The following is a 115,343-nucleotide window of genomic DNA, read 5'->3' as shown; positions in this document are numbered from 1 at the left end:
ATTAAACGCATTTATCGGTTATTAATTTTTTGAACGTTTCCTTTGCGTTGCTTCCATAATAACAGGGAGAATCACAGGACGACGTTTTGTTTGATCAAACAAATAACGACTAAGTTGATCACGAATATCTTGCTTTAACTTGCTCCATTCAAAATCATTACTTTCTAAATGTTTTTCGATGATTTCAGTCACAATATTGCCACTTTCTTTCATCAAATCTTTACTTGTTTTAACATATACAAAACCTCTAGATGTAATTTTAGCTGGAGAAACAATTCGTTTTTCACGACGATTGATTGTTACGACCGCTACAAAAATACCATCTTCTGACAAAATACGACGGTCTCTAAGAACAATATTTCCAATATCGCCGATTCCTAAACCATCAATCATAATATTTTCAGCTGTTGTAGAGCCAGCAACTGTCATTTTATGTTTAGCATACTCTAAAATATCTCCGCGTCCAGTAATAAAAATGTTTTTGTAAGGAATTCCCATCGCATGAGCTAAATCAGCATGAGCTGCTAATTGACGATACTCTCCTTGTACAGGAATGAAATACTTCGGTTTCATTAAATTAAGCATTAATTGTAGATCATTGGGATTCCCATGACCTGAAACACGCATATTATCAGAGATTTGTTTTACTACACCACCCGCACGATAAACAATATCTTCTGTTTTAGCAACAACAGTTTCCATCGCAGTCGTTGGTGTTGTAGTGATGTAAACTAAATCACCTTTTTGAATATTTACAATCCGATGAGTGCCATTTGCCATTTTTTGCAAGGCCTTGATTGGTTCGCCCATCCGACCAGTTTCTAAAATAACTAACTCTTCTGGATTATGTTTTTTCATTTCTTTTGCAGTAATAATCAAATCTTCACTAGGTAATTTTAATTTATCTAATTTCATAGCTGTTCGAATAATACGTTCAAAATCCTGTCCAGTTAACACAACTTTGCGATTAGAACGATAAGCTGCATCCAACACTTGTTGTACACGTTGCAAATTGCTTGCTACACAAGCAACAATAATACGTCCTTCCCAATAACGAATCGTATCAAAAACTTCGTCCGCGATTTGTAGTTCTGAAACCACTTGAGTTGGATTTTCCGCATTGGAAGAATCGCTCAACAAAGCCAAAACACCTTCGCTGCCAATTTCAGCTAAACGGCCAAAATCAGTTTGATACATCGGAATCGCAGTTTGATCAAATTTAAAATCACCAGTATAAACAATATTGCCCTCTTTGGTTTTTAAATTCACACCAATTGAATCAGGAATTGTATGTGTCGTGCGGAAAAAGCTAATCGTTGCTTGCCCAAAATCAATTTCAGTATGCGCATCAACCACGTGGAAATCATCAAATTTTTTCGATCCTGCATGACTTTCTACGTTTAATTTAGCTAATTCGATTGTTAATTCTGTTCCAAAAACAGGCACATGGACTTTTGAAAGCAAATACGGTAAAGCACCGATTGCATCGGCATGCCCATGGGTCAAAAAGACGCCAGCGACTCTATCAATATTTTCTTCCAAGTAAGTAAAATCAGGAATCACTACATCGATTCCTAATAATTCATTTTCTGGATATTTCAATCCACAATCCAGCACAAAAATTTCATCTTCCACTTCAGCAATATACATATTTTTTCCATTTTCACGTACGCCGCCTAAAGGAATGATTTTTAATGTACTCACTTCTTTCACCTCGCTATAGTTCGTGCTAGATTAAAAATCTAGCACGTTTAAAATTTTCTCTTTTTCTTCAGGAGTACATTCTACAAGAGGCAATCTTAACCCTCCAACAGGGATTCCACGTGCATTTAAAGCGGCTTTCACAGGAGCAGGTGAGGGTGCAGTAAATAATGATTGTGTTTTTGGTAACAATTTTCTATGAATACTTGCAGCTTTTTTGATTTCTCCGTTATCAATCGCTTCAAACATATCATAGATTTCATTTCCAAAAAGATGGCTTGTTACTGACATCACACCTTGTCCGCCTAATGCTTTAACAGAAAATGCCTCCGGATCATCTCCAGTATACACTAAAAAGTCTTTTGGTGCTTTTTCAACCAACTCTGCGACAACTTCTAGACCTGAACATTCTTTAATTGCAATAATATTATCAATCTCTGCCAAACGTAAACTTGTTTCAGGATCCAATTTAGCAATCGTTCTACTTGGAACATTGTATAAAATAATCGGTAAATCACTAGATTCAGCAATTGCTTTAAAATGTTGGTATAAGCCTTCTTGACTAGGTTTATTATAGTAAGGAACAACAGCTAATCCTGCATCAATTCCTTTTATTGCAGAAATTTCTTTCACAAATTCAATGGAATCTCTTGTGTCATTCGTACCAACACCGCAAATAATCGGTACTCGACCATCTACGATTCGAATTACTTCATGAAACAATTCGATTTCTTCATCATGCGTCAGTGTAGGAGATTCTCCCGTAGTTCCTGCTAAGATTAAAGCTTCTGTATGATTTTCAAGTAAATGTTCAACTAATTTAGGTAACACTTTAAAATCAATATTCCCTTCTGCATCAAAAGGAGTAACCATTGCTGTAATAATTGTCGCATTTTTCAAATCCATTTTTATTTTCCTCCATTTCTAATCAAACTCGAACTAAATCCATTTCATGTAAAGTTTCTGCAATTTGAACAGAGTTCCAAGCAGCGCCTTTAAGTAAATTATCCGATACAACCCACATATGATAACCATTTTTAATATCGATATCTTGACGAATACGGCCCACAAATGTCTCTTTACGATCAATACAATTCAACGCTTGTGGATAAATTTGTTGTGACGGATTATCTTCTAAAACCGCACCTGGTGCGTCTGCAATCAATTGTTTAATTGAAGCAACCGTTGAAGACTCATCCTTAACTTCAATATATACCGATTCAGAATGCCCAGATAAAACAGGAATTCGGACACAAGTAGCCACTACTTTGATTGAATCATCTTCCATGATTTTTTTCGTTTCATTAATCATTTTCCACTCTTCATACGTATAATCATTATCAGCAAACACATCAATTTGCGGCAATGCGTTAAACGCAATCGGATAGTGTTTTTTATCTCCACCACAAGGTAAAATCGCTGCTTTCAATTCATCTGCTGGCGTCCCATTGATATAATCCAAAGCTTGCGATTTTAATTCTTCCATCGCACTAATTCCAGCACCACTAACTGCTTGATACGTAGAAACAATGATTCGATCTAAGCCATATGCTTTTCTAATTGGCTCTAAAGCAACCATCATTTGAATTGTTGAACAATTAGGATTCGCAATAATTCCTTTATGTTTTTTTAAAGCTTCCTTATTTACTTCTGGAACAACTAATGGAACTTCAGAGTCCATTCTAAAATGACTTGTATTATCGACTACAATGGCTCCTCTTTTAACTGCTTCTGGCGCAAATGTTTTGGATATCCCACCACCCGCACTAAACAAAGCGATATCTATATCATTGAAAGAATCTGGAACCAACTCTTCCACTACAAGTTTCTGACCTTTAAATGTCAATTCTTTTCCAGCAGAGCGCTTTGATGCTAAAAGTTTCACTTCATTCAATGGAAGTGACGTTTCTTCTAACATTTCAATCATTTTTGTCCCTACTGCTCCTGTTGCGCCTACCACTGCAACATTATATGCTTTTTTCATACTTAATTAATCCCCTTTCATTCCCTAAAGAAAGTTGCTTTTTTTATTTTACCATAATCTGACACATTACTACATAGGAAGCCAGCGGATTTTATTTTTTTTGATAAATAAATTTAGAAAGGTTTTGAAAACAATCACTGCGAATAGTTTCGTCATTCAGCTGGAACTCATCGGCATAAAGCCTCTTGGGTGAAACAAAGTAAACAGGACTTTTGTTCCAGCCCAATAACCGAATTACGTCTGTTGACATTTATGGTTATTTTGTTATAGTTAAAATCAATATTTATGACTGTGGAGGAAAAAATAATGGCTCGTGTAGAAAGTTTTGAATTAGATCATACCGAAGTAAAAGCACCTTATATTCGTTTAGCTGGTACTGAAAAAAATGGCGAAGTAATTATTGAAAAATACGATTTGCGCTTCTTACAACCTAATAAAGCAGAATTACCAACTGCGGCGGTTCATACACTAGAACATTTATTAGCTGTAAATTTAAGAGATCACTTAGAGGGAATTATCGATATCTCGCCAATGGGATGCCGTACAGGATTTTATATGATTTTGTGGGGAACTCATTCACCCAAAGAAATCCGTGATGCGTTAGTTACTGTGCTTACATTCATTGCTTCTACTGATTTTGTTCCAGCCGTTTCAGCTAAAGAATGCGGGAATTATAAAGATCACTCCCTTTTCTCTGCTAAAGAATATGCAAAAATCGTTTTAGAACAAGGCGTAAGTATAGACCCATTTAAACGAATAATCTAAACAAATAAAAAGTGTGAAGCACTGCTGATTCAGCAAGTGCTTCACACTTTTTCAATCTATTAAATTAATCTTTTTCTTTATGCAATTTATCTTTAACGTCTTCAAAACCATCTTTGATTTTATCGCCAAGTTTTTCAGCGCCTTCTTTGATGTCCTCACCCGCATCACGAGCTTTTTTCTTAACGTCAGCAAAACCTGATTGTAACTTACCTTCAGTTTCTTTCCCTTTATCGTCTGTTACTTTACCAACGACTTCTTTCGATTTACCTTCTACTTTGTCTTTTGCATCATTTAAATCTGCCATCTTGACTCCTCCTCACAATGTTTAGTATATAAAAAGCATATCATCATTCTAAAGTTCTGACAAATAATTCGATTCAAAATAGTCCATTATTATAAAAAAGTAAGCCATTGTTTAGCAGCTGCTAATTCATCCATTATCACTTGATGACCAGATTCAGTATAAAACATATCCACTTGAGCACCTCTAGATTTGAACTGTTTGGCAAGCGCCACAGCTGACTTTTCAGGCACAATCGGATCATTTTTTCCTATCGATAGCCATACTTTTTTTGCAGTAATCGGAAAAGATTGAGTATCAACCCCTAAAGACATCGGGTGAAAAAGAATCGCCTGTTGCAAAAGTGATTCCCTCTCCAATAAAATATGAGCAGCAATATTAGCACCATTCGAATACCCAAGAATTGTCCATTCTTCGACAGCAATTCGTTCTTGCTGACTAATCATATAAATTTTATTCAGTAATCGATCACTTTCTTTTTCTAAACTTTCATAATCAAATTGATTTAAGCTCTTCCTTTTAAAAAATCGCTTCATACCATCTTCTTCGATTGTTCCTCTAAAAGAAAGAATTGTTGCATCAGAATCAAAAAAATAAGCCAATTTCTTTAAAGAGTTTTCATCTCCACCCGTTCCGTGAAGCAGAATAAATTTTTTACTTAAATCATGTCCCTCTTTGAAAAAATAGTCCATTTTCCTCACTCACTTTCACTTTCATCAATTCAAAAATTTTTGTTTCTATTTTTCATAACTATTATCATATCATTAAAAAAAATATATAACAAATATTATGTCTGTTTTATTTCACAAGAAATTCACTTAATTTGTAATAATCTTCAATTAAACCAGCAATATAGCTAATTTAAGTAACGAAAATAGTCATTTTGATTATATAAAATAAGCCAACATTTTCAAAAATCAAAAAAACAATTTTCGGAAATACTGGCTTACTACTAGGAATTGTTGAAAAACTATCATAATGAATATTTTTGATTTTCACTAAAAAAACAGAATATTCGAATACTACAATCGTTCTCAAACATATCTAACCATCAATTTCACTCAGACCCTATTCGTAACTGGAGAGTTGGAAGAAAAATAATTCGCTCCGAAAACCAAGTAATTATTATGCAATATTCGTTCATCTCATGCACTATATTTCCTAACAATTTCGACTTATTTCTGAAATCTTCGACTCTTAGAAATGATCAAAATTGCAACGAAGCGTAATCACAAGTTGTAACCATCACTTTATTTTTACGATTTCAAAGCAACCTCTCTAGCTAACGCAAAACAACCAATGGTGCCAGGATCATCTTCTAAAGCAGGTGTCACAATATATTTTTCTAAAGGTGGTGTTTTCACATAACCATTAACTAATTCACTAAAAGCTTTATGAACTTTTGGAAGCATATGACGTTGTTTCATCACACCACCACCAAAAATAATCACCTCTGGAGACAATAATAGTGTAGTATTGTAAGCAGCTTGAGCGATATAATAAGCTTCAATATCCCAAAAAGGATCATCTTCTTTAATTTCTTGACCTTTTTTACCATTTCTTTGTTCAACCGCAGGCCCAGCCGCCATTCCTTCTAAACAATCGCTATGATATGGACAACAACCATCAAATGAGTCATCTTCATGACGTTTGATAATCATATGTCCCATTTCTGGATGGCTAAAGCCCTCAATAAAGCGTCCGTCTTGAATAGCACCTGCACCAACACCTGTACCTATTGTATAGTAAACACAGCTAGATAATCCTTGACCTTTTCCAGCAACATATTCTCCATAGGCTGCAGCATTCACATCTGTTGTCCAAGCGATTGGCACAGAAAAATGCTTTTTCATTTCTCCAACAAAATCGTAATCTTTCCAAGCTAATTTTGGTGTTGAAGTAATATAGCCATAAGTTGAAGAATCACGATGAATATCGATTGGACCAAACGAGCCAATACCGATTGCTAATAAGTCAAACTGTTTGAAATAATCGATAACTAAAGCCATTGTTTCTTCTGGTGTTGTTGTTGGAAAGCTAACACGATCAACAATCGTCAAATCTTCAGTTCCAATTCCGCAAACAAATTTTGTCCCACCAGCTTCAATACTGCCTAAATATTTTTCTGACATAACTAACTGCACCCCTTAATCGGTAATATTATCTTTTTCATTATAACTGATTTCATGAAAAAAAAGGAGGGATTCTATAGTTATTTTTTAATTTTGAGCATCTTGCCTAAAAAGTAGCGCAATAAACAAGGTAAACGAATTAATTCTCGTCATTTTTATTCTTCAGCAGACAAAAACGCAACTATTTAATGCTTCAAAAAAGTCAAACAAGAGGTAAAAACTACTTTTTAAAAACTTATATTATCTCTAAATTCAACAATCGTTCCTTCTGGCGCAATAACTTTACATAAATTTGTACTGCCTACTTGATAAATCTGTTGATTATTTTTCTTTACAAATAACTTCTCTGGTAATTGTTTTTTTTGAATAAATTTTTCTAGCTCTTCAACATAAAGACAAAAATGAACCAAACCAGTATATTCTTTATTCTCATGCTGAGTAAGTTCCTGTTTTCCAGTCTGTAGCTCAATATAAAATTCACCTAATTGAAGCCATGAATTGTATGCTCTCTCGTGAAAATCAGGTGTTTCGTGTACTAATTCAAAACCAATTTGCTGATAAAAAGCCAAAGAAGCTTGATATTGATTAGTTTGAATACATAAATGATGAACAAACGCCATTTTAATCACTCCTACTCGCTCTATTTTCTAAACACTAATTTATATAATAGTAAAAACAAAAGCAATAAGCAAGAGATGGTTTATTTGAGCAAATTTATTTATTTCAATGAACGATAAGTTATTGAGTTAACTACTTTTTCTATATTCACTAAAAGTTGCTCCAGTCCATTTTCTAAAGGCTCTAGAAAAAGAACTGGTATCTGTATATCCAACAAGGTAAGTAATTTCCGTTTTAGTCAATTCTTTATTTTGAATAAAGTTCATTGTCAGCGTTTTTTGCACATTTTGTAGTTGTTGATTAAAATTTGTATTTTCAGCTTGTAAATTTCTTTGTAATGTTCTACTACTTATTCCTAATGAATCAGCCACTTCATTTAATGAAAAATGACCACTAGGAATCATCTGCAACAATGAATTCTGAATAACATCAACAAATGTTTTTAATTCGTTTAATTGAGTTAATTTATTTTTCATTTCTGGTTCGAGAAATTGCCACATACTATTGTTTTCTGTAATAAACTTCTTTTCTAAATCATCCTTTTTAAAAACCAATAAATTATCCGCTACTTTTTTTGTAGAACAGCCCATAAACTCACTGACTTGTTCTCCATACTTATATGGACTACCGACAAATAGCGGAATAATTGGGTTTCCACTTCCCATCCTTAATAAACTTGTAATAATCAATTGTTCCGTCAATACAGCAAATCGCGGTAATTTTTGTTGTGGATAAATAAAAGATAAACGAATTTTCACGACATTTTCTACAACCTCGATACTTATATTTACTGGTCCAACCAACTTCTTAAAAGTCGATAATCTTTCAATCGCTTGTAATCCATTCGAAGCAGATAATGATGCATAAATCGGTGGCATAAACATACTTATATTTTCTACTCGACTCAAACTCACTAACTGTTCATCGGTAACTACATGATCAAATTCGTTTAAAAGGCGATAGTACTGGTGTTCATCCAAAACTAATTGTTCTTTCCACAATAAATCAGGAATTGCAGCTTTTTGTAATAGTGTAGCGAACGATAGATTAATACTATGGATAAATTCTTGAAACTGTTTAGTTATAATTATTTTCATAATCCCATCCTCTAACTCGCATGCATCATAATGTAATCGAAAAGACGCGTCGGTAAAATAGTGTGCATAAAGACCATTGGTTTTGCACCAAAACCAATCAAATATCTTGGCTTAGGCTTTTGATTATTTACTGCTTTAGAAATCGCTCGAGAAATAACGATTGGTTTAGACATCAGGTTTCCACTATACTGTTTTCTCATGCCTTCAGAAGCTTTTATCGCCACTTTTTCATAAGGACCGTTTTTGGCTGATTCTTCCAAATGATCTGCTGCTATCGCTCCCCAGTCCGTTTTGATTCCACCAGGTTCAATTAAAACTACATCAATCCCAAATGGTTTAACTTCCATACGCAAAGCATCGCTAAAACCCTCCAAAGCATACTTTGTCGCATGATACCACGCACCAAGAAAACTCGTTATTCGGCCACCCATTGATGAAATATTGATAATCCGTCCGTAATTATTTTTTCTCATAGAAGGAAGAACTAATTGAGTTAGTCTTGCTAAACCAAATAAATTCACTTCAAATTGCTTTTTCGCTTCAGTGATTGACATATCTTCAACGGCTCCATATGAACCATAACCAGCATTATTGATTAATACATCAATGCGTCCTTCTTGTTTAATAATCTTATCCACTGCTTGCTGCATCGATTCCTCATCCGTTACATCAAACTTAATCCCTTTCACACCAAAAGATTTTAACGAAGCCATTTTTTCAACTCTTCGACCAGCGCCATAAACAATATGACCTTCTTTCGCCAAATATTCTGCCGTTTGATAGCCAATACCACTAGTTCCACCAGTAATTAAAATAACTTGCTGTTTCATAGTCATTTCCTCCCATTTGTTTATGAACCAATCATAGCTTACTGTCACTTTTTTTAAAATGATTTGACATGCCAAGTTTGTTGCAATTTACGTCACAAGTAAAATCCGCCCCAAAGCTGAAATCAATAGAGCTAGTTTTTTCGAATATTAAAAATTAGTCACATTTCATATAGTAACAGATTTATTTGGATACCGTAACTTCCATTAAATCTATGTAATAAAAAAGCAAATCAATGTATTCAATAGATAACAATAAAGTAAATCATTTGATTACTACGCTAAAATCAAAGTGAAATTCTATTTATTTAGGTTCAAAAGTATGGTCAAAAACAAAAAAAGAAGCTTCCCTCTTTCAAGGAAAACTTCATAAATACCGATATAAAAGCTTTTATATCGATGTTTTTTACTCTGCAGCGTTTGCGTCTTTGAGACCGTATTTTTTGTTGAAACGATCCACACGTCCGTCTGCTTGAGTGAATTTTTGACGTCCAGTATAGAATGGATGAGAGTCAGAAGTTACTTCGACACGGATCACTGGATAAGTGTTACCGTCTTCCCATTCTGCTGTTTCTTGAGAGTTCTTAGTAGAACCTGACAAGAATTTGAAACCAGTAGTAGAATCCATAAAGATCACTGGGTGGTATTCAGGATGAATATCTGTTTTCATACTTTTTTCGCTCCTTTGCCCTGATTCATTTGCTGGATCAGAGTTTTTTTGTCGATTTACAACAGTACTATAATAGCACGATTAATTCTCAGTTGCAATTATCTTTTAACATTTCTTTTCGTTTGCTTGCCAAAACTAACATCTTCAAAGTCCTCAAAGAACCCTTTATTACTTTTCGTCTTACGTAAAAACTTGACAAATTGGTCCGTATATTCCAAGGAATCCCCTGTCATATGATTTCTCAATTTCCATGTTTCTTCTAATTGATTAGTAGTCATTAATAAATCTTCTTTACGAGTACCAGATTTTTTAATATCAATAGCTGGGAAAATACGACGTTCAGCAAGTTCACGAGAAAGATGTAACTCCATGTTCCCCGTTCCTTTAAACTCTTCGTAAATCACATCATCCATTCGGCTTCCAGTATCCACTAATGCTGTAGCCAAAATCGTTAAGCTACCACCTTCTTCAATATTTCTAGCTGCTCCGAAAAAGCGTTTTGGTTTGAAAAAGGCTGCTGGATCAATTCCCCCACTCAACGTACGACCACTAGGTGGTACAACTAAATTATACGCTCGAGCCAAACGAGTGATACTATCCATCAAGATAACAACATCTCGCTTATCTTCAACTAAACGCATCGCACGCTCTAGTACTAGCTCAGAAACTCGAGTATGATTTTGGGGTTGTTGATCAAAAGTCGATGAAACCACATCCCCTTTAACACTACGTTCCAAATCAGTTACTTCTTCAGGACGTTCATCAATCAGTAATAAAATCAACTCAACATCGGGATGATTTTCAGTAATTCCATTGGCAATTTCTTTTAGAACACTCGTTTTTCCAGCTTTTGGCGGTGCAACAATCAAACCACGTTGCCCAAATCCAACTGGAGAAAAAATATCAATCATACGAGTAGATAATCGACCTGGTGTTGTTTCTAAATTAATTTGTTTTTCTGGATACAAAGGAGTCAACGCTGGAAAATGTGGACGTTCTTTAGCTTCTTCAGGATCTTTGCCATTGACACTTTCCACATGCATTAAACCATAATAGCGTTCAGATTCTTTAGGTGGACGAGCCTTACCAGCTACTTGGTCTCCATTTCTTAAGCCAAAGCGACGTATTTGAGAAGAAGAGATATAAATATCTTCTGCACTAGGACCATAATTAATTGGTCGCAAAAAACCATAGCCATCTTGAGAAACAATATCTAGAATACCTTCCATGAAAAAGAAGCCTTGCTTTTCAGCTTGCGCACGAATTACCGCCAACGCTAACTCCTTTTTATTCATTTGACTATAATAGGGAATTTTAAATTCCTTTGCATAGCCATAAATATCTTTCAGCGTACTGTTTTCCAGTTCGGCCATTGTTAAATAATCACTCATTGTGATACCTCAATTTCTTCTTCAGTTTCTATCATTTGAATATCTGCTCCTAAAGCGGTCAATTTTTCAATTATATGATCATACCCTCGTAAAATGTACTCAACATTATGAACGGTAGTCGTGCCTTCAGCCATTAATCCAGCCGTAACTAAACAAGCGCCCGCTCTTAAATCAGAAGCAACGACTTCAGCACCATGTAACTGAGAAGGACCTTCTAAAACAATCATATTTCCTTCAACAGAAGCTTTTGCTCCCATTCGAACTAACTCTGGAATATGTTTTGTTCTTTGAGAATAAATACTATCAATCACTTGTCCTTTTCCTTGCGCTTTTAGCAACAACGGTGTGATGGGTTGTTGTAAATCAGTCGCAAAACCTGGATAAGGGTATGTTTTAACCGTAGTCATTTTTAAATTATGGGAAGGATGAACTTCAATCGCATCTTCTTCGATTGTCATTTCAACACCCATCTCTTGTAATTTCGCAATAAAGCTTTCTAAATGTTCATAAATCACATTACGAACTTTGACTCCCTCACCTACTGCTGCTGCTAATGCTAGGTAAGTTCCAGCTTCGATTCGATCTGGAATAATCGTGTGGCGACAACCATGGAGCTTTTCAACCCCTTCAATTCGGATAATATCTGTACCAGCGCCACGAATATTAGCACCCATATTGTTTAATAACGTTGCTACATCAATGATTTCTGGTTCACGAGCCGCATTTTCAATAATCGTTTTACCATTTGCTTTAACTGCCGCTAACATGACATTAATCGTCGCACCAATAGAGACCATATCCATGAAAATTCGTGTTCCATGAAGTCCCTCTTCTGTTCTTAAATACATCGCACCATGTTCATTGGTCACAGTAGCTCCTAAAGCTTCAAATCCTTTGATATGTAGATCAATCGGTCGAGGTCCAAGATAACAGCCACCTGGTAATCCAACCACTCCTTCACCAAATTTGCCTAGTAAAGAACCCATAAAATAGTATGACGCACGCAAGCTATTAATTTTGCCTTTAGGCATTGGAACAGAAATAACTTCGGTTGGATCAATCATTAATTTATTATTTTCAAATGTAGTTTTTGCACCCATTAATTCTAAAATTTCGATTAGTGAATGGACATCTTGAATATCCGGTACACCTTCTAATGTAACTGGTGAATCAGCCAATATTGCTGCTGGAATCAACGCCACTGCACTATTTTTTGCACCGCTGATAGTTACTTCGCCAGATAAAGGACGATTGCCATTTATTACAATTTTTTTCATTCTATTATTCTCACCTATCTATAAGTAAATGATTTAATTTTTTATTTAAACGTATATCCTACTTATTCTATCATAATACGCTACAAGAAAAAAGTGAACATTTATTTTAATTAAAAAAAAGAAAAAAACGGCAGACTTACTGATTTGTAAGTGCCGTTTTTATTTTATCATTTAATTTAGTGTAAGAAATTAGGCTTTGTTTTCTGAACCGAACCATTCAATACGTTGTTCAACTAATTCAGTAACTGCTTTTGTTCCTGGTGCTAATAATTTACGAGGGTCAAATCCTTTACCTTCTAAGTCTTTGCCTTCTTCAATATATTTACGTGTTGCAGCAGCAAATACTTCTTGACACTCAGTATTTACATTGATTTTAGAAACACCCATTGAAATAGCTTTTTGAACTTGATCTAAAGGAATACCAGATCCTCCGTGTAATACTAATGGAATATCTCCAACAGCATCAGCGATTTCTTGTAAGTGATCAAATGCTAAGCCTTTCCAGTTTTCTGGATAAGAACCATGAATGTTACCAATTCCGCAAGCTAAGTAGTCAATACCAGTTGCTACCATTTGTACACATTCTTGAACGTCAGCTAATTCACCAGAACCGATGATTCCGTCTTCTTCACCACCGATAGAACCAACTTCACATTCTACAGAAACACCTTTAGCATGAGCTTTAGCAACTACATCTTTAGCTTTTTCAATGTTTTCTTCGAATGGTAAGTGAGAACCATCAAACATTACTGAAGTGTAACCAATTTCGATACATTCTAATGCATCTTCGTATTCACCATGGTCTAAGTGAAGAGCTACAGGTACAGTGATACCCATTGAATCAATCAAATCTTTAACTAAATCGTAACATACTTTGTATCCACCCATGTATTTCGCAGCGCCCATAGAAGTTTGGATCAAAACAGGTGCTTTTTTAGCTTCAGCAGCTTCAAGAATCGCTTTTGTCCATTCTAAGTTGTTTGTGTTGAATCCGCCAACACCGTAACCATTTTCGCGTGCTGCTTTAAGAAATTCTGTTCCTGATACTAATGGCATAATAAAATTCCTCCTAAGTTTTAAAAAACCTTATTTGTTAAGGGATACCCTTAATCAACAATTTTATTTTATCACTATTTTTGGTACTTTTCTACTATAATTGTTCTTTTCAGAAAATTTTTGTCCATTTTTTCACAAATGAAATCAAAAACCTTCTTATTGACAGAATAACCAAACTAAAAACAAATCATTCATTTAAGGTGTGTCTGAAAACAATTGAGGAATTCGAATTTTTTGTACGTTCAGCTGAAAATCAACAAAGAAAAAACAGCTTATGTGGAACATAGACGAGGCTTTATGACACATGGTCAATTTCCAAATTAATCATACTGAATAGACACCTAATCTACCATGTCTACCATTTAATTATTAAATTGAAAAACGAACAATCACAACTAAAAATGTTATAAAACCAATAAAAACCATTAAACCATACATTGACAGCTTAACTTGAGCTGAAAGTTTTTTCGTCTCTTTTGCTGATAATAAACTACGATAAAGTAACAAGGTCAGACCTACGCCAATAACATTCAACGTAAACAGTTGTTGAATAAGACTAAAAAGTAAATAATAGCCAAATAAGGATTGTCGACAATCACTTGTATTCCCTATGTAATAAAGACCAAACGCTTGAAAAATCGATATCAACGAAACAATACTGGTTAACGCAAGACCCGGTATATTTGTCAGCAATCCTTCAACCGAAATCCTTTGCGTCGTTGAGGTCAAAAATAAATACAGACCGAATAAAGCTGGAACAATCAACCAATAAAAAAATAATAGCTTTTTCAATTTCGAAGTATTTGTTATAAATGTCGTCACTCTTTATCCCTCCGTTTGCGCATTCAAATAAGTTACATATTTTCTAAAAATCAAATCAATCAAGACACTCAGTCCTACAAGCGATTGAGCAATATGATCTTTTCCGTTGATAATAAAGGAAGTTGAATTATAAAAATAGGCATATTGTGCATGTTCAGCAAAAAAATTTTGCGAAAAGGCAGTAATCGTAGCCAAAGGAATTCCTCGCGCATTCAGTGAAAGAATATTTTCCTTAACAGCTTCGGTTTCTCCACTCAAGGATACAAATAAAACCAAATCGTCTTTGCTAATCATCGACATACTGATATCTAATTCAGTTTTAACAGGAATCACAATCGATCGTTTATCACATAGCATCAGCATTTTAGAAAACTCTTCTACCACTTTTCGTTGTGAATACCCCGTTGCATAACAATAAATCGTATTCGCAGACTCAATTGCTTTATTTAGTGGCGTAAAATCAGTTTGTTGCGCTAATTTAACCGTATTCTCAATATCTGTTGTTTGTAAAGCCACTAAATCAATTGTTGCATCTGAATTCGTGGTTGGTTTGCTTTGACGTAAAAAATATTTGAATTCTGAATAGCCAGAAAAACCCAATTTTTTAGTTAATCTAAGAATAGATGATTTTGAGGTATGAACTTTTTCACCTAATTGGATAATATTTAAATTCATGATTTCTTGCTCATTTTCTAAAATATAGCCTAAAATAGCCCAATCCATTTCACTTAGTTCTTTTTGATGCATTTGCATTAACATTTCTAAATTCATTTAGAGCCCTCTTATTCTTTTCGTATTTCCTTTATTATAAGGGATAAGAAGGTAAAACGGAAACTAAGAATCGCTGATTTATTAAATCAAAAACAACCTATTTTCGGTTTTAAATTCGATAAATTTCAACTAATAAAATAGGTACATTTTCATTTTAGCTAAGGAAGTGACTGAGAATGTTAGCGAAAGCTACATTCCCAACCTCCTCCTACCAATAATGAGTTACAACATAGTTCTACTTTAATTCTGGCCAAAATTCTTGATTTGCTTCAACTAAATCATCTAAGATTTCTTTTGCAACACGAGCGTTTGGAACAATTCTTGACAATGTCAACGCTTGCCATAATTTTTGATAAGAACCCTCTGCCCAAGCTTCTACAACAAGTTTTTCCACTGCAACTTGTTGCTCCATCAATCCTTTTTGGAAGCGCGGAATTTTCCCTTGAACAATTGGTTCTGGCCCATTACTACCGACAATGCAAGGAACTTCAACCATCGCTGTTTCATCAAAGTTAACGATTGATCCTTCGTTTTCAATGATTAAAAGCATTCGTTCATGTGTATTATAAGCAATCGCTCTTGCCAGATCGACGATGTATGAAGCATGCTCATCGACTTCTAAAGTTGTTCCTTTCGCGGTTCCTTCTTTAGCAATTCTATTACACTCGCTGAAGACATGTTTTTCTCTGCCAGCCATAACTTCATTTGCCCGTGTATATTCAGGATTTGCATGAGCGACTTCATCTTGAGGATAGAAATAGTATTTTAAATAGGTATTCGGTAAAGTATCTGGATCAACAGCAAAGACTTCTTTAGCTTTAGCAAACGTATGCATCCAACTTGCATCAGTATGTTGAGATTCTTCGATTTCTTCTTTTAAAGAATAACCGAATTCTTTGACATGCTTTTTAATTTCTGGCATTAAATCTTTTCCATTTTTATCACGAATATCTGTCCACCAACCAAAATGGTTAAGTCCATAATAACGAACCACCATTTCTTTTCTCGAACTTAATCCCACTGCATTAGCCATTCGTTCTTCGATCCCTACTGGCATATCACATATGTTGATAATTTTAGCATTGGGTCTTAATTTTCTGGTTGCTTCTGCAACAATTGCAGCTGGATTCGAATAATTTAGCATCCAAGCTTCTGGGGAATATTTTTCCATATAGTCAACTAGTTCTAAAACACCACCAATTGACCGCATTCCATAAGCAATTCCACCAGGTCCACAAGTTTCTTGACCGATTACACCATATTTTAACGGAATTTTTTCATCTTTTTCACGCATCGCATAAAGTCCTACACGAATATGAGCCATCACGAAATCGACATCGGTAAATGCTTCTTTTGGATCTGTAGTTGCTAAAAATTTAATATCTGGTGCTTGTTCTTTTAAAATAATCTCACACGCATCAGCGATTTGTTTTTGTCGCTCTGCATTATTATCATAAAATTTCACTTGGCGAATCGGAAATTTATCCAAATTATCTAACAACATTAAAACAATTCCTGGGGTAAATGTACTTCCTCCACCGGCAATAACAATTGAAAATTTCTTCATTTCTTTTTTCTCTCCCTACTTAATTTAATTAGCTGCATCATTTTCTTTACTAACTTCTAACAGATTTTCAAACTGTTCACGAACTTGTGGAACATCTAATCCAACGATTACTTGGAATGCTGGACCATTTCGAACAACTCCATGAGCGCCACCTTCTTTAAACGCACTATCAGGACCGACGATTTGATCATCTTTTACCGTGATTCTTAATCGAGTTGCACAATTATTTACTTTTTCGATATTATCACTACCGCCAAACGCTTCTAAATAAATAGCGGCTTGTTCGGTATACTGATTAGCACCTTCAAGAACAGCACCTCCTAGCGTACCTGCTTTTTTAGCTTCCTTATATTCTTTTTTACTATATAGTTTTACTTCCTTATCCTCTTCTTCTCTACCCGGGGTCGCAAAGTTAAATTTCAAAATCAAGAATCTAAATAAAACAAAGTAAATTAAGGTAAAGGCTAAACCAATAAATAGTTGAGTAAAAATCATCCCTTTGTGATTAGCAAATAATGGAATCCAGTTTTTCGCTAATAGATCGATAAAACCGCCTCCCATATCACCAACCACACCAAAAGCATACATCGTAGCGGCCATTGTTGCTGCCAAGATTGCGTGAAGAACAAATAATGGTGGTGCGACAAATAAGAACGTAAATTCAAGCGGTTCTGTAATCCCAGCTAAAACAGCGGTTAATGTTACTGGAATCAAAATAGCTAAAACTTTTTTGCGTTTATCAGGTTTGGCTGTGAAGTAAAAGGCTGCAGCGATTCCTGGAGAAGCAAATATTTTAGAATTTCCATGTAGTGCAAATCCACCTTGTGGGAATAATTGTTTCAATGGTGTTGTGGTTTGAGCATATTCATTTAAATGAGCCATCCAATATTTAGTAATCCCATTTTCTACTACAGCAGGACCAAAAATAAACGGCGTATAAATGAAATGGTGTAAACCAGTTGGAATCAAAATTCGTTCAAGGAAGGTATAGAGCCAAACACCAAATATCCCTGCATTCGCCAGAAACGTTTGCATTGAACCAATACCACCTTGAATTTTAGGCCAAATCAGACAAATTAGAAACGCCACAGGTAACATAGCGAAAAAACCTAAAATTGCAATCAATGAGGATCCTTGGAAAATACCTAAAAAATCAGGTAGTTTCGTATCAAAATAGCGATTATGTAACCAAACAACAATCGCTGAAATAAAAATAGCTCCGATAATTCCAGTATCCAGAGTCTTGATTCCAGCAATCATTTTCATCCCGCTCTCGCCCCCTACTTCTTGGGCAAAATCAACACCGAAAAAGTTACCGAAATACTCAAGCATACTGCTAATAAAATAATTACAAGTCAAATAAATGACAAATGCTTCCATCGCAGCACGAGCATTGGCTTTTTTAGCAAGTCCAATCGGAAGTCCAATAACGAATAATAATTCCATTTGATTAAAAACCGTCCAAGCGCCACTTTCTAAAACAGACCAGATACCGTACCAAACCGTTCCTTCATTTGCGATACTTCCGACAATTAATGGATTTTTAAAGATAATTGCCAATGCAACCATGATTCCCGAAAACGAGAAAAGCAGAACAGGCGTAAACATAGCTCCACCAAATCGCTGTACCTTTTCCATCATTGTACACACACCTTCTTTCTTTTTTCTTTATTACACTACTAGTTATACCATTCTAGGTATACGCTTACAATTGGTTAAAGCCTTTTTGGGAACCATCATTCCTACTAGAGAAAAAGTGTCAAACGTAGGGAAATTTACCAATAAAAAAAGAGCGCTAAACAAAGGCTCTTTAATTACTTCTCTATTGCTTTAACTTAGTTTTTTTAGTTAGCGTTCATTTTTTCTGTTTCATTTTATGTTTTTTTAGCTCTGGAAAATTGCCAGTTTTTTTATACAATAACTGTTCGTCTTCATTAGCGAATCGACCAAGAACAGATTGTGTTGGTACTATATTCATAAAGGCATTTTCATCGACACTATAGACAATTTGTTCCAAATCATATAATTCATAACGTGTAATAACCATCATAATCATACGACTTTCTGCTCCAGAATAACCTCCATAAGACGGCAAAATCGTCATTCCACGAAGCATTTCTTTAGAAATAGCTTCTACAACACGATTCGGATCATTTGTGACAATCATTGCGGTTATTTTTTGATGACTAGTATGAATCGCATCTACAACTTGCGTCATACAATATATTGAAATAATCGTATACAGGGCACTCTCCCAATCAAAAACAAAACCAGCAATTACAATAATAATCCCATTTAATAAAAACATAAAATTACCGACTGTTTTACCTGTCGTTTTTGATAATACCAAAGAAATAACATCCATTCCTCCAGTAGTAAAACCCATCTTTAATGATAGACCTGCACCAATCCCAATCAAAACCCCACCCACGATGGCATTCATTAATGGATTATCGGTAATTACTTTTACTGGTAATAATACCGTCACAATAGAAATCCAAGCAACATTGATAAAACTATAAATTGTTGATTCTTTTCCTAGTTTAAGAAAACCTAAAACAAAAATCGGAATATTCAATAGTAAAATAAAAATCCCTGTATCTAAGTTGATTGCTAAATGATCATGCAATAATGAGGCAATGATTTGCGCAACTCCATTCATTCCTGCAGAAAAGACTTTAGCTGGAGTTAAGAAAAAATTCAAACTGATAGCTGCTAAAATACCAGTAACAAAAATAACCAATACTTTTTTTATTTCTTCATTTTTTTGATAGTTATTGATCCATTTACTCATGAAAAAGTCCTCCTGTTTAGAAAACCGAAACTTTTAACTTTATTCTTTCTAGCCAAAAAGTTTCTCCTTCTCTCTTTATTGGTTAGCGCCCAAATTAGAATAACAGCTTGCTCTAAAAAAAGAAAGGCAAAATTTACCAAAATGAGGAATCTTTTATTTTGAGGTTTTTAGATTTTAAAAAGATGTGTGAATTCCCAATTTTTTTCCTGAAAAACATGCGAAAAAATAAGCCTAACAATTATTTCTTTTTAACACCTAGTTTTTTCTAATGCTCTTCTTCGGCAAAACACGTTTATCTTTAGACTTGTTTCTTTAGTGATTCATGTTACTATTAAAGAGAGATATAGAAAAGACAGGAGGTTGTCAAATGGCAGCAAAAGAAGCAAGCTTCGATGTAACATCTGAAGTAAACATGGAAGAAGTAAAAAACGCCATCCAAATCGCATTAAAAGAAATCAAAAATCGTTTTGATTTTAAAGATTCAATTGCTGATATCAAATTAGAAACGAATAAATTAGTTGTAATTGCGGATGACGAATATAAAATTGAACAAGTAAAAGACGTACTATTCAGCAAGTTAGTCAAAAGAGGCGTCCCTATCAAAAATATTCATTTTAGTTCCAGTGAAAATTCACTAGGTGGAGCCGTTAGACAATACGGCGATTTAGTTAGTGGCATCGATAAAGATAACGCTAAAAAGATCAATGTTGCCATCAAAAACTCTGGTATAAAAGTAAAATCACAAATCCAAGAAGATCAAATTCGGGTATCAGGGAAAAATCGTGATGATCTTCAAAAAACAATTGCTATGCTAAAACAATTAGATTTACCAATAGAATTACAGTTTGCCAATTACCGTTAATTATTCAAAAAAAGTTGTGCTAGAGAAAGAATCTATCTCCAGCACAACTTTTTTTATTTATTGACTTAAAAATAGCCGTAATTCCTCTTTATTTTTGCCACTATTCAAACCAACAATTAAGCGAATTCTAGCTTTTTGCCCATTTAATCCTCGGGAAAAGATAAGACCCATTTTTTTCAAATTAGCACCGCCACCTTCATAATCATAAAGATCTTCAGCAATACCATTCGAACAACGAGAAACTAAAACGATTGGGATCTCTTGGTCAAGTAGGCGTTGAATTGCAGGCAATGTTTTTGGTGGTAAGTTTCCCGCCCCCAATGCTTCGATTACAATTCCATCGGTATTTTCATTATTAACAAGATCAAACAAACTACCATCCATTCCGGCAAAAGCAGTAATCACATAGACATTTCCATTAGCTTTTTCAATATCACAAGTCTCTTGTGCAACAATTTCACTTGCAAAAAACGTTCGGTCTTTTGCAATCATTCCAATCGGACCGAAAGTCGGTGTTCGAAAGGTAGCAACATTTGTCGTATGTGTTTTAGTTACATATCTAGCTGCATGAATCTCGTCATTCATTACGACCAATACGCCTTTTCCTATCGATTCATCTGAACAAGCAGTAAAAATGGCACTAATAAAATTATACAGACCATCCGTACCGATTTCATTACTGGAACGCATTGCACCCGTTAAAACGACTGGTATTTTCCGTTCTAAAGTAATGTCTAAAAAGTAAGCTGTTTCTTCCAACGTATCTGTTCCATGAGTGATAACAACTCCATCAAATGATTCCGCATAAGCTTTTTTGATTCGTTGCTGTAATATCAGCATTTTTTCTAATGTGATATGAGGAGAAGGAACATTAAAAATCGCTTCAACAACTAAATCGACTTTTCCTTCTAATAGTTTTTCTTGATCTAATAAAGGATTAGTTTGGTTAGGTGTCACATTGCCGTCCGGCTCTTTTGACATTGAAATCGTACCACCCGTATGTAGGACTAAAATTTTCTTCATCACTTTTCCTCGTTTCTAATTCATTTTATCTTTAACAATCCAAAACGACCGCTTAATCTTTTTGCACCCAAAATTGTTTGATTATATTTTCTATTTGTTGATTATTATATGCTCTTTGCGCATGATACCAATGGGGTGGAAAAAGCTGTTTAACTGCTGGAGAAGAAAAACGTTGATCCAATAATAAAACCACACCTTGATCTTTTTCATCTCGAATAACACGTCCACCCGCTTGTAATACTTTATTCATTCCAGGTATTTGATACGCAAATTGAAAGCCATGTTCATTTTTGATTTCATAATAGTTTTTAATCAACTCTTGTTCATGATTCATCTGAGGCAACCCAACGCCAACGATGGCTGTACCGATTAATCGAGTACCTTTTAAATCAATTCCTTCTGAAAAAATACCTCCTAACACGCAAAAGCCAACTAAAGATTCTGTTGGATCCGATTCGAATAATACTAGAAAATTTTCTCGTTCTTCTTCTGTCATCATTGTATCTTGCAAACGCGTTTTTATTTCGGGATAATTTTCTCTAAACTGTTCGTAAACAATATCCATATAGCTATAGGATGGGAAAAAAACTAAGTAATTTCCCTTCTTTTGCTTAACCATCGTCATGATGCTTTCTGTAATCATCTGGTAACTGTTTGCTCGTTCCTTGTACGTTGTTTGAATATGATTTCCAATGACAAGTAATTGATTTTCTTGAGCAAAAGGACTCGCAATACGATAACGCAAACTATCTTCTTTGCCACCTAAAATTTCTTGATAGTAATCCAAAGGCGTCAAACTTGCTGAAAACAAAATGCTTGCTTTACTCTTATCTAATTTTTGTTCAAGCAAATAAGAAGGATCAATACAAAATTGCTTGATTGTTACTTGGTTTTTTTCAGCTATGACATAAGTATAATAATGATCATCATATAGTTCACTGATTTTTAAATAGTGCATCAACTCAAAGTAAAATTCCAACACTTGATTTAGTTGTGGAAATTCTTGATTCTCTGGCAACCATTCCTTAATTTTTTCAGCCAAAGTATACCCAAATTTGATAAAAGAATCCAATGGTTCTGCTTGATAAATAAAATTTTTCTGATCCTTCTCACAAATTTCTTGGATTCGTTCAAATTCTGTTTTCATTTTTTTAACCGCTCGTGTAATCTTATTTTTTTCTTTAGCAAAAAAAGCTGTAAAAGAATTCAATTGAAAAAGGGTCAAAGTAGCAGAATACATTTCTCTTGAACGATTAACCAAATTATGAACTTCATCAATCAGAAAAATATTGTCTTTTTCTACTGGATCATCCTCAAAAAAACGACGCAAATAAGCCGTCGGGTCAAATAAATAATTATAGTCACAAATAATCAAATCACACCATAAGCTAACATCCAAAGATAATTCAAAAGGGCATAACGTGTGCTTTTTAGCGTATGTTTCAATCACCTCTCGAGTGAATTGATTTTCATTCATCAATAAATCCCAAAGACCTTCATTCAAACGATCATAATAACCGTTGGCAAAGGGACAGTGTTCTGGTGTACAATTGCGTTCGGTTAAAAAACAAATTTTGTCTTTTGCTGTCAATGTCACACTTTTCAACTGCAACTCCTTTTGTTTCATTGCCTCCACAGCATCTTCGGCCACTTGTCGTGTGATTGTTTTAGCAGTTAAATAAAAAACTCGCTCCGCTTGTTCTTCGCCAATTGCTTTTAACGTAGGAAAAAGAGTTGAAATGGTTTTCCCAGTTCCAGTAGGCGCTTCAACAAAAAGTCGTTGCTCACTTAAAATCGTTTTATATACCGAAACAGCCAGTTCTCTCTGGCCTTTTCGATAATCTCCGTAGGGAAAAGTTAAATTTTTCAATGATTGATTCCGAAGTGAACGCCACTCTTCTTTAAAAATTAGCCATTGTTCATATTGCTGAACTAAATCTGTAAAAAATTCTGCTAATTCTTCTTGGCTGAATACTTTTCTTTCTTGAGTCACTTCTTCTGTCGTTGTTTGAAAATAGGTCAATTGTAACGTGATGTTTGCTAACTTTTCTTGTTGACAATAAATATGTCCATAACACATCACTTGGTACCAATACATATCAACTTGTGCTTGGGGCAAATCAACAAATGCTGGCTCTGACGTTTTTATTTCATCAATTATCGGCTGCTGGTTTTCATCTAGAAAAAGCCCATCTGCTCTGCCTTCAATCACAAATGGCAGTTGATTGAGAAGGACCGTCATTGATAGTTTCAGTTCTTTTTGATAACCTTCTCCTGCTGCTTTTTGCAATTTCCGATGAATTCTAGCGCCTTCTAATGCTGTATGTTCACTTGTATGTCTTGCATCAATACTACCTTTTCTTAGTATAAATTCTACTAGCTGACGAATCGCAATTCTTTGCTTCGTTTTCATAGTCACACCACCGTCTTATCATTATAGAACATACATTCGCAAAAGAAAAGGAAGAGTTTTAAAATTAATCTTTTTCTGAAATTTTTATCTAATTCTTTTTTGTTCCCTTACATTACTTTTCAAGCTTCATCAATACATTCATAAAAAAACTCCAAAATTGCCGATTCTATCGACAGTTTTTGGAGTTTTTTTAGCTTAATTTTAGCTAACTGAAACTAATTGTTTTTACCAAAAATTCTTAAGAAAGCTAAGAATAGATTGATAAAGTCTAGGTATAATTGTAAAGCGAAGAATACGGCAATCCCTGTTCCAACAGAACCATTTGCTTGTACATAATAATTTTGAATTTGTTGGTTATCATAAGCAGTTAAACCAGAGAAAATCAAGACCATCAAAATACTAATTAAATAATCTACTGGACCACTGTGCAATAGAAAAGCATTCAATAAAATGGCAATAAATACACCAATCAATGCACTAAGGGCGGCTCTACCAATTCCAGATAAATCTTTTTTGGTAAACATACCAACTAGTGCCATCGCACCAAACGTTGCTGCTGAAGCAAGAAAGGCACCAAACACTTCTGAATCCGTATAGTAAAGTAATGTAATCGCTAAGGTTGCGCCATTCATAATTGAATACGCAATAAATCCTCCGACTACTACCCCTGGATTACTATCTGCTTTCGCTGCTTTTGAAGCTAAAAAGAAAACTAAAGCAATCTCAACTAGCCACATTCCCATAAATCCTAATGGAAAATTACGCACAAAAGTTATAAACTCTACATAAAAAACATTCAGAGCTAAATACGAGACAACCGCACTTAACCCTACTCCTAAGGCTAAATACCCATAAATTTTAGAATAAAACTGGTTAATACCAGATTTTGTTTTGACTGTTCCGCTATTATTCATTCAAATCTCCTTCTTTCTTTTCAGTGTCCTTTGAAACTTGCGGTGGTTGAACCATCACGACTGCATCTAACACTCGATCCTCAGCAGAATTAACTGCATCAATAGAAAGCGTTACTACATTTTTCATTTTGTCAACCATAATTACTTCAAATTGAAAGGTCAACGTTTCGTAATGAAAAACTGGCTCAACGAAGTTTACCGAAAAATTCACTACATGAGATCCAGGTCCTGGTAGATGCTTAGAAATCGCACTGGTAATAATTCCCATCAACATGATAGATGGAACAATTGGTTGTCCATACTCGGTTTCTTGTGCATAGTCATGTTGGATATAGACAGGATTTGCATCATTGGTTAACCCTAGATACAATAATAAATCTTTATCTTCAATTACCTCGGTGACGGATAACGAGTCGCCTTCCTCAATTTCTTCGATGGTCTTGCCTAATTTTCTTGATTTACCGATGTTCAAATTAGTACACCTCCGCTATTAATAAGATAATTGTATCAAAATGATAAGAAAAAACAAGCGATTTTAATCAAAGACAACGTAATTTAAACGTTTACTAAACAATTATCGTAGTTTGTCTATGACTAAACAAACAACTATTAGTAATTATTTTAAAGAACGTTTCTTGTAGTATTACTTAAAAGTGTTTCATAAGCCTGTTCAAATTTTTGAACATCACCAGCTCCCATAAAGACAATCACGGCATTTTCATAGTCTAATAAGGGAGAAACATTATCTTCCTTGATTACAGAACCGCCTTTTTTAATTTTAGAACCCAAGTCTTCGATTTTGACATCTCCTTGCTGTTCTCTAGCAGAACCAAAGATATCACATAAATAAACAGCATCCGCTAAATCTAACGCTTCAGCAAATTCATCCATCAAAGCAACCGTTCGTGTAAAAGTATGCGGTTGGAAAACAGCAATGATTTCTTTTTCGGGATATTTTTGACGAGCGCCATCGATTGTTGCTCTAATTTCAGCAGGATGATGAGCATAATCATCGACAATAATCATGTCACTAACTGTTTTTTCACTAAAGCGACGCTTAACACCTTGGAAACCACTCATTTCTTCTGCTACTTTTTCCATATCTAATCCTTCAAAATAAGCTGCTGCGATAACGCCAAGAGAATTAAGAATATTATGTTCACCAAAAGCGGGTAGCTCAAAGTGACCCATCGATTCATTTTTATAATACACATCAAAAGAAGAACCTTTTGTTGTACGTTCCACATTTTTCGCTTGAATATCATCGTTATCATTTAAGCCATAATAATAGATAGGAACTTTTGCAGTCAATTTACGCAGATACTCATCATCACCGTAAGCAAAAATACCTTTTTTCGCTTGATTAGCCATTGTTTGAAAAGCAGAAAAGACATCTTCAATACTTTCATAATAATCAGGATGATCAAAATCAATATTCGTCATAATCACATAATCAGGTGAATAGGCAAGAAAATGGCGTCGATACTCACAAGCTTCAAAGGCAAAGAATTCTGCATTAGGATCTCCATGCCCTGTGCCATCGCCAATTAGAAAACTTGTTGGTTTAATGCCCGTTAAAATATGAGCGAGTAAGCCTGTCGTTCCTGTTTTCCCATGTGAACCCGTCACAGCAATACTTGTAAAAGGTTCGATAAAACGAGCGATAAAGTCATGGTAGCGAATCACTTGTACACCAAGTTCTTTTGCACGAACTAATTCTTCATGTGTATCAGGAAACGCATTTCCCGCAATAACTACCATATCTTCTGTGATATTCTCTGCATTAAAAGGAACAATTTTAATTCCTGCTTTTTCTAAATCACGTTGGGTAAAGAAATACTCTTCCACGTCAGAACCCTGCACTGCATATCCTTTTTCATGTAAGACTAGTGCCAAAGAACTCATACCAGATCCTTTTATTCCAACAAAATGATGTAATTGATTTTCTTGATTGCTCATTTATGATCCTCTTCTCTTTATATCTATATAAATTGTCAATTAAGTTTTAATAATTAAAATAGCCTGAACACAATTATCGTACAAAAACGCAAAATAATCAACTAAATAATAATGAAAACGATTCACTCATCCACTTAATTCTCGAATCAACGAAAAAAGAGAAAAACAAGGCTGATTTCCCCTTGCTTCCCTCAAAATTCAAACACTACATCATTTTAAAAATCAAACTATTACTCTATTACAATTGGGATTTATTTTTCCAATAAGTATAATTTTTAATCAATCATTACCTGAAATTTCTTGAATTAAAAAATCCTTATTGTATCAGTTAAAGTATTTACTATTTTCTAAATCAGTACTTGAATCCGCGATAATTCCGCTTAAAGATATTCCACGTTTTTTTTCTTGGTCCGCTTCAGCGACTTTTTTGCCATAAGCGGTTTGGTTTTTCGCATTTTCTTTTGCGGACTTTAATTCTTTCCTTGAACGAGGTAAAGAATGACTAATATCGCCTTGACCAAAACGTTCCATATCAGGTTTAATTTGTTGATATTGTCGTCTTGTCACGGGGATATCAAGTGATTCTTTAGGAACATTAAACTTCTTAACCGTAGGATCTTGTTCCCCTTTCACTTGAAAAGAAGTAGGTGCTTCATCAAAAAGCAAATAAGAATTCTGGTCTTTTCTCATGGCTTCAACTAATTCTTGTTCAGAAACTTTAGGCCCTTTTTCATCAGTAATAACCGATGCAGGTATATACTTCGGCACAAAATACGAACGAGCATCATAATTATAATTCTTCGGTGTTGTGCGTTTATTCGTTCGAATCGCTTCTTTATTGCGATAGTCACTAGGATTTTTTTTATGCATATCTCCGAATAAATTATTTTTTTTCTTAGTAGGCGTTGTCCAACTGGCTGTATAATTTGGTAAGTTAGACTTATGTTTGGCTAACTCATCTACTTGTTGTTTGCTATGATTGGTATGCAATTTATTTAATTGTGTCGGTTGTTTCTCTCGATTAATTTGAATTTGTCCTGGAACTGGATCCATCGGTTCAGTTACTCGTTCAGGTGTTTGAGCTGCAGCTTCAACTGAGCGATTGATTACTGGATCATCTTGAAATAATTTACGCTTATTTATTGGTGTTAATTTTACACCAACTTCATCATCATAAGCGGGAAAACGAAAATGTTTTCTTTTCACTTGTGTTGGATTTACCATTAAAGTCATTCCTTTATCATTATCATACTTTCTGTTAATTCTACCACAAAAAGATATTTTTCTAAACTACTAAAAGAAGATCTTACGATTTATTTCTCAAAACATAAAAAAATGACCTAACTGACTTAACTAAGATTCTTTTTCAAAAAAAAATAGTGAGCCAAAATCATTCAAAGGTCAGCTAAAACCTTCAAACAACTTCGACTCATTTTCAAACTTTTTTCTATGGATAGATACGATTTAATAGACGTGGAAACGGACTTGCTTCACGAACATGTTCAATTCCAGAAAGCCAAGTCACTGTTCTTTCAAGACCTAGTCCAAAACCAGAGTGAGGAACAGAACCATATTTTCTTAAATCTAAGTACCATGAGTATTCTTCTTCATCTAAACCTTGTTCACGAATTTGTTCCAACAAGAATTCATAATCCGTCACCCGTTCAGAACCACCAATAATTTCACCATATCCTTCTGGTGCAATCATATCGGCACAAATAACAATATCATCACGTGTTGGATGTGGTTTCATGTAAAATGGTTTGATTGCTTTCGGGTAATTTAAGATAAAGACTGGTTGATCATAAGAGCTAGCAATAAAGGTTTCATGTGGTGAACCAAAATCATCACCCCATTCGATATCATCAAAACCATTTTTCTGTAACAATTCAACAGCTTCGTCATAACTAATACGTGGAAATGGTAGTTTAGTATATTTTTCAAGCGTTTCTTTATCACGCTCAAGCACATCTAAAGCATTGTCACAATTATCCAAAACCTTGCGAACTAAGTAAGCCACATATTGCTCTTGAACTTCCAAACTTTCTTCTTGATGCATAAAGGCCATTTCAGCTTCAATCATCCAAAATTCAATCAAGTGTCTACGTGTTTTTGATTTCTCAGCTCTAAAAGTTGGACCAAATGAAAATACTTTCCCAAAAGCAAAAGCAGCCGCTTCCAAATACAATTGTCCACTTTGAGATAAATAAGCTTGGCGATCAAAATAATTGGTTTCAAATAAATCGGTTGTTCCTTCTGGTGAACTACCGGTTAGAATAGGTGGATCAACTTTAATAAAATTATTTTTATTAAAGAATTCATACGTTGCAAGAATAATTTCATTTCTAATTTGCATGATTGCATGTTGACGAGATGAACGCAACCATAAATGACGATGATCCATTAAAAATTCCGTTCCATGTTCTTTAGGGGTGATTGGATAGTCATGGCTCTCACCAACTACTTCAATCCCACTAATACCAATTTCATAACCGAATTTTGAACGTGTATCTTCACGAATCTCACCAGTTATCCAAATAGACGTTTCTTGTGTCAAATTTTTCGCTAGTTGAAAAACTTCCTCTGATACTTCACTTTTTACAACGATTCCTTGGAAATAAGCTGTTCCATCACGTAATTGTAAGAAAGCGATTTTTCCGCTTGAACGTTTATTAGCAACCCACGCTCCTATTTTTACCGTTTTCCCAACGTAATCTTTTGCATCAATAATTTGAATTTGTTCCACAATTGTCTCTCCATTCATTGCTTTTTTACCAATAACTATCCCGAATTAGAACTTCTTTATCTTTTTGATTTTTTCTCAATAAATGCCGCAATTCTTTTAACTGCTTCTTCCAAGGTAGTTAAATCTGTTGCATAACTGATTCTAATGTTTTCAGGAGCTCCAAAACCAGCACCTGTTACAACAGCAACTTGGGCTTCTTCCAATAAATCATTGACCCATTCCGTTACATCACTATAGCCACATAAATCCAACGTCTCTTTCACATTAGGAAACAGATAGAATGCTCCTTGAGGTTTGCTTAATTTAAACCCAGGTAAAGCAGCAACTTGAGGATAAATTTTATTTAAACGATCTTCAAATGCCAAACGCATTTTTTCTACCGTTTCTTGTTCACCCGTTAAGGCTTCAAGCGCCGCATACTGACTAACAGCAGTAGGATTGCTAGTCGATTGTGAAGCAATATCGTTCATTGCAGCAATAATTTTTTCATCGCCAACCGCATAGCCAATTCTCCATCCTGTCATTGCATACGTTTTTGATACTCCATTGATGATAATCGTTTGTTTACGAATAGCTTCTGAAATAGAGGCTAATGGCGTGAAAGTATTGCCATTATAAACTAATCTACCATAAATATCATCTGATACAATTAAAATATCATGTTCCACAGCCCAATTTCCGATGGCTTCCAACTCTTCTTTAGCATAAATCATCCCAGTTGGATTAGAAGGCGTATTTAAAATTAATAATTTGGTTTTAGCTGTTCGAGCCTTTTCAAGCTGTTCAACCGTTACTTTAAACTCATTTTCTTGTGTCCCTTCTAAAAAAACAGGAACTCCTTCAGCCAATTTGACTTGTTCCCCATAGCTGACCCAATAAGGAACAGGAATGATTACTTCATCCTTGGCATCTATTAATGCTTGGAATAACGTGTATAAAGCAAATTTAGCACCATCAGTAACAATCACATTTTTTACTTGGTAGCTTAAGCCGTAATATTTTTCAATATGGGTCACAATTGCTTGACGCAACTCCTTAATCCCAGACGACGGCGTATAGTAGCTTGCTTTGCCACTTTCAATCGCTGAAATAGCTGCATTTTGAATATTTTTTGGTGTAACAAAATCTGGTTCGCCAACTGTTAAACTCAAAATGTCTTTGCCTTGTGCTTTTAATTCATTAGCTTTTGCTGCAGTTGCTAAAGTTACCGATGGTTCTACTCTCTGTGCCCGCTTTGATAAATTCATCATTTTACTCCACTCACAATCATCTATTTTTCAACTCTTTTTCTAGGCAGTCTCTGAAACCGATAGCAGAAATTTAAATTCCTTAATCGTTTTCAGACACTCCTTAAATTCCTTTAATCAACCTACAAAATGATCTGTTTAACTATATGATTCCTTAAAACTAGTTTTATCTATATCTATTTGCCTAAGAGATAACTAAGCGATTATTCACTTAAATATCACGAATTGCTGAGAGTTCCTCTGCTTTTTCAAATGAAAGAATGTAGTAGGATAATGTGCCGTTAGCGTTCTTCGTCACAACTTCCCAAGCAGGTTTCCCATCAAACATTCCTAAACTGATTTTTTGGATTTTTTCATTTGAATAATCAGTAGCAATCACTTGACGAATCTGATCTTCTGAAACGCCATCCTTCTGTTCTAAAACAGTGACTTTTTCACCAGCCTTGGGAATAATTATAGCTAGTTCTGTTCCCTCTTTATCTTTGCCAGTCACGCTAAAATAGGTTTCTTTACGATTAAATGAATAAAATTCATCCACAGATGTTAAATTTGCCGATTTTTGAGCAATTTCAATAGCTTCTTTTTTTGCTTGTGTCATTGGATTTGTCGATCGAATATAAACGATAATACCTGAAACAATCACTACTAGTAAAATCGCAATGATTGCTAAAAGAATTTTTATTCTTCTTGCTTCTCTTAAATCTTCTTGTGCTTTCAATCTTTTCGCCCTTTCCACACTTACTGGGTATCATTATATCAGAAAAACAAGGGCGATTAATAGAAAAGAACCATTTTTTCTTCTACTTTTTTATTAAAAATTTCTTTAGTTCGTTTAAAATTTCGTCTAATGGAATTTCTTTTACAGAAATCTGTTTAGGTAAAGCTTTAATTATTCGTTTTCCATATCTCGCCGTAAACAAACGTCGATCTAAAATAATCATTGCTCCTTTATCTTCTTCAGAACGAATCAAACGCCCTAAAGCCTGTCTCAAGCGCAATGCCGCTTTAGGTAAGGCCTCATGGTTAAAAGGATTGATACCTTGACTTTCCAAATAATCATAGCGCGCCTTCACTAAAGGTCGTCTTGGATTTTCAAAAGGTAATCGTGTGACAATAACAATCTGCAATGCATCTCCAGGAAGATCCACCCCTTCCCAAAAACTATCAGCTCCTAACAAAATACCTTTTCCCGAATGAAGGAAGCGTTTCATTATCTTTTCTCTGCTCCCGCTAATGTTTTGGGCTAAAACTTCACGTCCCTTGATCATCAATGATTGATGAAGCTTGTAATAAACACTAGTCAATACCTCATGAGAAGTAAATAAGACCAGGATAGGACGATTTTCTTGCTCCGAAAGTTTTAAAACGACGGAGGAAATATACTCCGCAAATTCATAATTATTTGACTCATTAATATTGAATGCTTCTTTTGGCACATAAATCCGTGCTTGTTTTTCATAATCGTACGGGTCAGGTAACGATTTCATCGTATAATCGGTGATTCCCATTTTTTCTGGCAAATAAGATTTATTATGCCCAAATTTCAGTGTTCCACCTGTATAAAGAATACGGGTATAGCGGTCATACCATTTCGTTTCAGGTAAAATACTCGCCTCTAAATCATTTAACGATAACGTAGCTACTCCTTGAGAATTGAGTTTAAACTCTTTCAACCATTTTGGACGCCAATCCTCCATATACCAATAAAAATAAATAGACCATTCTTTTATCTGTTCAAAAAATCGTAATAAACTAAATAAAGTTATCCTTTCTGAAATAGAAAAAGTGGCTAAATGCTTGATGATTAACTGTTGGATTTGTTGTTGAATTTCAATCAATTCATTAAACAAAATTTCTATTTTTCGAATTAGCTGGATACCACTAAGTGAGAGCATATCAAAAATCTCTTTTGTTACAATCCATTCATTTTTAAGCTGACCTTTATCTGCCATCAATTCATTAAATTCAAAAAATAAATCGCTTAAATCTTCTAGTAAATCTTCAGAAGCTGTCCGGTAAATATGTAGTAATCTTTTTTCTGATTCATAGTTTTTAAACAACTCATTTACTTGATCAAATAATTGTCCATCGTCTTTAACTTGTTGTACCTGTTTTTTTAAAGCAAACAAATTCATTTGATAGTGAAAAATACTTCCACAAATATCTGGTAAGTGATGTGCTTCATCAATAATCAAATACGAGCTTTCTGGCAATACTGCGGTTTCACGCAACGACTCTTGTACTAGGAAAGCATGATTGACAATCAAAACATTACTTTGCTTCATTTTTTTATATAAAGAAACAACAAAATCTTCTTTGTACAAAGCATCTTTTGTCGCTAGAAACTGAATTCCTCGATGAGCGACATCTTTCCAAAATATATTGTTATAACTAGTCAATTGTAGCTCGTCTAAATCTCCGGTAACCGTCTCAAGTAACCATACTAATACACGCATTTGAAACAAAGCATACTGTTTTTGCTTCAAAGGTTGCTCTAATGTTCCTTTAAACCGCTGTAAATCTAGGTAATGACGATGACTTTTCACCACAGTCGCCTGCAATGTATTAGGACAAATCTGGTTCGCCGCAGGAATATCCTTATACGCCAATTGATTTTGTAAAACAATCGAAACCGTACTAATAATCACTGGATTTTCTGGAGTTGCCAGATAACTCATGGGGAATAAATAACCGAATGTTTTACCAATTCCAGTTGCTGCTTCAACAAAAAGATTTTTACTTTCATCGTTTTTAAAATGATCAAAAACGACATTCATCATTCTGCTCTGAACTTGACGATAAGCAATCTTATCCTTAAAAATTTTTTCTTTTGTTTTTTTTCTTTTAGGGTACTCGTTTTCCCCATATAATGGCGTTTCAAACAATACCACTGGCTTTTTTTTCAACGCAATTCCAGAAATAACATGTAAATTAGAATCCAAAGGAGCAATTGTTTCTTTCATTTCCTCGTAAATTGACTTGATATAAAAACCTGTATCCATTCCGGTTTGTTTACTGAGTAAAGCTATTTTTTCCATTGTAATCAACGGTAGACGTCTCATTTTGGCTTCAATAAGTAATAGCAACTCAGCGGTTACTTGAGCATCACTATCCGCTTGATGTGGATTATCGTGAATTAAACCCAAGCTTTCAGATAAATCACTCAACCGAAAACTTTTTTCGGTTGGTAAAAAAATTTGTGCTAACTCTACGGTATCAATACCAGGAATTTTTAATTCAGGCGCTCCACAGCGAATAAGTTCTTGATTTAGAAAAGAATAATCAAAATAAATATTGTGAGCGACAAAAATCGTATCTGCAAGCAAATTATATATCGTTAATGCGACATCCTCAAAATAAGGTGCTTTTTGAACTTGGCTATTTGAAATCCCCGTCAAGCTTTGAATATTTTTGGGTATCGCCTGATTTGGATTTACATCTGTAACAAAACGGGAAACAATTTCTCCATCTTCGACTAAAACACAACCAAACTGAATAATACGATCTGTACGAGGATCCGTTCCAGTCGTTTCAATATCAACGATGGCATATGTTTTCTTCTTTTGCATACCCTTCCCGCCTTTCTTCTCTCCTTGAAGATTATACTATAAAATCGAAGTTTTTTTTACTAAGAAATTAAAAGTTGTTTTTTCAACGATTGGTTCTTAAAAAAAGGGCTTTTGATTTTTGCTTGTTTCCCATTTTAAAAACTATTTATTAACGGAATTAAGTAAAAAATGACAATCAAAACAAAAAAAGCCAATCCTACTAAGATTAGCAGCCTGACCATTCCATTTATCTAGTATACTTAATCAATTATTGACAGCTACGACTAGTGATTATTTTTTTCAATTTCAGACAAATCACTCGCTGTCTTTCACTAAATAATTAAAAAGTAGATTAAGATAGGAAGTAAAATGGCAATTAGAAAAATAATACTAATAATGAATAAAATTTTCCAAAAATAATAAACTCTTCTACGGTTGTTTTTAGATTCCAGTTTCCAATTTCTATAGCTGATAAATGGCAGAAACAAAATAAAAATAAACGAAACTAATTTCACTAAATCATCAATCATTGCCTACCCCACCTTCTTCATGATTTTTAATAGAAAGTATCTAGTTAGCGCAAGTAAATAACAGAAGAATATACTTTCTTTTATAATGCTTTTTCTGATAATCGGAAGACCAAAATAACTTTATTAGATAGTCGTTACTCTTTTTTTCTATGTATAGAAATTCAAGCGTACCTTTTGAAATCAACTGATTCAAATACTTTATCTTTTTTCTTTGCCACTTTTCAATGCAATCACAATAATTTTTCCCAAAATTAGGCGATTGAAGGACAGTTAAATAGCTAACTTTCGAAAAAATAATTTCATTATTTTCGAAATAACTAGAATTATTAGGAATGTAACTAATAGTATGTTTAAAACTGACTTTTTATAATCCAAACCAATAATTTCAGAATCATGATACTTATTAATTTTATCTATATTTTGCTTAATTATCATCTCAACGCCCCCCTTTGAAATAGGCCTATTTCTTCTTCGTTTCAAAAAAATCAAACGAATCTATTTTCACTCTTAGCAATAAATTCGTTTGTCTTTGAATTATTTCTTTAATAACTTACTCTATTTTTGAAAAATGTAATTAATTTCTTCGGTAATCCATTCACCAGTTTGTTTTACTTCATCAAAGGGAACTCATGAACTGATCATAAATACTTTTTCTGGAGCAAATATCCCTTTAGATTTTCTTTTCCTTTCCAAAATAATTTGGGCATCTAACCAAAAGATATCCTTCACGTTTGACTATGGTCAAAATTTCAATGATATTTGTTCTGTATGGATAAGGATAGAATAATTTAGTAATATCACTTTCGATTTCCACTGATTTATTCATTTTTTTACAGAGATTATGCTTAAGTATATATTCAAGTCCAGAATCCATTTTTTTTGTATCACTTCATTACTTCCATAGTAGCTTTATACTCGAATAAAGCCTTCATTGATTTAACTAAGCCATCATAACAAGGGGTTTGGCCAACACAATCAAATCGTTTAAATAAATCAGTTCCACGCAACCGCATTCTTCTCCTTTTTTTCTGATTTGATGAGCAAAAATCCAATTGACGCCATGTTCAGCCAATTTTTTTCATTGAACCTTATCATCAGAAGGGTAATCATAGCATGATGGCAATAAAGAATACCTCTATCACTTCCTGTCAAAGAAATCCGGAATCTGTTTTAGTACAATCAATTAAATCGGTTAACATTTTTTGCGTTTTTTCAAGTTTTATTGTAATAGGAATCTCTGAAAGTTCTGTCAATAAAAATTCAAGTTTCCTAAGACCTGTAAACGTATTTGTTCGGTAAGTTTCGGAAATTATTTTTTCAATGATAGATGAGTCATGCAAAAGAGAACCGATTTGCTCTTCTGTCAATTTTTCCCCATCTCTTTTTTTTCTTTTCAAAATAAGTGCTGTATCCAAAACAGTCACACCATGTTTTAGTGTTTCGAATTATTATTCTCGAATAGCTCTCTCGTTCCAACTTGTCGTATAATTTTTCAAAATGATAAAGAGATTGGGAAATTGCCGAAATCCTGATTGTTTGATACCATTTTTTTGGTTTTAAAAGATAAAACAAAAGCGTTTTTTTACTTTTGTCTCCCCCACGTTCAAACGACACTACAAAATTTAAGCTTCTATCATTATAGATAATCATTGAGCCTTAATTATTTCTATTTGCTCCTTGACTACTAATGGCGTGCCGAAACCGAACAAAAATAAATTAGAAAAGCCTAATAATTTACTACTAACAATTATTTCTCTAACACTAAAAGGCACAAAGATAATTGCGATTAGCATCATGATAACTATTAACAAAACCGCCTTAATTTTTGGAGCAATAAAAGAAGTTTGCTTGTTATTTTTAAGCATAATTTCATCTTTATATATATTTTTTTCATTACTTAGCTTTATAATTGTGTTGCATTGAAAATCACTGAGATCCATATAGCCTATTAATCCAGTTTCGCTGATTTTTGTACAATCAAACGCTTCTATTGTATATTCTAATTGAGCAGTTACAGCGCTTGAAACCTCTTCGATTGTCTGTAATTTATCCCAATCATATCCTGCTAACAAATAGTCATTTAAGTTTAAAGATAAACATGAAGAATCCTGTTTTTTAAATAATAGCAACTCGATAAACTCATTCCAGCATAGTAAAAGATCCCCTTCAAAATCACTTTCAATAGTAAATTTCCCATCTAAATCCAACAATAACTCAGGCATATAAATTGCTTCAGCACAAGTTACGTCGTAATCATTAATATAAAAAAGATACGCCCAGAAAAAGGGAATGTAATTTTTAGTACCACCTAAAGACTCTTCCATCCTTCTATCATAAAAATACAAATCAACCTCATACCCCATCAGCAATCCCCCCTACTGTTTAACTAATACTTCAATTGTATTCGATACTGTTTATTTTAGCAATTTCGATAAAATCTTTTTTAACTGGCGCTTGCTTGTTTCAGAAACACTGAAATTCAAGAAATAAACGACCATTTACAAAAATTTGAAAATCACTAAGAAGGAATCATTTAACATCAAATGGTTGATTCTAAGTTTCTTATTATATTCGAAAATTATTGTTTATTCCTTGAAAATTACACTTCTATTCAAAGCTAAACTAAATAACTCAATACGCTGTTCTATAAGTATTTATTTATTTTGCTGTACAAACTTCTCTTTGTTTACATTCTATTGAATTAAAAAATTGGTTTGGTAAAGGTCAATCTACTTTTTTATCTTACATCGATTTTTCGTTACTAACTAAATTCTCTAAAAAGTAATCTGTAAATAAAAAATATGCCTCATACTTTATTCCATATAAGACATATCATAAAAAATTAGCTATTATTTATCAGTTTTTTTATTGTTCGGTAAATTTTGTACTTAACTGGTTGTGTTATTCCAATATAATTACCTAATCTTTCTTCAACAATACCACCAAAACCCTTCTTAAAATTTAAAACTCCATCACTACCATCATAAACTCCTTCAATTCCATAAAAATTATAACGAGGAATCCCTTTTTGTATCGTTTTTTTCATCATTATATGTTGCAAATAGTAAGAAGATGAGAGGATCTTTTTATATTGATCATACATTCCACCGAATAAGAAAAGCATTTCTTGAGGACGTTCAATAAACAAACCCACCGCTAATATCTCTATTTGATTTTCATTTTTGACAAAATCATGAACTGTTGCTAAACATTTTTCCAACCTCTGTAGTTCATTTTGCATATTTTTTTGTTTACTTGCATACTTTGGAAGCTTCTCCAAACAATCAATTTTTTGCTGTAACTCAATTATTTTTTTCATCAACTGCTGAAAATAGTCATAAAAATTTATTTCTACTGCCATAAAATGTGCTTGTTCTCCAAAAGAATCATACAAAGCTTTATAATAATCTAATCCTTTGTCAGAAAAAAAGCAACGAGTAGCCGTATGCTTCATAGCTGCCTCGAATTTTGGTAATTCTTCTCGCGATAATTCTCGGATAATCATGTTACTTTTAGCTGCTTTATTCACTTTTGCTCTTGTTGAAGAATGGTAAGTTTTTATGAGGTCTTTCTCTGACAACTCATTTAAATTTTTTGTATAAATTACTTTTGGACTACTATTGCTGTATCCAGAATCAATTCCATCATGTTGAAAATTACACTTTATAATAGTTTGATTTACATTTTTCTGAACCTCACTTAAAAGTGAAGGCGTCCCATCATCATTTCGAAATTGGTAAACCAAATTTGGTGAAAAATCTAGTAACAATCCTTTATGTTTTTTTATAAATAATTGAACCTCATTCAAAAAGTCATTTAATAGTTGACTATTAGAATAATCTAATAAAGGTCCTCCATAGATAGAAAAAGATTGCCCCATTTTTAGTGGTGAACTAAATAGTAGTGCAGCACCTACTACTTGACTATCTTCTTTCATGCCTAGAAAAAAAACGTTTTTTCCTCGCTTGATAAGCAACTTAGCCATTTCAACTGATTGCAAAAAATTACCTTGTTCGTGTTTTTTAGCAAATTTATCAAACTCTCTATCTGTCAATTCTACCAATTGTCTCATACTAACCAACTCCCTTAAATATTCTTCTTTAGAGCGACCTTTTTTATTTTTTTAAATCATTTTTGCGTAATTTCTACTGCTTGTAAAACTCTTTGTCGCTCTTTTTGATGATCATAACCATCATTGGGAAACATCACTAATAAACCATTTACAATACTTAGTTCATATTTGCCGCCTAGTTCTGTTCCTGATCCTAATGTAATTTTTTCTTCATAATTGTTCCCTCTAATAGAATACGCAACAATTGAGTCATCCTTATCTAGGATCTGTAAACCTGTATCGGTATTTAATGTCGAAATCTTTACTTGTTCATTCTCAAAGTTCCACACACTACACGATGATTGGACGATACTTAAAACGAATTCATCACTTTCATAGTTATCTAAAACAATCCAATTAAATTTCATTAACAATTCTTTTGTAATCTTCATTTCTTTCTCAAGGTTGATTGGTTTAAGAACAGTTAATGACTTAAAATCGGTAATTGTTGGTTCTGTTTCAGAATAAACAACTACTTTACTGCTATAGCTTATATTTTCTGGTACCACTTCTAGAGAATCTTTCGATTTTATTTTGGTTAATTTAGCGCCAATTTCACCTACAAATTCATTTATAGCATCCACAATAGTAGAATCTTGCATAGTAGTTACTGTTAACATTGCCGTAGCAACCAAGCCAATAAAATAATATTTTTTCCTGCTTTTCTTAATCACTTCTTTTTCAGCTAAATAAATACCCGTTTCTATCGCTTTAAATGTTTTCTCTTTTGAAACTGAAATCGTCGAATTTATTTCTTTTATAACTTTTCTTGAATTATCGGTCATAGTATTCATCTCCCAATATAATCCTTAATTTTTCTTTTCCCCTAAATAAATTTGTTTTTACGGTACCAACTGGAACTTTCAATAATTGACTTATTTCTTCTATTGTCAACTCCTGATAATAATAAAGTTGTAATACCTCTTGATATTTTTTTTCAATTCTTTCAAAAGAATTCATTAAATCTATTTGTTGTTCTGATTTCTGACTTATTTGACTAACATGGATACTTTCTAAATAATTATCTATACTTGTTTCCTTAAATCTATTTGATTTTTCAGCTATTTTTGAAGCAGTTCTTATTAAGATACGAATATACCACGTATAAAAAAATTGAGGATTTTTTAGCTTAGATAATCCTTTATATGCCTCAATCGTTGCTTCCTGAATACTGTCTAAAACATCTTGCTCAGAACTTACATAATGGTAAGCAGTTCGATAAATATATTCATATTGTTCTTTTAAAAGAATTTCAAACGCTTCACTATTTCCTTTTCTCGCTTTTCTAACTAACTGAAGTACTTCATCTGTCATTTCAACCATTTTTATCTCCTTTCACCCTATTAGTAGCGAAAAAACATATAAAAGTTTCTGTTTTTTTGAGTGTTAATAAAAAATTAAACTTTTATTCACAATCGAATCAAATTATACACGCTCGAACAAAATTTCCTTGCTAATCGTACTTAAATCTCAGTAAAAAAAAGAGTGCGAAAATACAAAATAACTCCTAACATATTTATTTGCTTTAAGATTCGTTTATATACTATGTAAATTAAACTTTCCTGCTAAATCAACACAAAAGCAATCATTCAAAATACCCTTCTCATGTTATAATTAAAAGAAAATGGAGGGATTTATATGAGTAATCTTAATGAAAAACGTATTCCTGTTGAAGCCTCACTGTTACCTAACTTGCGTTTAAAAATTTTATTCACTGATGGTACAACTAAATATCTTTCGATTGTTTCTGAAACTGTCCCAATAGCCATGACTTGGATGGGAAGCAATCTCACTATATTAAAAGATGGGTCAATTAAAGTAAATAAACAGACTATACCGTTAGACTATATACTTGCAAATTCAACTAAAGAGCTCTAGGCTAGACTTTTTAAGTATAAAAAAATTTAACCAATGATAGCTTTTCTAACAGAAATCTAGAATGATTGATAAAAAAGTGGGAATGTCTTGTGCTACTTGTCGAAAATTGTTTCTCAAATTTTTGGTAACCAAGTAGGTATTGTGCGATATCAGCTCGTTCCATTCGCTGTGTTTTACAACAATTTCGGCTTAATTCTCAGAACTAATCACTTTTTGCATCAGCCATAGCCTCTTTCATTACATACAAAAAAAGCGGGGCAATAATCAGATTTGTTCTGACTATTGTTCCACTCTCTTCTGAGTTAAAGATTTTTATTTGATTTTAAAAATTCGCTTTCCAAAAAAATTGATTAAATAGACAAAGAAGACAGAAATAAGTAACGAAATAAATAAAAATAACATACCTGAATAAAATTTCTCGCTTACAACTAATTTACTAATAGGAACTATGTAGATGAAAAATAAAATTCCTAATACAACACTAACTATATTTATAACTAACTTTTTAACTTCAACACCTTTTATATTTTTAAAATCCGTTGGCAATATATTTCCAAAATTATCTGTATGAGTGCGCCCTACGATATTAGTATTTTGTCGATCATATTCACTATTTTTAATAGTTGAATTTTGAGCAAATTTTTGTTGTCTTTCTCTATCACTCATAAGGATACCTTCTTTCAAACTAATTTTCTTATAAATTACAACAAACCTGCGGATGAAACACAGTAAAACTTCTTATTTTTTATTATAAAACAAAACAAACAACATAACAAATTCAAAATTACGGTAATCTTGTAAACACTATTTATTGCAACGTACCCACAATAATTATCTTTCATTCAACTGGTTGATTCTAAGTGTTTATTTATAACCTATCTAGCAAAATTAATCGTTTTATCTCAGTCTATTTAAAGAATTACTAGTCATCTTTATGATAAATAATAACATATTAAAAATACATCAATCCCTTGATTTTAAGTAATTTATACACCCTTAATCAAAGAAAATTGTAACTTACATTTTAACCGCTAAATGATTCATTCTTTTATTATCTATTTTCCCTAGTTAAATTAATTCGTCTAAAAGTTTTCCAAATCCACCATTTACTTTCATCATGATATACCTTAAACTATTGTTACAATAGAGCGCTTTTTTGTACGAAATCAGGCTATTAAATTACCGAGAAGGAAATTTCTATGAAATGAAAAATTTTCTACTTTATAATTTTGATTTTTATAATTTTGATTGTTTTTTTACTAATATTTTTACAAATCCAAATCGTTATTTAAGATGCACTGTTTTGATTCAGAGATTCCCTAAAAAAGCATTCAATTCGGAAATCGTTCATGTGAATCAGGCTGAGAAAAATTTAAAACTATTATCAATTAAATCCTACAATTATAAATAAAAACACAAATTCCTTAAATCTTTGGGAAACTAAAAAGATTAGCCTGTTCTACTTTTTAAAATATGTTGGTTCATAGTAAATGGAGGTGTTTTTCTTGAGAAAAGTATTTACTGTCTTCAAATGGATTGGTATATTTTTGACAGTCCTACTAATCCCTACCTATGCTACTTTTGGAAATTATAAAAATTCAGAAAAAGATACTTAACTCGTTTCCGTAGTAAGAATTAGAATAGCTTTTTGTTATTTTGCTTAAACGTGTTTAATTGATACTTTTTTAGATAACCTTATTCGTTGAAAATCTAACTAAATAGATGAAAATCACCTAGTTTCAACTATTGTATTCTTTAGTTTATAATACAAAGGAGTTTTGGAATAGTGAAAAATAAACTACTTATTGCTATTAATGCATGCCTTTCCTTAATTATCCTACTGCTGCTATTTGTTTATTTCACCAAAAATAAAACTGCTACTATTCAAGGTAGTTACCAAGCTGAGGATTCTGTTCAATTAGTTCAACTTGTAATTGATGGGGATAAATATACTAAATATGTTGAGTCAAGAGTGGTAGATACAGGTGAAATTTATAAGTCTAATGGAAATGCTTACCTTTTAGATAATGGAAAACAAACATTATTTCTATATCAAGACGGAAAAGATCTTTTTTATTTTGATCAAAACATAGAAGATAGAGTTTTGAACTTGAAAAAATTTTCAGATACACCAAACTATATAAATCAAGATGGGTATGAATCAAACAGCGATTAATAACTTGGATTATTAATATGAAAAGCGAGTGAGGAAATCAAAACAAAGGTGTCAATCGCCGAGAAAATATACGACAAATCAAAAAAATACAAAACACGAAAGCTTACTATTCAATATTGAACGGTAGCTTTCGTGTTTCTTGTCGCTTATTACAATATGGCTGTTTGTATCAGTCGTTTAAATCCTTACTTTTTATAGTTTGTAAAATCCTGTTAAACTATAGGCGAATCTATTTAGAAATCAAGTGAATTGATATAATCGATTGCTTGATCTAACTCAGCTTCATCATAATTTTCATATTTACCAGCTTCATGCGCAATCTTTTTAATTTCATGAATGGCTTTCTTTTCTTCAAACCATTTTTTGATTGCGTGTTTTTTCTTATCATCATTGTCTAGTGTATCTAATTCTGATAATGTATCATCCAGTTTACCTAAAGTAGCTACAATCTTGTCTAATGCTTTTTCTTCTTTTGCTTCATAATTTGTCATGATACTCACCTCACTGTTTTGATGTCTTTATTATAACACTAGTTATCGATTTCTTTTTATTTACAAAAACATTTAAGGTTTTCTTAATAAATTAAGCGAATACGTTTTGTTTAACGGATAAAATAAAATTAAAATCTACCTTTAAAAGGATATAAAAAAATAAATAACCGAAAAAACAAAACGAATTTTGTTAATCCTGTTTTTTTGTTCCATATTTTTTTGTAATTTCTTTGATAATTTCCCTTAAATTTGAAAAGCACCAAGTAGGAATCATTCAACAGCGAAAGGAAACCTTTCGTGTTTCTTGTCATTTTCGGAAATTCCTTCTTATTGCGATAAATCACGAAGAACGTAGTGATTCGATGATGCATCGTACCTACTTGATTCTCGGAGCTAACCGCTTTTTGTCCCAACCTCATAAAATGAACTAACCATAAGAGATTGATTTTCTCTATCACTTTCAAACACAACTAAAAAGCTAAAAAAGTCTCAAAACATTTGCTTTCAAGAATTTTTAGCTTTTCTTTTTTACTAACAACAATCTAATTTAATCTGCAGATTGCTCAAGAATTTCTCCTGTTTTAGCATTTATTTTCACTTCATAATCATTGAGTCCATCGACAACTTTCACTTCCCAATAAGTAACACCTAATTCTTGTTCAAGTTTCCATTCTGTTGCTTTTCCCTTACCAATTTCTTTTTCAGCTAACTGACTGATTTCCTTAATAGATAATAAATTTTTCGTATCAATTGCATCAGCTTTCTTCTTAGCACCATTTTGCTCATCAAGATCTAACGCTTCTTCACGTTCTTTTTTTAGCGTTCCATCCGTTGCGTTAATACTTATTTCGTATTCTTTAGAATTATCTACTCCTTCTATTTTATAATAGTAGTTACCAAAAGACTTTTCCAACTCCAATGAAACAATGGTTGTATTTGGATACTGTTCATCATATGTGGCTAACGCTTGGTCTAAAGAAATAGCAATCGAATCATTTTGATTAACAGAACTACTTTCACTAGATGTTGTGATTTCCTGTTTTACTTGACTTGTTGATTCAGTAGCTTTCTCTTTTTTATTTGTTGAACAGCCTGCAAAAACCATTACTGTTGTCAAAATTGTCATTCCAAAAATTATTTTTTTCATATTATTTTTCTACATTCATTTATTTATTTTATACATATAGTATACGCAATGATAAATGATTGAGAATCCATCTTTAGACGGATTTATAACACCATAAAAAGTCGGATTTTTTATCTTGAAATTATAATAAAGAATAATCAAGCCAATGACAAAAATTTCCCAGCTATTTCAATTCACTAAAGAACTTCGTCTACATTCTGTATACAAAAAAATCATTTAGAATGAACATATAAAGTAGAATATCCTTAGGTAGTAGCAAGTATTTTCAGAAACTACCTAGAATCATTCCATTTATAGCTTTATTACTAAATGATTTTAATTAGAATTGTCTATCTTTTTTCTTCTTCAACTGGTAACATACTTAATTTTTGCATATATTGATCCATCAAAATATAGCCTTCCAAACGGCGAAGCATATCACTTGAACAACTAACTTTTTTTCTAAAAAAAGAGCGACGTTTACCGATATCTTTTAATTCAGCTAAGAAATAATCTAAATTACTCACCAAATGAGCGCTACTTAAACGACCACAAATCAATAAATCTTCATTACGTTGTCTTAAGACTTGTCCCCAAGAATAATGTAAGTAACCTGCTTGGGTTATTTGCGTAAAAAACTCTGATCGTGATAGCTTCACTTTAGGGCTACTGTTCTTTTTAGATGATCCTCGAACACGTTTATTCATAAAATGAAGATAAATATTATCTTCCATTTTTTTCAATTCTTGTTGTTGTTCATCTAATGGTTTTTTAGGTGCTGTAACTGTTTCCCGCAACTTCACTTGAGTCAAAAATGCTTGGCTATCTTGCATAGTCAATACGCTACCATACTGTTTCTTTAAGACAAGCAAACTCAAATCAAACATCTCTTCAACTTCATTTAGTGCGTCTGCTTCAGCCTCATCGTCCTCTTTAAGGAAATCATCTTCTGTTTTTCGCTTAGTAACCTTTTTATACATCAATTTTACCGGAACAGGGTCAGAGGTAGCATCGTCAAGCTCATCATTTTCTTTTTCTTGAGATACGTAAGCTTTGTCTTCTGTTGTGGTATTTCCTTGGATTGACTCGGCTTTCGTCAATCCAGCCTGCGACTTTTTTTCGCTAACCGCCTCATCCAAATTCTGTTCAGCTAACGCTCCTGTTTCAGTAACTGCTGATTCATCTGACAACTCTTCTTCATCAATAGCTGAATAAATCGGTGCTACATAATCTTCCTGTTCCATTTCTTCATCCTCTAAGATTAAAGGTTGCGCACGTTTTAAATGAATGGTTCGAATACTTCTTGAAATGACTGGATTATCTGCAGCATTCGCTAATCGTTTCTCCATTCTTTCGTTTTCAAGTGTTGTATTCAAATCATTGATTATTCTTCTTAAACGGAAAATTTCATTAGATGTTTCCAACAATTGTTTCATTACATTTTGCATTTCAGGGAAATCAACGATACCATTATTCGTCGCTAAAGAACGATCTTTTTTATCAACCTTGATACTGGCTAACCATTCTTTTAATCGAAAACGTAAATCACTTCGTGTTGCTTTAAAACTTCCGATATATAAAGAATAATACATAACTTCAGTTTCAACATATAAATAGATTTTTTTAACAACTAAGTCATCGAAATCATCAATTGCATCCCAACTATCACAGATTGCATCGAAATAAGCTTCACCTTCAGCTAAATTTTGATAATCTCTAGCTAACTTTAATTCTCTTATTAAATAAAAAGAAAAAGGGGTTTCTACATTATCAGCATAAACTTCTCGTCCCAAATTCTGATAATCAATATCTTTACATAGAAAAACAGATTTATTTTCTATTTTATTCTGCTTCTTACTAATGGTACTCACTTCCTCATTTTTTTCTATATGTATTTTTATAATAAAATTAAACTTTTCTATTTCATTATACCTATAAAATGAAAAAAATGCTCTCGTTTTATTAAATATACGAATAAATATTTGATAAAAATTGAATAAAGAAGAGTTAATCTTCTAATAGTCTTATTTTTTGTGTTGTTTACCAATTAATTTAAAATTTATTCCGATTAATAAAATAGCTAAAATTAACAAAAACCATAGCGAAGCATATCGAATAGTAGATTTTTCAGCCAAAACGCCCATTAAGACAGGTATTAATCCACCAATGATATAGCCAATTGATTGAACCATACTTGTCCAAGAACTGGCTTCTTTACCAGAATTTGTTAATTGAATCGGTAATAATAGTGCTATTGGAAACAATCCACCTAACCCTAAAGCTACAAAAAAGACGCCAAATATAAATAACAGATAAGAATTTGTACTCAACATAAAGATAATACCGCAACAAACAAATAAACTACTAAAAAAAGACCATTTTTTAGTAGTACCAAAATAATCCATCAAAAAAGGAATGAAAAAACTAGCACTCATTTGAATTAAGGTATAAAAAGTTAAAAGATAACTAGCTGCGCTTAAACTTAACCCTCGATTGTAAGCGATGGAACTAATCCAAGTTGTGATTCCATAAAATATTCCAGATTGTAAACCAAAATATAGCGTGACTTTCCAAGCTTGTAAATTGTGTAAAGGCAACGGCTCTTTTTCTTTTTTTACAACTTCATAGCCGACATTTTCAGTCATTTTATACCAGACAAACGCCGCTATCAGTGTAATAATTGAAAAAGAAGCCAGTGCTACATTCCATTGTCCATTTAACCACTGAGTCAAATGAGTAATTGATCCTGAACTAAATGCTGCACCAACTCCCATACTCAATGAATAAACACCAATCGCTAAACCAACCTTTTGTGGAAACTCAAATTTAATAAAACCAGATAGTAACGGTCCAATAATCGCTATGGCGATTCCTATTAAAAACGCCGTAAAAAGTAAGCTATAATAACTACTAGCAATTGCTCTTAATAAAATTCCCAAAGAAAGTAGTAGTAAAAAATAATAAATTCCTTTTCTCCGACCAAGTTTTTCTTGTATATAAGGAACTAAAAAAGCAAATATCCCCATACAAACAACTGGTATACTTGTTAAAAAACTTCCTTCGATTTCTGTAATTAGTAACTCTTTTTTCAAAACTGGAAGTAAAGGCGGTATGGAAGAAATACCGATTCTCAAACTAAAGGCAACAAAAAAGATTAACCCTAACTTTTTGCTTTGATTTCTATTCATCAATATGATTACTCCTGTTATTTTTTATAATAGCATTGACTACTTCCTCTTGATTTTGAATTAGTATTCCATGAAATATTTCTTCATGCACTTTAGTATTGTCTTGATAAGATTTTGGATCAATCGCTAACTGACTAAGCCAATTTTTTAGTATTGGTTGCAATTCTTCATACCAGCGAATATAAATCAAATTATGACTGGCATTAACAATTAGTTGGTGAAAGATTAAGTCTGCCTCAATATAGTCAGAAAATTTTCCCATTGCTAATAATCGATTTCTTTTAAATAAAGCTTGATTCAATGAAAACAATTCTTCTTCTGAACGATTTAAACATGCTAACTTGGCAGCCGCAATTTCAATAGTTTCCCTAGCTTCCATTAAATCTTTGACCCAATTCTTTGCATCATTTGTTTGCTTAACAAATGTTCCCGATCCCTGTTTCACTTCCAATACCTCAGCATATTGTAAAATTTTTACCGCTTCTCTGAGCGTCGAACGACCGACATTAAACTTTTCAGCAAGAACTTTTTCGGTTGGCAGTTTTGTTCCAATAATCATCTTTTGATCGTCAATATATTTTTTTAACGCTGTAATTGTCTCTTCAACGAGATTTCTATTTTTCATAACTAATTATTCCCCTTTCGATTCATCCGACCTTTACAAATTCATCATATCATTTATCAGATTAAAAGAAAAGAGCAAGAAAAAAGTCATTTGAACGATTTTTTTGCTCTTAAATCTATTATAAAAAATGATTCAATTTTATTAGAAAGTGTCTAAAAACGATAGTGGCGAATAGTTTCATCGCAATACAGTATAATTTTTGGGGATTAACGTTATTATCAGTTTTGCATTTTTTTCGGGATTAATAAACGTAAACCATTTAGTAAAACAACAAAGGTACTTCCTTCATGAGCAACCACACCTAATGCTATATCCATTTTCCCAAAAATATTTAAAGTAACAAGCAACAATACAATTCCCATTGCAAAAATAATATTTTGTCGTACAATACGATCCAATCGTTTAGAAGTAAAGTGTGCATAGGATAGTTTCGTTAGATTATTTTGCATTAATACAACATCTGCTACATCAATCGCAATATCTGTTCCTTCTCCCATTGCAACACCTATATTTGCGGCTACAAGAGCAGGAGCATCATTGACTCCATCTCCTACCATTGCTACAGTTCCAAATCGTTTTTCTTGTTCATTAACGATTGCCGATTTATTTTCTGGTAGTACATTCCCAATTACTTCATCAATTCCAAGCTGTTTAGCAACCGTTTGACCCGTTAATTCTGCATCACCAGTAATCATTGTGGTATGAACCTTTTGATTTTTAAAATATTCGATTACTTGTTTCGCTTGTTCATTAGGTAAATCCATCATAGCAATCAAACCAACAACAACATCGTTTTTGGCAAAATAGACGACCGTTTTACCTGCTTGACTATATTCTTTTGTTTTTGAAACGATTGCTTCAGAGAGATTTTGAAATAGTTCAGGTTTACCAATTCGGTAATCTACTGCATCTATCTTTGATAGCAAACCTTTTCCTATTTCATTTGTTACTTCTAATTCTAACGTTTGTTTGCTAGTAAATTTTTGTAAAATAGCATTCGCCAATGGATGATTCGCCGTTTTTTCCATTGCTACTAAAATATCAATTAATTCTTGTTCAGATTGATTGTTTTGTGGTTCAAAGAAAGAATCTGTAACAACTGGTTTTCCTTCAGTTAAAGTTCCAGTTTTGTCAAATGCAATTGCTCTTATTTCAGAAAGATTTGCTAAAAATGAACCACCTTTAAACAATACACCTTGTTTCGCCAAATTGGAGATAGCAGATAAGGTAGCTGGAACCGCACTAGCTGCAAGCGCACATGGAGAAGCTGAAATTAGGAAAACCATCCCACGATAGAAACTAGTTGCCCAACTCCAATTAAAAATTGTTGGTCCTAACAGTATAAATAATGGTACTAAAATCAATACAATCGTTACATAAATAGGCTCAAATTTTTGAATTTTAGTAGCTGTTTTTGATAGATCTGCTTGAGATTGATTGACTAATTGTAGAATTTTAGCAAAAACGGTATCTTTACTATCTTTTGTCACTTCCATCGTGAATACGCCATTGCCATTAATTGTACTACCAAATACTTCATCGCCAACCGTTTTTTCTCGTGGCATACTTTCGCCATTGATTGAAGATTCATCAATCGAAGTTACCCCTGATAAAATCACTCCATCTGTAGGTACTTGATCACCATTCAATACTTTAAGTTGATCACCAACTTTTAATGTATCCACGCTAACTGTTTTTAATTCACCATCTTTTTGAATTAGTCTAGCTTCTGTTGGATTCATTTTTAACAAATTAGTAATTTCACGTTTACTTTTTCCTTCAGCATATTCTTCTAAAAAATGAGCTGCAGCAAATATTAAAATCAATAAAGCTCCTTCTTCAAAGTTGCCAATAATTGCTGCGCCAATTGCTGCTAATGTCATCAAAATGTGAACATTGGGTGAAAATTTCTTTTTTGCAATTGTATTTTTGATTGTATCGCCAATTCCTTCACCAATAATATGATAGCCTGAAGTAACCATCGCCAATAGAAATAAAGCATCTTGAATCAAACTACTTTTTTCTAAAAATAGTGCAACAATAAACAAAGCTAGACCCAAGAAAAATAAATAAATAGGTGATTTACCATGACTATGGTTGTGAGAATGTCCATGTTCATGATTGTGATCATGACTATGATTATCATGCTGATGTTGACATCCTCCTCCATGTTCTGATATACCGTGATCATGCTTTTTTACATTTTCCATCTTCTTTTTCCTCCTTTGATTTTCTTAACTATAAAAACAATCATTCTATGTGTACATTATTTAATTGATTTTTTTATTTGAATATCCCGAACAAATGAGTATTCGTTCATATATCATAAACCAATTATATATGAACGAATACTCATTTGTCAATCGATATTGTATTTTTTTGAACAAAAAAAAACTTAGCGTAAAACTATTTGTCAGTTTTACGCTAAGTTTAGCTATTATAACCTGATTTTTAATCTTCAACTGTTAATTTTCTTCTCTATATTTTTTTACTTCTGATAATTGCTGTTTTAATTCTTTTCTTTTATCTAATAAAACATAGACTAAACCAATCAAAAATGGCAACACAAAGCTGGCAAATCGATAAAGTAATAAAGAAGAAACCGCATCTACCGTTCCTACTAAAGGATTAAACAAAAGTAAATAAACAAATTCAAAGGGTCCGATTCCTGCTGGTGTTGGAAAAATTCCCGATAAAATCACAGCAAAACTTGTAAATGATACCACTAACAAAAAATCGATAGTTGGATGATTTTCCAACAATACAAAATAAGGAATCGTATACCAAAATAAAAGTTTCAATACATTCCAACCAAAAATCCGTCCCATAGCGGAACGATCTTTTGTGATTGTTAACACTGTTTCTCGTAAAGAATAAATTTGGATATTACACTGATCTACCCAATCTCTTAATTTTTTCCGTTTAAAGTGCTTATTTGTCCATTTAATCAATAGTACCTGTAATTTTAAACTACTTGAAAGAACAAGCAAGGTCAAAATAATTAATGAGGTAACAATGATACCGACAATAATGAATGGAATCATCTTTGGTGCATACTCATAAAACAGTGAAAATTGAAACATCAATCCGATTAAGGAAAGAAAAATAACCGCTGTTTTATACATAATCATATGTAACGCAGTAATCCCCACGCCTTGAGACAAAGCCAACCCTTTCTTTTTATAAAAATAAATTTCTGATAATAAGGTCCCTGTTCCAAAAGAAATTACACGATAAAAGGCAACAAAGCATGAGGTGAAAAAGCCATCTTTGACCGTAAAATCGTCATCAAAATGACTAACAATGGCTTTAATCGATTGCCCCTCCACCACTTGGTAACAAATTCCTAAAAAGAGAACCAGTAAAACGACGGTCCAACTTGTTTTTAACAATTGAGCAAAAATTTCACCAAGAGAATGATCCATTACATAAATAATAATACCTAGAATAATGACCAATAAAATAATGTTTAGAAAAATTTTTGTTTTAGAGCTTTTTTTCATGTGTTCTCCTCGCTATTTCCCATGACAAAAATAAATAAGTACAACTGCCACAAAAGTACCTACTAAGTAACAAAAATAAAAACGAATTTTTTTAGTTTTATGATTGAATAATTGTTGCGAAATTAAGCCTCCAATTCCTCCACCTAAAACCCCCAGAACTATCAATGTTCGTTCTGGAATACGATTTTTTCGTCTTCGAGCTTGGCGTTTATCGTAATACATCAAGAAAACTTCTAGCGCATTGACAATTAATAAATAAATCAAAGATAACATCCATATTAATTGGCTCACAATTATTCCTCCATATTTTCAATGAATCAATACTACTCTTCTTTCTTTGGTGCAAAAATAATTAAGCCATTATTGATAACTTTCATGTTAATTGGTAAATTATCACTCGGATCTCCGTCTACTCGCGTTCCTATTTTTTTCTTTTGATTACTTGTAATTCTTATTTCATTTGCAGTAATATAATTCAATTCAGGAATTTCAGATATTTTACCTAAGATAATTTTTGGTAGATAAAAAATAATTTTATAAAAATGCAACTTAGGTAAGATTGAAAGATGGAATAAGCCGTCATCTGGAGTTGCAGATGAATCAAAATTTGTATAGCCACCAACAGAATTAGTCATATTTATCGTAACTAATTGTGTTTTCCCTTTCCATGTTTCTTTTTCTGTTTGAACTTCTATGTAGTACCTTTTCTTTTTAAATAGCAACTTGAAAAAATTTTTGACAAATATCATTTTGCCATATTTTTGTTTTTCTTTTTGAGTAATTCTTGCTGCGGTATCAGCTAATATTCCAATTGTTAATGTACTAACAATCACTTTATTATTAACTGTTCCATAATCGACTGCCTGAGTATCTCCTTTAAGAATCACATCTGCCGCCTTTTCAAATTCAAGCGGAATGCCCAATACTCTTGCTAAATTATTAACCGTTCCCCCAGGTAAAAGACCCACTCTAACCTTTGAAAGAATTTTTTTGAAATCATTCACATTATGATTGATTGTTCCGTCACCACCAATCATGATAACTGTATCCACCTGTTCTTTTTCTGCTTTTTTTACATTTTTCTGCCCATCAATATCAGGTCCAACTTGCTCTAAAAAAAATTTTGTGGTTTCAAAGCCATTATTTTTTGCATATTCAACAAATTTTTCAGCAATTTCCTTGCCGTTATTTTTTCCAGATGTTTCATTAAATAAAATCATCACTTTTTTCATTGTTATCCCCCACAATCTTCTTTATAGTAGAAAATTAATAAAATTTGAACCATCTAATTGTATAAGAAAAATACTCATTAAACAAGATTTCAATTAGATTGATAGAATGAACGAACCTGAGTAAAAACGAAAAATTCGTTTTTATCAGGTTCTGAATCAAAAAAATTACATGTTTACAGTTGTTTTACTAAAGGGAAAAACTATCACTATTGCAAACTGAGTATAGACATTCTATTCAAAAGTTCTTACTTTCAAACATGTACTTGACTTGTCTTTTCAATAGAAAATGACTTATTTTGCATTAAGTTCAGCGATTTTTACAATCACATCCGTTGCTTTTTCCATTGATTGAAGCGAAACGAACTCAAAGCGGCCATGCATATTTTCCCCACCAGCAAAAATATTCGGAGTTGGTATTCCTAAATAAGAAATCTTCGAACCATCTGTTCCACCACGAACTGCTTCAATGATTGGCTCTACATCAACTGCCACCATTGCTTCTTTGGCAAGTTCAATAATCGACAAATCTTTTTCAATGATTTCTCCCATATTATAATACTGATCAAATAAATTAATTTGGATTCTTGGTTGATCTAAGCGGTGATTCAACTCTGCTTGAATTTGCAAAATTTTTGCTTTTCTTGCTTCAAACAATTCACGATCATGGTCTCGAATGATATACGTCATTGTTGCTTCTTCTGGACTACCACTTAATTCGGCTAAATGGAAGAAGCCTTCTCTGCCTTCAGTTTTTTCTGGCACTTCATCTTTTGGCAACTTATTATGAAAATCAATCGCTAGTTGCAAAGCATTGACCATTGTATTTTTTGCCGTTCCAGGATGGACATTTTTTCCTTGGATTGTAATTTCAGCTTGTGCTGCATTAAACGTCTCAAATTGTAGTTCTCCTACTGGTCCACCATCCATTGTATAGGCAAAATCAACATTGAATTGAGCCACATCGAATTTATCTGCTCCAACACCGATTTCTTCATCAGGACCAAAAGCCACTCGAATTGTTCCATGCTCAATCAATGGATTTTTGATTAAAATTTCCATTGCAGTCATAATTTCTGCAATTCCAGATTTATCATCTGAGCCTAACAAAGTCGTTCCATCTGTTGTAATTAACGTTTGATTTTTATAGTTTTTCAGATTAGGAAAATCTTTGGTATTTAACGTATACTTGCCCTCTTTATCTAACTGAATCGTTGATTCTCCATCATAATGTTCGATAATTTGTGGGTTTACATTTTCAGCATTAAAATCAGCTGTATCCATATGAGCGATAAATCCAATTGAACGGACGTCTTTTTCAGTATTACTTGGTAAAGTGGCAATTACAAAACCATTTGTCTCATTATAAATAACATCACTCATCCCTAATTCTTCTAATTCCTTTTTTAGGGTTTGCGCAAACACTACTTGCGTATGAGTGGATGGGGTCGTTTCACTTTTTGCATTAGAACGAGTTTCTGTTTTTACATAACGTAAAAAACGAGGTAATAAATTTTCATACATGGGACATGCTCCTCTTCTTATCTAAATTGAAATGGATTTGTATCGATCTCTGAAGCGATAAACGTTACATCCCAATTATAATCTTTTTTCCACTGATTGAACAGTTTGACCAACTTTGGCTTACACAACTGTTCAATATAGTGACCTGGATCAATTACTGCTAATCCTTCAGATAGCATATCGTGACCAGTATGATAATAAACATCACCAGTAATATAAACATCTGCTTGCTGTCTCAAAGCATCAGGGAAAAACTTTTCTCCACTTCCACCGCAGATCGCAATTTTTTTGACTAACTGATTGTCATCGTTAGCAACCAATCTCAAACCATCTAAAGCAAATACTTTTTTCACTTCATTGACAAATTCTTTCAAAGGAACAGCTTCTTTTAAATAACCGATACGCCCTAATCCATATTCTTTTTCAAAATTTTCAATAACAAATAGATCATAGGCCGGCTCTTCATAAGGATGAACAGCTTTCATCGCATCAACGACTTGTTTTTGAAGGGTTTGTAGAAAAATAACTTCTATTTTTACTTCTTGTACCGCTTCTTCTTGATTTATTTGTCCAATTGCAGGGTTAGCTCCTTCAACAGGAGTAAATCTACCTGTTCCAACACTAGAAAAGCTGACATTTTGATAGTCTCCAATCGAACCTGCTCCAGCCTTTCCTAATGCTTCTCGCATAAGCGATGCATTATCAACAGGGGTAAAAACAATCATTTTTTTATAAGGAATACTGTGTGTTTTCGTTAAGAAGTTTGTATTTCCAATGGATAATTCTTCACAAAACCAATCATTCAAGCCATTTTCAATAATATCCATATTCGTATGAGCCGTGAAAACAGCAATATCGTTTTTTAGCAAATCAGTATACATCTTCGTTTGAATATCATCGATTGCTAAACGTTTGATAGGTCTAAAAATAGGTGGATGTTTGGCAATAATCAAATCAATTTCTTTCTCAATCGCTTCTTCAACCACCTCTGGACGAACATCTAAGGTAACTAAAACACGATTAATTTCTTTATTTAAGGTACCAATATGTAGTCCGACTGGGTCACCAACTTCAGCTAATGATTCAGGACAATAACGGTTAAATCGCTCAATAAATGTTTTGCCATTTATGCTCATTTTAGTTTAAAACCTCCTTAATCCATTCAATTTCAGCATTAATCTGTTGTTTTTTATCTGTATGAGCTTCCTTCGCTTGTTGTAATTTTTCTAAAATGGCTTGTCTTTGTTTTAATTCACTTTGCCATTTTTCTTCAAATATTGTCGATTTTTGTTGTAAAAGTTTTGGTCCAAAAAGAATTTCTGCTTCAGAATATTCTTCAACTTGAGGTAACTTTTCAGCCACAATGATTTCATAGCGTTTATTATTTTCTTCCATAATTTTCTCAGCTAAAATTGAATACTCATGATCAACCAACCACTGACGGACTAAGTGTTCACCTACATTAGGTTGTAAAATTAAACGCTCCGAACCATTTATTTTTTGTTTTTGCCAGCCAGCTTCAAGGATATTTCGGATTAACGCACCGCCCATCCCACAAATCGTCACAGCTGTAATCTGGTCTTCTTCAATAATCGCATCTAGGCCATCTGCTAAACGAACAATTATATAATCGACCAAGCCACTTTTCATCACTTGTTTTTTAGCTGATTCAAATGGACCTTTCACCACTTCACCTGCAACAGCAAAAGCGATTTTCTTTTGCAGCATCAAGGCTACTGGTAAATAGGCATGATCAGAACCGATATCAGCTAAACGGCTATTTTCTGGGACAAAATCCCCAACATATTCTAAACGTTTTGATAATTGCATTTCATTCATTTTATTGATTCCTCCAGCGCTTATTATACCATTGAAAAACGGGGATTTAAACATCGATGGTTGACCTTTAAAATCCCCTGATATTTCTGTTTATTTAATTAAACTTTTTTATTTAAAATTAAACATTCGAATGGCTTGATGGTTCTCGTCAATCAATTTAGACATATCAAGGATACAGCAGTAATATTCATTCATCAAACGAGATAAGGTTTCATTTCCCTCCACTTGATATTCCTGGAAATAATCCTCTTCAATAGTCAGATTATCAGTTTTTAGTTTCTTTTGGATCTCTAGTAATTTATTCTCGCAGTCAACTAACCAATGTTGAATTTCTTGATTCTCATTACCGATTGGCGTTTTAATATAAATTTGTTCTGCTTTTCCTAACATCAAATAGGAATTGTTCAACAACTCTGTAAACTGCAAATCATTTATTTCATGTTTATTTACATATTCGCTCAATTTCAAATAAAATAAACTACTTGTAATCTGGCTTTTAGCAAAACTAAAGTAGTCATCCTTACCAGCCATTTTTTCTCTAATCAAGCGCAGAAAAGTCAAATGAATATGAGCAAATCTAAAGAAGTTTCGATTGAATAAAAAATGTCTATTAAATGGAAATAGTAATTGACTGAAAAAGTAGACAATAATAATAGAAACTAAAATGAAACCGACTCTCAATTCTGTCGCAATGGTTATTGGCAGAGCTAATGTAGTAAGAACCAAACTAAAGATAGTTGAAATTGCTGTCTGAGTGATTGAACTTGGCTTTAATGTATAGACAAATATTCCAAGTATACTAGCTAAAATGACATGTTGAAGAGGAGTAGTTAACCATGGCAAACAAAGCAAACAAATGATACATCCAACAAAAGTTCCCAAAAAACGATTTTTTATTCTAAAATTGGTTTCTTCACTTAAAGGGTGAATCAACAGAAAAACGTTCATCGGTAACCAAACAGCTTTCGTTACATTGAACATAGAAACAATACAAAAACAGAGTGTTAGTAGAAAGCTAATTTTTACTGCAGTGAAAAATTCAAAATGTTCGAGTCCATCTTTAAGTGTTTTGAATTCACTAAGAAATGGGCGTTTCTTTTTAGGAAGCTTCCAAGAATAATTTCTTTCTGTTAATATCTTTAAAATATGGAGAGTATGCGACAAAATACTGATGACTAAATCATTTTCATAAGTGTCTTTTACTCTTTTTAAATAGGCTTCTCCTTGAATGATTCCTTTGTTCAAATCTTCCGAATGATTCAAGTTCAACGAACAAATCAAATCCAAATAAGCTGTTAGCTCTTCTATATAATGAGGGGTACTATTTTTTAATTTTTCAAATTCATCAGTTTGTTCACAGTAATAAATAATTCGTTGAATTAGCAAGCCATAATTATAGGCAATTCGCACTTCAAAATCCGCTCGTAACCCATCCTCATGATAAATATAAGATTGCTGATAAATCGTATACATATATTCCTTTAGCTTATTTAAATTTATTGTTTCCAACTCGACATCGGTCAATAATTCACTAATAAGCAAAAAGATTTTTTTCTCTATTTTATTATTTGAGTTGAATTGATTATAAATAATAATAGCTAAAATAAAGATAACTTCACCAAATAATGACGCAGAGATTTTTACAAAAATACTATGATTATCTAAAATCAATTGAGAAAAAATAAAATTCATTAAACTAACATAATACCCTAGTGGATTAAACTGAGAAGATTTCATATAAACTAAGTAAAAAATGACAGTCAAATTCAAAAAGAGAGTCAAAAAAATATTTATGGTTGCAAAATAGCCTAATACACTGATTAGTAATTGACAAAAGGAAAATTTTACCAGTAATGGGATCGAACTATTCTTCTGATAATTCAACTTAAACATAATCGTGAATACTGGAACAAGAATCACAAATTTAAAGCCAAAAAATTTGATCATCAGAAAAAACAACAATAAAAAGAAGGTAATCACTGGAGACTGCGAACGTAATTTCATAAAAAACGAAGGCGCAGTTACTTTATCTATTTCTTTCTTCATTTACTTCTCCAATCTATAAACTGCAAAACAGAATAATTATAGCATAAATTGCCACGTAACTCGTAACTAACATCTGTTTAATTTAATCAATTAAAGAAATCATAAGAAACAAACAAATTTGATTACTACTGAAACTAACTTCACTGTCCTATTCATTAGGTCAAAATAGACCTTCTAAAGAAAAATCTGACTAACTTTAGAAGGTCGAAAATTTTACCTGATTGTTTGATTAGCTAAGTATTTAATAACTAATCAATTAGACGTTCCCTTACTATTTCTTTTTTGACTTTCTTTGCGTAATTCTTTATACGCTTTTTTAGAACCTCGCTCCAAATCTCGTCGTTTTTTCCGAACTTTATATTCTTCAAACAAGGAGTCTAAATCATAATTATCTGGGTATAGTTCTTGCCCTGGTTGTTCTAATTTTAATTTCTTTTGATGCACCATAATCATTTCCTGATTAAGGTAAATTTTTACCATCTGTGTCCCAATCATCCGTTCGTAGACCAAACCAATTTTATTTTTTTCAGTCCAGAGAACTCGATCGCCTTTATGAAAAACGACATCTTTTTCTTTCGGCTCAACGGGCATCTTTTCTGTTTTAAATACTTTCTTTTGCGTTTCATACTCGCGGGAAATTAAATAGCTTTTAGCTTGTTTGATTACTTGTTGATTCAGGTCCATTTTTTCGGCAATCCAAAAAGCGTTACTATCACCCGTTTCTCCTAAAAGTAATTGATATTTAGGTGTCAATTTCTCTGAATCAAAAGCCATTGCAGCGGTCGTGAAATCTTCATGTTCTTGTGAATACCGTTTGATTTCACCGTAATGAGTGGTTGTTAAAAGAATACTTCCTTTTTGATAAAATGCCTCCATGATGGCAATGGCTAACGCTGCTCCTTCATTTGGTTCTGTTCCACTGCCGATTTCATCTAACAGAATCAGACTATTCGCTTTTGTTTGTCTATAAATTGTCGATATATTATTCATATGTCCAGAAAAAGTACTTAGTGAATTTTCAATACTTTGTTGATCCCCGATATCAACAAAAATTTGATCAAATAGTGCAATCGTTGTTCCTTGATCAGCTTTGATTTGTAACCCAATCATTGTTTGCAAGGTAATTAAAGCTAATGTTTTTAATACGACTGTTTTACCGCCAGCATTAGGGCCAGTGATGGTTAGACCTCTATATTCTTTTCCTATTTTTAAAGACAGCGGAACTGCTTGTTCTCCAAGTAACGGATGACAAACATTGATTAGTTCAACGATCCCTTCTCGGTTAATATTAGGTTCAATCCCTTTGATTTCTCTACTAAATTTAGCCTTAGCAAAAATCATGTCATATTCTGCTACTACTTCGATATTTTGCTGAATAACTTGCATTTTTTCGGCAATTGCTCCTGTTAATTCAGATAAAATTTGATAGACTTCTGTCGCTTCTTCCATTTTTAAAACCAACAACTTATCGTTCAATTTACCGATCCCTTTAGGTTCAATAAAAACAGTTGTTCCTTTCGTTGAGGCGTCTACGATCGTCCCAGATACTTGATTTTTAAAAGAAGCTTTGATAGGAACTGTAAATCGTTCATTTTTTTTAACGACCACTGCTTCTTGTATTTTGGCTTTATTTTGAGAATGTCTTAAAAACGTCTGCATTTTTTGATCGATTTCTTTTTCACAATTTGCTATCGCATTGCGGATTTTTCTAAGCTCTCGACTTGCATCGTTCTCTACTTGATTATTTCGAATTACTTGATAAATTCGTTCTTCTATTTCTGTAAAAATAGTCAAACTTTCACTATATTGAGCTAATAAAGGAGCCAAAAATTGATTTTTTTGCATAAATTGTTGAATCATCCGACTACTTCTTAAAAAATCGGCGTAATTAATCAATTCTTTCGGCTCTAATACAAATCCTTTTTCTACTTGATTGGTTAAATGATCCAGCCCACTCAATCCCATAAATGGAACATGTAGATTAGCCATTAAAATAGCTTTTCCTTCTGCTGTTTCTTGTAACCTTTTTTTAACTACATCAATTTTTGCGCTAGGTTGCAGTGCTTGAACACGTTTTTTCCCATATTCACTAATAATGTAGCTACTTAATTTATCTTTAATTACATTAAATTGTGTTTTTTCAAATGTTTCGTTATTCATAGTTATCTCCAATCTTTTTTGAGATACCTATCTATTTTTAATTAGCAAAAAGGTATGAACAGACCTTTTTTATTACTAAAGCGAAAAAAAAACACGACAGGAAGCCCCTATCGTGTGGATTCATTCACTAAACTTGTAAAGTAAAAAGAAGATTACTCCTAATAAAATTAATTAGAGCTTACTTTTTCTGTTCGTTTATGAGTATTGGATAGGTATCAAACATATGCACACTAAATAAACTATCTAAAATAGACGACTGTTTATTTACTGATTCAATTACTTATGTTTAAACCGATACACTCACAAAAACACCTCAAAATTTTCTTTCGCTAATTTATACTCGTTTAAAGTATACGAATAAATCAAAGATTGGTCAAGTTTTTTTTAAACTGAAATTTAAACTGAAGAAAAAAACTAGACTCACCGTTTACTTTGGCAAGTCTAGTTTTTATTGACTATTTAAGCTTCTTCAGCATATAATTGTCCAGTTTTTTCATCGACTGGATCTAATTTATTAAAGATTCCTTTTGTTCTAAAAATATACGTTAACACTAATGGGACAACTACAGCGATTATCATTGCACCAAGGAAGGCTAAGTAATATTCTGGTACAATTGATAAAATACCTGGAAGACCACCAACACCAATACTTGTTGCTTTAACTTTAAGCAAAGTAGCAAATAGCCCTGCACAAGCCGAACCAATCATTCCTGCTACAAAAGGATATACATATTTTAAATTAATCCCAAACATTGCCGGTTCAGTAACACCAAGATAACAAGAAATCATGGCTGGAATTGACACTTGCTCTTCCTTTTTATTCCCTTTGTGCATAAAGATTACTGCAAGTACTGCAGATCCTTGAGCAATATTTGATAAAGCAATCATTGGCCAAAGATTTGTCGATTGAAAATCAGCAATCAATTGTAAATCAATCGCATTCGTCATATGATGCAGCCCTGTAATAACCAGTGGTGCATATAAGAACCCAAACACAGCCCCAAATAACCAATTTAATGAAGATGTTAATCCAGCATTTACAATATCAGAAATCCAACTTCCGATTGTCCAACCAACAGGACCTAAGATAACATGTGCTGCTAAAACAGTTGGTACTAAAGCAAACAATGGAACAAAAATCATTGATACAGCTTGCGGAATAATCTTTCTAAAGAATATTTCCAAATAAGCTAGTAAGAAACCTGCAAGCATTGCTGGAATCACTTGCGCTTGGTAACCAATCATATTAACTTGAGCGAAGCCAAAATCCCAAAACGGAATATCGCCTGCTGCGGTAGTTGCTACAGAATATGCATTTAATAATTGCGGTGAAACTAATGTAATACCTAAAACAATACCCAAAATTTGTGTCGTTCCCATTTTCTTCGTGATACTCCAAGTAATCCCTACTGGTAAGAATTGGAATATCGCTTCACCAATCAACCATAAAAATGAATTAACACCACTCCAAAATTGAGAAACATCAACAATCTTTTGCCCATCTAAAAAGCCGAAGGGAATTCCTTCTAACACATTACGAAAACCTAGAATCAATCCACCAATAACCAAAGCGGGAATCAAAGGAGTGAAAATTTCTGCCAATACCGAGATTGCGCGTTGAACAAAATTTAAATTTTGTTTTGCAGCCGCTTTCCCTTCCTCTTTAGAAACCCCTTCTAACCCAGATATTTCAGAAAAATCATTATAAAATTGTGGTACTTCGTTCCCAATAATAACTTGAAATTGCCCCGCATTTGTAAATGTTCCTTTAACAGACGGTATTTCTTCAATTGCAGCTTTGTCCGCCTTATCTGTGTCATTTAAAACAAACCTCATTCTCGTTGCACAATGCGAAACGGCAGCAACATTTTCTTTGCCACCAACATTTTCTAAAAGTTTCTGTGCATCTTCTTTAAACTTACCCATTCGTTTTGCTCCTCTCAATTTTTTAGACAACTTGTATATACAATTTCCCTGTATTTGTATAATACTTTATTATTGATTTTTTTACAAGCGTTTTCTTTTCGTTATTCAAAAAAAATAAAATTGTATTCCTACAAATTTAGATTTATACTTTTAAATATAAATAAACTAAACTTTATAGTTAAAGGAAATGATAAAAATGACTAATAAAAAATTAGATATTATCAACAAAACAGCGGCTATTTCAGTCGAGAAAGATAATGGAACATTTGTTGATTATTTTCTTTTTGAAGAATTTGAAGTGCACTATAACAAGATTCCTGAAAACTGTGTACAAGATTGGCATTCACATCATGCAATAGAAGAAATCATTGTTGTTGATCAGGGAAGTTTAGTTGTGGAGTGGATTGAAAATAAAACGATTTATACTAAAACCGTAGAAGAAAAAGAAATCATTCGAATGAAGAATAGTATTCACCGTTTATCAAATCCGTCAAACACTATTGCTGAATGTACAATTTTTAGATTTGTTCCTCACCATCAAGACTATTCGCAACTAATCAAGCAAGATAAGAAAGAGTATTCACTCAGTGAGATTCAATCTATTCTTGAAAATGAATAAAAAATCCTATCTTCAAACGAAGATAGGAAAAAAGGAGTTTTACTCAAAAGAGTAAAATGAAAAAATAAAAAGGGTTGTTGTTGGTATAACTGTATACTACGTTCTTACTTAAAAGAATGCAAATGAAACGCTCTAAATTAAGTTTGGGCCAGAATCATAGCAAGCCTAACTCCTTCGCTTTCTCTACAACCAAAACTCTAGAATTTACTTCTAACTTTCGATAAATATTTAAAATATGTGTTTTCACTGTTGCTAATGAAATAAACAACTTTTTAGCAATTTCTTTGTTTGTGTAGCCCGCTGAAATTTCCAAAAGAACTTCTAATTCTCTGTCAGTTAAAATAATCGTTGGCTTATTTTTAGAAAGTTGCAGAATTTCTTTATGAAAAGCATGTTCAGTCAAGCCTAAATCTTCAATAATCGTGGAACCAAAGCGTTCATTTAACTGATTTATCTCTTCTTTATACAGAAAAAATGGTGCTAGAATTCGATTTTCACACGCATAGTAAATGCATTCATTATATAAATTTTTAACTAACAAATCTTCAAAGTCTGTAGAACTCAACTTAATCTTAATTTTCAATAGACAAGCTTCAACAATTTTAAGAAAATTCTTACTCGCTCGATTCTTTGCAAGAAGTTGATCAATTTGATTCGTCGCAGCTTGTACCTCCCCTTTTTCTAATAAAATCATACAATAAAGCAATTGACTCTCTTGTAAAGAGACGGTTTCACTTGATAAGTATTCTTGTATAAATTGATCTTTGAAGCGATCACTGAGTTGGTTTTCTTTTAAAGAATATTTGAACAAACCGCCACGAGTTAAAAGGCTAGCATACTCATTAGAAAAACTTTGACCAATTGTCTGCATAACTTCAAAGGCTTCTTGTGGTTGCTGATTTAAGTATAAATACTCAGCATAATTATAGTTATATGCATCATTCATCTCATTTTGAATTTTGATATCAATCTTTTTCAGCGCATGCTCAGCTTCAACCAAATCTAGACGCTTTAAGTAAATACCAATAATAGTAATATTAAAACTTATTTCAAGATTTTTTTTGACTTCTTCTGAAAAGGCGATTCCAGTTTTCTTCTTATTGATAATTTCTAGCTGGGAAAGAGCTAAATTTAACTCCCCTAATTCTTCATAGATTTGTCCCAAAAGCGTTTGACTGAAATACGTTAGAAAAGGATGTTGCTTTGACTGATTCAACTCTAAACAGAGTAAGGTAAAATCAAGAGCTTCTCTAAACTGGTTCTGATAAAAAAGAATCACAGCATTTTTCAATAAAAGAAAGCCTTTTGAAACACTATTCAAATTCAATGATTCAATCGCTGAAAGACTGATAACTTCCTTATTAGCAGCAATTGGTGGGGTTCCTAATAGCATATTTAACCCATCTGCCACTTGTATTTCATCAATATTAGAATATTTTTTCGCTAATTGGTCTAAAAGCAACTGACAATATTCAAAATCCAAAATGGAATAATGGTAAAAAAATTTTTGATAAGCAAAATCAATATTTTCGATAGCATTTTTCATTGGAACTTTCCCAAAATAATACATTGTCCGTGTCATTATTTTTTCATTCAATAAAAAAGTCATTAATGTTTCGTATTCTTCAATTTCAAGTAATAATTGAAAGCCTTCATCAATTTCTGTTTGCTGGATAAAAGAGACGGCTCCTTTAAAAATAATTGTTGTTTGCTCCTCTTTAGGTAATTGCTTAAATTTTGTTTTTAAGAAATCTTTGAAGATTGGGTGGTATTGATAGCTTTGACTTTCTTGATCAATACAAGAAATCAGTAAATTTTTACCAATCAATTGGGTCATCATGGCTTTGAAATCCTCAGTTTCAACTTCCGATATGGCTCGCGCAGTTTCTTGATTAATGTACGTAAAGCAACTCGTTTTAGTTAGAAATAGTTGTTCCTCTAAAGATAAATAAACAAATATTTCATTGGATAAATATTGAAAAAGTAGTGTATCATTCGTTGATAAATGAGATGACTGCTCACCATTTTTAGGATAGCCACAAAGCAATAACTTCAGCCCGCCAACCCAACCATTAGCAGCAACAATCAATTTTTCTCGCTCACTTGGAACTAAATGAGCAGTTTCAGGAAACTGTTGAATCAACTTACCTGCTTCATCCTTTGATAAAAATAAATCTGTTTCCTTAATAGAATGTAACTGATCATCCAGCACTAACTTGCCAAGGTACAGAGGAATCTCATATCGAGTAAGTAGTAAAAAATGAACCGTTGACGGAGTTTGCTCCATCAATTCTTCGATTGTTTTTAAGACAAAAGAATCTGTAATAAAATGAAAATCATCCAATACAATGACTATCTCCGAACCAATAGACAGAGAATTAATCACATAGGCCAACAGATTTCCAATAGTCTGTTCATTAATTCCTGCTTGAAAAAAAGATATGCTTTCGTCATCAAAAAAACACTGTAAACTGTCAATGATATAGCTCCAAAAAACAAAAAGTTGGTTACAATCTTGATACAGACTAATCCACTGAATATGAGTATTTTTAGGTATTGTTGTCAAAAAATTATTTACTGCTGTCGTTTTCCCTTTGCCCGCGCCCGCTTCAACTATTGTTACTTTTTTTGAGAGCCCTATTTTTAGTAAATCAGTAATTTTCTTTCGCTCAATCAAATTTTTTTGTAGCTCTGGTCGTTTAATTCTTGTATTGATTACTTTATGCACACCAACGACTCCCCTTACATTAAAGCTAATGCTCGCATTTTTTATTCATTATCTATTTTAACTTTTATATTGGAAATTAGAAATAGCAAAAAAGTAATGAAACAAAGATAAAAAAGCGGTGAAGCGATTGTCTGATAAAAATCTGTACCATTTTCTACTGCTGTAACAAGTGATAAGTATTTTTTTTGCGGCAACCACTGAATGAACGTATCAATCCAGCGATTTTTATTTTCAACTGTAAAAAAGCTTCCTGCTAACAAAGTTGTTAATATGACAACCATTGAACCAAACATATTCGCCTGATCACCACTAGAAATCATTGATGCGTTAAAAAGTGAAAAACTAGTTGCGAATAAACAAATTAATGCCAACAATAAACTATAAATAAGAATTGAAAATCCAACGTTAAAGCCCAAAATTTTCGCCACTATAATTATTGATAAACTAGAAAAATAAAGCATCATAAAATTAACTAAACAGTAACTCACAAGCAGTTTTATTCTTGAAGTAGGTGCAGAAATAATTCTGCTCAAAATCTTTTTTTCTTTATCTTCATTAAACAAAATCATATTCGTAACAGAAGTTAGCAATAAAAAAAGTAACATAAAACCAATTATTTTACTGCCAACCCCTTCACTATTTTTTTGTATCCCAACTGATTCTACTTGTTCTCCATTCATCATTCTTTTAAGTTGTTGATTAAACGTCTCTTCTTTTAGCGATGTTACCTCAAGTGTTGTTCCTTTTTTACTCACAACTGCCTCATAATCGCCTTTAATCAATTGAACGATAGAAGGTTGGTTCGTTAATGTAATAAATTCCACCTGATCTGATTGAGGAAATTCATTTGCTGAAATATTTACAAGACCGATACGCATCGGCTGACTTTCTTGATTACTAGTATAAATAGCAAAACCAATTGAACAAAGAATCATTAAGAACATAATAATCATTCGTTCTTTCACAGCCCATAGCCGTTTGAAATGGTTTATCATTAAATCAATCATATAAAATTTTCCTCCTTAAAACAGCTACTCGCTAATATAATCATCAGAATCGATAGCCCAATCATTAAGAGAAATTCAGATAAAAAAGCTGAATGATCCTGATCAAAAATGATTACCCAAAGATTATCTAAAATTTTCGTTGTGGGTAATAGATTACCAATTTTTACAAATACTTTTCCAAAATTTTGAATTGGGAAGAAAAAACCGGAAAATAAAGCAAACAAGGCTGTTACAAGACTTAAAATTTGATTGGCAATTTCTTCACTTTTAAAAAGGCAACACATCAAAACGCCTAAACTGCTGAAAAAAAGATTCATGGCTAAAAATAAAAACCAAACATAAATCATATTTTCACCACCATAATTGACATCAAATAAAAAATGCAACAGACTGGCCGTTAACGTATAAAAAAAAGTGGTAAAAATAAACGTAGCTAATACTTTTGAGGTTGGAACAAACCATTTTTTGATTGGAGCATACATTATTCTTAAATTTGCTTTTTTTATTTTCTCTTCTAAGAAACTATTTGCTGCAAAAGTAGCAGTATTTAATATACCGAAAAACAACATTGAAATCCCATAGTAATCGTAACTAGAAATCATCGATCCATACATGCCTTCACTTAAGAAACCTAAAATACTAGCTAAACAAAAAGGTAACGCAATACTCATAAAAATCCACATAGGATTTAAAAATAAATTTAATGAATCTCGTTGGACAATTCGCATAAATTGATACATGTTATTCCTCCTAATCCCTTAATGAACGACCAGTTAAATCCAAAAAAACAGTCTCTAAATTGTCTGCTTGAACAGATAAGTTCGTGATTTTTAGTTTTTGTTTAGTCAAGATACTAATCAATTTATCTAAGTTTTCAATCCCTTTGATTGTTGTAATTCGTAACTGATTATTTTTACATTCAGTAGTGATGACTCCTTCGATTTGATAAAGCGCCTCTTGATTTAACAGAGTACTTTCAAATAAATCGATAACGATACACCGTTCTTTTTGTTGCTCTTTTAGTTGCTCTTTCGTTCCCTCCGCAATGATAGTTCCATGATCCATAATGATGATTCTTGTCGATATTTCTTCGACTTCTTCCATATAATGAGTGGTATATAAAATAGTCATTCCTTGCGTATTCATTTTTTTGATTGCACTTAGTATATGGTTTCTTGATTGAGGATCAATTCCTACAGTTGGTTCGTCCATGATCAACAATTCAGGCTCATGAGCAATTGCACATGCAATGTTTAAACGACGTTTCATTCCTCCCGAAAATGTGGCTACTTTTTCATTTCTATGCTTACTCAAAGCAACTTTTTCCAAAGCTGAAGCAATGCCTTGACGTAACTTTTCTCCTTTTAAGCCGTATAGAGAAGCAAAAAAACGTACATTATCCTCTGCTGTCAATTCTTCGTACAAAGCAATTTCTTGTGGAACAATACCTAACTTACTCTTAAATAATCGTAAGTTTTTAATTGGTTGGTTTTTATATAATATTTCACCTTGATCATAGCCCAAAATTCCGCATAAAATTGTTATTGTGGTACTTTTACCTGCCCCATTCGGTCCTAAAAAACATAAAATCTCACCTTGATTGATTGAAAAATTAATTCCATGAACAACCGTTTTTTCTTTATAACTTTTAACTAAATCTTTTACTTCAATTAATGTTGTCATTATTCATCGCTCCTTTATATATTCATTTTACTTATTAGGATAAAAAAATAAATCAACCAGATGGTTGATTTATTTCAGTAAATTCATCCTATTATTCTAGTTATGTTCCGAATACATATTGGTTATTGGTAGTTTTTTTCGACTGTATAATAATTAACTTTGCAACTATTACAATTAATAAACGAATAAAAAGACTTAGCTAGTTCACCTGCATTGCTAGAATTAGTTTCAAATTTTTTCCCTGCTTCCATTGAATCAAAAGTTATAAAATATTCCCAAGTATCGCCGTCAACTAATTGCTGCCAAGAAATATATCCTTCTTGCTTAGAAATATACTCATTATTTAATTTTTCTGCTGCAAGTAAAAAATCCGGTATAGAGGCGTCTTTTTTTAGCTTGAATGAACAATAAAAAACTGTCTTAGACATATAAACCAACCCTTTCTTAACTATTTTTCACTTATTCAATTATTTAAAAGTTATACATAGTAAAATTTCATTACTTTATCACTCACTATTATTAATCACAAAAAAACCTAGAATAAAACTATTTTTAGTTTTATTCTAGGTTTTATATTTGATTTAATCTAGCCTAAAATGCCTAAAGCACTTAATGCGATTGATAAGAATAATAAGAACCAGATTACACGTGTTGAATTTAATTTCTTTTGACCTAGCATCCAGTAAGTTAGAAGAACTAGTAAGACTGGTACTAGAGCTGGTAAAATTTGATCCAAAGTATCTTGAATTACTAATTCCACACCATTCTTTTTATAAACAAATGGAACCGTTGCTTTTACAACCGATGGAATCAATGCACCAATAACGGTTACCCCTAAAACAGTAGCTGCATTGGTGAAAGCAGAAAGTTTATCTTTTAAAGTCGTTACTAATTTTACCCCTTGTTTATAACCTAGTGGTAGCAATGCTGCTCGACCAAATAATAACGCGATATTAGCAAAAATCCAAATCACACAACCGACAACTGAACCATTTTGAGCTAATGTTCCAGCAATCGAACCAAAAATCGTTCCCCAGATAACGTGGAATAGAGAATCCCCAACTCCAGCTAAAGAACCCATCAAGGCTGTTTTCAAAGCTACGATTGTATCTTTAGCTTTATAGCCATCTTTTTCTTCAATCGCAATATCAATCCCCATAATCAAATTCCCAAAAATTGCATTTGTGTTAAAGAATTGATTATGTGTACGCATCATATCTTGAAAAACTTCATCATCATCTCCATAAAACTTTTTCAAGGCTGGTAAAATACCATATAGATAACCTGAGCTCATCATTCTTTCATAGTTCCAGTTTAACTGGCTTCCTAAGATATAACGCCAACTCATACGATTTAATTCTTCTTTAGTAATTGCTTTGCTTTTACTCATCTTCACCATATCCCCCTTCAAATGTTGATGTAGTTACTGCTGATTGATTGTTTGCTACTGCAGTGGCTTTATCGCTATCTTTTTTAAATACTAAGATTGCTGCTACCACACCAACGATTGAAATACCCATCATTGGCACATTTAAATACGCAGCAAGGAAGAATCCTAATAATAAATAAGGAATAAATTGTTTTGTTGGTAAATATCTTAATAAAATGGCAATCCCGACAACTGGTAAAACGCCACCTGCTGTTTTCAAACCTGTCATTAACCATTCTGGCATATTCTCAGTAATTGTTGTTACTGCAACATCTCCTAGTAATAACATTAAAAGAATTGGAACGGCACGAGAAAGTCCCCATAAGAATGATCCTGATAAAACAAGTTTTGGAATTCGTTTTACTTGCATTTTATCGATGGCTTTATCAATTAAATGAAGTAAGTAAACATTACAAAAACGAGCTGCAACGTCTAATTGAAGCATCAATAGTGATACTGGTACGGCAAGTCCAATTCCATATTCTGGACCTTTACCAGAAATAACCGCAAACGCAGTTCCTAGCACTGCCCCTGTAAAGTAATCGGGAACCGAAGCACCCCCAAAAGCTGCAATTCCTAAACGCATTAATTGTAATGTTCCACCGACCATTAAACCAGTTGTTAAATCGCCCATGATCAAACCTGAAATCATCCCAGCAATCGCTGGTTGAGTAAGTGTGTTAGAAATAAGTGAATCATTGATTGCTATAAAGGCATACAAAGTAATTAGAATAATTTGTATCGCTGATAAGTGCATGTTTTTTTCCTCCTAATATAATTTGTTTAATTTCTTAATTTTGACAAAAAATCAACTACTGGATCATTTGGTACTAGTTGAGCAGTAATAGTAATTCCTTTATCGGCAATTGCTTCAAAGATTTGTTCCTCTTCTGGTAAGACTTGAATACTTTTCGTCACTTCACGAGCGCCTTCTTTATAACTCATGTTTCCAACGTTCAAGTTTGGTAAAACCCCGCCTGCTTCTAAAAAGCGTAAAACATCTTTAGGATTTTTGAAGAGTAAAAAGATGCGTTGGTTTCCGTATTTCCCTGCATTAATATTTTCAGCTGCTTTTTCAACAGGTAAAACAGATAAACGCATACTTGCTGGAGCCGCCATGCGAAGAGACGATTTTTGTAATGGATCATTTGCTGCTTCGTCATTAATCACTATAATTCGTTGCGTATCCAAACTTGTAGACCAAATACCTGCTACTTGTCCATGAATCAAACGTTCATCAATACGTACGTTGACGATATTTGCCTGTCCAGCAAACTCCTGATATTGATTTAAACTTTCTGATGATTGATCTTCCTTCACTATTTCTTCCGCTTGATTCATCGCTTTTTTCACATCAACAATACCTGCACTTGTCAATTTCAACAATTCATTTGTCGTTGCATTAGAATTGAGAGCGGATTCAATCACAAGCGGTAAAGACATCCCAGCCATGATATCAATCTCTTCATTTTCTAAATAATTTTTAACTGCAACATTGCATGGTGTTCCTCCAAGCAAGTCTGAAATAATCAACGTTCGTCCTTTAAGGGCTTTCATTGTTTCAACTAAGTCATTCTCAAATTGAATATTATCGCCATCTTCTTTTAACGAAACCGCATAGACATGCTCTTGCTTTCCAATAATCATTTCGAGACTAGATTTTACACCATCTGCCATTTTTCCATGACTGATTAATACAATATTTTTCAATTCGTTCCCTCCTATACAACTAAATAAAATGAGTACCAAAACTTAACATGTTATGTTCTACATGCTTACTATATCACAGACTAACTTGATTGTAAACCTAACATGTTAATATATTTAAAATAAAGTTTGTCATTTTATTTATCTTAAGTAAATCAAAACATTGTAATGCTTGACTTGACATGTTATGCTTAATTGTAATTATACCTAAGAAAGGAGTATATATTCCAAGATGATTCCAAAATATGAACAAATCAAACAAGATCTTTTAAGCCAAATCAAGCAGCATCACTTTGTTCCAGGTGATAAATTTTATTCTGAGTCAGATATAAAAAAGAAATATGATGTTAGTTCTATCACTGCAGTTAAAGCGCTTAATCAATTAACTAACGCCGGCTATCTCTATCGAATTCAAGGAAAAGGAACGTTTGTATCAAAATCAAAAGTCGCTCAAAATGTAAAATTCTCCGATATCGAGAATCATCCTATGAATACTGAAAATGTAGCAGTTATTTCAGTAACCGAAGAAAATGATGCTGATATTTTAAAAGAGTTAGGTCTGTTAAAAACTGATTCCTACTATAAAATCGTTCGTGTTCGTTATGTGGATGATACACCTTTCCTTGTTCATATGACTCATTTACCGAAAAAAATGATGAAAGAACCGATTTCTAAAGACTGGAATCTTTATGATAGTATTTATGATCGAATTAGAATTGACTTTGGCATCGACCTTTACACGCTATCTTCGTTAGAAACAAATGAAATTATTTTCCCTGACGATGCAGAACTATTGAATTTATTACATTTAAGCTTCCGAGAGCCTGCTGTTAAACAAATTAAGTATTCTTATTTACCTGATAAAAGTGTAGCAGAGTATATTATCAGCTATAAGCATTGGAAATTTTTCAAAACTAAAATAGAGGTAGAAGCCGAATAAGCTTCTACCTCTATTTTATTGATAGATGGGTCGATCAGAAAATTGAATTTCTTTGATTTCTACACCTTCAGTTTCAAAAATGACGATTTCATTATCTCCCATTTTCAAAAATTCTTTGGGACAATATAGATATAAAATCGGTCCTCTATTCCAATAACGTCCTAAATTAACACCATTGACACACACGATTCCTTTACCAAAATTAGAACAATCAATAAACGTATCGCCTACTTCATCTAATTGAATCGTTGTTTGGTAAAATGAAGGTTGTTCGGTATTTTTTCCAGCCTTGTAATCAATTGCGTTAAGTTGCTTTTGATCCAAGACAAGCGGATATTGTTCATACCCTTGATGAAAATGAATATCATGAATCACGCCACCACGAATCCCTTTAGATTGTGTTGGATTATTAAATTTAAACCCATAATTGACACGACCCAAATTCTCAACTAATACATCGATTTCTGTTGTTGCTTGCTTTTCATGCCCGATAAAATCGATTTCGTCACCAACAGTTTCTTGGTATTGAGTTGTTTGATGTTTACCATCAACAAATACCTGAACTCGATCACTCGCTTCAATTACTTTCAGCTTACTCTCATGAAAATAATTTTTGAATACCATCGAATATAGTGCGTACCCATAGCCAGTCCCCATCTCTTCCATTGTCAATGGATAAGTTGATTTAATAACTTCAGTCAGGCGTTCTTTGGTTTTCATTAAAGACACACTTTGATCAATCGAAAATGTCCCCAACGATATGGGCTCTTTCGTTCGCGGCTCTGCTTGCCACACATCCGGACAGCTCTCTTTAATTGCCTTTTGAACCGCAAAATATTTTTCAGTAGGTTGCCCCCACTCCGTAAGTAAAGCATCATAATCATACGAAGTTACTTGAGGTAAATCAGCATTTTGACGTGCTGAGCAGCCATTATAAAATCCAAAATTCGTGCCGCCATGAAACATATATAAATTTAATGAACCGACAGACAGCATTTCCTTAACTTCACGAGCTAAATCTTCAGCCTCTCGCTTTATGATTGGCTCGCCCCAACGATTGAACCAACCGTCCCAATATTCCATACACATGATTGGCCACTTTTTCCCATGACGTTCCATAAAATCAGCTAAAACTTTACTATTTTCTAACGACCGGCTTCCAAAATTTCCTGCAACAAAAACATCGTCCTCAATCAATGAACCCGCATCCAAGACTTCCTCCCATGAACCATCTGAAGTAAACAACGGAACATCAATCCCACCATCTATCATCAATTGTTTCGTTTGTCTTAAATACTCTTTTTCCATTCCATAAGAACCATATTCATTTTCAACTTGCATCATAATAACAGGTCCACCATGTGTTACTTGTAGTGGGACTAATTTTGGTAAAAGCACATCAAAATAATTTTTAACTTTATTCATAAATGCTGGGTCAGTTGAACGAAAACGCATTTGTTTATCTTTTAAAAGCCATGCAGGTAATCCGCCAAACTCCCATTCAGCACAAATATAGACAGAAGGACGTAAAATTACAAGTAAATCTAGACTTTGAGCTATTTTTACAAATTTTTCGATATTTTTGATTCCTTCAAAATCAAACGTCCCCTCTTGAGGTTCGTGAATATTCCATGGAATATAAGTTTCAACCGTATTGGCTCCAAGCGCCTTTAGATTATAAAGACTGTCTTCCCATTGATTTTCAGTTATACGAAAATAATGAATCGCCCCGCTAATTATTTTTATGGACTTCCCATTTAATAAAAAGTCCTCTTTAATTTCAAACGTTTGCATTTTCTCTCTCCTTACCAATATCTATTCCATTCAGGATTAGCAAGACGCATTAGGGCTTCTAGGTAGAAATAATCGCCCCATAAATTGGCTTCATCTACTCCTTTACCTTCTGCAAAAGCATAAACACCATGATCTAGTAACCCTTCTTTTTCTGCTGAACCTTTTGTTGTATAATATTCTCCTAGTTGATAAACCATTCCTTTAGCCAGCGTTTTTGCTTCTGGATAGACATTCATTTCACTAGCTTCTAACAAACCACAAGCAGCAATTGCTAATGATGAACTATCTTTAGCAGAAGGGTTTTCATCATTAAAATCAAAATCCCAATAAGGAACCAAATCTTGCGGTAAATGTTCAATAAAAACATCGACAATTTGTTGATAATTACTTGGAAACGGTTGCTCTTTTAGGTAGCTTTCATCCAATGGAATTCCTAAAATCGCCCAACTTTGTCCTCTAGCCCAAATCGATTGGTCACTATTCCCTTGATGCGTAGCACCATAGCTTTTCTTTCCTGTTTCTGGATCAAAATAATACGTATGATAAGTCGTTGCGTTAGGACGAATCACTGTACTCATTAATGTTTGAAAATGCTTACGAGCAATCTCAGCATACTTTTGATTGCCAGAAAGTTCTGTCGCACTAAATAAAAGCGGTAAATTAATCAGAGAATCTATGATTAATCGGTATTCTTTAGGATCTCCATACATACCCCAAGCTTGAATAAATTCTCCCTTCGTTTGGTAACGCTTTGCTAAAACATTAGCTGCTTCAATTAGTTGGTTTTCAGCTAATTTATCTCCTGTTATTTTATAAACTGCTCCTGCAGATAAACTATATAAAAAACCAATATCGTGATGATCTAAAACAAAGTGATCATCTAATCGTTTTTGAAAACTATCAATATTTCTTTTTGCTTGATCTAAAAATTTTCTTTTACCTGTTGCTTCGTAAGCTAGACATAACATACCTGTCCAAAAACCATTCGTCCAATCATCGTTGCCTTTAATTCGGTAACGGCCATCTGTTGCACAAGCTGAAGGAAAATCATCCCCAAATCGCTCCATATTTTTCTCAATTTTTTTTATGCACCATGTTAATTGATTATCGAGCCATTCTTGTGAGAGCTTATTCCCAGCTGTGATTAGTCTTTGTTTGTTTTTTTCGAGATTCATTTTATCCCCTCTTAACTTGTTAATATATTAACTTATCAAAAGTATACCTTATAAATCATAAAAAACCAACTGGTTCCGCTTAATTTCTTTTTATTTTACTAAGTATTTTCTCGTAAGTAGGCTGAAATTGAAAACTACTACGTCTAGTGTTTTACTTTTTTGGGTGAGGAAGTCAGTTTGATGAACAATAATCGTTGAATAACACATTCATTTTCGTACGTGAAATAGCAAAAAAACTAAACATCATGCACATTTTTTTCTAGCTGCATAATGTTTAGTTTTTTTCTTCTCTGATACCTTATTTTTTAACTATACCTCCTACTAGTGAAATAAAGCGATATTTACCAGGAGCTATTTTTTGACTTAAACTTGGATAAATGCTACGTGGAAAATAAAGCGATGTGTTGGGTTCTGGGAAAACAACTTCCCCTCTCTTTTCAAATCCTTCAATAGGAATAATCACAGACGCTCGTTCTCCCTGTTCAATTTTAATACCACTTCCATAATCACTACTAGATGCTTTTTTGGTAATTAGTGGAATACTAAAGCCTCCTTCTTTTAGAAATAACTCAGTAGTCGTTTCAATTGTATGAACTCGGACATGCCACTGATCAAATGGATAAATTTCAGTATTTATTTTCACCGAATTAAACGGAGACCAACAATACGAAACATGATTTTCTGCTAATTGTTCGTTTTCAGTCGCTTCTTTACTTCGATAGTAGGAGCCATCTAAAGAAACAGCCAGTACATTATCAAAGCCTCCTTCTTCATACCTCATAGCAGCTTTAGAAACACTAAATCCAAATTTTGAAGAATAGACAAATTTACTATATTTGGCTGCCGCATGTGCTTGATTTTGAATCAATTGACCAACTGGATACCCCAATAAATGGACACCCGAATCTGCTTGAAGTAATAACATTTGCCCTTGTTCTACCTTACGAACAGGATCTTTTGATATGCTAGTTGGTTGCGCAGCCCAAAATGGATGTTCTTTTGGAACGGCCAGTAATAAAAAAGTTTTGAAAGACCAATAAGGAGATCCTGGCGCATTGTATCCTTCAGCCATTACTAAATTTTCGTAATGGTAACCGATAGAAAGACATTGATCATTAGTAAAAATAGGATGACTTAACCATTTCTTCATATGAGCAGCCAGAATTTGTTTTATTTGTCCCCAAGGAATTGCTTCTACATTAGCAAAAACAAGCGCAGAAAAGAAAGATCCTTGAGCAAATCGATAAGTTAAACTACGACCAAATGGCAAGGCTTCTCCCTCATTATCAAAATAATAAATGTAATCTTGAGCAAATAATTTCGCCCGTTCTTTCAAAGTTTGAGACCATTCAGAATCTTCTTCCTTCATAAAAACTGAATAAATCAAGCCATAAAAATGGAAGGCAAACGCTATATAATAATCTCTTTGATTAGGTGAACCATCTGTATACCAACCATCACCGACATACATAGAATCAATTAAACTTTTCTCTGCTGATAATGCCTCGTCATCTAAAATCCCGCCACATTTAAAAAGTGTAACGCGAATCAATACCTTAAAAAAAGTCCAGTTATTCTTTGGTATTTTGAGGTCAAGAGCACTTGAAAGCCACCTTAAGACATTTGACTGTTCTTTAGAGTTAAAAAATTCCCAAAAATTTTGTTGATTCAATAAAATTGTTAAAACGATTGCTGTCATCTCAACAATATATTGATCATAATCTTCTACTTCTCCCCAAAAGAAAGCAGATTCTGGATCCGTTCCTTGACTTATTTTCTTTATATATGAAGCTTTCAATTGTTCATCATCTTTGATTGTCCACAAAGGGGCAAGCCCCCACAAAGGTCGAATTAGCGCTTCCATTTCTGCTCTGTTAGGATCGTAAACCGCTCCGCTAGTTCCTAAATGAATCCCAGATTTTTTTTCATTTATAATTTTTTGACGAATCGGTTCCATTAATTCTTCTAATGCTAAAACATAATCTTGCTGATTAAGAAACTTATTTTTATTCATTATATATAAGCACCTACTTTAATTTGTTTAGAAGTAATAAAACTTAACATGTTATTATGATAACATAAAAATTACTGCAATTCTATTTTGTCTGAATACTTTTTTAGAAAGTATCGTTTCTTTGTCTTGCTCTCTTTATAATTAAATCAGCAACCTCATTAGGTGAAATTGACATATTGGAAATTTTATCCTCCCTCGGAATTTTTTTAAAATTAGTAATGATTTGATCTAGTTTTGATTCAGCCCACTGAATCAGTTCCTCATTTCTTTCTTGTATACGTGCGATTACCTCTGTTTTATCAACTTCTAGTTGAACATGCAAAAAGGATAACTCAGAATTTTTTAGTCTGTTGATTAACAGATCATACGCTGGTTCTTCATAAATCGTCATTGGAATAATAATGTCTCCATCATATTCCGTATAAATTTTCTCTATAATGTAAAAATTCCACTCAATCCACTCTGAATAATATTGAAAATCCATCTTCTGAATTGATTTTGGTAAGTTATGTCGGAAGAAATCACCTAAATTTTCCGGATCATAAAGGAAAGATCCGGTTATTTTTTTATTTAAGATTTCCGCAATGGTTGTTTTACCAGCACCATAAGCGCCATTTATCCAAATAATCATCTAATCACTCCTTTAAATTTTTCAAAAAAAAAGTAAAACAGAGGTATCTTTTCTTGATAAAGTACTAACTGTTCTACTTTTATTATACTATTTAATTAGTGTCGTTGATTTTTAATCAATTACTTTTTTAATTTTAAATTTTTGTGTATGTTCAGATTGTTCCTCTTGATCATTCAACTCAAATAAAATATGAGAACCAGTTTTTTCATCTTTTACTATCACCATTTTGCCAGGTAATTTGCGATTATCCTTAGCAATTTGAGCTTCTCTAACTAATTCTTTTGGGTCACTTTTCGAGGCAATTGCATTTCCTAAATTAAAAAAAATTGATTCTTCCATTTTAATTTCCTCCCTTATCACTTTCTTTTTTGAAAAGTGGTTCTTTTTTATTTTTGTAATAATCTTTGTTAAACTCATCATCCAGACTGACTCCTAATAAACTTCCAAACCACACTCCAAAACCAAGCAACCCCATAATAACAGAAAAAGGAATAAGAAATATTTTTTTACGATACCATTTTTTCATTGGACTCTCTCTTTTCTTTTACTTAAGTATATCATAAAAACAATTTGATCAACTATTTAGTGATTTTCAAAAAAAAAAAGAGAAACCTCAAAATTCAAGGTTTCTCAATTCATTAATTATCTTGATTTAACTTACGAATCAAATCATCAATATGATTGCCATATTGCACAGATTCATCTTTTTCAAAAATCAGTTCAGGGGTTTTGTAAAGTGTTAACCGTTGTCCTAATTCTTTGCGGATCAATCCTTTAGCTTTATCTAAGCCTTCTTGTGCTTTTTGTTGATCAGAAGCTAAATCTGATAGTAAGCTATAATAGATTTTAGCTTGTTGAAGATCTCCCGTCACACGAACATCTGTAATCGTGATGCCTTGTACTCGAGGGTCCCTCACACGTTTGCGCAATATATCATTGATTTCTCGCATGATTTCTTGACCCACTCGACGATCGCGATAATTTGCCATATGTTTCCCCTTCTTTCTTCTACAATTCTATTTTACTACTATTTTTTGACTTCTTCCATAACAAATCCTTCGATGACATCATCTACTTTCAAGTCATTGAAGTTTTCGATCATTGCTCCACATTCAAAGCCAAGTTTTACTTCTTTGGCATCGTCTTTGAAACGTTTTAAGCTGGCTAATTTACCTTCATAAATAACAATTCCATCACGGATAACACGAACACCACTATCACGGCGAATCAAGCCTTCTGTTACATAACAACCAGCAATTGTACCGACTTTTGATACTTTATAAAGTTCACGAACCACCATTTGACCTGTGATTTTTTCTTCAAATTCTGGATCAAGCATCCCTTGCATTGCTGTTTCAATTTCTTCGATTGCTTTGTAAATGATACGGTGTAGACGAATATCGACTTCTTCTTGTTCCGCTTGTTGTTTTGCTTGTGGTGTAGGACGAACATTAAATCCAATGATGATTGCATTACTTGCTGCAGCAAGCGTTACATCACTTTCATTGATTGCACCAACAGCTGAGTGAACGATTTTAACTCGAACCCCTTCAACATCAATTTTTTGTAAGCTAGCAGCTAATGCTTCAGCAGAACCTTGTACGTCAGCTTTAATAATAACATTTACTTCCTTCAATTCGCCTTCTTTAAGGCTTTCGAATAAGTTATCTAATGTTACTCGGCTACTTACCGAACGTTGTTCAAGTAAGGCACGTTTTCCACGTTCTTCACCTGCTTGACGTGCTGTTTTTTCATCTTCAAAAACAACAAAACGATCGCCTGCTTGTGGAACATCATTTAAACCAGTGATTTCGACTGGTGTTGCTGGACCCGCTTCTTTATCACGTCGACCAATGTCGTTTGTCATTACACGGACACGTCCAAATGTATTTCCGACAACGATTGGATCGCCGACTTTTAATGTTCCTTGCTGTACTAATAAAGTAGAAACTGGACCTTTTCCTTTATCTAAACGAGCTTCAATAACTGTTCCGATTGCACGTTGTGTTGGATCTGCCTTAAGATCTTCCACTTCAGCAATCAATAAAATATTTTCAAGTAACTCATCGATATTTTGATTGAATTTTGCAGAGATATTAACAAAAATCGTGTCTCCGCCCCATTCTTCTGGAATCAATTCGTGTTCACTTAATTCTTGTTTTACATGATCAGGATTAGCTCCTGGTTTATCTATTTTATTAACTGCTACAATAATTGGTACATTAGCAGCTTTTGCATGGTTGATTGCTTCGATTGTTTGTGGCATTACTCCATCATCAGCAGCTACAACTAAAATAGTAATATCTGTGATACTTGCTCCACGAGCACGCATACTTGTAAAGGCCGCATGTCCAGGAGTATCTAAGAATGTGATTGGTTTGCCATCAATATCAATTTGGTAAGCACCTATATGCTGAGTAATTCCGCCGGCTTCCCCAGAAGTAACTCTTGAATTACGTAGCGTATCCAACAATGTTGTTTTACCATGGTCAACGTGTCCCATAATCGTTACAACTGGTGGACGTGTTACTAGATTTTCTTCAATAACGGCTTCTGGTTCAAAGAATTTATCGATATCAGCAACATCGACTTGAATTTTTTCTTGCGGTTCCATTCCATAGTCAACAGCTAATAATTCAATCGTTTCTTTATCAAGTGATTGGTTTTGATTAACCATCACACCCATCATAAAGAGTTTTTTAATGATTTCAGCTGGCTCGCGATGGATTTTCTTTGCAATATCCGCAACATTCATGCCTTCAGTATATTCTAAAACATCTGGCAATTCACGGAATTTACGTGCTGGAACTGCTGGTTTTGGCGCTTCTTTTTGATACTTGCCTTTTTTACCTTTTTTATTGAATTTATTACGATTTTGATTGTTAAAGTTGTTGTTACGATTACGGTTTTGATTTTGTCCGCCACCAAAACTATTATTACGGTTTTGGTTTGTGTTATTAGATCTGTTTTGGTTTTGATTTTGGTTTTGTCCAGATCCTTGGTTACTCGTCGCACGGTTTTGATTCGTTTGACCTTTCGTTCTATTTTGATTGGTGTTAGTAGAACGATTTTGATTATTATTTGCTTGGCCTTGATTGTTACGGTTTTGATTTGAATTTCTATTTTGTTGTCCTTGGTTTGATTGACGATTCTGATTATTCTGCGTAATGTTCCCCTGCCCTCCACGGTTTTGTCCATTTTGAGGACGTTTTTGACCTGTTTGTTGTGGTCTATTCGTATTATTTGTTGTTCTTTGTTGATTCGTTGCTTGATTTGGCTGTTTTCCTTGTTGGTTAGCTGGTTTCGGATTTGCTGGTTTTGTTGTCTGTTTGTTTTGTGTTTGTACAGTACGTTGTTGCGGCTTTTGTGAAGCTGGCGCACTTTTTGGTGCATTGGAATTTTTTCCAAACGACTGACGAATTTTGCTTTCCTCATCAGATGAAAGAGCGCCCATATGGTTTTTAACGTCTAAACCTAATTTTTGCGCTTTTTCTACAACGTCTTTACTTGATTGATTGATTTCTTTTGCTAGTTCATAGACTCTTTTTTTTCCCATGCAATCACCTTCCTAACCTTTGATTAATTCCCCCAATTTCTTCGCAAATCCTTGATCGTTGACGCCAATAATCATTCTTGTACGCCCAATCGCTTGACTTAATTCACTTTGTTCAAATGAATCGTCACAGGGAATTTGATAGTAAGAACACTTGTCCTTGATTTTCTTTTTTGTATTTTCACTAGCATCTAGAGCGACAAAGGTAAACTTCGTGCTATTATTTCGAATATCTCGAAGAGTCAATTCTTCGCCTGTTACTAGTTTTCCAGCTCTCATAGCCAAACCTAATAAATTTAGTACTTTTTCTTTATCCATTACCGAACAGCTCTTTACGGGCTTTTTGATGTTCTGCGTAATCGTATAATTCTTGGTAAAATTCATCTGTTAGTTTTACTTCTAAAATACAATCTAAAATGCGTTTATCCCACGCAGTTTGGACTTCTTCTGGTTCCAATGCCACATAAGCTCCACGACCTGGCATTTTACCTGTTGGATCAATAGAAACCTCGCCTTCTTTTGAACGAGCAATACGGATCAATTCTTTTTTAGGTCTCATTTCTCCAGAAACCACTGATTTACGCATTGGGATTTTTCTTTTTTTCATATTGTTCCCTCCAAACGACTAGACTTCTTCTTGATCTTCGAGATCATCAACGTCTTCATCTACTAGATCGTCATTTTCAGTAACTTGAGCTTCTAAATGTTCTGCTTCAACATTTTCGTAGTCATCAGCTGTCATCGCTGATTCCACGATTGCTTCATCATAACTTTCTTCCTCAACGACTTCTTCTTCAGTAGCTTGTTCCGCATAGAAATTTTCCATTTCAGATTCAGGTTTAATATCAATCTTGAATCCAGTCAATTTTGCAGCTAAACGTGCATTTTGACCTCGTTTACCGATTGCCAATGATAATTGAAAATCAGGAACCACAACAGTACATGCTTTGCTATTGTTTGGATCAAAGATGACATCTACAACTTGTGCTGGATTTAATGCATTAGCAATATAAATTGCAGGGTCTTCATTCCACTCTACAATATCCATATTTTCACCTTTTAATTCGTTAACAATGGCTTGAACTCGTTGTCCTTTAGGTCCAACACAGGTACCTACAGGATCAATGTTTGAATCGTTCGAACGAACAGAAACTTTCGAGCGATCACCTGCTTCTCTAGCAATACTATTGATTTCTACAAGACCATCATAAACTTCTGGAATTTCTTGCTCAAAAAGGCGACGTAATAAGTCTGGATGACTACGACTAACAAATACTTGAGGTCCTTTCGAAGTATTCTCAACTTTCGATACGTATACTTTAATTCGATCGTGCGGTTGATAAAATTCATTTGGCATCTGATCTTGTTTAGATAAAACAGCCTCGATTTTGCCTAAATTAACATAGATATAGCGACGGTCTTGTCTTTCAACAATGCCTTGCATGATATCATTTTCATAAGCGCTAAATTCATTATATATAATATTTCTTTCCGCTTCACGAACACGTTGCAAAATCACTTGTTTTGCTGTTTGAGCAGCAATTCGACCAAAGTCTTTAGGTGTTACTTCAAAACGAATCTTATCACCAATTTCATAGGCTTTGTTGACTTCCATGGCTTCTTTTAATGAAACTTCTAGTTGTGAATCCATGACTTCTTCCGTTACTTCTTTCACTGCATACACATGAATATTGCCTTTTTTGTTATCAAATTCAATTTCAACATTTTGCGCTTGCCCATAATGTCTTTTGTATGCGGAAACTAATGCTGCTTCCAGTGCATCAATCACAATTTCCTTAGAAATCCCTTTTTCAGCTTCTAATGCATCCAACGCATTCAACATTTCTTTGCTCATTTTATTATCATATCCTCCCAGGTATTTAAATGAAAGCTGAACGAACTTGTTTACTATCCAATTCTGACTCATCGATCAAAATTGGTTAGTTCGTAAAATAGTTTTTACTTTAAATTAATTGTTAAGAACTTAAAATTGAATTGCTAAACGTGCTTTCGCGATATTTTTCCGATCAATTACTAATTCCTTTGTTCTCGTTTTGATTTTAATTTTTAGTGTTAATTGTTCTTTATCAAAAGAGAGCAAAGTTCCTTCAAATTGCTTTTCTCCATCAATTGCCTGATACAAGGAAACATGAATATAATCATTGACCGCATTTTCATAATCACTTTCTTTTTTCAGCGGACGTTCTGCGCCAGGAGAAGAAACTTCTAAAAAGTATGCTTGAGGGATCGGGTCTGGAACAACCGCATCAAGCGCTTCACTAAGATGTTCGCTGACAAGCGCACATTCTTCTATATCAATCCCATTTTCTTTGTCAATAAAAACTCGGAGAAACCAATTTTTCCCTTCCTTAACAAACTCTACTTCTACAAGTTCAAAATTTTGCTTATCTAAGATTGGTGTGACTAACTCGGTAACAGTTTCCACAACGCTACTCAAATTTTTCGCCTCCTTCGAGATTTTTGTAACTTACCAGAAAATGAAAACGTCTTATTCTTATATATAATAGTAGAAAAGAGATAATTCATAGTATCCCATCAAAAAGAGTGAGCAGAAATCCGCTCACTCACAACTGGTATCATTACTTGTTACTATCATAACATATATTTTCTGAAAACTCAACAGCTCCTTGTTTCTCGCCCATTTCAGCTTAATTTTCGCCCTTCATCTTTCCTTTTCCACTATTTTGTTTTACTATAAAAAAGAAGCTGGAAAGGAATGAACGTTATGAACGAAACCCATGTAATCAAAGTCTCAAAAGAAACGATGCAAAAAATGAAGCAATACTATCAAAAAAATACTTTAGGAAAAAAAATTCCTTATTCAGAATTCTCCGCAAAAGTTGGCGGAACAATGATTACTGCTTATACTTCTGGAAAAATTGTTTTCCAGGGAGCTGCAGCTGAATCAGAAGCAAGTAAATGGGGCAAAAGCCAAGGGACTTCAAAGAAAACGAAAAAATCTAATACAAATTCAACTACTTTACCAGCAAATTTCAGTCAGCTATCCGTTTTAGGTAGTGACGAAGTAGGAAATGGTAGTTACTTTGGCCCAGTAACTGTTTGCGCTGCTTATGTCGAGCAGTCAATGGTTATGAAACTTAAAGCACTCGGCGTTAGGGATTCTAAAGAATTAACTGATTCACAAATCTGCCAATTAGCAGAAACGATTAAAGAATTAATTCCCTATAAATTATTGATTGTCGAACCTGAAAAATATAATGAAATCCAACCAAAATACAATGCCGTTCACATGAAGGTAGCACTACACAATCAAGCAATTTTTCTTCTATTAAAAGAATTAGCACCAGTTAAACCAGAAGCAATTTTAATTGATCAGTTCACACCTGAAAGTAATTTTAAAAAATATGTTAAAACTGAACAAAATCAAATAACCGAAAAATTATCTTTTATTACAAAAGGTGAACAGTATCACGTTGCTGTTGCAGCTGCATCAATTATTAGTCGCGCTGCTTTTTTAGACGAACTACAGAAAGAATCAAAGGAATTAGGATTTAAAGTCCCTTCTGGAGCAGGAGCCGCTTCTGATAAAGTTGCTGCCAAAATTTTAGAACTTGGTGACATGGAGTTATTAAATAAGTATGCAAAACTACATTTTGCTAATACAGAAAAAGCGAAGAAATTAATGAATGGGTGAGACAAAAGTTAAAATCACTTTTGTTTTATCTTTTAAAACCGAATAAACGGCATAAAACAATCAGAATCTCGGCAATTTCCTAACCATCATTCATTGAAAAAACGCAATAACTGTTAGTTCATCCAATTGCTCGATTCTAAACGATTTTTTTATGACCTGATAAACGGTGGTACAAAAACAGCTCCTACGGAAATAAGCCGAAATTGTTGTAAAACATAGAGAATGGAATGAGCTGATGTTGCACAATACCTACTCGGTTACCAAAAATTTGAAGAGCACCAAGTAGGAATCATTCAACATCGAAAGGAAACCTTTCGCGTTTCTTGTCATTTTCGGAAATTTATTTTTATTGCAATAAATCACGAAGAACGTAGTGATTCAATGATGCATCGTACCTACTCGGTTCTCGGAGCTAAACACTTTTGTTCCAACCACCCTAGCCACATTTTCTTTTAGCGCTTCTTTTTATTTCTACCAAACACATCAATTTGTGTTAGAGCTGGGAATGGTGATTCATCCTCATTTTTTTTCATATTTTTCAAAGTCACTGTAGTTGTTGCTTTTTCAGGAAAAGTAATTTTTTGAAAATCCATAGAATTAGTCGTTGGACAAATCAATTCTGTTCCATCAGAAAATACTAGCGTTACTTCTGTCCAAAAACTATCATGAGGATAATCCCCTCTAAACATTAATTGAATTGTATCAGTTAATATTTCACGTCCAAAATCAAGTGTCAACTCCGCATCTTGTTGCTGATTAATCCCCCAAGAGCCAAAGGGATACGAACCATGAGAAACATTTCCGTATTTACCATCGATTGCATTTTTCGAAAAGAAGACGGCTTCATCTCGTGTTTCAACATTTGCTTTTGAATGCGGATAAGCACCTGAAAACTGTTTTTGATCATGCGAATTCAAAGAAAGATTTTGATAATTTGTGATTTCAAATGGATAAGCTTTTCTAACAAATAAATGATGACGTTTCGATAAAAAGGCTGTATCGACAGAAGCAGTTCTTGCAGAATCAGTTAATGGAATAGCATATTCCCATTTCCCCCCTGGAATAAAAACCAATGTTGGCGCCATTGTTTCATCTAATTGAGCAACAAAATAATTCTCCGTTTCTGGAACCTCAACAATAATTTTATCTCCGAGCTGGTAGTTATACTCTTTTATAGCTAAAACAGCCATTTCCTCTCCTTCAGAAATAAATGGACCAAATTCCTTTTCATGATCTACTTTTCCTTCAATTGTCTGATTGTTTTGATTTGCTAAAGCAATTTTAATCATTAATTTTCCTCCTAAAATCGTGTTTTCAGTTCGTTAGTTTTAGTTCCTTATTAAAAAACCGAACAATGTTGAAAATAAAAACTATTTTCGAATTGTTCGGTTTATTTTTTATTTCAAACTTTTTTATGGTTGTTTTCCAATATATGCTAAGATACCGCCATCTACATATAAAATATGTCCATTTACAAAATCAGATGCTTGTGAAGCTAAGAAAACAGATGGACCTGCCAAATCAACTGGATCTCCCCAACGAGCTGCAGGTGTTCGACCAATAATAAATTGATCAAATGGATGACGGTCTCCATTTTCTTGTGTTTCTCTTAATGGTGCTGTTTGCGGTGTTGCAATATAGCCAGGCCCAATCCCATTACATTGAATATTGTATTGACCATATTCTGAAGCAATATTTTTAGTCAACATTTTCAGACCACCTTTAGCGGCTGCATACGCACTAACTGTTTCGCGACCTAATTCACTCATCATTGAACAAATATTGATGATTTTTCCATGACCTTTTTCGATCATATCAGGAATCACGGCTTTAGCAACGATAAATGGTGCATTCAAATCAACATCAATTACTTGACGGAAATCTTCTGCCGACATATCAGTCATTGGAATACGTTTGATGATTCCTGCATTATTAACCAAAATATCAATACTGCCCACTTCTGCTTTTATTTGGTTAACCATTTCTTGAACTGCTTTTTCATCAGTCACATCACAAACATATCCATGAACATCGATACCTGCTTTTTTATAATTAGCCAAACCTTCATCTACAGATTCTTGTGAAATACTATTAAAAACGATTGTAGCTCCTGCTGCTGCTAATGATTGAGCGATTTCAAAACCAATTCCATAAACGCCACCTGTTACAAGCGCGACTTTTCCATCTAAGCGAAAACTATCCATTGTAAAATTCATTCTCATCTTCTCCTTTTATTTCAAGTCTTTCATATCAACCATATCCATATCTGTATAAGTGATATTTTCACCACACATTGACCAGATAAATGAATAGTTACTTGTTCCTACACCAGAATGGATTGACCAACTAGGTGAAATTGCTGCTTGTTCGTTGCCCATCACTAAATGTTTTGTTTCATCAGGTTTACCCATCATGTGGAAAATACGTGTGTCTTCTTCCATATCAAAATAAACATAAGCCTCCATACGACGTTCATGAGTATGGCAAGGCATTGTATTCCAAGCGCTACCTGGTTGTAAAATCGTATAGCCCATTTGTAATTGACAACTTTCACAAACATTTGGGTGAATATATTGATAAATTTTACGTTGATTTAATGTAATCGGTTCACCAGTTTCCATTGGAGTAATTTCATCGATACTGATTTTTACATTTGGATATTTATGATGCGCCGGCACACAACTAATATAATACTTAGCTGGATTAGCTGGATCTTCTGAAGAAAAAATCACTTGTTTCGTTTCTTTACCGATATAATAACCATCTTGTTTTTTCATCGGTTCTTTTTCACCATCGATTTCGATAAATCCAGGACCACCAATATTGATTACACCTAATTCACGACGCTCTAAAAAGTAGTCTACACCTAATTCTTGTGTTAAAACGATTTCAAGCGGTTCTGTTGAAGGAGTTACTCCACCAAAAATCATACGGTCATTATGTGTATAAGTTAAATTAATTTCACCTGGTACAAAGACTTTCTCTACTAAAAACTCATCACGTAATTGTTCTGTTGAATAATGACGAATATCCTCTGGGCTGTGTGTATAACGATTTTCCATATTTTGCATAATTAATTCATTCTCCTTTTTTATCGAATTATTTTTCCTGAGCCAGCAGCTAAAAATTCTTGTACTTCTCGCTCACTAAATTGATTACAATCTCCATGTATTGTGTGCTTTAAGGCAGATGCTGCAGTAGCAAAATCGATCGTTTCCTGCATAGTTTGGTCCGTTAAAATCCCATGTAACACACCTGCAGAAAACGCATCGCCACCTCCGACACGGTCAACGATTGGTGCAATATCATGAACTTGAGATTCATAATATCCTGAAGCAGTCCATATTGTTCCAACTAATGTATTCTCACTAGCTGATTTGACTTGTCGTTTTGTCGAATACATCACTTCTATAGAAGGAAATTTTTCAGTCATTTCCTGATAATACTCGACTAACGATTTATCTTGTGTTTCTGTACTCCCTAAAAAATGAATGGCATCTAATTTACCAGCTGAACAATAATCAACAAACGGTAAAATTTTTCGGATAACCGTTCCAGCTTCTAACTGAGTCCATAAATTCCCGCGATAATTAATATCGAAACTTATTTTGCATCCATAGCTTTTGGCTATTTCAATCAAATCGATGGTTAATTTTTGCCATACCTCAGATAAAGCTGGCGTGATACCGGAAATATGGAAAATATCAACATCTTGAAATAATTTTTGCAAATCCCATTCTAACGCGAGCATTTCCGCAAAACTAGAACCTTTTCGATCGTAAGTGACTTTGGCTGATCGCTCACCGATTCCTGCTTCCATGTAATAAGTTCCTAAGCGAGATCCACCTCTTAATAAGAATTCTGTATCAACACCATAACGTTGTAAATGTTTTTTTACAGCTTCTCCCAGTGCATTTTCAGGAACTTTGCTAGCAAATTTTACTTGATGTCCATAATTAGCTAAAGAAATAGCGACATTCGCTTCTCCTCCACCATAATGTGCCTCAAATTGTTGCGTTTGTGCTACTCTGATACCAGCTTGAGTAGATAGTCGTAGCATGATTTCACCTAAAGTGACTACTTTTCCCATGCTTATACTCCTTTGATTTCGGCAAATCGATCAGCATACTGCCGAGCAACTGCGGTAACTTGATCAAAATCTCCTGTTTCAGCAGGTTTCAATAAATTTCCACCAACGCCAACAGCAACGACTCCTGCTGCAAACCACTCAGCTAAATTATCTAATGAAACACCACCTGTTGGCATAATATTTAATTGCGGCATTGGTGCTTTGAATGCGCCGATGATACTTGGTCCATAGGCACTACCTGGAAATAATTTGACAATATCTACGCCACTTTTTAGTGCTTCTTTTGCCTCAGTAATTGTCATACAACCCGGTAGATAAGGAATCTGATACAAATTACATAGGATCGCTGTTTCTTTATCGAAACATGGACTGACAATGTATTCAGCTCCAGCTAAAATAGCTAAGCGAGCGGTTGTTGCATCCAAAACTGTTCCTGCTCCAATTACAACCTTGTCATTTTCTTTATATACTTCAACTAATTCCTTAATGACTTCGTCAGCTTGGGGCACAGTGAAAGTCAGCTCAATTCCATACAAGCCTCCTTCAACTATTGCTGCACTTGCTTTTAAAGCTTCTTCTTTCGATTTTCCTCTAACAACTGCAATTACACCTGCTTGTTCTAGACGGATCAAGATATTTGTTCGCTTCATCGTAACTCCTCTTTTCTTATTTGGAAATCTTTTTTTATTATAAGGAAATCAACAACTTCATTATACAATACTTTCCCTTAATTGCAACCACTTCATTTTATTTTTTTAAGTTTGCTTCAATTTGGTTTTTCGTTTTTAAAACTTGTTGGATAACACTCTCTTCTAATTCTTTTGTTACTCGATATTTAGGCAAACTTACGCTAAGTGTTCCTACGATTTGCTCATCCACGACTAATGCTGTACCTATACAAAAAATATCAGCTTCCATCTCTTCATTATCGTAAGAAATTTTCGTTTGTTTAATTTTTTCGATTTCTTTTGCTAGTTTGATTGAATTAGTGATTGTATTTTCTGTATAAGGAATCAGTTCGTGTGTAGCTAAATACTCTTGATAGGCTTCTTCAGAATACTCCGCTAGAACGGCTTTTCCCATAGCCGAACTATATAAAGGTCGAGCGATACCTATTTTAGAAGACATACGAATGGATTGATTTTTTGGCTCTAATTTGTTGATATAATAAATTTCATCATTGCTTAAAATGCCTAAATGAATCGTTTCGTCTACTGCCAACTGTAATTTTTCCAAATAAGGTAATGTCAGCTCAATTAAATCAATTTGTTCGATGTTCTTATTAGCATAGCGAATAAGTTTAGACCCTAAGCTATACGTTTTATTTTTTCTTTTTTGAGTATAGCCAATCAGATTAAGTGTATCTAAAATTTTTAATGTTGTTGAATTCGTCATATTAGCTGCCTGCGCAATTTCCTGCAACGTACTATCAGGATGTTCAGCGATTATATCCAAGATGGCTGCTGCTTTAATCAGCACTGTACCATAAGGTTTGGTTTTTTCCATATAAAACACCTCGATTTCTTAATAAGAAAATTATAGCAAATTTAATTGAAAATAGATAGCATTTCTCTAGAATTAACTGTAAAGGTGGGTGAGACAAAAGTAAAGAACACTTTTGTTCTAACTTCTAAACCTGAATAAACGGCATAAAACAATCAGCCAGTTATAGAACTGGCAATCCCAACTAAGAAAGTGAATCGCTCACTTTCTTATAAAACAAGCCGAAAATTTGAAGAACACCAAGTAGGAATCATTCAACATCTAAAGAGAATCTTTCCTGTTTCTTGTCATTTTCGGAAATTCCTTCTTATTGCGATAAATCACGAAGAACACAGTGATTCGATGATGCATCGTAGCTACTTGGTTCTCGGAGCTAACCACTTTTGTAACATCCTTAATTAAAATTTTATTTTTAAATTTTTTTCTTTTAAACACATAATCATTTGCGTATCCTGGTTTCTCTTTATATAATTACTTGAATCAGTTATCAAAGTACAAATACGTTGAAGTTATAGGAGGAATGGATATGACCAAAGTAACGATTGAAAACGGAAAAATCACAATCCAATTAGAAGGAATGAACAAAATTTTAGCCCTTAAAAGCGAAATTATAATTCCTTTAGAAAATGTTCAATCCGTTGATTATATTGAAAATTTAAAAACAAGTGACTATTTAGGCTGGTGGACACCTAGAATTGGACTTTCTATTCCTGGTTATGCAGCAGAAGGAACTTTTTTTGAAAAAGGAGAACGTTTCTTTATTAATATTCATCAAGGAAATCAAGGAATTATTTTAAAAGTTACCGATGAAACGTATCAAGAAATAGTTATTGAATTAGAAGATGCTGAAACGGTATATGAAGAAATCAAAGCGAATTTAAGTTAAAAATAAAAATCATCTAAAACCCTTTACTGGATTTTTAGATGATTTTTTTCTAACCGTTGATACCTATTTAGAACCGCTATTTAAGCAGTGATTTTCATTTATTTAGAGCAATTCTTTTCTTAATTCTGCGTCTGTTTTCGGTGATAAATATTTTGGTGCAATATCTAAGACAGTCAACGCACCATTGATTCCTTCTTTTGAAAGACGAACACAGGCTCTAGCATAGGCAACCAACACACTTGCCGTAAATTCCGGATTGCTATCTAAATGCAAGTTATATTCAATCACTTGATTGGTTGATTTATGAGTCGCTCCTGTATGAAGAACAGTTCCGCCATGAGGCATCGCTTTATGATCTTTTTCTAATTCAGCTTGAGAAATAAAATGGACTTCGGTATCATAATCGGCAAAATAATTAGGCATCGAAACAATCTCTTCTTTTATAGTAGCTTCTTGCGCTCCTGTTTCAAGAACTACAAAACATTCTCTAAAATGTTTGTCTCGAGTACTTAAATTTAATTTTTCTCCTGCCTTAAGCTTCTCAATGATTTCGTGATTAGGAATCGTGTATTGAACTGCATCTGCAACCCCATTAATTCTTCTTAATGCATCAGAGTGTCCCTGACTTACTCCTTTTCCCCAAAAAGTTGTTGTTTGTCCCACAGGTAAAATACTTTGCGCATACAAACGATTTAAGCTAAATAAACCTGGATCCCAGCCCGTTGAAATAATTGAAGTTGTATGATTTGCTTTAGCGATTTGGTCAACTTTAGCAAAATGCTCTGGAATTTTTGCATGGGTATCGAAACTATCTACCGTATTAAAAAATTTAGTCCATTCTGGTGTTTGTTCTGGAAGGTCTGTGGCTGATCCACCACATAAAATACACACATCAATTTCGTCTTTCTTTGTCAACAAATCGTCCATTTTAAACGCTAAAGCCCCTTCAGTTGCAACCGATTCTGGTGCTCTTCTTGTAAACACACCAACCAAGTTCATCTCTTGATTTTGCTTTAATGAACGCTCTACCCCACGGCCTAAATTTCCATAGCCGACAATTGCTACATTTATCATTTTATTCTCCCCCATTCTTTTAATTAAAAGTATACCAAAAGAAAAACGCCTTTGACAGTTATTAATTATAGAATCTACCTTGTTCATTCATAATTTCTCACATTATTTATCTAACTTGTAAAAAAACGTTTAGAGCCAAAAAAATTCGATCCTCTACTTAATTTATTTTTACTAGCAATCAACCGAAGTTGGCACAAAATGAAATAACCCTCAAAATTGTTCTTTACCTTTGTCTAACCCATAATAATAACTACCGCAATTTCGGCCTGAAAATATAGCTACTAGATTCCCATTTTGTTAGTTTTACAAACTGGTATGGGCCAAAAAACATTTCTCTCACTTAAGTAGTAGGATAACTTTTAAATAATAGTTCTGCTACTTTTCATCAAACGATAAACGAATATTAATTATCATAAAACGATTTTTACATTATATCATTTAAAAAAATGCTAACCACACCCTTTTAAACAAAATAACAAAGAACGATTAACTAAATTAATTTCTTCATTGAATTCCCCCTATAATTCTCTTTGCTTATCTAATCATCATATGATATAATTTTCATATGAATAGATAATCATATATATTTTAGAGGGGGGAACGATTATGTTTTTTACATTTTTTATCGCAGGCTTAATAAGTCTATTTTACATCATTTATTTCAGCAAACAGATTCAATTAAAACGAAAAAAAATCGCAACAAATAGACTATCTAAAGGTATAAAACCTGCTCAAACAATGAAAAATGAAAAAAAATTACTTTTTTTTACTTATGCAACTGCTGCGATTCAATATGTAAGTTTGTTTGATTTTAATTTTCTTTTTTTGCTTCCAACCAATTTCCTGATAAAATCTTTAGGAAGTCTTCTTGCAATTATAGGAATTGTATTTTTTACTTTTGCTATTATAACAATGAGAAATAATTGGCGTGCCGGTGTAGATGAAACTCAAAAAACAGCACTTACGACTACTGGAATATACAAATTAAGTAGAAATCCTGCATTTGTCGGTTTTGATTTATTTTATTTAGGAATTTTGTTGGCTGAACCTAACCTAATTTTGTTATTGTTTTCATTTCTAACTATTTTTTACTTGCACTTGCAGATTGTTGAAGAAGAAAAATATTTAATAAAAACATTCGGTCAGGATTATTTGAATTATATGGCAAAAACACCAAGATACTTAGTTATTGAATCAAGGAAACAGCATTAAAATATCAGACTCTCGTTTCATAGTTCAATTCTAGACAATGAGAACCAAAGTAACTCAGATACCAAAAAGCGATAAATCACAAAAATTTCAAAGGTGATTTATCGCTACTTGGTAATAAAATGCTTCTTAAATGAATTGATTTAAGAAAATCGGTTTGCTTTTTTCTTTAGTTTGATTTTATCATGCCAAGAATGTGCTGTTTCATTCAATACTGCATTTAGTTCTTCAATATTTTTTCGTCCTTCTGTCTTCAACCAGTCACGAGCTGCCGCTTCTCCTTGTGTAACAAATGGTTCGACACCATCTGCCCAAGTTGCTCTGCCACATAAAACACCATTAAAAGCTGAATTTGCTTCTTTAGCGAATCGTAATGTTTCTTGGAAAAGATTAGCACTAACACCAGCGCTTAGGAAAATGAATGGCAACGAAGTTCCTTCACTTTGTTCTTTAAAAAAATCCAAAGCTTCTTTTCTTGAATAAACGATTTCACTTCCAAATCCTTCAACATAAGACATATTGACGGGAACCTCTACTTTTAAAACATCTACGTTATAGCGAGGATCAGAAAATTCTTTCATCATATCATTTACTTTATGAGGTTTGATTTTGGCATACTCTTTTGACGAAGTATCAGTAATCTCTGCATCATAAGAAACTAATTCTAAGAAAAAAGGAATATTTTCTGCCATACACTCCGAACCGATTCGTTCCATGTAAGCTTTTTTCTGATCATTAATCGTATCTGATTCATCAATATCGTAATAGAGTAAAAACTTACAAGCATCTGCTCCAGCTTCTTTTAAACGTTTCACAGACCAATCATTCAGTGAATCCGGCAGACGACCAGGTGTCGAAGTATCATAACCAGTTTTTTCATAGGCTAATAACAAACCTGCAGTTTTGGCACGAGCTTCAGCTGCTGGCAAACCAAATTCTGGATCTAATAAAATCGATGTTGCATAGGGTGTCAATTCTTCAGAAACAATTTTTTTAAATTCTTCGATATCTTTTGTCGTAGCTTCTTCTTTATATTTGGTAATCATTTTTTTTAGCGCACCACGCTGGTCTATAGCCAAAGCACCAATAATTCCAGCTTCGTTACTTGTATTTTGTAATAACGCATATCTTTTCTCGTTGATTGATTTCATTTTTCATTTCTCCTCATTAATTGCATATAGCAGTTTGATTGCTTCTGAATTTGGTTCAATCATTTTTTCAAAAGGTTTTACCACATCTTCCAATTGATATAAATCAGTGATTAATGGTTTTACATCGATTCTCCCTGAGGACATATAATTTAAACCTGCCCTCCATTCATATCCTGGAAAAGGTGCCGAATAAGACATCCAAGAACCAGTAACTTCTAGTTCACCGCGTAAAATTTTTTCAAAAGTTTCTGGGTCGAAAACAACATCTTTCGTACTCGTTCCCACGAAAACAACTTTCCCTCTTTTTTGAACAAATTCAATGGCCTGCCGTTGAGTAATTGAACTTCCAGCAGTTTCGATAACGACTTCTGGTAATTCATGTTGGTTAAAATATTCAGTTAATGTATTTTTCGCTGGATTCACTACTTCATCCGCACCAATTTTTTTGGCTAATGTTAATTTTTTTTCATTTAAATCCGCAACAATGACACGACCTGCACCCATTGCTTTTAAAGAAAGAATGGTTAATAGACCAATGGTTCCTGCACCTAATACAAAGACAGTTGCTCCAGCAGGAATATTAACTCTTTCGATACCATGAATAGCTACTGTTAGTGGTTCTAACAATGCAACCTCTTTTAAGGACAATGTATCTGGAACTTTCACACAATTTCGAGCTGGCACAACAATATACTCAGCCATTGCACCTTGTTCGCGTGAGCCGATAAAACTATAATTCGTACACATAGCTGGTTCACCTTTTTGACAATTTTCACAAGTACTACAAGGAACTAACGGAGCCACCGCTACTCGATCACCAACGGATACTTGTGTCACCGTGTCACTGACCGCTTCAACAACACCTGAAAATTCATGTCCTAAAATTTGTGGAAATGAATGAACACCACCAGCAAAATATCTAGGTAAATCAGAACCACAAATCCCACAATAGGCAACTTTTATCAACACTTTCCCTGCTGTCAATCGTGGCTGTTCGATTTCTTGAAGCTCCATCTGATGGTTATCTGTTACTACTAATGCCTTCACTTATTCTTCCACTCCTTCTGGATCTTCTATATATAAAGTATTTTTTTTATATTTAACAAAGGTATAACTAAATGCAGCAATATAAACGACCAAGATAACAAAGAAACCAATCCCCATTTCAAGCGTCAATCCTTTTGCAAGTAGGTAAGTAATTGGACTTCCTGCCTGATCCAAAGATGAAACCCGTTCTCCAGCTCCAACTAAGCCCTCATTTTGCCCTAATAAGGTTTGCAAACTAATCATTTGATTAGAAATCCAAATTGTAATGAACATAATGACTGACCCTGAAATCAACGTGCGGAATAAATTCCCTTTATGAACCCCCACTGCCATAGCAATAAAAAAGCCAATTGTTGCCAAATCGCCAAAAGGTAAAACCTGATTTCCAGGTACGATTACTGCAATCAAAATTGTCAATGGAACAAAAATCAAGCTAGCCGCGATAACTTGAGAATCACCTAATAATAGCGCTGGATCTAAACCGATTTTTAATCCACTGCCTGAAAAATGCTTATCTAATAATTTACGTGCTGCTTCTGAAATCGGGATCAAACCTTCCATAATCAGTTTTACAACCATAGGCATTAACACCATTACCGCAGCCATTTGAATCGCTAATTGTAAACAGTCGCCAATTTCATATCCAGCTAATAATCCAATAACAAAACCTAGAAAAGCTCCTACGATTGTTGGTTGTCCTAAGACTCCTAATTTTGATTCGATTTTATCTGAAGTAATGGTAATTTTATTAAGTCCAGGAATTTTATCGATTAAATCATCGATTGGAGCTGCAAAAACGCCCATATAAGCAGAAGAGCCATGAGGAATCGCAATTCCTTCTAATCCAAAATACTCATCTGTTACTGTTCCGAACATATCACCGAGTTTATAAGCAATCACAGCATGAACAACAACGCCTAAGATTCCTAAGTAAAAACTATTAGTAGCAACTTGAACAATTGCACCTGTAAATGCCATATGCCAAATATTCCAAATATCTACATTGACTACTTTTGTCATTTTTAGTAGCAACATGACTACATTGACACCGATTGCAATCGGAATCGCAATCAATCCCATATCAGAGGCCCACGCCATTGGGGATGTTCCTGGCCAACCTAAATCAACAACATTTAAGCCTAAATTAAAATTTTCTGCCATCGACTCTGCTGCTGCGCCTAAATTTTCAGTCAACAAACTGATAACTAAGCCAATTCCAACGAAGCCAATCCCGATTGTAATTCCCGCACGTAGCGACTTGCCAATCCCTTGACGTAAAAGTAAGCCTAAAATCATGATAACGATTGGCAACATCACGCTTGCCCCTAAATCGACAATATATTGAATAACGCCCATTTTCTATTCTCCTGTTCTTATTTTTTTAAAATATCTAAAATCTTCTCTTCAGTTGCAGCGATATTTACACCTGAAACAAATGCCACCCCATGAACGACAGGCACTCCATAATCCTTTTTGACTTTGGCAGTTGTAACAATTAAATCAACGCCGTCTTTTTTAGACTCTAATTCATTTACTCGACATTGCGTTACTTCGACAGCAATATTTTCTTTTTTTGCTAATTCTCTAATTTTGTTGGCCGCAACAGTCGATGTTGCTACAGCGCCTCCACAAGCTACGATAACTTTTTTCATGATAATTCCTTCTTTCTTTATAAATAGTTTTTTATAATTGCTTCCATTTCAGCTGAATTTTTAGATGCTGATAACGCTGTCACAAATCCGTCTTTTTGAATTGCTTCAATCAAATTTTGTAAAACGTTCAAATGCTTTTTACCATCTTTCACTGCTAACATAATAACTACTTTCACTGCTACTTTATCATCTTCATCGCCTCCCATTTCATTAAAAATAATTGGGTTTTCCAAAGTTACAAATAATAATTGATCTTGATTTACTAAATGCCCATCTGTATGTGGAATTGCCACTCCATGTTTGACTGGTAAGCCAGTCGGGAACTCTACTTCTCGATCTTTCAAAGCCTGAGCAAAACCATCTTGAACTATTTCTTTCTTGACTAAATCTTGTGCCAACTGATTGAATAATGCTTCTTGATTATGAAATGAGTGGTTACAGTACATAAACTCCTGTGAAATCATCCTCTTCCTCCTTTTTTAGCAAACTAAGTTTTCATCGATCAAAACTACTTGTTTTGTAATCGTTACCAACATCATACCACAAAATTTTGCTTATGCAATATTTTTTTTTGCTTTAATTAAAAAAAGCAATAAAAATAAGTTTAAAAACGTTTTTAGACCTATATTGCAAAATAAATAAATTAATTAGATTGATTAATTTTTGCGATAGTGGTATTCTTTCTAAAAAAGGAGTTGAATAAAAATGATTCATTTGATTTGCCCAAATCCGGCAATTGACCGCACTTTACTAGTTCGTAACTTTAAAGAAGCTAGCCCAAACAGACCTTATGACGTTCGAGAATTTGCTGGTGGAAAAGGATTTAATGTCGCATATGCAATTGGTTTTGAAGAACCGAAAGTAGATTTTTGTGTTCACACGATTCTAGGAGGACGTAATGGGATTTTGCTTAAAAATTTGGCAAAGCAAAATAACACCGATTTGATTGCCACTCAAATCGATGCAAATACTCGTGTTTGCACTATTGTAATGGATACTGAAAAAAGAAAAACTTATCCAATTTATGAAAATAGTTTTGAACTTGATGCAAAATTATTGCAAATTTTTAATAATAAAGTTTTAGAATCAGTTCAAAAAGAGGATGTAGTTGTTTTTAGTGGCTCATTGATGAAAGGGATGCCAACTGATTATATTGCGAACTTTATACGATTAGTAGAAAAAAAAGAAATTCGTTGTTTTGTTGATACAAGTGGAGAAGCTCTGATTGAAGCTTATAAAGCTAAGCCTTATGCTATCAAGATTAATGATGAAGAAATAGTCGATTTATTTCCAAATACAAAATTGGAAACAATCCAAGATTATGTTAATTTACTTGTTTCAAAACAAATAGCCGCTATCCCAATTTTTATCATTACCTTAGGAGAAAAAGGAATCATCGCTAAAATGAATAACGAAATCATTCATATAAAAGCACCATCTTTTCATGCAAAAAATCCAATCGCTTGTGGAGATTTCTTTTTGGGCGCTTTGGTAAAAAATTGGGTCCTCAATAAAAAAACAATAACTACATTAAAAAAAGCAATTAGCTATTCAACTGCTAATGTTCTACACTGGTTTCCCGAACTAAGTGAGCAGGATATTAAAAAAATATATGCTGAATTAGAAGTGAAACAGTACAAATAAAACCAACTCAACTGCAAAAGAATCTGTAAATCATCCTTAAATCTATGTAAAATTTGAATCGTCATCTTTAGCAGAAAAATTTTTACGTCAATTTACCTTAATAAAAAAGCGATAACTCAACCAAAAATTGCTGTGAGTTATCGCTTTTTTAGAATTTAAGTTACGCTAAAAATAGCATGGGAACCTATTTACTCTGCTAAAACCAGCTCCACTCCATGTTGTAAAATCGTCGCATACTCTTTTACTTCTTTAGCAAAAACATCCGAAATAATCATATCTATTTCTTCAAAATAAGCGGTTCGATTAAATGCAACCATCCCGAATTTACTATGATCAGCAAGAACAACACTTGTTTGACTTTGTTTAATCATTTCTTTGGAAACACTAACTTCTCCAGTATGATGACTAGTAATCGCTGCATTTGCCTCAATTCCACTACAACCAAAAAAGCCAAAGTTAACAAATATATCTTGCGTATTATTCGTAGCAAATGGCCCATACAAAGAGACTTCGTTTTTTCTTAATAATCCACCTAAAAGAATGATATCGATTGTATCATTTTTCAATAACAAATTGACAATTGGAATTGTATTGGTAACAACCGTAATATTCTTAAGTTTAATGATTTCTTTTGCTAAAGCTAATGTTGTTGTTCCATAATCCAAGTAAACTGTATCTCCCTCTTCAATAAATTGAACTGCTAATTTGGCAATCTTAGCCTTTTCCTCACCTTTTTCTATTTTTCTTTTCTCATAATCTGTTTCTTGAGTATGATTCTCTAGTATTGCTCCACCATGAATTTTTTTGATTAAGCCTTTTTTTTCAAGAGTATACAAGTCTTTTCGAATCGTTTCTCTCGTAACTTTTAATTCTCTACTCAATTCATTGATTCGAACGGAGCGTTCGGCTTCAAGAATTGATAAAATATATTCTTTTCTTTGATTAGAGTTCATCCTTTCCTTCCTTTCTAAAATAATCGATAAAATTTTTTTATTTTACTAAACCACAAAAGTGATTGAAGATAGTGAGTGGGGAAATTGGAACAAAAGCAACTTTCTAGGAAATCTATTCCTTATTACGAAGAAGGAACGCTATAATGCATCATAGCTTAACTCTAGAAGTTAATCGCTTTTCGCCTCAAATTATTGTCTAGATAATCTGGAACCGTTAACATTATCATACCACAAAATTTTGCATTCGCAATTATTTATTTTGCATTATTATTTTTATGCAAAAAAAGCGAAAAATCAAAGTAGCTGATAGCCATTCGTTCTAGCCCAACTGCTTGATTTTCGCTTTTCTATTAATTAATAATTATCTATAGTCATAATTTCAACACCATATTGCTTTAATTGTTGATCTTCTTCCTGACTTCTTGCCTTATCCGTAATAATCAAATCAATTTCTTCAAGAGAAGCTGTTTTATTGAACGCCACTGTTCCAAATTTGCTTTGATCAGCCAAAACAATACTCGTTTGACTATGACGAATCATCGCTTTAGAGACCAAATTTTCGCCCATATGATGGGTAGTGAGTCCTCGTTCAATATCAAGCCCACTACAACCAAAAAAACCAATCGTAACAAAGATTTCTTCAATGTTGTTTAATGCAAAAGAACCTGATAAGGACGACTCATTATTCCTTAATGAACCACCTGGAACAATCAAATCAATCGCTTCATTTCTAGAAAGTAAATTGATAATTGGCAATGTATTGGTAACTACTGTGATATTTTTCAGCTTTAACATTTCTTTAGCCAATGCTAAAGTAGTTGTTCCATAATCCAAATAAATTGAATCACCTTCTTCAATATATGACACAGCTAATTTTGCAATTCTTTTTTTCGCCTCTAAAAATTCTTTTTTTCGCTTTTCGTAATCAGTTTCTTGGTTAGAAACTTCTAAAATAGCACCGCCATGAATTTTTTTGATTAATCCTTTACTTTCTAAAGTATAAAGATCTTTGCGAATCGTTTCTCTCGTGACTTTTAATCGTTGACTCAATTCTTGGATACGCACATTATTATTCTCTTCAAGTTCTTTTAGAATTGCTTCTTGCCTAACTTCTGATTTCATATTTTATCCCCTTGATATTTCAACTTTCTATTTAATCTATCATATCATATTTATTTTAGAAAAGTAGAATTTCAAGCAGTAAGTGTAAATTAAATGAATACTACAAAAGTAACAAAAATTTTTTATCCGAAAAATAAGCAACGACTTTCAAAAAATTATAGAAAAATCACTGCTTATCATTAATTAATTATTTCAATAGTTAGCACCTAACAAATATTTCACTTACTTATTTCAGCTATATCAGGAATCGCCAAATTTTCACTCAATAGATTTTCTCCATTACTTTCAATCACCTTTTTATACCAATAAAAAGACTTTTTCTTCGAACGTTTTAACGTTCCTTCCCCCTCATCGTCTCGATCTACATAAATAAAACCATATCGTTTACTCATTTGACCTGTACTAGCAGCAATTAAATCAATACAACCCCACGTTGTATATCCTAATAATTCAACACCATCAAGTTCTACAGCCGCTTTAAATGCTTGAATATGTTGACGAAGATAATCAATTCGATACTCGTCATCAACAAAACCTGTTTCATCAGGAATATCAACTGCTCCTAAGCCATTTTCGACAATAAATAATGGTTTTTGATAACGATCATACAATTGATTCAAAGAATTTCTCAATCCAAGCGGATCAATCTGCCAGCCCCACTCGGTTGAAGGCAAATTAGGATTTTTTATTGTCCCGAAAATATTACCGGTCGTTTGTTCGTAATCTTCTGGATGCGCACTAACCGTTCTAGAAGAATAATAAGAAAAAGAAACAAAATCAACTGGCGCATCTGCAAGAATCTCCAAATCATTTTCGGTGATTTCAATAACTAAGTTTTCACGTTCAAATTTTTTCAATGCATAGTTCGGGTATTTCCCTCTTGCCTGAACATCAATGAAAAAGTAGCCTTCTCGATCTCTATTAATTGCTTCTTGATAATCTTCTGGGCGACAAGTATACGGATAATTATTGCCACCAGCTAACATGCAACCAACTTGATTTTCTGAATCAATCTCATGAGCAATTTTCGTTGCTAAGGCACTAGCAACTAGTTGATGATGAGCTGCTTGATATTTTACTTCTTCTTGATTTTCATCCGCTTCAAAAAGCAAACCCGCACCTACAAATGGTTGATGTAATAAAATATTGATTTCATTAATTGTCAACCAATATTTGACTAACCCTTTATATCTGGTTAAAACAGTTTCAGCGTAATGGCTATAAAACTGAATCATCGTTCGGTTTCGCCAGGCTCCATATTTTTTGATTAGATTTAGCGGAACATCAAAATGAGCAATCGTCACTAATGGTTCGATGCCAAATTTGTGTAACTCCTTAAAAATCATTTCGTAAAACATCAGTCCTTCTTCATTCGGTTCAGAATCATCGCCATTAGGAAAAATTCGTGACCAAGATAAGGACATTCGATAAACTTTAAACCCCATTTCAGCGAAAAGTTTGATATCTTCCATATAATGATGGTACATATCAATTGCTTCTTTTGCAGGATAATAATATTGATCTTGCCATTCAAACATTTTCATCGTCCCAGCAGCAACTTTTTTTCGATCAGGTCCACAAGGCATCAAGTCAATATTAGACAATCCTCTACCGCCAGCTAAAACGCCGCCTTCTGCTTGATTAGCGGCAGTTGCACCGCCCCATAAAAAATCCTTTGATAATCCCATAACTGTATTCTCCTAACTAGACTTGAATCGTCAACATTGTATTTTGATTACTTTTTATGCCAAATGAATCGTGCGCGACTTCTTTGTAATTTGCTGTATTAGTAACAATAACAGGGGTTTGAGTTATATAACCAGCTGCTTTTAGCTGATCTAAATCAAAAGTTAGCAAGGTTTGCCCTTGAATGATTTTGTCCCCTTGAGCAACGTGTGTCTCAAAAAATTTTCCGTTTAGTTCGACCGTATCTAAACCAATATGAATCAATAACTCTACACCATTTTCACTTAATAAACCGATGGCATGTTTTGTAGAGAACAATGTAACTACTTCGCCATTAAATGGTGCGACTACTTTTCCTTCATTAGGTTCAAATGCTACTCCTTGTCCCAACATTCCACTTGAAAAAGCTTCATCCTTAACTTGAGACAGTTCTATCATTTCACCGTTAATCGGACTATTAATCGTAATAGCATCAACTGCAATCATTGAATCCGTTGTTTTTTCAGAGATAGATTCATTTTTTTCATATCGTAAACTTAAAAAATAGGTCAACACAGCGGTCACTACCATTGTAATAACGATAGCAATTAAAATATTAATTACATTTGAAATATCATCACCAATATAAAGCGGAATTGCTGGTAATCCTGATGAACCGGTAGCAAATCGTGAAGCTCCACTAATGCCCGCATAAAGTCCACCAATTCCACCACCAATCATCGTTGCAATCAACGGATATTTTTTAGGCAAGGCAACACCATAAAGCGCTGGCTCTGTGATGCCCATCAAAGCAGTAATGCCGCCTGAAGTCGCAATTTGCTTCTCTTTTTGATTTTTTGTTCTAGCACTTACAACTAGTGCAGCCACCCCTGTAGCAATATTCGAAACCATCGCACCCGGACCAAAAATATTAGCATAACCAACAGAAGTCAATTGTAAAACATCAAGAGGCCCAATACTTGTATGAATCCCAAACATCACCATAATCGGTAGCAAGGTTCCAACAATTACAGCAGGGGCCCATGGAGCCACGCTTCGAATTGCATTAAATCCAGCGGCAATAAATTCCCCCACATAAGATCCTAGTGGTCCAACAACAACTAATGCAATAATCCCGGTAATCAAGATGGTCAACATAGGAACAAAAACAATTTTTACCGCATTTGGAATAATTCGATTGAAAAATTTTTCAATAAATGATTGTACAATAACAATCAGTATAATTGGAATAACACTTGCTCCATAACCGACTAAACGCACTGGCATCGCAAATAACTGAACTGGTTCTCCAGACGCAATCAATGCTGCAAAATTAGGATGTAATAAGATTCCAGCTAATGCCATCGCTAAATAAGGATTGCATTTCAATTTTTTAGCTGCAGTATTTGCTAAGAAAAACGGTAAAAAGTAAAAAACAGAATCTGCCATAAAATTGACGATATAATACGTTTGACTTTCATTGGAAACAAATTTGAACAATACTAATAATGCTTTAATCATTCCAGCACCACTCATTGCTGGAATAATCGGACTAAAAGAAGTTGAAATAAACTCAATTGCTGAAGTTAAAATATTTTTCTTTTTTGAATCTTCATTATCACTTACTGGTTCCGTGGTATCAATTAGAGGAAGAACTTCTTCATAAACCTCTGCTATATGGGTTCCAATCACTACTTGAAATTGTCCCCCACTATTGATTACACCTGCAACGCCTTCCAATTCCTGTAATTCTTTTGTATTCACTTTTGCTTCATCTTTTAAATCAAATCGTAAACGTGTTTGACAATGAATCAAATTTTTAACATTTTCTTTTCCATCTATCAATTGAATGATTTTTTGAGCCAATCCATTATATTTTTCGCTCATGTTATTATCCCCTTTCATTTTCGTGGTGCTTTGATAAAATTACTATATAGACAACTGCACACGCTTTCAATGTTTTCAAATGATTTTGGTACTTAGTTTCACTTTTTCTTTTTGAATAGCTATTTTTATGAAACTAAGTGAAACTTGCTCCGCTAACATTGAGTTTTTAATTATTCAAAGCTAAAATAGATTCAACAAGAAAGGAATCCTCTTAATGAAATTATTGCAAAGAATCGAAGAATATACCGTTAATTCAAACAGTACCAAACGAGAAATTGCTGAATTTATTTTGGAAAATAAACTTGAAATTCATAAATACTCTATCAATCAAGTCGCAGAAAAAACTTATTCTTCGAAATCAGCGCTAGTTAGATTTGGTAAAGGATTGGGCTTCAATGGTTGGAAAGATTTTTTACATACATTGATTGAAGAGATTCATTATGAACAAACTCATTATTCAGAAATTGATCCAAATTTTCCATTTACTTATCAGGATGATTACTCACAAATCATTAAAAATATTGCGACTATTCAAATTGAAAGTATTCAAGATACAGCAGATAAACTTGTTATTACCCAACTTGAAAAAGCCGTAGAAATGCTAACAAAGGCTCAACGAATTGTTATTTTAGGTGTTAGTCCCAATAATTTATTAGGAGATATTTTTAGACGGAAAATGGCCACACTTGGTAAATCTGTCGAAGTAATTCAAAGTGGTGAGATTGGAATGACGGCTAGCGGATTAACTCATAAAGATACAGCTATTATTATTTCTTATTCTGGAAATGATGTTTCTAGAGAACCAATGAAATTTATTCCTCAAATGAAACAACAAGGAGTTAACCTGATTGGTTTAACTAGTGATGGTGGCAATTATATTCGCCAAGAGATAGAAATTGTCTTAGGGATTTCTTCTAGAGAAAGACTTTATAAAAAAATTAGCAATTTTTCTACTGAGGAATCGATTTTATTTTTGCTAAATAGTCTTTATGCAGGTTTTTTCTCTAAAAATTATATTCAAAACTATAACTATAAAGTTAAAAACTCCATAAATCTTGAAGCAACCAGAAGCTTCCGGCAAACAGATATCAAAGAATAAAACTTTAAAGTTCAAAATAATGCTTTTCCAACAAATTGACTACCACATAAACATTGAAAAGAGCGAATGTTTACGTGCTAGTCATTTATTTAATGATTGTTTGGTAAGCTAACTTCACTATTTTCTTACTTAAAAATACGATTAATGACCACCAAAAACTAAAAAATCTAACTCATCAAGTTTTTGATCTAATTCAATCATTTCTGATTTTGTTAACTTAATTTTCCCAGCTGTCAGATTTTCCTGCAAACGATTTATTTGTCTGGAACCTGGAATTGGAATAATCGACTGACTTTTGTTCAACATCCATGCCAAAGAAATCTGTGCTTCTGTTGCATCTTGCTCTTTTGCTATTTTACGAATGGCAGTTAATAGTTTTTCCGTTTGTTTAATTCCTTCTTCGGTAAATTGCGGCATATTGGCTCTAAAATCACTACCATCTTTGGCAAAATTTTGCGTTTGCTGATAAGCCCCTGTTAAGGCACCATTAGCCATCGGTGAAAAAGCAACAAACGTGATGTTTAGTTTTTCGCATAATGAAATTAATGGTTCGTGCCATCTTGCCATCATTGAGAAACGATTTTCAATTGCTGTTACTGGACAAACTCGATTAGCTCGAATCAAATATTCTTCAGTTGTTTCTGAAATTCCCCAAGCGCGTATCTTTCCTTCCTTGATTAACTCTTTCATAACCTCTGCTACTACTTCTGGCTCTACGTTGGGATCAATTCGATGTTGGTAATACAAATCGATATAATCAGTTTCTAACTTAGCTAACGATCCTTCGATACTTGCACGGATTTTTTCTGGACGACTATCTAATTCCAAATGATCCCCTTTATGTGTCACGCCAAATTTAGTACATAGAACAATATTCTCTCTAAATGGACTAATCGCTTTGCCAACAATTTCTTCATTATAATTGATACTTCCATCTGGATTTACTCCTGTGTAGCATTCGGCTGTATCGAAAAAATCATAGCCCATTTGATAGGCTTCACGCAATATTTTGATTGCTTGTTCATTTGGTATGGGAGTTCCGCTAGCATGAGAAAAACCCATACAACCTAAGCCTACTGAATTCACATACATATCTGTCTGTCCTAACCGTCTTTTACTCATTATTTCTCCTCCATCTAGTTATTTTTTCTGCATAAAATAAGCTTCCATTGCTCCATCGTGAATCAAAAAATCGAGTCATGATTAAAACGCTTAAAGCTAATCTAGCTCTAAGAAAACAATACAAAGCTAAATTAAACTATATTTTTTCCATAATCCATTTTGTCTACTAATTTAACCGTACCAGTAACAAGTTATCCCCTCATTTGCCTACTCCTCTCAGCCATTTTTTATAGAATACTCCTTGAAGTGAACTTCAAGTCAAGAGAAAATTTTCAAGCGTTAAAAATAAAATCTATTTTCTTTTTTTTTGTTTCAGATTGTTTTACTATAAATTTTTACTTAGTTATCAATATGAAATTGTTAACTTCTGTTGTCCAAATTCCTCTTTTTTTATATTTTATTTTGTTTCCATTCACTTTTAATTATAAATTATTATTTATATGATATAATAATACCTCTAAACATATTATCGTTCTCTGAATATTTTATTGATAATATGAGAGACGAAAAACAAAAAGTAGTATGAATATTTGAAAAGGGTTGCAATCAAAGTATTAAGAATTTTTTGCTATATTGTTGTTATTTTGAATATTATTGGTGCTATTTCGTTTTTTTGCGCTCAATAAATAGGATGTACTAGAGTTATTTATTCAAAATTGACAAAGGAATTTATTAAACTTTTTCAATTTAGATGTTAGCGCAATGAATACAATAATTTTTATTTTTCATCATACCTATTTTAATACTACTATTTGTCAAAAAAAAAGAATTTGGAGGGTTAAAAAATGAAAAAAAGTTTAAGTTTGGGGATAGTTTTGCTATGTGGGATTGCTCTATCTGGATGTGGAAATAAAGAAAAAGAAACAGTTACTAGTACTAGCAGTAGTACACAAGCTTCTAGTTCTAGTCAAACGGAAACAAAAAGTAGCTCTTCTAGTAAGTCAGAGACACCGTCGTCTTCAACAGAAATATCAACAGTAGAATCTGAAGCGGTTGTCTTTGAGGCCAAGGATGTATCTGACGAAACAATCAAATCTATAAAAACATATGCAGACTATTTAATAATGTATCAAGCAATTATTAATAATTATCTATCTGACTATGAGAGTATTATTAAAGATAGCGTACTTTACGATGCCGCTTCTTTTGAAGAGCAAAAGAAACAATACGATCAAGCTTTTGAAGAACAAAAGAAACAGTATGAACAATACGGAAATAAAATCCTTGTTGGTAAAGACTCTTTAATTGAATACCTAATCACATATAGAGATAGTTTGAAAGAATTGACCACTACTTTAGCTGAAACAATGCAATAAATGTCATTTTGAATTTATTAGAACTCAAAACGCATAAACTTCCCCCATCTTCCCTTGATTTTATCATCTCGGGGGAAGAATGGGGGAAGTTTACTATAGTTTAAAATACTAAAAACTGCTAACCCTTGCTACTTCTTAGGTTCATCCTCATCCATTTTCAGAACCGCCATGAAGGCTTCTTGAGGGACTTCTACTGAACCAATTTGTTTCATTCGTTTCTTTCCTTCTTTTTGTTTCTCTAATAGTTTACGTTTACGAGAAACATCTCCGCCATAACACTTAGCTAATACATTTTTACGTAAAGCTTTGATATCAGATCTAGCAACGATTTTTTGTCCAATTGCTGCTTGAATTGGCACTTCAAATTGTTGTCTTGGGATTAATTTTTTCAGTTTTTCAACAATTGCTTTTCCTCGTTCGTAGGCAAAGTCACGATGGACAATAAATCCTAACGCATCAACTGTTTCTGCATTCAAAAGAATGTCCATCTTAACAAGACGACTCGTTTTATACCCAGTCATTTCATAATCAAGTGATGCATATCCTTTAGTACTTGACTTCAACTTATCAAAAAAGTCAAAAACAATTTCAGATAAAGGAATTTCATAAACAACATTTACTCGATAATCATCCAAATAATCCATAGTAATAAATTCACCACGTTTTCTTTGCGACAATTCCATAACAGCTCCAACATAATCATTTGGTACCATGATTTGTGCTTTTACGTAAGGTTCTTCGACAGAATCGATGGTAACAGGTTCAGGAAAATCAGCTGGATTATCAACAATGACTTGTGTACCATCCGTCTTATTAACATGGTAAATAACTGATGGTGCAGTCGTAATCAACTCTAAATTGAATTCACGTTCTAACCGTTCTTGAATCACATCCATATGCAGTAACCCTAAGAATCCACAGCGGAAACCAAAACCTAATGCTTGCGATGTTTCAGGTTCAAACTGTAATGCAGCATCATTTAATTGTAATTTTTCCAACGCTTCTCTTAAATCATTGTAGCGAGAAGTATCAATTGGGTACAAACCACAGTAAACCATCGGATTCATTTTACGATAACCTGGCAATGCTTCTTCAGCTGGATTATTGGCTAAAGTCACAGTATCACCAACACGTGTATCTTGAACCGTTTTAATACTGGCAGTAATGTAGCCTACATCTCCAACCATTAAATAATCACGCGGAACTGCTTTAGGAGAAAAGATTCCTACTTCCGTTACATCAAACGTTTTCCCATTACTCATCATCTGAATCGTATCTCCTGGACGAACAACCCCATCCATTACACGAACATTTAAAATTACTCCTCGATAACTATCGTAAATCGAATCAAAAATCAAGGCTTTTAATGGCGCATTCAAATCCCCTTGAGGAGCTGGCACATAATCCACAACTTGTTCTAAGATTTCTTCAATTCCGATCCCTGCTTTCGCACTAGCAAGGACTGCTTCACTGGCATCAATTCCAATCACATCTTCAATCTCTTTGCGAACACGCTCCGGATCAGCAGCAGGTAAATCAATTTTATTAATAACAGGTAAGATTTCTAAATCATTGTCTAATGCTAGATAAACATTCGCCAGTGTTTGAGCTTCAATCCCCTGTGCCGCATCGACCACAAGAACTGCTCCTTCACAAGCCGCTAAGCTACGTGAAACTTCATAGGTAAAATCCACATGTCCCGGCGTATCAATTAAATGAAAAATATAGGTTTCACCATCTTTTGCAGTATAATTCAGCTCTACTGCATTTAATTTGATGGTAATTCCCCGTTCACGTTCCAAGTCCATTGAGTCTAATAGTTGATTTTGCATTTCTCTAGTAGTTACCGTATTGGTTTTTTCTAAAATTCGATCGGCAAGTGTTGATTTCCCATGGTCAATATGAGCAATAATCGAAAAATTCCTAATCTTCTCTTGCCTTTGTTTTAAATCATCTATATTCATACTAATCCTCATTTCTTCTAATTCAGCACTTTTCATTATAACAAGATTTCACTTAGAATAAAAGTCCCTTCAACTTATCAAAGATTGATTTAAAACCTTTTATCAAAAAATACTTAGCCAAAATCAGTTACAACTCTATCATTTATTCAAAATCAAGCATAAAAGGATTTCTACTTTCATTTATCTCTTAAAAATTAAATTTCAGGTTCTTTGAATCGAATAATTCGTAACAATTCGGGCGCGTATAAAACAAATATTTGGTATACTAAAGGTATAGAAAATTATTGGAGATGGAAAAATGGAGCAAAAAGACTTCAAAGAACAACTAGAATTAAGGGCTGTAAATGAAAAACATGTTGATCAATTCAATGAATTACTTAGTTATGTCTTCCAATTTACCGAAGCCGATTTAGAAGAAAGTGGCTTTGAAAGTAAAAGAGAGTTGATAAAATCTAAACAACCTATTTTGGAACAATCGAAAGTTTTTGGTTGGTTTCATGATGATAAATTGATTTCTCAAATTGCAATTTATCCTTGTGAAGTAAACATTCATGGTACTCTATTTAAAATGGGCGGCGTTACAGGAGTTGGTACCTATCCCGAATATGCAAATCATGGATTAATGCAAGACTTAATTCATCTAGCTTTAGAAAATATGCGCAAAAATAAGCAATGGATTTCTTATCTTTATCCTTACAGCATCCCTTACTATCGCCGCAAAGGCTGGGAAATTATGTCTGATAAATTATCGTTTAAAATCAGAGATACACAATTACCTGCTCAAGTTGACGTTCCTGGAATGGTGGAACGAGTAAGTGTTGATCATGAAGATGTTCTTTCCGTCTACGCTCGTGTTGCTCGGCAAAATCATGGTGCCTTAATCCGCACTCCTTTTAACTGGGAAGAATATTGGCGGTTTGAAAATGAAGAAGAGCGAACGGCAGCGGTTTATTATGGTGCAAATCAAGAACCTCTAGGTGTCCTTTTTTACTGGGTTGCCGAAGAAGTATTTCATGTTAAGGAAATGTTTTACATTAATCAAGAAGCTCGAAATGGTCTTTGGAATTTTATCTCAGCGCATTTTTCAATGATTTATTGGGTCAAAGGAGATATTTATAAAAATGAACCACTCGCTTTTTTATTAGACGATAGCCAAATTAAAGAATCTATCGAGCCCTATTTTATGGCCCGAATCGTAGATGTCAAAGAATTTTTACTAGCCTATCCTTACGAAAGCACCGCAAAACCTTTCCACTTTATCGTAAGTGATCCAGTCGCAGAATGGAATAATAATATTTTTAGTCTTATTTGGGATGAAGATGACCAAGTTTCTGTTTCTCATGAAGCTCTTGGAAATCCAGTTATCATTGATATTCAAACACTAACTTGTTTAATGATGAATTATCGTCGTCCTTCGTATCTCTATCGAACGGAACGACTAAAAACAGATAAAGAAACCTTGAATTCGTTAGAACGAATTTTACCAGATCAAGAAGCTTATTTTAGCGATTATTTCTGATTATAATAATTTTTTTGGAGGAGTTACTTTTGAAAATTTACTTTGCAGGTCCTATGTTTGCCCAAGCTGATTTACTTTATAATGACCACTTGGTTAAAAAGATTCGAGCCATTTCTGAAAAGATTGACGTTTATTTACCACAAGAAAATGGAGCAATCAATGATAAAACAGCTTATGCTGATAGTAAAATGATTGCATTAGCTGATACAGAAAAAGTCTTAGAAAGTGATTTATTAATTGCTGTTTTAGATGGTCTAGTTATTGACCCAGGAGTTGCTTCAGAGATAGGTGTTGCTTATGCAAAAGGAATCCCTATGATTGGACTTTATACAGATACTAGACAACAAGGAGCTGATAATTCTCGAAAAATTGAGGCTTTGAACACTGTTGCGGAAAATCAATTCCATTATTTAAACCTTTACACAGTAGGATTACTTAAACTTAATGGTTCTGTTGTATCCGATGAACTATCGTTGTTTTCTCTTGTTAACGAACAATTGAATGACAAATAATTTTCAAGATACTATGTTTTATAGGAGGAGTTATAATGAAAATCGAATTTGAAGACAAACAAGAAAAACAAGCATTCTATTTCCTGTTAATATTTGGATTTATTACATTAATCATCAATATCATTAAAATCTTTTTTGTACAGCCAACTAATCAATATATTTTGCTTTCAGCTGAAATGGTAGCCGGAATAGCAGTAATTTTTGTCCCTTATCTGTTTACTAAATTGACTGGCTTAATTTTCCCTAAAATGGTGCGATTATATTACTGGTTCTTTCTTTGGATTGCTGTTTTTTTAGGAACTGGGTTAAGACTGATTATTATCATTCCCTTTTGGGATAAAATTCTACATTCAGTTAGTCCGATTATGTTGGTAGCAGTTGGGTATGCTCTGATTGGTTATTATCTTAAAGATACTGACTTTTCAAAAGTCAGTCCTTGGCTCTTTATCATTATGGGCCTAGCATTTGCTGGTTTCTGTGGTGTTTTATGGGAGTTTTGGGAATTTCTATGTGATTCAATCGGAAACATGAACTTACAACGTTATATGAATGATTCTGGTGCCCCTTTTATTGGTCGAGAAGCACTGATGGATACAATGGGGGATTTATTTACTAATACGATTGGTGCGCTAATTTTAACTATTTATAGCATCCTGCGTCGGCATGATTCCAATTACTTCAAAGCATATGCATTCAAAAAAGCACAAAAAAAGGAGTAGTTCAAAATGGCAGAACTTTTTAAAAAGAAAGGTTTTTCAAAAAGAGAAATCTATCTTTACTACGATCATCAAGAAGTATATAGAAAGACTGGTGTATTTGGCAAAAAAGAAATTCTTGGATTCTATAAACATGGTGAAATCTATAGAAAAACAGGGATACTTCAAAAAGAAATCCTCGGCTATTATAAAAACGGAGATATTTATACAAAACCAAGTACTTTTTCAAAAAATATTATCGCTCACTACAGAAAAGGCGAAATTTATGTAGATAAAGGCGTATTTTCTAAAGAAGTTTTATTTCATTATAACGGTGACGATGAGGGAGCAGCAGCCGCATTCTTTCTCTTAAATAATTAATAAATCCATCCAGCAACTTAAGCAAACAAATCTAGCTGCTGGATTTGTTTTTGTCGTGGACAGGCTGCGACAATATCACTCATTCGATAGAACAATCCATATTTTTCACAACTTTCAACTAAAACTTCTTTAAGAACTTTACTATTTTCAGCATCACAACCGTAATTATTCCCATAACGCCTTTGATATCTTTCTTTTAGACCTGGAAAATGTTGTTCTAATGCTTGATAGTAATGCTCTCTTTGCCCAGCCCTCAAAGTCATTCCAAATTGAGAATAAACAAATTTCGCGCCACTCTCATAGGCTTTCTCCACAATCGCAACAATATTTTCAGGTGTATCCGTAATAAATGGCAGTATTGGTGTAATAATAACGCCACAATAAATGCCAGCCGCACTTAATTGAGCGAGTGCCTCAAATCGTTTTGTTGAATTACAAACCGAGGGTTCGATAATTTTAGACAATTGATCATCGGCTGTTGTAATCGAAAACTTAATGCAGGCAGAATAGCGGTCTTGAATTTTTTTAATTAGTTCTAAGTCTCTGACGATTTGATTACTTTTTGTTTCTATTGATATACCATAGCTAAAAGTATAGATTTGTTCTAGTGCTTTTCTAGTCAAATTATTTCTTAATTCTTCACTATTGTATGCATCTGACATCGCACCAAAATTGATAACACCACTTTTATTTTTCTTTAATTCATAATAAAGTAATCCTTCTGTATTCTCCTTACCACGAACTCGATCAAAATCTTCAATAAAATACTTGTCACTACGACTATCACAATAGATACACCGATGATTGCACCCTTTATAAAGATTCATAATATAATCAATGCCAAACCACAGATTTCCATCAAAAGAAACCTTAGTTAGTAAAGATTTTGCCTTAATCCACTCCATTTTCTTCTCCAATCTATTTTATAAACTACTAGAATGTATAATTTAAGTGCAACACTATAAATTGAAGGTGAAAAATCCTGTTATAATGGTGTTGACGAATTATATCAACTAGGAGGTATTTAGCTATGACTTCATACACACACCTTACGATACG

At 33.4% G+C, this 115,343-nt stretch carries 105 protein-coding genes; 16 read left to right on the top strand and 89 right to left on the bottom strand.

Annotated features, from left to right (window positions below; all coding sequences use genetic code 11):
* Positions 1 to 21: 21 nt before the first annotated feature.
* From ACYSNW_RS03660 to ACYSNW_RS03650, 3 genes are read right to left on the bottom strand one after another with little or no spacing between them, the layout of a single operon-like run.
* Positions 22 to 1,704 (bottom strand): ribonuclease J, encoded by a 1,683-nt coding sequence (locus ACYSNW_RS03660; RefSeq protein WP_461743101.1) that lies wholly within the window; start codon positions 1,702 to 1,704, stop codon positions 22 to 24.
* 30 nt (positions 1,705 to 1,734) lie between these two features.
* Positions 1,735 to 2,607: a 4-hydroxy-tetrahydrodipicolinate synthase gene (dapA, locus tag ACYSNW_RS03655; protein WP_461743100.1), complete on the bottom strand. Its 873-nt coding sequence runs from the start codon at positions 2,605 to 2,607 to the stop codon at positions 1,735 to 1,737.
* Positions 2,608 to 2,629: 22 nt separating this feature from the next.
* Positions 2,630 to 3,685: an aspartate-semialdehyde dehydrogenase gene (locus ACYSNW_RS03650; protein WP_461743099.1), complete on the bottom strand. Its 1,056-nt coding sequence runs from the start codon at positions 3,683 to 3,685 to the stop codon at positions 2,630 to 2,632.
* A gap of 306 nt (positions 3,686 to 3,991) precedes the next feature.
* Between ACYSNW_RS03650 and ACYSNW_RS03645 the strand changes: the two genes are divergently transcribed.
* The gene (locus ACYSNW_RS03645; RefSeq protein WP_461743098.1) at positions 3,992 to 4,450 is read left to right on the top strand and encodes an S-ribosylhomocysteine lyase; all 459 of its coding nucleotides are present in this window, start codon (positions 3,992 to 3,994) and stop codon (positions 4,448 to 4,450) included.
* A 64-nt stretch (positions 4,451 to 4,514) separates the two neighbouring features.
* Here ACYSNW_RS03645 and ACYSNW_RS03640 read toward each other — a convergent pair whose 3' ends face one another.
* From ACYSNW_RS03640 to ACYSNW_RS03570, 15 genes are all read right to left on the bottom strand, one after another.
* Complete coding sequence (locus tag ACYSNW_RS03640; protein ID WP_461743097.1) at positions 4,515 to 4,754, bottom strand: YtxH domain-containing protein; 240 nt, start codon at positions 4,752 to 4,754, stop codon at positions 4,515 to 4,517.
* Between the two features lie 89 nt (positions 4,755 to 4,843).
* Complete coding sequence (locus tag ACYSNW_RS03635; protein ID WP_461743096.1) at positions 4,844 to 5,443, bottom strand: alpha/beta hydrolase; 600 nt, start codon at positions 5,441 to 5,443, stop codon at positions 4,844 to 4,846.
* A 564-nt stretch (positions 5,444 to 6,007) separates the two neighbouring features.
* Positions 6,008 to 6,883 carry a fructokinase ScrK gene (scrK, locus tag ACYSNW_RS03630; protein ID WP_461743095.1) on the bottom strand — a complete coding sequence of 292 codons (876 nt, stop codon included), beginning with the start codon at positions 6,881 to 6,883 and terminating at the stop codon, positions 6,008 to 6,010.
* A 227-nt stretch (positions 6,884 to 7,110) separates the two neighbouring features.
* A complete protein-coding gene (locus ACYSNW_RS03625) occupies positions 7,111 to 7,503 on the bottom strand; it encodes a VOC family protein (RefSeq protein WP_461743094.1) in 393 nt (130 codons plus the stop codon).
* Between the two features lie 126 nt (positions 7,504 to 7,629).
* Positions 7,630 to 8,598 (bottom strand): AraC family transcriptional regulator, encoded by a 969-nt coding sequence (locus ACYSNW_RS03620; RefSeq protein WP_461743093.1) that lies wholly within the window; start codon positions 8,596 to 8,598, stop codon positions 7,630 to 7,632.
* A gap of 11 nt (positions 8,599 to 8,609) precedes the next feature.
* Positions 8,610 to 9,428, bottom strand: a complete 819-nt coding sequence (locus ACYSNW_RS03615; RefSeq protein ID WP_461743092.1) for an oxidoreductase — start codon at positions 9,426 to 9,428, stop codon at positions 8,610 to 8,612.
* A gap of 403 nt (positions 9,429 to 9,831) precedes the next feature.
* Complete coding sequence (locus ACYSNW_RS03610) at positions 9,832 to 10,095, bottom strand: type B 50S ribosomal protein L31 (protein ID WP_461743091.1); 264 nt, start codon at positions 10,093 to 10,095, stop codon at positions 9,832 to 9,834.
* 98 nt (positions 10,096 to 10,193) lie between these two features.
* A complete protein-coding gene (gene rho, locus ACYSNW_RS03605; protein ID WP_461743090.1) occupies positions 10,194 to 11,486 on the bottom strand; it encodes a transcription termination factor Rho in 1,293 nt (430 codons plus the stop codon).
* Positions 11,483 to 12,763, bottom strand: a complete 1,281-nt coding sequence (locus ACYSNW_RS03600; protein ID WP_461743089.1) for a UDP-N-acetylglucosamine 1-carboxyvinyltransferase — start codon at positions 12,761 to 12,763, stop codon at positions 11,483 to 11,485. Before ACYSNW_RS03600 ends, rho begins: the two co-directional genes overlap by 4 nt.
* Positions 12,764 to 12,952: 189 nt before the next feature.
* Complete coding sequence (locus ACYSNW_RS03595) at positions 12,953 to 13,819, bottom strand: class II fructose-bisphosphate aldolase (protein WP_461743088.1); 867 nt, start codon at positions 13,817 to 13,819, stop codon at positions 12,953 to 12,955.
* Between the two features lie 369 nt (positions 13,820 to 14,188).
* Positions 14,189 to 14,641 (bottom strand): hypothetical protein, encoded by a 453-nt coding sequence (locus ACYSNW_RS03590; RefSeq protein ID WP_461743087.1) that lies wholly within the window; start codon positions 14,639 to 14,641, stop codon positions 14,189 to 14,191.
* A gap of 3 nt (positions 14,642 to 14,644) precedes the next feature.
* Entirely contained in the window at positions 14,645 to 15,412 is a 768-nt protein-coding gene (locus ACYSNW_RS03585; protein WP_461743086.1) for a MurR/RpiR family transcriptional regulator, read from the bottom strand.
* 235 nt (positions 15,413 to 15,647) lie between these two features.
* Positions 15,648 to 16,979: a 6-phospho-alpha-glucosidase gene (locus ACYSNW_RS03580; RefSeq protein ID WP_461743085.1), complete on the bottom strand. Its 1,332-nt coding sequence runs from the start codon at positions 16,977 to 16,979 to the stop codon at positions 15,648 to 15,650.
* A gap of 24 nt (positions 16,980 to 17,003) precedes the next feature.
* Positions 17,004 to 18,620, bottom strand: coding sequence for an alpha-glucoside-specific PTS transporter subunit IIBC (locus ACYSNW_RS03575; RefSeq protein WP_461743084.1), 1,617 nt, complete (start codon positions 18,618 to 18,620; stop codon positions 17,004 to 17,006).
* A 214-nt stretch (positions 18,621 to 18,834) separates the two neighbouring features.
* Positions 18,835 to 19,773, bottom strand: coding sequence for a YitT family protein (locus ACYSNW_RS03570; protein WP_461743083.1), 939 nt, complete (start codon positions 19,771 to 19,773; stop codon positions 18,835 to 18,837).
* Positions 19,774 to 20,140: 367 nt separating this feature from the next.
* On the opposite strand from ACYSNW_RS03570, the gene ACYSNW_RS03565 reads away from it, so the two are divergent.
* The gene (locus ACYSNW_RS03565) at positions 20,141 to 20,635 is read left to right on the top strand and encodes a YajQ family cyclic di-GMP-binding protein (protein WP_461743082.1); all 495 of its coding nucleotides are present in this window, start codon (positions 20,141 to 20,143) and stop codon (positions 20,633 to 20,635) included.
* Positions 20,636 to 20,692: 57 nt separating this feature from the next.
* Here ACYSNW_RS03565 and ACYSNW_RS03560 read toward each other — a convergent pair whose 3' ends face one another.
* The 16 genes from ACYSNW_RS03560 to ACYSNW_RS03485 all read right to left on the bottom strand — a co-directional run bounded on the left by ACYSNW_RS03560 (position 20,693) and on the right by ACYSNW_RS03485 (position 40,449).
* Complete coding sequence (locus ACYSNW_RS03560) at positions 20,693 to 21,658, bottom strand: asparaginase (protein ID WP_461743081.1); 966 nt, start codon at positions 21,656 to 21,658, stop codon at positions 20,693 to 20,695.
* A 52-nt stretch (positions 21,659 to 21,710) separates the two neighbouring features.
* Positions 21,711 to 24,071, bottom strand: a complete 2,361-nt coding sequence (locus ACYSNW_RS03555; RefSeq protein ID WP_461743080.1) for an ATP-dependent DNA helicase — start codon at positions 24,069 to 24,071, stop codon at positions 21,711 to 21,713.
* Between the two features lie 215 nt (positions 24,072 to 24,286).
* Complete coding sequence (locus ACYSNW_RS03550; RefSeq protein WP_461743079.1) at positions 24,287 to 24,985, bottom strand: Bax inhibitor-1/YccA family protein; 699 nt, start codon at positions 24,983 to 24,985, stop codon at positions 24,287 to 24,289.
* A complete protein-coding gene (locus ACYSNW_RS03545; protein WP_461743078.1) occupies positions 24,978 to 25,457 on the bottom strand; it encodes a MaoC/PaaZ C-terminal domain-containing protein in 480 nt (159 codons plus the stop codon). Before ACYSNW_RS03545 ends, ACYSNW_RS03550 begins: the two co-directional genes overlap by 8 nt.
* Before the next feature lie 149 nt (positions 25,458 to 25,606).
* Complete coding sequence (murC, locus tag ACYSNW_RS03540; protein ID WP_461743077.1) at positions 25,607 to 26,944, bottom strand: UDP-N-acetylmuramate--L-alanine ligase; 1,338 nt, start codon at positions 26,942 to 26,944, stop codon at positions 25,607 to 25,609.
* A gap of 324 nt (positions 26,945 to 27,268) precedes the next feature.
* Positions 27,269 to 28,177 carry a hypothetical protein gene (locus ACYSNW_RS03535; protein ID WP_461743076.1) on the bottom strand — a complete coding sequence of 303 codons (909 nt, stop codon included), beginning with the start codon at positions 28,175 to 28,177 and terminating at the stop codon, positions 27,269 to 27,271.
* A gap of 214 nt (positions 28,178 to 28,391) precedes the next feature.
* Entirely contained in the window at positions 28,392 to 29,690 is a 1,299-nt protein-coding gene (gene asnS / locus ACYSNW_RS03530; protein ID WP_461743075.1) for an asparagine--tRNA ligase, read from the bottom strand.
* Between the two features lie 56 nt (positions 29,691 to 29,746).
* Positions 29,747 to 30,937 (bottom strand): pyridoxal phosphate-dependent aminotransferase, encoded by a 1,191-nt coding sequence (locus ACYSNW_RS03525; RefSeq protein WP_461743074.1) that lies wholly within the window; start codon positions 30,935 to 30,937, stop codon positions 29,747 to 29,749.
* A 211-nt stretch (positions 30,938 to 31,148) separates the two neighbouring features.
* Positions 31,149 to 31,655 carry a cell wall elongation regulator TseB-like domain-containing protein gene (locus tag ACYSNW_RS03520; protein ID WP_461743073.1) on the bottom strand — a complete coding sequence of 169 codons (507 nt, stop codon included), beginning with the start codon at positions 31,653 to 31,655 and terminating at the stop codon, positions 31,149 to 31,151.
* Between the two features lie 82 nt (positions 31,656 to 31,737).
* Positions 31,738 to 34,506, bottom strand: coding sequence for a helicase C-terminal domain-containing protein (locus ACYSNW_RS03515; protein WP_461743072.1), 2,769 nt, complete (start codon positions 34,504 to 34,506; stop codon positions 31,738 to 31,740).
* Positions 34,507 to 35,899: 1,393 nt separating this feature from the next.
* Complete coding sequence (locus tag ACYSNW_RS03510; protein ID WP_461743071.1) at positions 35,900 to 36,022, bottom strand: hypothetical protein; 123 nt, start codon at positions 36,020 to 36,022, stop codon at positions 35,900 to 35,902.
* Between the two features lie 141 nt (positions 36,023 to 36,163).
* Positions 36,164 to 36,430, bottom strand: coding sequence for a hypothetical protein (locus ACYSNW_RS03505; protein ID WP_461743070.1), 267 nt, complete (start codon positions 36,428 to 36,430; stop codon positions 36,164 to 36,166).
* 231 nt (positions 36,431 to 36,661) lie between these two features.
* Complete coding sequence (locus ACYSNW_RS03500; RefSeq protein WP_461743069.1) at positions 36,662 to 37,378, bottom strand: hypothetical protein; 717 nt, start codon at positions 37,376 to 37,378, stop codon at positions 36,662 to 36,664.
* 479 nt (positions 37,379 to 37,857) lie between these two features.
* Positions 37,858 to 39,087 (bottom strand): peptidoglycan bridge formation glycyltransferase FemA/FemB family protein, encoded by a 1,230-nt coding sequence (locus ACYSNW_RS03495; protein WP_461743068.1) that lies wholly within the window; start codon positions 39,085 to 39,087, stop codon positions 37,858 to 37,860.
* A 56-nt stretch (positions 39,088 to 39,143) separates the two neighbouring features.
* Positions 39,144 to 39,911 carry a hypothetical protein gene (locus ACYSNW_RS03490; RefSeq protein ID WP_461743067.1) on the bottom strand — a complete coding sequence of 256 codons (768 nt, stop codon included), beginning with the start codon at positions 39,909 to 39,911 and terminating at the stop codon, positions 39,144 to 39,146.
* A complete protein-coding gene (locus ACYSNW_RS03485) occupies positions 39,901 to 40,449 on the bottom strand; it encodes a sigma-70 family RNA polymerase sigma factor (RefSeq protein WP_461743066.1) in 549 nt (182 codons plus the stop codon). The genes ACYSNW_RS03490 and ACYSNW_RS03485 overlap by 11 nt, the downstream gene beginning before the upstream one ends.
* A 315-nt stretch (positions 40,450 to 40,764) precedes the next feature.
* Between ACYSNW_RS03485 and ACYSNW_RS03480 the strand changes: the two genes are divergently transcribed.
* On the top strand, positions 40,765 to 41,004 hold the full coding sequence (locus ACYSNW_RS03480; protein ID WP_461743065.1) for a hypothetical protein: 240 nt from the start codon (positions 40,765 to 40,767) through the stop codon (positions 41,002 to 41,004).
* Between the two features lie 312 nt (positions 41,005 to 41,316).
* On the opposite strand, the gene ACYSNW_RS03475 is transcribed toward ACYSNW_RS03480, so the two are convergent.
* On the bottom strand, positions 41,317 to 41,670 hold the full coding sequence (locus ACYSNW_RS03475; protein ID WP_461743064.1) for a hypothetical protein: 354 nt from the start codon (positions 41,668 to 41,670) through the stop codon (positions 41,317 to 41,319).
* Positions 41,671 to 42,790: 1,120 nt separating this feature from the next.
* Here ACYSNW_RS03475 and ACYSNW_RS03470 point away from each other — a divergent pair.
* Positions 42,791 to 43,180 (top strand): hypothetical protein, encoded by a 390-nt coding sequence (locus ACYSNW_RS03470; RefSeq protein ID WP_461743063.1) that lies wholly within the window; start codon positions 42,791 to 42,793, stop codon positions 43,178 to 43,180.
* A gap of 233 nt (positions 43,181 to 43,413) precedes the next feature.
* Here ACYSNW_RS03470 and ACYSNW_RS03465 read toward each other — a convergent pair whose 3' ends face one another.
* From ACYSNW_RS03465 to treP, 15 genes are all read right to left on the bottom strand, one after another.
* The gene (locus ACYSNW_RS03465; RefSeq protein WP_461743062.1) at positions 43,414 to 43,671 is read right to left on the bottom strand and encodes a hypothetical protein; all 258 of its coding nucleotides are present in this window, start codon (positions 43,669 to 43,671) and stop codon (positions 43,414 to 43,416) included.
* 547 nt (positions 43,672 to 44,218) lie between these two features.
* A complete protein-coding gene (locus ACYSNW_RS03460) occupies positions 44,219 to 44,818 on the bottom strand; it encodes a PepSY domain-containing protein (RefSeq protein ID WP_461743061.1) in 600 nt (199 codons plus the stop codon).
* Positions 44,819 to 45,147: 329 nt separating this feature from the next.
* Positions 45,148 to 46,668: a hypothetical protein gene (locus ACYSNW_RS03455; RefSeq protein ID WP_461743060.1), complete on the bottom strand. Its 1,521-nt coding sequence runs from the start codon at positions 46,666 to 46,668 to the stop codon at positions 45,148 to 45,150.
* A 153-nt stretch (positions 46,669 to 46,821) separates the two neighbouring features.
* Positions 46,822 to 47,985, bottom strand: coding sequence for an MFS transporter (locus tag ACYSNW_RS03450; RefSeq protein ID WP_461743059.1), 1,164 nt, complete (start codon positions 47,983 to 47,985; stop codon positions 46,822 to 46,824).
* Positions 47,978 to 48,610 (bottom strand): FadR/GntR family transcriptional regulator, encoded by a 633-nt coding sequence (locus ACYSNW_RS03445; RefSeq protein WP_461743058.1) that lies wholly within the window; start codon positions 48,608 to 48,610, stop codon positions 47,978 to 47,980. The genes ACYSNW_RS03450 and ACYSNW_RS03445 overlap by 8 nt, the downstream gene beginning before the upstream one ends.
* 218 nt (positions 48,611 to 48,828) lie before the next feature.
* Entirely contained in the window at positions 48,829 to 50,820 is a 1,992-nt protein-coding gene (locus ACYSNW_RS03440) for a heavy metal translocating P-type ATPase (protein ID WP_461743057.1), read from the bottom strand.
* A 255-nt stretch (positions 50,821 to 51,075) separates the two neighbouring features.
* Complete coding sequence (locus ACYSNW_RS03435; protein WP_461743056.1) at positions 51,076 to 52,113, bottom strand: lysylphosphatidylglycerol synthase transmembrane domain-containing protein; 1,038 nt, start codon at positions 52,111 to 52,113, stop codon at positions 51,076 to 51,078.
* Between the two features lie 12 nt (positions 52,114 to 52,125).
* Complete coding sequence (locus ACYSNW_RS03430; RefSeq protein WP_461743055.1) at positions 52,126 to 52,404, bottom strand: DUF1294 domain-containing protein; 279 nt, start codon at positions 52,402 to 52,404, stop codon at positions 52,126 to 52,128.
* Positions 52,405 to 52,436: 32 nt separating this feature from the next.
* A complete protein-coding gene (locus ACYSNW_RS03425) occupies positions 52,437 to 53,345 on the bottom strand; it encodes a diacylglycerol/lipid kinase family protein (RefSeq protein ID WP_461743054.1) in 909 nt (302 codons plus the stop codon).
* A gap of 291 nt (positions 53,346 to 53,636) precedes the next feature.
* Positions 53,637 to 54,866 (bottom strand): peptidase T, encoded by a 1,230-nt coding sequence (pepT, locus tag ACYSNW_RS03420; protein ID WP_461743053.1) that lies wholly within the window; start codon positions 54,864 to 54,866, stop codon positions 53,637 to 53,639.
* Between the two features lie 17 nt (positions 54,867 to 54,883).
* A complete protein-coding gene (locus ACYSNW_RS03415; RefSeq protein ID WP_461743052.1) occupies positions 54,884 to 56,002 on the bottom strand; it encodes a Nif3-like dinuclear metal center hexameric protein in 1,119 nt (372 codons plus the stop codon).
* A gap of 1 nt (position 56,003) precedes the next feature.
* Entirely contained in the window at positions 56,004 to 56,705 is a 702-nt protein-coding gene (locus ACYSNW_RS03410) for a tRNA (adenine(22)-N(1))-methyltransferase (protein WP_461743051.1), read from the bottom strand.
* 108 nt (positions 56,706 to 56,813) lie between these two features.
* Positions 56,814 to 58,751 carry an FUSC family protein gene (locus tag ACYSNW_RS03405; RefSeq protein ID WP_461743050.1) on the bottom strand — a complete coding sequence of 646 codons (1,938 nt, stop codon included), beginning with the start codon at positions 58,749 to 58,751 and terminating at the stop codon, positions 56,814 to 56,816.
* A 252-nt stretch (positions 58,752 to 59,003) separates the two neighbouring features.
* A complete protein-coding gene (locus tag ACYSNW_RS03400; protein WP_461743049.1) occupies positions 59,004 to 60,911 on the bottom strand; it encodes an endonuclease MutS2 in 1,908 nt (635 codons plus the stop codon).
* A 459-nt stretch (positions 60,912 to 61,370) separates the two neighbouring features.
* Positions 61,371 to 62,837 (bottom strand): PTS system trehalose-specific EIIBC component, encoded by a 1,467-nt coding sequence (gene treP / locus ACYSNW_RS03395; RefSeq protein WP_461743048.1) that lies wholly within the window; start codon positions 62,835 to 62,837, stop codon positions 61,371 to 61,373.
* A 196-nt stretch (positions 62,838 to 63,033) separates the two neighbouring features.
* On the opposite strand from treP, the gene ACYSNW_RS03390 reads away from it, so the two are divergent.
* Positions 63,034 to 63,456 carry a cupin domain-containing protein gene (locus ACYSNW_RS03390; protein WP_461743047.1) on the top strand — a complete coding sequence of 141 codons (423 nt, stop codon included), beginning with the start codon at positions 63,034 to 63,036 and terminating at the stop codon, positions 63,454 to 63,456.
* A 154-nt stretch (positions 63,457 to 63,610) separates the two neighbouring features.
* Here the strand turns inward: ACYSNW_RS03390 and ACYSNW_RS03385 are convergent, their stop codons facing one another.
* The 8 genes from ACYSNW_RS03385 to ACYSNW_RS03350 form a co-directional block, all read right to left on the bottom strand.
* Positions 63,611 to 66,184: a response regulator transcription factor gene (locus ACYSNW_RS03385; RefSeq protein ID WP_461743046.1), complete on the bottom strand. Its 2,574-nt coding sequence runs from the start codon at positions 66,182 to 66,184 to the stop codon at positions 63,611 to 63,613.
* Positions 66,185 to 66,225: 41 nt separating this feature from the next.
* Entirely contained in the window at positions 66,226 to 67,191 is a 966-nt protein-coding gene (locus tag ACYSNW_RS03380) for an ABC transporter permease (protein ID WP_461743045.1), read from the bottom strand.
* The gene (locus tag ACYSNW_RS03375) at positions 67,188 to 67,931 is read right to left on the bottom strand and encodes an ABC transporter permease (protein WP_461743044.1); all 744 of its coding nucleotides are present in this window, start codon (positions 67,929 to 67,931) and stop codon (positions 67,188 to 67,190) included. Before ACYSNW_RS03375 ends, ACYSNW_RS03380 begins: the two co-directional genes overlap by 4 nt.
* A 10-nt stretch (positions 67,932 to 67,941) precedes the next feature.
* Entirely contained in the window at positions 67,942 to 68,874 is a 933-nt protein-coding gene (locus ACYSNW_RS03370; protein WP_461743043.1) for an ABC transporter ATP-binding protein, read from the bottom strand.
* Between the two features lie 122 nt (positions 68,875 to 68,996).
* Entirely contained in the window at positions 68,997 to 69,302 is a 306-nt protein-coding gene (locus tag ACYSNW_RS03365) for an antibiotic biosynthesis monooxygenase family protein (protein WP_461743042.1), read from the bottom strand.
* A 158-nt stretch (positions 69,303 to 69,460) separates the two neighbouring features.
* Positions 69,461 to 70,264: a PTS system mannose/fructose/sorbose family transporter subunit IID gene (locus tag ACYSNW_RS03360; protein WP_461743041.1), complete on the bottom strand. Its 804-nt coding sequence runs from the start codon at positions 70,262 to 70,264 to the stop codon at positions 69,461 to 69,463.
* The gene (locus ACYSNW_RS03355) at positions 70,257 to 71,060 is read right to left on the bottom strand and encodes a PTS mannose/fructose/sorbose/N-acetylgalactosamine transporter subunit IIC (protein ID WP_461743040.1); all 804 of its coding nucleotides are present in this window, start codon (positions 71,058 to 71,060) and stop codon (positions 70,257 to 70,259) included. Before ACYSNW_RS03355 ends, ACYSNW_RS03360 begins: the two co-directional genes overlap by 8 nt.
* Before the next feature lie 26 nt (positions 71,061 to 71,086).
* The gene (locus tag ACYSNW_RS03350) at positions 71,087 to 72,013 is read right to left on the bottom strand and encodes a PTS mannose/fructose/sorbose transporter subunit IIAB (RefSeq protein WP_461743039.1); all 927 of its coding nucleotides are present in this window, start codon (positions 72,011 to 72,013) and stop codon (positions 71,087 to 71,089) included.
* Between the two features lie 229 nt (positions 72,014 to 72,242).
* Here ACYSNW_RS03350 and ACYSNW_RS03345 point away from each other — a divergent pair, with 229 nt between their 5' ends.
* The gene (locus ACYSNW_RS03345) at positions 72,243 to 72,950 is read left to right on the top strand and encodes a GntR family transcriptional regulator (RefSeq protein ID WP_461743038.1); all 708 of its coding nucleotides are present in this window, start codon (positions 72,243 to 72,245) and stop codon (positions 72,948 to 72,950) included.
* A gap of 15 nt (positions 72,951 to 72,965) precedes the next feature.
* Here ACYSNW_RS03345 and ACYSNW_RS03340 read toward each other — a convergent pair whose 3' ends face one another.
* From ACYSNW_RS03340 to rimP, 12 genes are all read right to left on the bottom strand, one after another.
* Complete coding sequence (locus ACYSNW_RS03340) at positions 72,966 to 74,744, bottom strand: glycoside hydrolase family 35 protein (protein ID WP_461743037.1); 1,779 nt, start codon at positions 74,742 to 74,744, stop codon at positions 72,966 to 72,968.
* A gap of 11 nt (positions 74,745 to 74,755) precedes the next feature.
* Positions 74,756 to 75,919 (bottom strand): glycoside hydrolase family 88 protein, encoded by a 1,164-nt coding sequence (locus ACYSNW_RS03335; RefSeq protein WP_461743036.1) that lies wholly within the window; start codon positions 75,917 to 75,919, stop codon positions 74,756 to 74,758.
* Positions 75,920 to 76,217: 298 nt separating this feature from the next.
* On the bottom strand, positions 76,218 to 77,933 hold the full coding sequence (locus tag ACYSNW_RS03330; protein WP_461743035.1) for a DUF2264 domain-containing protein: 1,716 nt from the start codon (positions 77,931 to 77,933) through the stop codon (positions 76,218 to 76,220).
* 103 nt (positions 77,934 to 78,036) lie between these two features.
* Complete coding sequence (locus tag ACYSNW_RS03325) at positions 78,037 to 78,564, bottom strand: AAA family ATPase (RefSeq protein WP_461743034.1); 528 nt, start codon at positions 78,562 to 78,564, stop codon at positions 78,037 to 78,039.
* A 111-nt stretch (positions 78,565 to 78,675) separates the two neighbouring features.
* Entirely contained in the window at positions 78,676 to 78,903 is a 228-nt protein-coding gene (locus ACYSNW_RS03320) for a hypothetical protein (protein WP_461743033.1), read from the bottom strand.
* Position 78,904: 1 nt separating this feature from the next.
* Positions 78,905 to 79,090, bottom strand: coding sequence for a hypothetical protein (locus ACYSNW_RS03315; RefSeq protein ID WP_461743032.1), 186 nt, complete (start codon positions 79,088 to 79,090; stop codon positions 78,905 to 78,907).
* A gap of 112 nt (positions 79,091 to 79,202) precedes the next feature.
* Positions 79,203 to 79,553 (bottom strand): 30S ribosome-binding factor RbfA, encoded by a 351-nt coding sequence (gene rbfA / locus ACYSNW_RS03310; protein WP_461743031.1) that lies wholly within the window; start codon positions 79,551 to 79,553, stop codon positions 79,203 to 79,205.
* 38 nt (positions 79,554 to 79,591) lie between these two features.
* On the bottom strand, positions 79,592 to 82,120 hold the full coding sequence (infB, locus tag ACYSNW_RS03305; RefSeq protein WP_461743030.1) for a translation initiation factor IF-2: 2,529 nt from the start codon (positions 82,118 to 82,120) through the stop codon (positions 79,592 to 79,594).
* Positions 82,121 to 82,132: 12 nt separating this feature from the next.
* A complete protein-coding gene (locus tag ACYSNW_RS03300; protein WP_461743029.1) occupies positions 82,133 to 82,435 on the bottom strand; it encodes a L7Ae/L30e/S12e/Gadd45 family ribosomal protein in 303 nt (100 codons plus the stop codon).
* Entirely contained in the window at positions 82,428 to 82,724 is a 297-nt protein-coding gene (rnpM, locus tag ACYSNW_RS03295) for an RNase P modulator RnpM (RefSeq protein ID WP_461743028.1), read from the bottom strand. The genes ACYSNW_RS03300 and rnpM overlap by 8 nt, the downstream gene beginning before the upstream one ends.
* Positions 82,725 to 82,742: 18 nt before the next feature.
* The gene (nusA, locus tag ACYSNW_RS03290; protein ID WP_461743027.1) at positions 82,743 to 83,972 is read right to left on the bottom strand and encodes a transcription termination factor NusA; all 1,230 of its coding nucleotides are present in this window, start codon (positions 83,970 to 83,972) and stop codon (positions 82,743 to 82,745) included.
* A gap of 129 nt (positions 83,973 to 84,101) precedes the next feature.
* A complete protein-coding gene (gene rimP, locus ACYSNW_RS03285; protein ID WP_461743026.1) occupies positions 84,102 to 84,575 on the bottom strand; it encodes a ribosome maturation factor RimP in 474 nt (157 codons plus the stop codon).
* Positions 84,576 to 84,863: 288 nt separating this feature from the next.
* On the opposite strand from rimP, the gene rnhC reads away from it, so the two are divergent.
* On the top strand, positions 84,864 to 85,793 hold the full coding sequence (rnhC, locus tag ACYSNW_RS03280; protein ID WP_461743025.1) for a ribonuclease HIII: 930 nt from the start codon (positions 84,864 to 84,866) through the stop codon (positions 85,791 to 85,793).
* Between the two features lie 452 nt (positions 85,794 to 86,245).
* On the opposite strand, the gene ACYSNW_RS03275 is transcribed toward rnhC, so the two are convergent.
* The 6 genes from ACYSNW_RS03275 to ACYSNW_RS03250 form a co-directional block, all read right to left on the bottom strand.
* Positions 86,246 to 87,082, bottom strand: a complete 837-nt coding sequence (locus ACYSNW_RS03275; RefSeq protein WP_461743024.1) for a hypothetical protein — start codon at positions 87,080 to 87,082, stop codon at positions 86,246 to 86,248.
* A gap of 123 nt (positions 87,083 to 87,205) precedes the next feature.
* Complete coding sequence (locus ACYSNW_RS03270; protein ID WP_461743023.1) at positions 87,206 to 88,009, bottom strand: gluconate 5-dehydrogenase; 804 nt, start codon at positions 88,007 to 88,009, stop codon at positions 87,206 to 87,208.
* A gap of 15 nt (positions 88,010 to 88,024) precedes the next feature.
* Entirely contained in the window at positions 88,025 to 88,864 is an 840-nt protein-coding gene (gene kduI, locus ACYSNW_RS03265) for a 5-dehydro-4-deoxy-D-glucuronate isomerase (RefSeq protein WP_461743022.1), read from the bottom strand.
* Positions 88,865 to 88,884: 20 nt separating this feature from the next.
* Entirely contained in the window at positions 88,885 to 89,883 is a 999-nt protein-coding gene (locus ACYSNW_RS03260; RefSeq protein WP_461743021.1) for a sugar kinase, read from the bottom strand.
* 2 nt (positions 89,884 to 89,885) lie between these two features.
* Positions 89,886 to 90,533, bottom strand: a complete 648-nt coding sequence (locus tag ACYSNW_RS03255; protein ID WP_461743020.1) for a bifunctional 4-hydroxy-2-oxoglutarate aldolase/2-dehydro-3-deoxy-phosphogluconate aldolase — start codon at positions 90,531 to 90,533, stop codon at positions 89,886 to 89,888.
* A gap of 97 nt (positions 90,534 to 90,630) precedes the next feature.
* On the bottom strand, positions 90,631 to 91,389 hold the full coding sequence (locus tag ACYSNW_RS03250; RefSeq protein WP_461743019.1) for an IclR family transcriptional regulator: 759 nt from the start codon (positions 91,387 to 91,389) through the stop codon (positions 90,631 to 90,633).
* A 523-nt stretch (positions 91,390 to 91,912) separates the two neighbouring features.
* Between ACYSNW_RS03250 and ACYSNW_RS03245 the strand changes: the two genes are divergently transcribed.
* On the top strand, positions 91,913 to 92,272 hold the full coding sequence (locus tag ACYSNW_RS03245; RefSeq protein ID WP_461743018.1) for a hypothetical protein: 360 nt from the start codon (positions 91,913 to 91,915) through the stop codon (positions 92,270 to 92,272).
* A 102-nt stretch (positions 92,273 to 92,374) separates the two neighbouring features.
* On the opposite strand, the gene ACYSNW_RS03240 is transcribed toward ACYSNW_RS03245, so the two are convergent.
* Positions 92,375 to 93,346 (bottom strand): diaminopimelate dehydrogenase, encoded by a 972-nt coding sequence (locus ACYSNW_RS03240; RefSeq protein WP_461743017.1) that lies wholly within the window; start codon positions 93,344 to 93,346, stop codon positions 92,375 to 92,377.
* A 606-nt stretch (positions 93,347 to 93,952) separates the two neighbouring features.
* On the opposite strand from ACYSNW_RS03240, the gene ACYSNW_RS03235 reads away from it, so the two are divergent.
* Positions 93,953 to 94,558 (top strand): methyltransferase family protein, encoded by a 606-nt coding sequence (locus ACYSNW_RS03235; protein ID WP_461743016.1) that lies wholly within the window; start codon positions 93,953 to 93,955, stop codon positions 94,556 to 94,558.
* 140 nt (positions 94,559 to 94,698) lie between these two features.
* Here ACYSNW_RS03235 and lacD read toward each other — a convergent pair whose 3' ends face one another.
* Genes lacD through ACYSNW_RS03210 form a run of 5 tightly spaced genes read right to left on the bottom strand, consistent with a single transcriptional unit; the run spans position 94,699 to position 98,869 of the window.
* The gene (gene lacD, locus ACYSNW_RS03230; protein WP_461743015.1) at positions 94,699 to 95,706 is read right to left on the bottom strand and encodes a tagatose-bisphosphate aldolase; all 1,008 of its coding nucleotides are present in this window, start codon (positions 95,704 to 95,706) and stop codon (positions 94,699 to 94,701) included.
* Between the two features lie 3 nt (positions 95,707 to 95,709).
* Entirely contained in the window at positions 95,710 to 96,753 is a 1,044-nt protein-coding gene (locus ACYSNW_RS03225; RefSeq protein ID WP_461743014.1) for a galactitol-1-phosphate 5-dehydrogenase, read from the bottom strand.
* Complete coding sequence (locus ACYSNW_RS03220; RefSeq protein ID WP_461743013.1) at positions 96,754 to 98,109, bottom strand: PTS galactitol transporter subunit IIC; 1,356 nt, start codon at positions 98,107 to 98,109, stop codon at positions 96,754 to 96,756.
* Positions 98,110 to 98,126: 17 nt separating this feature from the next.
* Entirely contained in the window at positions 98,127 to 98,405 is a 279-nt protein-coding gene (gatB, locus tag ACYSNW_RS03215; RefSeq protein ID WP_461743012.1) for a PTS galactitol transporter subunit IIB, read from the bottom strand.
* Positions 98,406 to 98,422: 17 nt separating this feature from the next.
* Entirely contained in the window at positions 98,423 to 98,869 is a 447-nt protein-coding gene (locus ACYSNW_RS03210) for a PTS sugar transporter subunit IIA (protein ID WP_461743011.1), read from the bottom strand.
* A 241-nt stretch (positions 98,870 to 99,110) separates the two neighbouring features.
* On the opposite strand from ACYSNW_RS03210, the gene ACYSNW_RS03205 reads away from it, so the two are divergent.
* A complete protein-coding gene (locus ACYSNW_RS03205; RefSeq protein ID WP_461743010.1) occupies positions 99,111 to 100,049 on the top strand; it encodes a 1-phosphofructokinase family hexose kinase in 939 nt (312 codons plus the stop codon).
* A 188-nt stretch (positions 100,050 to 100,237) separates the two neighbouring features.
* On the opposite strand, the gene ACYSNW_RS03200 is transcribed toward ACYSNW_RS03205, so the two are convergent.
* The 4 genes from ACYSNW_RS03200 to ACYSNW_RS03185 all read right to left on the bottom strand — a co-directional run bounded on the left by ACYSNW_RS03200 (position 100,238) and on the right by ACYSNW_RS03185 (position 105,676).
* A complete protein-coding gene (locus ACYSNW_RS03200) occupies positions 100,238 to 101,002 on the bottom strand; it encodes a DeoR/GlpR family DNA-binding transcription regulator (RefSeq protein ID WP_461743009.1) in 765 nt (254 codons plus the stop codon).
* 354 nt (positions 101,003 to 101,356) lie between these two features.
* Positions 101,357 to 102,124 carry a DeoR/GlpR family DNA-binding transcription regulator gene (locus tag ACYSNW_RS03195; protein WP_461743008.1) on the bottom strand — a complete coding sequence of 256 codons (768 nt, stop codon included), beginning with the start codon at positions 102,122 to 102,124 and terminating at the stop codon, positions 101,357 to 101,359.
* Between the two features lie 218 nt (positions 102,125 to 102,342).
* Positions 102,343 to 103,812, bottom strand: coding sequence for a 6-phospho-beta-glucosidase (locus ACYSNW_RS03190; protein WP_461743007.1), 1,470 nt, complete (start codon positions 103,810 to 103,812; stop codon positions 102,343 to 102,345).
* A 16-nt stretch (positions 103,813 to 103,828) separates the two neighbouring features.
* A complete protein-coding gene (locus ACYSNW_RS03185) occupies positions 103,829 to 105,676 on the bottom strand; it encodes a beta-glucoside-specific PTS transporter subunit IIABC (protein ID WP_461743006.1) in 1,848 nt (615 codons plus the stop codon).
* Between the two features lie 214 nt (positions 105,677 to 105,890).
* On the opposite strand from ACYSNW_RS03185, the gene ACYSNW_RS03180 reads away from it, so the two are divergent.
* Positions 105,891 to 106,775 carry a MurR/RpiR family transcriptional regulator gene (locus tag ACYSNW_RS03180; protein WP_461743005.1) on the top strand — a complete coding sequence of 295 codons (885 nt, stop codon included), beginning with the start codon at positions 105,891 to 105,893 and terminating at the stop codon, positions 106,773 to 106,775.
* A gap of 141 nt (positions 106,776 to 106,916) precedes the next feature.
* Here the strand turns inward: ACYSNW_RS03180 and ACYSNW_RS03175 are convergent, their stop codons facing one another.
* Positions 106,917 to 107,897, bottom strand: coding sequence for an aldo/keto reductase (locus ACYSNW_RS03175; protein WP_461743004.1), 981 nt, complete (start codon positions 107,895 to 107,897; stop codon positions 106,917 to 106,919).
* Between the two features lie 785 nt (positions 107,898 to 108,682).
* Here ACYSNW_RS03175 and ACYSNW_RS03170 point away from each other — a divergent pair.
* Complete coding sequence (locus ACYSNW_RS03170; protein ID WP_461743003.1) at positions 108,683 to 109,213, top strand: hypothetical protein; 531 nt, start codon at positions 108,683 to 108,685, stop codon at positions 109,211 to 109,213.
* 128 nt (positions 109,214 to 109,341) lie between these two features.
* Here ACYSNW_RS03170 and lepA read toward each other — a convergent pair whose 3' ends face one another.
* Complete coding sequence (gene lepA / locus ACYSNW_RS03165; protein WP_461743002.1) at positions 109,342 to 111,177, bottom strand: translation elongation factor 4; 1,836 nt, start codon at positions 111,175 to 111,177, stop codon at positions 109,342 to 109,344.
* 298 nt (positions 111,178 to 111,475) lie between these two features.
* Here lepA and ACYSNW_RS03160 point away from each other — a divergent pair, with 298 nt between their 5' ends.
* The 4 genes from ACYSNW_RS03160 to ACYSNW_RS03145 are packed head-to-tail and all read left to right on the top strand — an operon-like array spanning position 111,476 to position 114,284.
* A complete protein-coding gene (locus ACYSNW_RS03160) occupies positions 111,476 to 112,696 on the top strand; it encodes a GNAT family N-acetyltransferase (RefSeq protein WP_461743001.1) in 1,221 nt (406 codons plus the stop codon).
* Positions 112,697 to 112,725: 29 nt separating this feature from the next.
* Positions 112,726 to 113,208, top strand: coding sequence for a nucleoside 2-deoxyribosyltransferase (locus ACYSNW_RS03155; protein WP_461743000.1), 483 nt, complete (start codon positions 112,726 to 112,728; stop codon positions 113,206 to 113,208).
* A gap of 35 nt (positions 113,209 to 113,243) precedes the next feature.
* Positions 113,244 to 113,927 (top strand): hypothetical protein, encoded by a 684-nt coding sequence (locus tag ACYSNW_RS03150; RefSeq protein WP_461742999.1) that lies wholly within the window; start codon positions 113,244 to 113,246, stop codon positions 113,925 to 113,927.
* A 6-nt stretch (positions 113,928 to 113,933) separates the two neighbouring features.
* On the top strand, positions 113,934 to 114,284 hold the full coding sequence (locus ACYSNW_RS03145) for a hypothetical protein (protein WP_461742998.1): 351 nt from the start codon (positions 113,934 to 113,936) through the stop codon (positions 114,282 to 114,284).
* A gap of 17 nt (positions 114,285 to 114,301) precedes the next feature.
* Here ACYSNW_RS03145 and ACYSNW_RS03140 read toward each other — a convergent pair whose 3' ends face one another.
* Positions 114,302 to 115,189, bottom strand: a complete 888-nt coding sequence (locus ACYSNW_RS03140) for an SPL family radical SAM protein (protein WP_461742997.1) — start codon at positions 115,187 to 115,189, stop codon at positions 114,302 to 114,304.
* Between the last annotated feature and the right edge of the window lie 154 nt (positions 115,190 to 115,343).

It is taken from the genome of Enterococcus sp. LJL99 (assembly GCF_054871725.1).
Note: the sequence above shows the minus strand (reverse complement) of the source record. Positions and strands in the feature narration are given on the sequence as shown.

What these genes read in the sequence shown, in the direction of transcription:
- ACYSNW_RS03260 (WP_461743021.1), bottom strand. Translation starts at nt 89,883, where the DNA reads ATGGGAAAAGTAGTCACTTTAGGTGAAATCATGCTACGACTATCTACT.
- ACYSNW_RS03205 (WP_461743010.1), top strand. Translation starts at nt 99,111, where the DNA reads ATGATTCATTTGATTTGCCCAAATCCGGCAATTGACCGCACTTTACTA.
- ACYSNW_RS03330 (WP_461743035.1), bottom strand. Translation starts at nt 77,933, where the DNA reads ATGAATAAAAATAAGTTTCTTAATCAGCAAGATTATGTTTTAGCATTA.
- ACYSNW_RS03250 (WP_461743019.1), bottom strand. Translation starts at nt 91,389, where the DNA reads ATGGAAAAAACCAAACCTTATGGTACAGTGCTGATTAAAGCAGCAGCC.
- nusA (WP_461743027.1), bottom strand. Translation starts at nt 83,972, where the DNA reads ATGAGCAAAGAAATGTTGAATGCGTTGGATGCATTAGAAGCTGAAAAA.
- ACYSNW_RS03315 (WP_461743032.1), bottom strand. Translation starts at nt 79,090, where the DNA reads ATGAAAAAATGGTATCGTAAAAAAATATTTCTTATTCCTTTTTCTGTT.
- ACYSNW_RS03475 (WP_461743064.1), bottom strand. Translation starts at nt 41,670, where the DNA reads ATGAGTGATAGAGAAAGACAACAAAAATTTGCTCAAAATTCAACTATT.
- ACYSNW_RS03560 (WP_461743081.1), bottom strand. Translation starts at nt 21,658, where the DNA reads ATGAAGAAAATTTTAGTCCTACATACGGGTGGTACGATTTCAATGTCA.
- ACYSNW_RS03180 (WP_461743005.1), top strand. Translation starts at nt 105,891, where the DNA reads ATGAAATTATTGCAAAGAATCGAAGAATATACCGTTAATTCAAACAGT.
- scrK (WP_461743095.1), bottom strand. Translation starts at nt 6,883, where the DNA reads ATGTCAGAAAAATATTTAGGCAGTATTGAAGCTGGTGGGACAAAATTT.
- ACYSNW_RS03245 (WP_461743018.1), top strand. Translation starts at nt 91,913, where the DNA reads ATGACCAAAGTAACGATTGAAAACGGAAAAATCACAATCCAATTAGAA.
- rnpM (WP_461743028.1), bottom strand. Translation starts at nt 82,724, where the DNA reads ATGAAAAAAAGAAAAATCCCAATGCGTAAATCAGTGGTTTCTGGAGAA.
- rbfA (WP_461743031.1), bottom strand. Translation starts at nt 79,553, where the DNA reads ATGGCAAATTATCGCGATCGTCGAGTGGGTCAAGAAATCATGCGAGAA.
- ACYSNW_RS03170 (WP_461743003.1), top strand. Translation starts at nt 108,683, where the DNA reads ATGAAAAAAAGTTTAAGTTTGGGGATAGTTTTGCTATGTGGGATTGCT.
- pepT (WP_461743053.1), bottom strand. Translation starts at nt 54,866, where the DNA reads ATGTATGAAAATTTATTACCTCGTTTTTTACGTTATGTAAAAACAGAA.
- ACYSNW_RS03425 (WP_461743054.1), bottom strand. Translation starts at nt 53,345, where the DNA reads ATGAAAAAAGTGATGATTTTATTTAATGAAACATCTGGAAAAAATAAC.
- ACYSNW_RS03495 (WP_461743068.1), bottom strand. Translation starts at nt 39,087, where the DNA reads ATGAGACAATTGGTAGAATTGACAGATAGAGAGTTTGATAAATTTGCT.
- treP (WP_461743048.1), bottom strand. Translation starts at nt 62,837, where the DNA reads ATGGGTAAGTTTAAAGAAGATGCACAGAAACTTTTAGAAAATGTTGGT.
- ACYSNW_RS03435 (WP_461743056.1), bottom strand. Translation starts at nt 52,113, where the DNA reads ATGAAAAAAAGCTCTAAAACAAAAATTTTTCTAAACATTATTTTATTG.
- ACYSNW_RS03380 (WP_461743045.1), bottom strand. Translation starts at nt 67,191, where the DNA reads ATGATTGATTTAATGATAAACCATTTCAAACGGCTATGGGCTGTGAAA.
- ACYSNW_RS03565 (WP_461743082.1), top strand. Translation starts at nt 20,141, where the DNA reads ATGGCAGCAAAAGAAGCAAGCTTCGATGTAACATCTGAAGTAAACATG.
- ACYSNW_RS03300 (WP_461743029.1), bottom strand. Translation starts at nt 82,435, where the DNA reads ATGGATAAAGAAAAAGTACTAAATTTATTAGGTTTGGCTATGAGAGCT.
- ACYSNW_RS03415 (WP_461743052.1), bottom strand. Translation starts at nt 56,002, where the DNA reads ATGAGCATAAATGGCAAAACATTTATTGAGCGATTTAACCGTTATTGT.
- ACYSNW_RS03145 (WP_461742998.1), top strand. Translation starts at nt 113,934, where the DNA reads ATGGCAGAACTTTTTAAAAAGAAAGGTTTTTCAAAAAGAGAAATCTAT.
- lacD (WP_461743015.1), bottom strand. Translation starts at nt 95,706, where the DNA reads ATGAAATCAATCAACGAGAAAAGATATGCGTTATTACAAAATACAAGT.
- ACYSNW_RS03150 (WP_461742999.1), top strand. Translation starts at nt 113,244, where the DNA reads ATGAAAATCGAATTTGAAGACAAACAAGAAAAACAAGCATTCTATTTC.
- ACYSNW_RS03615 (WP_461743092.1), bottom strand. Translation starts at nt 9,428, where the DNA reads ATGAAACAGCAAGTTATTTTAATTACTGGTGGAACTAGTGGTATTGGC.
- murC (WP_461743077.1), bottom strand. Translation starts at nt 26,944, where the DNA reads ATGAGCAATCAAGAAAATCAATTACATCATTTTGTTGGAATAAAAGGA.
- ACYSNW_RS03550 (WP_461743079.1), bottom strand. Translation starts at nt 24,985, where the DNA reads ATGAATAATAGCGGAACAGTCAAAACAAAATCTGGTATTAACCAGTTT.
- ACYSNW_RS03640 (WP_461743097.1), bottom strand. Translation starts at nt 4,754, where the DNA reads ATGGCAGATTTAAATGATGCAAAAGACAAAGTAGAAGGTAAATCGAAA.
- ACYSNW_RS03535 (WP_461743076.1), bottom strand. Translation starts at nt 28,177, where the DNA reads ATGACTTTAATGGTAAATCCAACACAAGTGAAAAGAAAACATTTTCGT.
- rho (WP_461743090.1), bottom strand. Translation starts at nt 11,486, where the DNA reads ATGAGTGATTATTTAACAATGGCCGAACTGGAAAACAGTACGCTGAAA.
- ACYSNW_RS03480 (WP_461743065.1), top strand. Translation starts at nt 40,765, where the DNA reads ATGAGTAATCTTAATGAAAAACGTATTCCTGTTGAAGCCTCACTGTTA.
- ACYSNW_RS03235 (WP_461743016.1), top strand. Translation starts at nt 93,953, where the DNA reads ATGTTTTTTACATTTTTTATCGCAGGCTTAATAAGTCTATTTTACATC.
- ACYSNW_RS03335 (WP_461743036.1), bottom strand. Translation starts at nt 75,919, where the DNA reads ATGAATCTCGAAAAAAACAAACAAAGACTAATCACAGCTGGGAATAAG.
- infB (WP_461743030.1), bottom strand. Translation starts at nt 82,120, where the DNA reads ATGGGAAAAAAAAGAGTCTATGAACTAGCAAAAGAAATCAATCAATCA.
- rnhC (WP_461743025.1), top strand. Translation starts at nt 84,864, where the DNA reads ATGAACGAAACCCATGTAATCAAAGTCTCAAAAGAAACGATGCAAAAA.
- ACYSNW_RS03365 (WP_461743042.1), bottom strand. Translation starts at nt 69,302, where the DNA reads ATGTCTAAGACAGTTTTTTATTGTTCATTCAAGCTAAAAAAAGACGCC.
- ACYSNW_RS03625 (WP_461743094.1), bottom strand. Translation starts at nt 7,503, where the DNA reads ATGGCGTTTGTTCATCATTTATGTATTCAAACTAATCAATATCAAGCT.
- ACYSNW_RS03325 (WP_461743034.1), bottom strand. Translation starts at nt 78,564, where the DNA reads ATGATTATTTGGATAAATGGCGCTTATGGTGCTGGTAAAACAACCATT.
- lepA (WP_461743002.1), bottom strand. Translation starts at nt 111,177, where the DNA reads ATGAATATAGATGATTTAAAACAAAGGCAAGAGAAGATTAGGAATTTT.
- dapA (WP_461743100.1), bottom strand. Translation starts at nt 2,607, where the DNA reads ATGGATTTGAAAAATGCGACAATTATTACAGCAATGGTTACTCCTTTT.
- ACYSNW_RS03255 (WP_461743020.1), bottom strand. Translation starts at nt 90,533, where the DNA reads ATGAAGCGAACAAATATCTTGATCCGTCTAGAACAAGCAGGTGTAATT.
- ACYSNW_RS03620 (WP_461743093.1), bottom strand. Translation starts at nt 8,598, where the DNA reads ATGAAAATAATTATAACTAAACAGTTTCAAGAATTTATCCATAGTATT.
- ACYSNW_RS03595 (WP_461743088.1), bottom strand. Translation starts at nt 13,819, where the DNA reads ATGCCATTAGTATCAGGAACAGAATTTCTTAAAGCAGCACGCGAAAAT.
- ACYSNW_RS03190 (WP_461743007.1), bottom strand. Translation starts at nt 103,812, where the DNA reads ATGGGATTATCAAAGGATTTTTTATGGGGCGGTGCAACTGCCGCTAAT.
- ACYSNW_RS03345 (WP_461743038.1), top strand. Translation starts at nt 72,243, where the DNA reads ATGATTCCAAAATATGAACAAATCAAACAAGATCTTTTAAGCCAAATC.
- ACYSNW_RS03175 (WP_461743004.1), bottom strand. Translation starts at nt 107,897, where the DNA reads ATGAGTAAAAGACGGTTAGGACAGACAGATATGTATGTGAATTCAGTA.
- gatB (WP_461743012.1), bottom strand. Translation starts at nt 98,405, where the DNA reads ATGAAAAAAGTTATCGTAGCTTGTGGAGGCGCTGTAGCAACATCGACT.
- ACYSNW_RS03610 (WP_461743091.1), bottom strand. Translation starts at nt 10,095, where the DNA reads ATGAAAACAGATATTCATCCTGAATACCACCCAGTGATCTTTATGGAT.
- ACYSNW_RS03645 (WP_461743098.1), top strand. Translation starts at nt 3,992, where the DNA reads ATGGCTCGTGTAGAAAGTTTTGAATTAGATCATACCGAAGTAAAAGCA.
- ACYSNW_RS03195 (WP_461743008.1), bottom strand. Translation starts at nt 102,124, where the DNA reads ATGAAATCAGAAGTTAGGCAAGAAGCAATTCTAAAAGAACTTGAAGAG.
- ACYSNW_RS03525 (WP_461743074.1), bottom strand. Translation starts at nt 30,937, where the DNA reads ATGAATTTATCAAAGCGGGCACAGAGAGTAGAACCATCGGTAACTTTA.
- ACYSNW_RS03635 (WP_461743096.1), bottom strand. Translation starts at nt 5,443, where the DNA reads ATGGACTATTTTTTCAAAGAGGGACATGATTTAAGTAAAAAATTTATT.
- ACYSNW_RS03375 (WP_461743044.1), bottom strand. Translation starts at nt 67,931, where the DNA reads ATGTATCAATTTATGCGAATTGTCCAACGAGATTCATTAAATTTATTT.
- ACYSNW_RS03515 (WP_461743072.1), bottom strand. Translation starts at nt 34,506, where the DNA reads ATGCAAAAGAAGAAAACATATGCCATCGTTGATATTGAAACGACTGGA.
- ACYSNW_RS03650 (WP_461743099.1), bottom strand. Translation starts at nt 3,685, where the DNA reads ATGAAAAAAGCATATAATGTTGCAGTGGTAGGCGCAACAGGAGCAGTA.
- ACYSNW_RS03220 (WP_461743013.1), bottom strand. Translation starts at nt 98,109, where the DNA reads ATGGGCGTTATTCAATATATTGTCGATTTAGGGGCAAGCGTGATGTTG.
- ACYSNW_RS03450 (WP_461743059.1), bottom strand. Translation starts at nt 47,985, where the DNA reads ATGAATAGAAATCAAAGCAAAAAGTTAGGGTTAATCTTTTTTGTTGCC.
- ACYSNW_RS03390 (WP_461743047.1), top strand. Translation starts at nt 63,034, where the DNA reads ATGACTAATAAAAAATTAGATATTATCAACAAAACAGCGGCTATTTCA.
- ACYSNW_RS03200 (WP_461743009.1), bottom strand. Translation starts at nt 101,002, where the DNA reads ATGAACTCTAATCAAAGAAAAGAATATATTTTATCAATTCTTGAAGCC.
- ACYSNW_RS03405 (WP_461743050.1), bottom strand. Translation starts at nt 58,751, where the DNA reads ATGAAGAAAGAAATAGATAAAGTAACTGCGCCTTCGTTTTTTATGAAA.
- ACYSNW_RS03440 (WP_461743057.1), bottom strand. Translation starts at nt 50,820, where the DNA reads ATGGAAAATGTAAAAAAGCATGATCACGGTATATCAGAACATGGAGGA.
- ACYSNW_RS03600 (WP_461743089.1), bottom strand. Translation starts at nt 12,763, where the DNA reads ATGAAAAAAATTGTAATAAATGGCAATCGTCCTTTATCTGGCGAAGTA.
- ACYSNW_RS03460 (WP_461743061.1), bottom strand. Translation starts at nt 44,818, where the DNA reads ATGAAAAAAATAATTTTTGGAATGACAATTTTGACAACAGTAATGGTT.
- ACYSNW_RS03320 (WP_461743033.1), bottom strand. Translation starts at nt 78,903, where the DNA reads ATGGAAGAATCAATTTTTTTTAATTTAGGAAATGCAATTGCCTCGAAA.
- ACYSNW_RS03485 (WP_461743066.1), bottom strand. Translation starts at nt 40,449, where the DNA reads ATGGTTGAAATGACAGATGAAGTACTTCAGTTAGTTAGAAAAGCGAGA.
- ACYSNW_RS03140 (WP_461742997.1), bottom strand. Translation starts at nt 115,189, where the DNA reads ATGGAGTGGATTAAGGCAAAATCTTTACTAACTAAGGTTTCTTTTGAT.
- ACYSNW_RS03490 (WP_461743067.1), bottom strand. Translation starts at nt 39,911, where the DNA reads ATGACCGATAATTCAAGAAAAGTTATAAAAGAAATAAATTCGACGATT.
- ACYSNW_RS03360 (WP_461743041.1), bottom strand. Translation starts at nt 70,264, where the DNA reads ATGAGTAAAAGCAAAGCAATTACTAAAGAAGAATTAAATCGTATGAGT.
- ACYSNW_RS03410 (WP_461743051.1), bottom strand. Translation starts at nt 56,705, where the DNA reads ATGAATGAAATGCAATTATCAAAACGTTTAGAATATGTTGGGGATTTT.
- ACYSNW_RS03355 (WP_461743040.1), bottom strand. Translation starts at nt 71,060, where the DNA reads ATGCACTTATCAGCGATACAAATTATTCTAATTACTTTGTATGCCTTT.
- ACYSNW_RS03570 (WP_461743083.1), bottom strand. Translation starts at nt 19,773, where the DNA reads ATGAGTAAATGGATCAATAACTATCAAAAAAATGAAGAAATAAAAAAA.
- ACYSNW_RS03580 (WP_461743085.1), bottom strand. Translation starts at nt 16,979, where the DNA reads ATGAAGAAATTTTCAATTGTTATTGCCGGTGGAGGAAGTACATTTACC.
- ACYSNW_RS03555 (WP_461743080.1), bottom strand. Translation starts at nt 24,071, where the DNA reads ATGAAAACGAAGCAAAGAATTGCGATTCGTCAGCTAGTAGAATTTATA.
- ACYSNW_RS03270 (WP_461743023.1), bottom strand. Translation starts at nt 88,009, where the DNA reads ATGAATTTTACAATGGATAGTTTTCGCTTAGATGGAAAAGTCGCGCTT.
- ACYSNW_RS03370 (WP_461743043.1), bottom strand. Translation starts at nt 68,874, where the DNA reads ATGACAACATTAATTGAAGTAAAAGATTTAGTTAAAAGTTATAAAGAA.
- ACYSNW_RS03445 (WP_461743058.1), bottom strand. Translation starts at nt 48,610, where the DNA reads ATGAAAAATAGAAATCTCGTTGAAGAGACAATTACAGCGTTAAAAAAA.
- kduI (WP_461743022.1), bottom strand. Translation starts at nt 88,864, where the DNA reads ATGCAAAATATGGAAAATCGTTATACACACAGCCCAGAGGATATTCGT.
- ACYSNW_RS03340 (WP_461743037.1), bottom strand. Translation starts at nt 74,744, where the DNA reads ATGCAAACGTTTGAAATTAAAGAGGACTTTTTATTAAATGGGAAGTCC.
- ACYSNW_RS03160 (WP_461743001.1), top strand. Translation starts at nt 111,476, where the DNA reads ATGGAGCAAAAAGACTTCAAAGAACAACTAGAATTAAGGGCTGTAAAT.
- ACYSNW_RS03500 (WP_461743069.1), bottom strand. Translation starts at nt 37,378, where the DNA reads ATGGGGTATGAGGTTGATTTGTATTTTTATGATAGAAGGATGGAAGAG.
- ACYSNW_RS03400 (WP_461743049.1), bottom strand. Translation starts at nt 60,911, where the DNA reads ATGAATAACGAAACATTTGAAAAAACACAATTTAATGTAATTAAAGAT.
- ACYSNW_RS03185 (WP_461743006.1), bottom strand. Translation starts at nt 105,676, where the DNA reads ATGAGCGAAAAATATAATGGATTGGCTCAAAAAATCATTCAATTGATA.
- ACYSNW_RS03585 (WP_461743086.1), bottom strand. Translation starts at nt 15,412, where the DNA reads ATGAATTTAGAAATGTTAATGCAAATGCATCAAAAAGAACTAAGTGAA.
- ACYSNW_RS03240 (WP_461743017.1), bottom strand. Translation starts at nt 93,346, where the DNA reads ATGATAAATGTAGCAATTGTCGGCTATGGAAATTTAGGCCGTGGGGTA.
- ACYSNW_RS03465 (WP_461743062.1), bottom strand. Translation starts at nt 43,671, where the DNA reads ATGACAAATTATGAAGCAAAAGAAGAAAAAGCATTAGACAAGATTGTA.
- ACYSNW_RS03575 (WP_461743084.1), bottom strand. Translation starts at nt 18,620, where the DNA reads ATGATGGAAAAGGTACAGCGATTTGGTGGAGCTATGTTTACGCCTGTT.
- ACYSNW_RS03210 (WP_461743011.1), bottom strand. Translation starts at nt 98,869, where the DNA reads ATGATTTCACAGGAGTTTATGTACTGTAACCACTCATTTCATAATCAA.
- ACYSNW_RS03275 (WP_461743024.1), bottom strand. Translation starts at nt 87,082, where the DNA reads ATGATTAAAATTGCTTTAGCAAATCAAAACAATCAGACAATTGAAGGA.